Source organism: Galbibacter sp. (assembly GCF_048266365.1).
GTDB lineage: Bacteria > Bacteroidota > Bacteroidia > Flavobacteriales > Flavobacteriaceae > Galbibacter.
Genome location: NZ_JBLWZP010000007.1, coordinates 1 through 115,343, shown reverse-complemented (window position 1 = coordinate 115,343; position 115,343 = coordinate 1). Strand labels below are relative to the sequence as shown.

The following is a 115,343-nucleotide window of genomic DNA, read 5'->3' as shown; positions in this document are numbered from 1 at the left end:
TCATTTTCCAGGCGATCGATGAGCATCTTGGCAGCCTTCTGACCCATTTCGTAACCGTGTTGTACTACCGTGGTCAAACTCGGGTAGGCATATTTGGATAAAATACCATCACTAAAACCTACGAAACTCATTTCTTGCGGAATTATAAGACCCCTGCTATGTGCCTCACGCATGGCCACAACAGCGTATAGTTCATTAACACCAAATACGGCATCGAATTTTTGACTATCGAATAATGTTTTAACCTTAGCATCCAGTTCCTCTACGGTCTCCACCTTAACGATGAGATTTTCATCCACTTCAATCCCTTCGTCCTTTAAGGCATTTCTATACCCCGAGGTCCTTAGTTTACCCACAGAAACGTAGTCCGGTGTGGTCAGGAGCGCTATTCTGCGACAGCCTGAATATATTAAATGTTTTACGGTATTATAAGAAGCGCGCGCATCATCGATAATGACCTTATCGCAATAAATCTCATCAGATACCCTGTCGAACATCACAAGAGGCATTCCTTGATTAATCACCTCTCTTAAATGATGAAAGTCTTTTTTCGCCATGGTCTCTTTGGAAAGTGATAACAAAAATCCATCAATACTGCCGCTAGCCATGGTTTCCATATTAATGACTTCCTTATCGAAAGATTCATTGGAGAGACAAACAATAACATTGTATCCCAATTCGTTAGCTTTCTGCTCAATTCCACTGATGATTAAAGTAAAAAAATGATGCACAATTTCAGGGATGATTACGGCAATATTTTTTGTCTTTTTGTTCTTAAGACTTAGGGCGATATTATTAGGCTTGTAATTGTAGAATTTTGCGAAGGCTTGGACCTTGTCTATCGTATCCTGACTGATCTCAGGACTATTGTTCAATGCTTTAGAAACTGTAGAAATTGACACATCCAACTCCCGAGCAATTTCTTTCATGGTAATCTTCTTCTTCATTGCGTATTCGCTTAGGTGGTAATTTAACAAAAATACATACTAAATCCGTAGGAATCTAACTAAATTTTCAGTGCTCAAGTTTGAATGGTATTCAACAAAAAAGCAACTTCAATAGCCACTCATAAACCTTATCTTACTGAATAGCCAATTGTTAAAATGTAAAAACTTGTGAACACTATATCGATTTCGCAAGTTACAAGATTTGGTTATACACAAAGTTTACCTAAACTTTACAGTTGTTTTACCTTGAGAAGTAAAAATAATAAAGCTAACACTTATAATTAATTTTTTCAAACAATCTATGAAGCTAATTCAGACAATAAAACTGCTGGCTTTCCTTATACCCCTGGGAGCATTCTCCCAACAGGTAGTTAACGGAACTGTCACTGATGCAGGGACAGGATCTCCTATACCAGGGGTGAATGTAGTGATTAAAGGAACCACCCAAGGTACTTCTACGGATTTTGACGGTAACTTCCAGTTGGAAGCCGATAACGGAACTTTTCTACAGTTCTCTTACATCGGATTTACCACCCAAGAGGTCGCCGTAAGTGGGCCGACAATGAATGTAACCTTGAAAGAGGATGCAGAACAACTCGAAGCGGTTGTGGTTATTGGATATGGTACTGTGAGCCAAAAGGATGTCACAGGTGCCGTTGACCAAGTCACTTCTGAGGATTTTAACAAAGGACCAATCGTTTCTGCCCAACAATTAATTCAGGGTAAAGTAGCGGGTGTATCCATTAGTTCAGGAGGTGGAGCTCCGGGTGAAGGTCAGAACATTGTAATTCGGGGTCAAGGTTCTCTTTCTTTGAGCAGTAACCCGCTCTATGTTGTGGATGGAATTCCACTGGCTGATAGTGATGTAGGTGGGTCTAGAAACCCGCTTAACTTTATCAACCCTAATGATATTGAAAGCATGACCGTATTAAAAGATGCTTCTGCAACTGCAATTTACGGTGCTCGTGCAGCGAATGGGGTTATTATGGTTACCACTAAGAAAGGTAAGGGAAAAGAGTTTAAATTCAATTACTCTGGCTCCACAACAGTATATGATCCTACAGATTATGTAGACGTAATGAATGCAGACCAGTTTAGAACCCTAATTAACAACACTGGGGATCAGGCTGCCATTGACCGTTTAGGTAACAGCAATACCAACTGGCAAGATCAAATTTACAGACAAGCCATTGGTTTTGAACATAATTTCAGTACCACGGGTAATATCAAAGGGTTTATGCCGGTAAGGGCATCTTTAGGTTACACAGATCAAGATGGTGTTCTAAAAGGGGATAATTTCTCCAGAACAACCGGGTCTCTAAACCTTAGACCTATACTTTTGGATGGCCATTTAAAAATCGAATTAAACGGTCGAGGATCGTATACTGAAAATGCTTTTGGTAACAGAGATGCCATTGGTTCCGCTGTAGACTTCGATCCAACACAATCGATCTATGATGCAAACTCTCCATTTGGTAATTACTTTACTTGGTTAAATTCAACAGGCGGACAGAACAGCTTAGCACCGACTAACCCGGTGGCGCTAATTAATCTTAAGGATGATACTGCTGAAGTAAGACGCCTCATTGCGAATGCTAAGGTGGATTATCAATTGCACTTCTTCCCTGACCTAACTGCAACAGTAAATATTGGAATCGACAAATCGAACAGTAACGGAAGAACAATTATTCCAATTGAAATGCCATCATCTAAGAATGAATGGAATGGATCACTTGGTACATATTCAAATAAGTCAACTAATAAGTTATTTGATGCGTATCTAACCTACACCAAAGACATCAATGATATTCACTCTATAAATGCCGTTGCAGGTTATTCTTATCAGAGTTTTGAATTTGACAATGACAGCTATAATAGTGAGGAGGAAGAAGCCGGAAATGATTTTATCTTTATCGACAAGTGGGAAAGTGTATTGCTTTCTTACTTTGGAAGATTAAACTACAGCTTTGATGACCGCTACTTATTTACAGCGACCCTTAGAGCTGATGCTTCTTCAAAATTGAATCCGGATGACCGTTGGGGTTATTTCCCATCATTTGCTTTCGCTTGGAATATTAATAATGAACAATTCTTAGAAGATTCAAAGGTGATCAACAACTTGAAATTTAGAATTGGTTATGGTGAGATCGGTAACGTTTCCGGTTTAGGAGATTATTTATACCTAACACGATACACTCAGAGTCAATCTAATGCAAATTACCAATTGGGTGATGGCTATTATCAAACCTACCGCCCGGAGGCTTATAACGAGAATCTAAGATGGGAAGTAGGTAATACCTTAAATGCCGGTATCGACTTTGGTTTATTTGACAATAGAATTTCAGGTTCTGTAAACGCATACATCAAAAAGACTAATGACTTGATTAGTAGGGTAACAGTAGATCCGTTTACCAACTTCTCTAATGCTATCGACAAGAACATTGGAGATATGGAGAACAGGGGTATTGAGTTTGAAATCAATGCTACTCCAGTACAAACTGAAGACTTTACCTGGAATATCGGATATAACATTTCCATCAACGATAACGAACTTACCAATTTACCGGATGAGGTAGAAGTTGGAGGGATCAACGGAGGAACCGGAAATAACATTCAGTTACACAAAGAGGGTTATGCCCCTTATAGTTTCTGGGTGTACAAACAAGTGTATGATGAGCAAAATCGTCCTATAGAAGGAGCTGTTGTAGATAGAAATGGTGACAATCAAATCAATAATGAAGACAGATACCTGTATAAAGATCCTTTTGCAGACATCATTATGGGCTTCAACACCAGTGTTAACTACAAAAACTGGGATTTATCAGTAGCCACTAGAGCGAACTTAGGAAATTACGCATACAACAACATGGCATCAAGTAAATCCTACGGGTTAAGAGCTAGCGAGAACAGTATTCTAACGAATTTACATACTGACCATTTCGACACAGGATTTAGGACTCTAACTGAAGTCAACTTACAGAGTGACTATTATGTACAAGACGCCTCTTTCTTTAAAGTAGATAATATCACTCTCGGGTATACCCTAAATGATTTTATCAATGGGGATTTGAGAATGCGTCTTTATGGTTCGGTTCAAAATGTACTTACCATCACTGATTATGACGGTTTAGATCCCGAGATCTACGGTGGTATTGACAACAATTTCTACCCAAGACCAAGATCGTTTGTATTTGGAGTTAACCTAGATTTTTAAAAAAGACAACATGAAAAAAACATATAAGATATTATTAAGCCTAGTCATTACAGGCGCCGTTTTTACAAGCTGTCATGACGATCTGAATGTGGATCCTACAATCGATCCGGATAGCTTCACAGAAGAAAACGTGTTCGCTACTGCAGAGGACGCTAAAGGCGCACTGGCTAAACTATATGCTTCGCTGGCATTGACCGGGCAAGCTGGTCCTGCCGGACAACCTGATATTTCAGGAATTGACGAGGGAACCTCTCAATACAGCCGTATGCTATTTAATCTCAACGAATTGACAACCGACAATGCTGTTGTAGGTTGGGGAGATCCGGGACTTCCGAATCTTCACGAGATGAATTGGGATTCCAGTAATGACTTTAGTACTGCGATGTACTATCGTTTAGCCCAGGAAGTTTCTTTCTGTAACTCCTTTATTGGAAATGCAGAAAAGCTTACTGATAATCCTGAGGTTGCCACTTATATTGCTGAGGCTCGATTTTTACGTGCATTTGCCTACTTCAACTTAATTGATTTCTATGGCGATGTACCGCTAGTTACGGCAGTTTCAACAGATTTACCAGAGCAGAACTCAAGAGCTGAGATCTTCCAATTTGTAGAAGCTGAGCTTTTAGAAATTCAAGATCTATTGAAAGAAAGTCAAGCCAATGAATATGGTAGAGTTGACCGTGTTGCAGCTTGGGCACTACTCTCTAAACTTTATCTAAATGCTGAAGTTTGGACAGGTGAACAGCTGTATACCGAAGCGGTTACTTTTGCAAACAAAGTAATTCAATCATCTTATAGTATTAACACTACAGATGCAAATCAAAATGGTAACGCATATGATGAATTGTTCCTTGCAGATAACGATACTAACGGGGCACAAAATGAGTTTATCTTTGCACTTAATTTCGATGGTAATGCATCACGTACCTACGGAGGCACAACATTTTTGATTCACGCTGCCATTGGAGGAAGTATGGATGCTGCTGCCTATGGTGTTAACGGTGGATGGGGTGGCACCCGCACCACCGGTGCACTGGTTGGTAAATTCGACAAATCTATCAGCAGTAGTGATGACGATGGATACCCGGTAGCTTGGAATGATGGTAGAGCAATGTTTTATACTGATGGTCAGTCTTTTGAGATCAACACCATTGCAAACACATTCACCGATGGTTATGCAGTTTCTAAATTCTCTAACCTAGATTCACAAGGAAATCCCGGAAATGATACCGGAGGAGAATTCACCGACACAGATCTACCACTAATTCGATTGGCTGAAATTTATCTTACTTATGCAGAGGCTGTCTTAAGAGGCGGAGCCGGAGGTGATACCAATACAGCAGCTGGTCTAATTAATCAATTGCGAACAAGAGCATATGGAAATTCAAGTGGTAACATCTCGGCAGCGGATATTACGCTAGATTTTATTCTTGACGAACGTGCAAGAGAGTTGTATTGGGAAGGGCAACGTAGAACAGATTTAGTTCGTTACGGGTACTTCACTGGATCGAGCTACTTATGGCCATTCAAAGGAGGCGTTAAAAATGGAACTTCTGTAGATAGCTACAGAGTATTGTTCCCTTTACCTTCTAACATACTTTCAATCAACAAAAATCTAACTCAAAATACTGGTTACTAATACTAAAAATAAACTGATGAAAAAAACAATATTTATATTCGTCGCCCTACTTTCTGTCCTAGGTTTTAACGCATGTTCCGAGGACGATGATTTCACATTTGTAGCAAAACCAAGTGTAGAAGGAGTCGCATTTGAAAACACCTTCTTAGAGTCGTATCCTTTAAATGCGGCCAATGGTGATAATCTCGCAGAACGTTTCGTATGGAACAAGGCTGATTTTGGTGCACCTACACCAGTAAAATATGAACTTCAGGCTTCGACTACTGAAAGCTTTGAAGGCATTGAAGTAGTAGCAAGTGACCTTACGGTGAACAACTACGGAGTAACTGTAAAATACTTATTAACTCTTGCAGCTCAAGCCGGATTGGATAACGACCCGGACACAGAAGCTCCTAACACAGGTTCACTTTATTTTAGAGTAAGAGCTTATGTAGGTGATGCTGCTGCAAAAACCTCAGAGCAATTTTCTTCTATTATCGCACTACCTGTAGTTCTAACTGAAGCTAGTGAAGATGGTGGAGTAGAATTGAAACCACAAATGTTCCTTGTTGGTGATGTTACTGCTGCCGGTTGGGATCCAAATAACACGAATACACCTCTATTTAGAGATGGTGAAAACGATTTGGTTTTCAATTTCACAGGTAGATTTGCCGGATCAGCAGATACTGAAGGATTTAAAATCATAGAAGTATTAGGTGAATGGCAACCACAATGGGGACTCGATGCAGGATTACTAAGCAATAGTGAAATATTAGGAGCAGATCCTTCTGCGTTCCCTGTAAGTGCAGATGGTTACTATAGCCTATCTATAAACCAAGAAGACATGAGCTTTACTTTTGAAGCTTATGATGCTTCCGCAGCACCTACCTATGGTACTATCGGACTAATAGGTGATGCTACCGCAGGTGGATGGGATGCAGATCAGGATCTTACTCCAACAGCATTTGATCCACATATCTGGGTTATAGAAGGTATTGAACTTACTGAGGGTGAGATTAAATTCAGAGCTGAGGACGCTTGGGATATTAGCTGGGGTGCTTCAACACCGCTAAGTGGTCAAGGATTTAACGACGGTGATCCTAATATTCCGGTAACTGCCGGAACATATAATATATGGTTTAATGATTTAGATGGACGTTATATTTTAATTCCACAACAACAATAAGCCTCATAGTTAAAGCCTGGTACAAAAGTTTAAGTACCAGGCTTTTTTTACACTTTAAACCACTAAAATGAAAACAATACACTATTTAAGTATACTGCTTACATTGTTATGTATCAGTTGTTCTTCTGATGATGCTGTTGATCCGGTACCAACAGATCCGGTAGAACCACCCACTGATCTCATAATAAACCCTATTTCTTTAGATTCTTACACCAGTGGTAAAGGGGTCATGATGCAAAGTTTTTATTGGGATGTTGAACCTCGTGGAGAATGGTGGTCTATACTTACTGATCAAGTCACAGACTGGAGTGAAAGTGGCATCGACAGAATATGGTTGCCTGTAGCCACTAAAGGACAATCCGGAGGCTATTCTATGGGATACGATCCTTCTGATTATTTTGACTTTGGTGAATACAATCAACACGGTACGGTAATTACCAGGTTTGGAAGCAGAAAAGAATTAGAGACCTTGATAGCCAAAGCACATGCGTTGGATATGGAGGTGATTGCCGACATTGTGATCAATCACAACTCCGGAGGTGGAGAACAGTATAATCCTTATCGCGAAAAAAACACCTATACGCTATTTGACGAAACTCATGGAAATGCTTCAGGTATGTTTAATAGAAACTATGAAAATTTCTATCCAAACAGCACCAGCAATTATGATGATGGGAGTCTGTTCTATGAAGAGACTAACCTAGATCACAATCAAGAATATGTTCAAAACTGGTTGTGGAAATCTGAAAACTCCGTGGCAAAATATTATAAAAATGTCATGGGATTTGATGGTTGGAGATTCGACTATGTCTTAGGTTATGAACCATGGGTTGTGAAAGCATGGTTAACTGAAGTAGGTGGATTTTCTGTTAGTGAATTATGGGATGGAAACCCTAACGTTTTAGCCCAATATGTGGATGAAACCGGAAGTGGCGTCTTTGATTTTTCAACTTTTTATAAGCTTGAAGAAGCATTTGATCGATTCAGCGATCTCACCTATTTGGATAAAGAAATGCTATGGCAAACTCATCCTGAAAAGTCAGTTACTTTTACCGCCAATCACGATACTGAAAAGGACACCAATGAAGACAACAACATAGCTCCTGAGAACAAATTAAAGGCGTATGCTTATATCTTAACACATCCAGGTTATCCTACTATTTTTTATTCTGATTATGAAAATCCAGACTTTAAGGCTCCCCTAAAACAACTTATTAAAGTCCATAATAGTTTGGCTGTTGGAGCAACTCATGTATTGTATGTTGACAGCGATGAGTACATCATGAGAAGGGATGGCAATGGAGAGAATCCCGGGCTTATTTTATACATCAATCATTCAGAAACTGCAAAGAAGCGATCAGTAACAACAAATTTGAAACAAAAGGTATTACTAGATTATAGCAATAGCACCAAATTTGTGGCTACAGCGGATGAAGATGGAGTTGTCCAACTAGAGGTTCCGGCCAATGGATATGCCATTTATTCTATTGCAGAGCTAAAATAAATAGAATACTTATTTACACACATTAACAATATAGTAGTTAGTAGTTAGTTTAGAATTCTCTAAAGTTAAAAGCTGTTATTATGGTTTGTCAAAAGATCATTTTAGCAGCTTTTTATTTGTGCTAGGTTTGTGCGAATTTAAAATATATAACATAAAGTTTATCCTTGACCGTGATGGTAATTTCTCTTTCCTGTTTCCAGTAGATAATTGAAGTAGATTATAACGCCATACAAGCAAGATCACAAGGCTTCTTGGCTTAAATCGTAGTTCTTGGGTAAGTGTTCAATATATTTCAGAACATTTTTGTAAGTGGCTTTTGATGCTTTGGATTGGTAGTAATCCGTAAATCTTTATATGTTGTAAAGGTTGCTGTTCAAGGCGCTTTTACTGCTTTTTTTCTATAGATTGGATATTCTTTGATGGTAATTGATTTGATTTTGAGTGATATGGGTATATATTTCTGTACTCTCGATAAAACCGAGTTTTGTTTTTTGGGGCTTTTACTTTCCATAATGATAACGACAAGCTGCAATCAAGATTTGTTCATTATCGTATTTATAAACAAATCGATGTTCGGATGTGATTCGTCTTGACCAATAACCTTGCAAATCGCCTTTTAAAGCTTCAGGTTTTCCGATGCCATCAAAAGGTGTTCGCATACAACTCTTAATCAGTTCGTTAATCCGTTTTACCATTTTCTTATCGACTTTCTGCCAATACAAATAATCTTCCCAAGAAGAAGTAGACCAAGTTAATTTCATCTATTCGATTAAGTCTTTTTCCATACCGTTTCCTGCTTCCAGTTCTTTGATAGAGTTTAATAATATATCTCTGTTTTTCCCTGTTAGTAGATAGGTCGTTTCCTTTAATGAGTTGTATTCATCCAATGATATTAAAACGAGGTCCTTACCGTTTTTACGCTTGATAATGATATCGCTTACATCATTGACTACTTTATCGAACCAATGCTTTAGATTTGAACGAAAGTCTGTATAATTTACTATTTCCATAATGCAAAGATAATAAAAAAGTACTTAAACAAGTACGTTTTGTAATTATTTAACTAATCGGATGGAAGTTGTTGACGATTTCGTGCAAGTTCTCCAAGTCGTCTTGTAAATATCTTTCGGTTGAACTCACATAAGACTTACTATTCCATCTCCATTTAAATCTGAGTAGAACAGCCTTACGGAGGCGAATCCAAATAAAGGTTTGGAATAATATACCGACGGTACTCTGCATAGCGCTGGGATAATGTGGCGAACAAGGAGTATACTCGCTGAGTTCAAAAACCTCCGAAATGGGCTAAACAATCAATATTTCCGTATTTTTGTCGCTTGGACTGAAGTAGCTTTTTATTTAATATGCTTAATACAAGTTATTTGCATAGGTTTTCAACCCCTTATTTTAAGCTAATTTCACCTCTATTTTTAATTTTTTTTATGTGCTAAAAATTCAATTTAAATGCCATTGCACACACATGATAATTTCCTCTTAACCGATAAGCGAACTGTGGCAAATGATAAACATCTTAATTAGTATTCATATTGCTTTTGGAAGTCTTGCCCTTCTATCAGGCGCCTTGATTCTTATCCTCAAAAAAGGAAATTCGGTACACAAACGTATCGGGAAACTATATTTTGTCACAGGTTTTTTAGGCACTACAGTTTCCCTAATTATAGCGAGTTCTCCCGATCATTACAGCCTGTTTTTATTCACCCTGGGGATCTTGACCTTGTATTTTCTAATTGGTGGTTTCTTTGCATTTAAAATAAGCACAAAACAACTTAAAGGTTTATCCTTGACCATGATGGTCACCTCACTGATAATGATCCTCTATGCATTTTACTTATTTTATCACACAAGTTTCGGTAGTGGTAGTATTCTACTATTTTGTGGGCTAATGGGAATGGCCAACGCCTACCTGGTAGACTACAGAATATTTATAAAACAAGGAACAACGTTTAAGGGAAGGCATAGAAATTCACTGCATTTCAGCAAAATGATAGGAAGTTATATCTGCATGACAACAGCATTTGTGGTAGTTAATAACATAATGTATTACGGCATACTGAATTGGATCTTACCCGCACTTATCGGAAGTTTGCTGATTGGACATTATATCAGAGTAAATAGGAGATAAAAAATAAAGGGATAGCATAACCATCCCCATTATCTTAATTTATTATCGTCTTAGCTAAATTACTGTTTTCCTAATTGCAAGTGAACTACAATATTCACATCCTTTCCAACAGCTGCAGCAGTAGGATCATAATCAACATTAAATTCAAATCTATTGATAGTAGTTTTTGCTTTCAGTCCGATTTTATCACCCTTATCGCTCTTGACTATACCGCCATAGGTGACATCAAAGATTACAGGTTTGGTAACATCTTTAATGGTAAGATCTCCATATAATAAATATTGATCAGGTTTACCTGTTTCCAATATTTTAGTGCTTTTAAAAGTAATAGTAGGATACTTCTCGACATCAAAGAAATCGGCACTTCTCAAATGATTATCCCTGTTGTCTACACTTGTATTTATGCTTTTTGCTTGAATGGTGAATTCAAAATTCGCTTCATTTAGAGTTTCATCCGTTGTGGTCATGTTTCCAGTAAAGTCCAAAAACTTTCCATTGACAATACTGATTCCGGAATGGGAAATATTGAAATTTAATGAAGAATGATTAGGATCCGCTTTCCATTGAGTTTGTGCATATGTACCCACTGTTAGTAGCAATGTTGCTAATACTAAAAATATTTTTTTCATAATTGTTTGTGATTTAAGTTTTATTGAGTTTTAATAATATGTTGATTGTGATCGTTTGATTTAACATAATATGACCCACATTTACCTCGGTCAAAAAATTTATCTTGGTCAATATGGGTACCCTTTGATTAAGATTTATAATAAATTATTTTTATGAATTCTAATCCGTAACTCTTCGCGTACCTAAGATACTAATTTTGAAATCAATAACAATATCATATTCTTAAAAAATAATTAAGAAAACGCCAATAAACATTTGAGGTTGAATCAAAACTCATGCGATTTTTAGGTTTAGGATAGGCCTAGAACATACCTGCTTTTCAAGAATAAATTGCCACCAAGTTTTATTTATAAAAATTTGTATACTTTTATATGTGTTTATTACACACTTAAGCAATGACTAACCAAAATAAATGTTTATGAAAAAGTTTTGTATCGCTATTCTATTTTTAACAAGCATCCATGCATTTGGACAGCAAGCTGACCCCTTGAGGCTCTGGTATGATGAACCATCAGGTGAAGTTTGGGAGAATGCTTTACCAATAGGTAATGGTAGTATCGGTGCAATGATCTATGGTAACGTTTCTAAGGAAATATTTCAACTCAACGAAAGTACCGTTTGGAGCGGTAGCCCCAATAGAAATCACAACCCTGATGCGTTAGAAGCCCTTCCAAAAGTCAGGAAACTGATATTTGATAAAAAGTACAAAGCGGCGGAAAACCTGGCTAATGAAAAAATAGTTACCACGAAATCTCACGGTCAAATGTTTCAGCCTGTCGGCAATTTAGAGCTGACATTTGAGGGACATCAAGACTTCCAAGATTATTCTAGAGAACTCAATATAGCTAATGCTGTAAGCAAAACCACCTATACCGTTAATGGAATCACCTATACTCGAGAGGCTTTTACTTCACTTTCCGATAGGGTTCTTGTCATTCGAATTACAGCAGATCAACCAGGAAAGGTAAGTTTCACTGCTGATTTTACCACACCACATAAAAAACAAGAAATAGATATAAGGAATCATGATCTTTCACTTTGGGGTGTAACGAGTGATCATGAGGGCGTTGAAGGTAAGGTTGAATTCCAAGCCTTAACTCGAATAAAAACCATAAATGGTACAACCAGCCAAAGCCAAAATTCAATCCAAGTAAAAGATGCTGATTCGGCACTGTTATTTGTTTCGATCGCTTCTAATTTCAACAATTATCATGACTTGAGCGCTGATGAATATTTGAGAGCGAAAACCTATTTAGATCAAGCATTCGGTAAAGATTATGAAAGCTTATTAGTTGCACACGTCAAAGCCTATCAAGGCTACTTTAACCGTGTTTCATTGCAATTAGGAAGCATCGAAAGTTCAAACCTACCTACCGATGAACGATTAAAAAATTTCACAAACACCAACGATCCTTCTTTTGTGTCATTATACTATCAATATGGTCGCTATTTACTCATTTCCAGTTCTCAACCCGGTGGGCAAGCCGCCAATCTTCAAGGGATATGGAACAAGAGCTTAACCCCTCCTTGGGATAGCAAATACACCATAAACATTAATACGGAAATGAATTATTGGCCAGCTGAAAAAACCAATCTATCCGAGTTGCATGAACCCTTACTAGACATGGTTAGAGAATTATCCGAAACAGGTAAAGAAACAGCCGAAGTCATGTATGGAGCTAGAGGTTGGATGGCTCATCACAATACGGATATTTGGAGAGTAACCGGAGCGATAGACGGTGCTTTTTGGGGCATCTGGAATGGTGGTGGCGCCTGGTTAAGCCAACATATTTGGGAACACTATCTCTATACCGGGGATACTGAGTTTTTAGAAGACAATTATGAGGTACTAAAAGGAGCCGCTCTATTCTACGTTGATTTCTTAGTACAACACCCTGATCTACCCTATTTGGTAGTTGCTCCCGGAAATTCACCGGAGAATGCAGCTGCCGGTCATCAAGGATCTTCAATTACGGCGGGTTCTACAATGGACAACCAGTTGGTTCAAGACATTTTTAACACCGTTATAAATGCCTCTGCAATCTTGGATACTGACACCGAATTTGCCGATTCTTTAAAAGTGATGAAGAAAAAGCTCCCGCCTATGCAAATAGGAAAGTACAATCAACTACAGGAATGGTTAGATGATGTTGATAATCCAAATGATCACCACAGGCATATTTCACATTTGTACGGGCTCTATCCTTCCAATCTAATTTCTCCTTATAGAACTCCTCTTTTATTTGCAGCCGCCAAAAATACGCTGTTACAACGCGGGGATATCTCTACTGGATGGAGTATGGGATGGAAAGTAAACTGGTGGGCTAAAATGCAAGATGGAAATCACGCCTATAAAATAATAAAGGACCAATTGACCCCTGTTGGTATTAACCAAAGCGGGGGCGGCACCTATAACAACTTATTTGACGCGCATCCACCCTTCCAAATAGATGGTAATTTTGGTTGTACCTCAGGAATAACTGAAATGCTTATGCAAAGTTCAGACGGGACACTACACCTATTACCAGCCATACCGGATGCACTTAAAGATGGCATAGTTACGGGATTAAAATCCAGAGGAGGTTTTGAGATCATAACTATGGAGTGGAAAGATAAAAGATTAGTAAGTGCTGTCATTAGATCTGAACTAGGAGGAAACTTAAGGCTAAGAGCTCCAAACGCCATTGAAATCCATGGATCTGGGCGATTAATATCTGCAAAAGGAAACAACCCAAACCCATTCTTTAACGTTCCTGAAGTGGCTACCCCTCTAATTTCTGAATCCTCGGATATTAAGGCGTTGGATTTACCGCCAACGGTACTTTACGATCTAAAGACACAGGCAGGAAAAACCTATACTATTAAAGCAGCCAACACAAAATGATCCTACAAGGTTCTATGTCCATATATTTATATTTCTGGGCACATCGGTTTACTTAGTGCTCAGAAACACACCGACACCTAATACTAGCACCACATGGTATTATGTATCGTGTTTTAAATCAAGTAAAACTCAATGCAGTTTTGCCGAATTGAAATGCAACTACAACAACATTAACTAAACAAAACAAACAATGAAACAACTACAATTATTTCTAGTGATTGGAGCCCTATTAGGCGGCTTTTCTTTCACTAATGCTCAACAAACGATCAAAGAAGATTTTCAGCCTTCGACCCTAAACCAACCTGGGCAGGAGTATCCGCAGGTAAACTCTCAAGGCTATGCCCGTTTTAAAATTATGGCACCCGCCGCGGACAGTGTAAAAGTCAGCCTTGGATTAGGTGGTCGAGGTGGAACTATACTACATAAGAATGCAGATGGATCTTGGACAGGGACAACTGAAGGTCCAATGGATGAAGGTTTTCACTACTATCATTTAACTATAGACGGAGGAATATTCAACGATCCCGGTACCTTAAATTTCTACGGTTCAACCCGATGGGAAAGTGGTATTGAAATTCCAGCACATGATCAAGAATTTTATGCACTAAAAGATGTTCCTCACGGACAAGTTCATAAAATACTATTCCCCTCAAAGGTGACCAACACCTCAGCGGTTGCTTATGTTTACACGCCGCCGGGATATGCTAAAGATCAATCTAAGAGGTATCCAGTATTATATCTTCAACACGGTTGGGGCGAAGATGAAACCGCATGGAGTAATCAAGGTCATGCTAATTTAATTATGGACAATTTAATCGCAGAAGGTAAATCGGAGCCGTTCCTTATTGTAATGACTTATGGTATGACCAATGAAATTAAGTTTGGTGGATTAAAAACATTTGACATCACTCCTTTCCAAACAAAGCTAGTTGATGAGCTAATACCTTACGTAGATAGTAATTTCCGTACCATTGCGGATAGAGAACACAGAGCTATGGGTGGACTTTCAATGGGAGGTATGGAAACCAAAATGATTACACTAAACAAACCTAATACCTTCTCTCACTATGCACTTCTCAGTGGAGGTGTTTACACTCCAGAGGATATTAAGGATCAATCAGGTATTCAACTTATATTTTTAAGTTGTGGCAGCAAAGAGCGACCTGAACGTATTAAAAGCGCTACATCTGCTCTTAAAAATACAGGAGTTAATGTGGTATCTTATATCTCTGAAGGCACTGCTCACGAATTTCAAACATGGCGTAGAAGTTTAAAAGAACTCGCTCCACTACTTTTTATAAATTAGTACAACAAACGAATTAAATGATGAATAAATTATCAATCGCAATACTGTTTATCTTGATGATCCCTGCTCTGGGGTCATCTCAGGATAACAGTGATAAAAATCAAGGCTTCTTCCCTGCGCAGACCAATCAGCCTGGAAAACAATATCCCATGGTCAATGCAAAGGGTAAGGTACGCGCACGTATTACCGCTCCTGACGCCAATTACGTCAAATTGGATATTGGGGGTGTAAAATACGATATGGTTAAAGATCAAGATGGTATGTGGAGTGGAGAATCTGATCCTCAAGATGAGGGATTCCATTATTATCAACTCAATATTGATGGTGCTTCAGTGAACGATCCCGGTAGTAAATCTTATTACGGTGCAGGTCGTTGGGGAAGTGGTATTGAAATTCCTGCACATGATCAGGATATCTATGCCATGAAGAAAGTACCTCACGGAAAAATAACTCAAAAGTTCTACTTTTCTGAAATCACCAAAACTTGGCGTGATTGCTTTATCTATACGCCACCTAATTATCATAAGGATATGGACACTCACTACCCTGTGTTGTACCTTCAACATGGGAGTTTTGAAGATCAAACCGGATGGTCCTCTCAAGGTAAGGCCAATTTAATCCTAGACAATCTTATGGCATCGGGTAAAGCTGTTTCTTTTATCGTAGTCATGGAAAATGGCTATGCGTCCAGACCTGCCAGTGAAACAGATGGTAACCAAAACCGTTCTCCATCCGCTTTTGAGGATGTGATGCTCGACGAAGTAATTCCAATGATAGATGCAGAGTACCGCACCCTTAAAGATCGCAAGCATAGAGCCATCGCAGGGCTTTCCATGGGGGCTAATCAAACGATGCGCATCTTCATGAATAATTTGGATAAATTTACCTCCTATGGAGGTTTTAGCGGTACCTCAAATTATCCCAGTAGTGACGCAATTGATCCAGTCACCTTTCTAGATGGCGCCTTTAAGGATGGAGCTGCTGTAGACAAAAAAACGGATGTGTTCTTTTTATCCTTAGGAACTAAAGAACCGAATCCATTCCCAGGTTCAGTCGGAGCTTTTAAAAAAATGTTAGAAAAACAAGGTATTCCTTATACATTCTATGAGTCTCCCGGCACAGCACATGAGTGGCAGACATGGCGCAGGTCACTGCATGAATTTGCGCAATTATTATTTAAATAGACCTGCTAAAAGAATTTATTATGATACAGAAAATGCTTTTAAGCTGTATAATGCTGGTCACTGTTATTTCTTGCCAGAAAAAACCAAAAGATACTGATCCAGCTCAGATACGAACAAATTATGGAATTGTCAAAGGAACTGTCCAAGACAGCCTATTGGTGTTTAAAGGTATTCCCTTTGCGCAGCCACCGGTGGGCGATCTACGATGGCGTGCACCACAGCCACCAATCGCATGGGATGGCGTAAAAATTACCACTAAATATGCGCCTGCTCCTATCCAAGGTAATGATACCACAGGTAAAAGTGAGGATTGTCTTTATTTGAATATTTGGACACCTGCAAAAAAAATGGATGAAAAGATTCCAGTATTGGTATGGATCTACGGTGGCGGGTTTAGCTTCGGTGCGACATCGGAGCCAGTATATGATGGAACGGCTTTGGCTAATAGAGGCGTAATCCTTGTTAGCATTGCCTATCGCGTAGGACAACTTGGCTTTTTGGCACATCCGGAACTAAGTACTGAGAATCCAAACCAGGTATCCGGAAATTATGGGATTCTAGATCAAATCGCAGGCTTGAAATGGGTTAAGGAAAATATTGCTGCTTTCGGTGGAGATCCAAATAAAGTAACAATATTTGGTGAATCCGCAGGTGGTATTTCAGTGAGCATGCTGTGTGCCTCCCCACTAGCCAAAGGATTGTTCCAAGGTGCTATTTCTCAAAGTGGAGGATCCTTTGGTCCTACTAGAGAAACTACCTACCCAGGGGAGAACATGAAAACTTTGGAAATAGCAGAGAAGGATGGACTTCAATATGCAGAAAAAGCTGGAGTAAAATCCATTAATGAACTCAGAAATTTACCTGTGGATGAAATTCCAATGGGTATGGGAATGGGTGGCGCTTGGCCAATTACTGACGGTTATGTCATCCCAGATGATCAACATAAGTTATACCAAGCTGGTAATTACAATGATGTTCCGGTTCTTATTGGTTATAACTCAGATGAAGGCGCAAGCTTTACACGCGAAGGTACTGCTACAGAGTTTATAGAAAATGTGAACAAAAGATATGGTCAATTTGCCGATGACTTATTAAAGGCATATCCTGTAGGGAAAGAATCTGTACCAAAAACAGCACGAGATTTAATGCGTGATGCAGCCTTTGGATGGCATACTTGGAGTTGGGCAAACCTTCAATCCAAAACTGGAAAATCTGAGGTGTACTATTATTATTTTGATCAACACCCTGATTATCCAGAGGATTCTCCTCAATATGGGTATGGTTCTCCACACGGGCAAGAAGTTGCCTATGTATTTAACAATCTTGATGAGAACAACCCTGCTACAACAGATTCGGATAGAGCGATATCAGATGCAATGGCCACATACTGGACGAATTTTACAAAGTTTGGAAATCCAAACGGTGAAGGTTTAACGAATTGGCCAGGTTATAATGAATTACAGCAAGATGTGATGTATTTTGGACCAATACCTCACCTGGGACCTGTTCCTAGTGAAGAATCACTTGAAGTACTCGATGATTATTTTGAGTGGAGACGAAGTCCTGAAGGTGAAGCCTGGGCAGATTAGAAATTAATCAAGATTCTCTTTTTATCCTTAAAAAACATTGTGACAACTCCACCTGCTAATTAATGACAGGTGGGTGGCTCACATGTTAGGCATATAAATTAATTGATGTATATAAGGGTGAAAAAAAGGGGGATGTCTGTGAGGGAGAGATACCCAAAACACATAATATGAAGTTTTTTGTAGGGAAGACACCCATTGATGAAACAACGATTAATTGTTATAAAAAAAGTCTGAGGGAGTGTATAGGAGCTGGTTCGATCTCTGGTCACAATTTCAATCCCCGATGTTTGCTAACCATTTTTTCAATTGACTGCCCTCACTGGAAGGTAACAGATGAATTACGCGGGATGTTTCCATATTAACCAGTACGATACTATAATTTACCTCTTCTCGAAAAGCCCTATCATCAACCCCTAACACTCTTGGCGTATAAACAATAGTGAGTAGCTATAATGGGACTTACGCCATAAGCTTAAACAACTTAAAGGGCTAATAATAAATTAGTTATTATATCCCCCAGATGAGTGTTGGTTTCCAAGGTTATGGTATCAATAATTTTATCCAGTCGGTTTGTTCTCCGGACATAACGCAATATCCCAGGAGTTTATTCTGAAAAAACTTTGCGAGGACACCCGTTGTTAGCACATTTGAATTTTCGGGTTCTTAAAATCAAGTGCACACTATACTCCAATATGCTCAGATCATTCAAATGACGCTCATAGGGATCGTGAATTTGTTTGCTGTAAACCTTACAATGAGGATAACGTGCGCCGTTTAAAGGAATGAGTCCGTATAAAGTAAGTTTTGAATCCCTATAATGTGATTTGTATATTTTAATTTTAGGGAGGTTGTTTAATAGCTGATTTATTCGCATAGGTATTAGATATTTACATACTAAAATATACGAAAAATTTATACTGTTTAATCTGATATTTCCCCAAATTTGACGAAGAACTCAGAACTCCGGGACAGCCAAGGGTCGATAAAATTACCAGTTTTACAAACCTGATTAACAGCAAGTTGTGCCGAAATAAAAACGGAACAAAAAAGAATTTTTATTCTCTGTTACGTATTGTAACCTAAACCGAATAAATCTCGAAACATTTTTTGCAGGATTTAGGGCAGTTAACCTCACCAAGTACGAAAGTTAATATAGTAGAATATTAAAATGAACCAATTATGAGCCAATCGTGAGCCAATTGAGCCAATTATTTCATAATAACTTCCAGCTCCCCTTCCTATGTTTTTGAAAATGCCAAACCTCCCAACTAATTCTGCTAAATCTCTTGTTGCAGTTGGTTTAGCTATTGAATTTAACTCTTGATACTCTTTATTTGTGATTTCCCTTTTTCTTTCACATACTCAACAGCTTTGAGTTGTCGTTCATTCAAACCAAGTTTCGTTAGCTGTTCAGCTGTAAGGTTATTTTTGAAGAGTGTTACCAATAACCCATTCTGAAATTCTTTTATTTCTGGTTCTGGTAGCCCTGCTTCTTCGCAGGCTGAATATATTTTTTGTATTCCACGTCCCCAAGTGTCAATCAACCCTCCTTTAAAACAAACATCGGCAATAAGTGTATTTCTTGGCTGTGAAGCATGAAAACCTGTTAGTGCTTCCAAACTTAATCCTTGTGGTAAAGTTCCTTCGTTCCAAAAAATGATTTTGTCGTCATAAACTCGTATCTGAATAGGTGCGCCCATATAAGTACGGTGTTCAAGTGAATTCAAAATTACTTCACGCAATGCTGTAATCGGGTACTCAGGCGTTTCTATACGCTTCATTCCTTCAAATGACACTCTTTTGATGATAAACTTGTGGTGTATTTGTTGCAAAACGGATTGATACAGCGTAATCAGATTACTTTCTTCTTTCTCTTGAAAAATTAAATCGGCATCGTCATTTCCAAAACGACCAATTTTTACGTGAGCATTTGGATAAAATTTTGCAGGATCTTTACCAAAGAGGATAATCGCAGCCCGTTTCAACTGTCCGTTCTTGACAAGTCTTAATTTATCAAACAATTCAGGAATGGACAATCCTTTGCTTTCAGGTAAACGTCCCGAATATTCGGCTTCCTGAATAAAGGTGGCTACGGATTTTTTATCAATATCATCAAAGGTTGCATCAGGTTAAATCACTTCATCCCAAGTTTTGCCTGATTTCTTTAACAGAAATTCATTGAGTGATGTTCCTGTCAGTTCCTGTTTGGTACTTCCACTACGGTAATAATATCTACCTCGCAAAGAAATAGGCACAGAATAAGGGTGGGTAAAGATTTCAATAAAATACTTGTCCGATTCTTCGTGTAGATTTACTTCAACGGTAATCCCCATTGCATTACGGATTTTATTGGGAATATCGTCCATTAACCTTTTGAAGTGATCAATTCCCGATACGTTTCCATTATAATCTTTACCAATATAAATTACTCCGCCCTGAGCATTAGCAAAACCGCATACCCATTTCAGATAATCATCGTGCCAAGCACTTTTGTATTCTATGTTTTGTTGTTCGGGCATGACTTAAGTATTGTTTTTCGTGTTTAGAATATAGGTAACTTATTCAATTCCTTTGTCCTCAATTGCCAATTGGACATATACTTATTCATTAATAAAATTCTTGTTGTGCTTACGTTCTTTTAGATGAACCAATTCGTGAACAACAATATATCCGATGCAGTTTATTGGTTTTTTTAGCTAATTCAATATCAAACCATATTGTTCTAGTTAAATCATTTCAACTGCCCCATTTGGTTCTTACTTTTCTAATAACAAAATTTTCGGGAGAAACGTTCATTTCCTTTTTATAAAAAACTGTTTTTTAAGTTAGAAACAGACGAAGTTGTTTGCGATACCATTGATAGTATTTACTTTTTATAAATTCCTTATCTAGTAGCCCCGCCAGGACTCGAACCTGGATCTAAAGTTTAGGAAACTTCTATTCTATCCCTTGAACTACGGGGCTATGTGAGTGCAAAAGTAAAAGTATTTTAAAAACAATTGGATCTACGGTCTAATTATTTCGTAATTTTTTCCTTTGGTTAGAAATTGTTGCACTATGCTATAACTATCATTGTCATTCTTTTGAAGCTGTATATAATCCATGAACTCATCGTATACTGAAATCTGTATCGAAGACTCTACAAAACCGTAACCACGATAAATACCGTTCTCAACCCAGACGATTCCTTTTTCCTCTGAGCTCCTACCGGGACCTACTAAAACAAAATTATCAGCCAATACCTTTGAGGTCTCCAAGGCTTCTTTAACTCTTTGGTTATAGTGTCCAACTGATTCTTCTCCCTTACAGATCCCACGACAATTATGAAGCTTAAAGTGATCACAACCCGAGCCTGATTTTGAAGCCGGAAGCAGTTGTGTATACTTAGGGCATAGGTCGAATCTCTCACATAGGTTCTCCAGAAAGGCAATACAGTCGCTCACCTTATAAAAGATTGCCAGTGGTTTTGGAACAAGCTTGGTTTTATTATAGCCTAGTTGAATGATGCCAAGTCGATTGGTGTAAGAAAGTATTGCATAACCTCTATTGGAGAGCTTTTGGGCACGATTAAATTTGGGAAAGTATTTTTTAATAGCTACAGATTCCATTAAGAGAGCCAACAACTCACTGCCTGACTCTTCAAAATCAATGGTAGCCGTCTCACGACACAAGGCCATTTCATTTTCCTTTTTGTCATAAAAATGACTCAGCACTCTTTTTTTTATGTGGATCGCTTTACCCACATAAATAACCACCCCGTTACTGTCTTTAAAATAATAAACACCAGGTTTACTAGGCAATTTATCTACAGTTTCTTTGGACAATAATGAAGGTAAGGCGGCCTCACCACTACGAAAATTAAGTTGCCCGGAAATTAGGTTTTGAGAATCATTTCGAAGTAATTTTTCAAAAAGAATCACTGTGGCATCGGTATCGCCTTTGGCGCGATGGCGGTTGTTTAATTTTATATCAAGATAACTACACAGCTTCCCTAAACTATAGGATTTTAAACCCGGAAATATTTTTCGAGACAATCGTACTGTACAAAGTTTTTTTCGTTGATAGTTAACGCCTATAGACTTGAATTCTTTTTGAATGACGCTATAATCAAAACTCACATTATGAGCTACAAAAACACAGTCTTCAGTCAGCTGAAGCAGCTGGTCCGCAATGGCGTCAAAGACAGGTGCATCCTGAACCATACCATCATCAATTCCTGTTAAGCCTACTACGTAAGGGGCTATTGGAATTAGTGGATTCACTAGGGTATGAAACTCATCGATCACTCTGGCTCCATCATGGATAGCAACAGCGATTTCTGTAACCTTATTGTTACTCCCTGCAAGACCCGTGGTTTCAACATCGATAATAGCGTATTTCATTGTCTGTTTTGATATCTTTCATTAAAATCCTAGGTGAAAATTTCGGGTAGGATCTCCAAGGATTTTGGTTTTTTAAAGGCCACTAAATGATACTGATAATAGCGTATAATTTGATCCAGAAGTAATCCCCTGGACTGCCTGTTGAGTTTAATTTCACAAGCAGTTTGAAAATCAGAATCTAAAAACTTTTTAAAATCTACCAATGTTTCACCATCGATCACTTCACTTCGAATCGTAGGTGAAAAATCTCCTTCTTTTAGATCAAAATAAGGGTAATGTACTTTGGATGTGTCCGGATAAAACCCCAAATGCGTTGTTAGCTCTAAAAGAAAAGCGATATGAAAATTAGCAATTTTTACGTTGGTATCCAACCACATCATGCCTTGGTATATAAATTGAAATAAGGGTGTGTTTTGCTCCTCTTCCTGCATGGATACCACTAGCATCTCTGATAGAAACATACCGAGGGAACTTTTCACCACATCAGTTTGTAAACTTATATAAGCAGTGTGGAGCTTAACATCTCGTAGCGTCTCTAAGGTTCCCTTATTGCGATGGTTCGCAACAATTTCCAGGATTGTTAGGGGTTGAAAGTATCCTTTTTTGAACTTGCCTTTTCTTGAAGACAACACTCCCCTTACCATATAAGATTTCATCCCGTCACTCTCGGTAAACAAGCGAACGATCAAGTTCGAATCTCCGTATTTGATCGTGGATAATACAATGGCCTTAGTTGTGATAATCATAATACAAAAGTAGTGATCTCCCAGACTCCATTTTGGTATAAATTAAAAACCCTGAAGTTTCTATGAAACTCCAGGGTTTTTAATTGAATCTCTTATCTTAAACTACGCCTTGAGCCAATACAGCATCAGCTACTTTTACAAAGCCGGCAATATTTGCGCCTCTAACATAGTTGATGTATCCATCAGGATCACTTCCATGCTCAATACATGAATCGTGAATCTGGTTCATAATACCTTGTAACTTATGATCGACATCTTCTCTACTCCAGCTATATCGCATAGAGTTCTGTGCCATTTCCAATCCGGAAACCGCAACCCCACCGGCATTAGACGCCTTACCTGGAGCATAAAGGATTTTAGCGTTTACAAAAGTATTCATAGCCTTAGGTGTGCTGGGCATGTTTGCACCTTCACTAACACAAATACATCCATTTTGGATTAGTGTAGCAGCATCCTTACCATGAAGTTCATTTTGTGTTGCACATGGAAGCGCAACATCACATGGGATATGCCAAGGTGTTTTTCCGGTGTAAAATTCAGCGTTAGGATATTTTTCCACATATTCGGATATCCTACCACGTCTTACATTCTTGAGCTCCATAACATAGGCTAGTTTCTCACTGTCGATACCATCCTTGTCATATAGAGTTCCTGAAGAATCTGAAAGTGTTATTACTTTAGCTCCAAGTTCATTGGCTTTTTCAGTTGCATACTGAGCAACATTACCAGATCCGGAGATCGTTACCACTTTCCCTTTAAAACTATCTCCTTTTAGTCTAAACATGTTCTGTGCGAAATACACTGTCCCATACCCTGTAGACTCAGGACGAATCAAAGAACCTCCCCAAGAAAGTCCTTTTCCGGTAAGTACACCAGTAAATTCATTACTGATCTTACGGTACATTCCGAATAAGAAACCTACCTCACGCGAACCAACACCTATATCCCCGGCAGGAACGTCAGTATTAGGTCCAATGTGGCGGTATAACTCTGTCATAAAACTATGACAAAAACGCATTACTTCACGATCGGATTTGCCCTTAGGGTCAAAATCAGATCCGCCTTTCCCTCCACCCATTGGGAGTGTGGTCAAACTATTTTTAAAAACTTGTTCGAAAGCAAGAAATTTTAAAATACTCATATTCACCGTAGGGTGAAATCGAAGACCTCCTTTGTAAGGACCAATAACAGAGCTCATTTGAATTCTATATCCTCTGTTTACACGTATTTCGCCAGTGTCGTCTACCCATGGAACCCTGAATGTAATAGCTCTTTCAGGTTCAGCCAATCTCAACAATATATTTCTACCATTATACAGCTCATGCTTTGCAATATAAGGAATTACAGCCTCTGCCACTTCATGTACTGCCTGAAGAAATTCTTTCTCATGTGGGTTCCGGGCTCTCACTTCTTCCATGAAAACCTTAATTTTCTGGTCCATTGAAATCATATAATCATTCGTATTATTTATTTAACTTTATGTAACAAAAATACTGTTTTACAAAATAATTACTGGGGTTAATGACGAAATTACACAAAATCCTAAGATTTTTAACTTTTTAATGCATTCGCTAAGTCAGCGACTAGATCCTCGCTGTCTTCGATTCCGACACTAAGGCGAATCAACCCGTCAGTAACACCCATTCTCTCTCTTTCATCCTGTGTCATGCCACCGTGAGACATACTCGTAGGATATGCCACAAGTGATTCGACTCCTCCTAAGGATTCAGCTAGAGAAAACAACTCTAGTTTCTCAACAAATCCCACAACTTCTTCACGGTCATTACCTTTAATAACAAAGGATACCACTCCGCCATAATGCTTCATCTGAGCAGTTGCCAATGCATAATCAGGATTGGATTTCAGCCCAGGCCAATACACTTTTTCAACACGAGGATGACTTTCCAAAAAAGCTGCTACAACAGCAGCGTTTTCACAATGCCTCTCCATGCGAAGTGCTAAAGTTTTAATTCCTCTTAGCGCCAGGAAACAATCCATCGGTCCCGGAATAGCTCCGGTAGCCTTTTGGATAAAATACAACCTATCAGCCAATTCCTTATCAGAGACAATTAAAGCCCCCATAACTAAGTCACTATGACCTCCTATATATTTGGTAGCGGAATGCATTACGATATCAGCACCCATTTCCAAAGGACGCTGCAAGTAAGGTGATGCAAAGGTATTATCAACAACCAACAGAATTTTGTGTTGTTTAGACTCTTCTGCAATTTTTTTGATATCTACTACTTGTAATAATGGATTTGTTGGAGACTCTATCCAGATGATTCTGGTTTTAGCATTCACTAAAGGGCGAATATTCTCAGGATTTCCGGCATCGACAAAATGAAACTTCACACCTTTGTCCTGGTATATTTGCGTAAACATTCGGTGGGTTCCACCATATAGATTATCCGCTGAAATAACCTCATCACCGGGATTCAATAATTTCATTACGGCATCTATAGCAGCCAATCCACTTGCAAAAGCAAATCCAAAATTTCCGCTTTCAATACTAGCCAAACTACCCTCTAATGCTGCACGAGTTGGATTACCACTTCGGGAATACTCATACCCTTTGTGCACTCCCAGGGAGTCTTGTTTAAAAGTTGATGTTTGATAAATCGGTGGTACTACTGCGCCGTACGCTTTATCTGGAATTTGTCCTCCGTGAATTAGCTTTGAATCGAAACGAAGATTGTCTTTACTCATAGCTCTTATTTTGTTACACAAAAATATTATTTCCTTTTGGGTATTGCAAAGAAGGCCTTACCTTTAATCGATATTTAACAAACTAGGTCATTATGCGTAGATTTCTTGTGTTCGGTTCAATATTGGCGCTGCTTTTCACAGCCTGTAGCTCGGAAGAAAAAATTAGTTTTGTACCGGCTGAACCCTTTGAAAATAGCTGTGAGGATTGTCCTGAAATCACCATTAATCTCCCTTCAGCCCAGCCGGAAACCAAACCCGAAGCACAGCAAATCAACAAAGCTCTTTCTGATTTTGCCATCTCTATTTTGTACTACACCGATGAAGAACGGCCAGATTCTATCCCGGCCGCAATGGAAGATTTCAACCTCCAATATAAAGAATTAAAGGAAAATTATCCTGAAAACATCGTTCCTTGGGAAGCAAAGGTTAAGGGTGAAGTCTCGTTCCGAAACGAAAAAATAGTCAGCTTATTATTCGATAGTTATATATTTACCGGAGGGGCTCATGGTTATGGAAGTACGTCATTTTTAAATTTTGATTTAGCCACCGGAGAACAATTATCAGAAGACGACTTACTAAACAATCCAAAGGAGTTCACAACCTTTGTTGAATCTATATTTCGCAAACAAAACAACCTTAAACCAGAAGATAATATCAACAGTACAGGTTTTATGTTTGAAGATGATAAATTTCACCTACCGGTGAGCATAGGGTTTGATGAGCAGGGTATCATTCTTATATATAACCCCTATGAGATCGCTTCTTATGCCGATGGGCAAACCAAAATCTACATTCCGATGGATCAAGCGAAACCTTTTATTAAATCTAGCTGGCTAGAAGTTGAAGCCTCTAGTTAAAAATGTAACATTTTCCCTTGAAATCCTAAGCGAAGCAACAGCCAATATTTCACATAACAAGTTAATTAGCTTAACTTTGAATTCAAAATAAAGCTATTTATGAAAAAGATCTACTATTTAAGTACTTGTGATACTTGTAGACGAATTATTGACTTATTGGATTTCCCTTCAGATATTATCTTTCAGGATATTAAATCCGAACCCATTAGTGTATCTCAATTAGAGAAAATGCAGGAACTTGCTGGCTCTTACGAAGCACTCTTTAGTAAACGTGCAAGGCTTTATAAAGAACGTGATTTAAAATCCAAGACCCTTTCAGAGGAAGATTATAAAAACCTTATTTTAGAACATTATACGTTTTTGAAAAGACCGGTAATCATAAATGAAAACAGAATTTTTATTGGAAACAGTGCAAAAGTGGTAGAAGCAGCAAAAGGCAGCTTCCATGAGTAAAAGAGCTTTGGCTCTCCTTGCTGCATTTGGAGCAAGTGTCATCTACGGAATCAATCATACCGTAGCCAAAGATGTCATGCCCACGCACATCCAACCATTCGGATTTATCATGCTTCGCGTCAGTGGTGCTGCTCTTTTGTTTTGGCTTGTAAGCTTTTTAGGCCCTCGAGAAAAAATCGAATCCAAAGACTGGCCAAGGCTAGCGATATGTGCGCTTTTTGGAATGGTTATCAATATGCTGATGTTCTTTAAAGGACTCAGCTTATCCACGCCCATCAACAGTTCTGTCATCGCAACTATTACTCCTATTTTTGTTTTCATCCTCTCTGCCATTATGATCCGGGAAAGGATTACGATAATACGCAGCATAGGAATTCTATTAGGGTTTGCAGGAGCATTAGGGTTAATATTTTTTAGTGAAAAAATACAGCACAACGCACCCAATGTCACCCTAGGTAACATCCTTTTCATCATCAATGCCATATCTTATGGTATCTATTTAATTATCGTAAAACCCCTAACGACCAAGTACCATGCTTTCACCCTTATGAAGTGGTTATTTACTATTGGTATTGTGGTAAACATACCCTTTACTATTACTGAATTCACAGCTGTACAATGGACGAGTCTTCCGTGGGATGCCGTTTGGAGAATGACCTATGTGGTTATTGGAACAACTTTCAGCACCTATCTTTTAAATATTTTTGCACTAAAACAACTTAAGGCCTCCACTATTGGTGCTTTTGTGTATGTACAGCCCTTAGTGGGTATACTATTTGCCACCATGGTTGGTGCGGATAAGCTCACCTTTTTGAAGATGCTCTGTGCAGCCACTGTTTTTACAGGAGTTTATCTCGTAACCCGTGTTAAAAAGGAAGCCGTCTAAGCTATTACAGATCCACAGGTATTTTAGCGTGTTTACGAGTGTCTTCCTTAGTCAGAATTCGGAAGCCTTCTGCGCGCTCTACTTTCTCGAATAATGGCAAAACATCTTCGGGTAATCCTATTAATTTTCGAGATTTAAGATCAATCCAAGCTCCCATGATTTCACAATGGGCAATGTTCTTTCCTTTGTGGTCATAGTAGTTGTGGTGGAATTCAAAAAACATTCCATCTTCACTCATACCCTTAAACTCTAGACTCACACGGACCGGTTGACCACTAAAAACTTCTTTGAAATAATATATGTGTTCATAAAAAACAACAGGCCCGATATTAGCCTTGGCCAATAACCGTTGATCAAATCCACTTTCAACTAAAAACGACATTCTTGTGTGAGCAGCAAACTCAACATAAGCCTTGTTGGCTAGATGTCTGTTAGCATCCAAATCATTCCACCTAATTTCAAAATCTTTTGTATACATGAGTATTTCTATTCTTGTTTTAGAATCTTTTACTACTTTTAAACATTCTTGTACAAATTTAAGAAACAAATACTATGCATGCATACTATTTAAGTTATTATTCACGATATGCCTCTTTTTGAAAATAAATACCGACCTCCATTACTTTTTAGAAATGGCCATTTTTCAACCGTATTTGCTAGTGGACTTCGTAGAATAACCAATTTAAAACAGTACAGAACTCAATTGCCGACTCCAGATGGAGATATCCTTGATTTGGATTGGAGTGATGCACCAACGAAGACCGATAAACTTGCCATTATCATCCATGGTTTAGAAGGTGGTAGTATACGCCCCTACATGAAGGGAAGTGCTAGGGCATTTAATCAAAACAATATTGATGTTGTTTGTTTGAATCTCAGAGGATGTGGAGGACATACCAATAAATTATACACCTCATATCATTCTGGAAGGTCGGACGATCTTAAAACCGTAGTGGAATCAATAATAACAAAATACCGGTATCAACATATTTATTTAAACGGATTCAGCCTTGGAGCAAACATTATATTAAAATACCTAGGGGAACAAGACTATCCAAGTCAGGTTAAAGCAGCAGTGGCCGTTTCTGCTCCTTGTGACTTATATGGCACCATGCTAGAGTTACACAAACCTAAAAACAGTATTTATGCTTACAGGTTTAAAAAAACACTGATTCACAAACTCAAAGAAAAGCAGAAACAATTTCCGGATCACATTGATTTAGCCTCCATTTATAGCATCAAAACCCTAAAAGACTTTGATGATGTTTACACCTCCAAAGCTCATGGCTTTATTGATGCGGAGGACTATTATCGAAAGTCTAGTTCTCTTCAATATTTAAAAGACATCAAAATTCCCACGCTAATATTAAATGCGTTAAATGATTCTTTTCTGTCACCAAGTTGCTATCCACAAGGTATTGCCAAGAATCATCCAAACCTCTACTTGGAAACTCCAAAGTATGGTGGCCATGTTGGTTTTTTTAGATATGGTGGGACCTATTACAGTGAGCAAAGAGCAATCGAATTTATTCAAGATTTACAGTAAGAACTTTTAAAAAATCAGCGATGGCTTATCTTTGGAGTGCTACAAAATAAGTCCAGGCAATAAAGGATGGCTGTAAGGGTAGTCGAGACCACAGATACCTCAAACAGTTTGCATCAAATGTCGCATTTTGATAATCTACATGTTTTAAAGAAGCATAGATATTTGCGGGAAGAACCAACAGAAGAAAAACAATAAGTACCCATGCGGATAGGACGCTATAATTTTCTAGCAATTGACCAACCGCCATCTCAAGCTCTAAGACACCTTGTGAGATAAACAACCTCTGCTCTATACGGCACACTCTCCGGCATCATAAGAGACATTCCTTTTGTAAATACAAAATGTCCAAATGCCGTAAAGACTAGCATGGCAGATAGTGCTACCCTCCCAAATAAAGCAAATTCGTAATTTCCACTAGTAAATTTGGTAATCAATAAGCAGGATGCAAATATACCGAGTAAAACATACAATGGTTTCATCTTTTTTTTTACAAAGTTCAATTCTTATTTGGGACAAATCAATGAACTCAAGTTAAGAAATTCGTTTACGTATCCTGCTTAGTGCCTGTGGTGTAACTCCAATATAGGAAGCAATGTATTTTAAAGGGATCTCTTTTAATAATTGGAGTTGCTCAGCAACTAGGTTTAAGTATCGCTCTTGGGCTGTTTCATGTAGCAGACAAAGCTCTCTTTGTGATTTTTTCAAAACCAAATCTTCGCTTGCATATCGTCCGATGGCATTACCAATTTTGGTTTGTCTATAAATCTCTTGTAGACCTTCAAAGGTCAGTTGCCAAAATACCGTTTTAATGAGCGTTTCTATATAGCAGCTTGAAGGTGATCTTGTCAAAAAGGAATTATACCCACTAACAAAGCCGTTGTTAAAGGCAATCGATAAGGTAAGATCGCTTGTCTGGTTGGCGATATAAAAACGCACGATTCCTTCTTGTATAAATGAAAAATGGTTTTCATTCTGCCAATTCTGATCGCTGATTTCAAAGATTCTTTCAAAGTATTTTCCGAATCTGTTCTATTGAGCTGTATGATACTATTACCCTATTATATAATTCAACATCTAATAAATTAACTGCTTTTATAGAGAAAAAATATCGTATTTTGTGATAGATAAATTTAACTGATCCCATCAGATAGTTCAATATACTTAATTTACCAATCTTTAAAATTTAACCTACCGTGAAAAAAGTTAAAGATTATATGTCTTGGCGCTGGATCCAACTCATCGCAATGGCACTATTGATTTGGAGTTGTCAAAAGGAGGAATTACTTTCCGATCCACAGATTACACAAGCACCCATCCCTCCACTAAGTATTCAAAAAGTACCATACGATCAACTACCCTCCTATGAATGGATAAAAAATAAAAATGAAAAAGGACTAAACTGGGAGTTATATACAGGTGAAATTGCTATCTATGATATTGATGGTACTATTAAAGCAAAAGGACAATTCAAAAATGGAAAGTCGATAGGATATACTTCGAACAAAGGGATGCAAGGCAAAAGTGATGAGCAGGATTGTGTGGTCACGGAGGTGAGTGTGGGTGGTTTGGAACAGAATGGGGAATTTTATCCGACCGATATTATTATAGATTATGAATGTAGTGGAGGCGGAGGAACAAGTGGAGATTCAGATTCTGGATTTCCGAACGGGGGCGGAATGCTTCCTCACGATGGAGGCGAAACACATGGGGGCGGATCATCTGGTGGCGAGGGTTCCTCTGATGATGGACAAATTCCGACTCTGATCGATGATCGACTAATCATTTATGAGCTCTTTGAGGAGAAAATCGATGATACTACGCTTAAGCAATGCCTTAAGAATATTTTAAATAAATTAAAGGGTCAATCTAATGGTGTCGCAGAGAGTATTAAAAAGTTTTCAGGTAGTACACAAGGTTTCAACTGGGAGGTTAAAGATGGGACGCTTTCCGGAGGCACGGGGCAAACAAGTAGTAAATATAACAGAGCCACAGGCACGGTCTCTACAATATTCGACTCCCAGAATTGGAAACAATCTACTGACTTATCATGGGCAAGAACAATACTTCACGAATCCATTCATGCTATTTTAGTAGCAGAATTTAATACTAACAGGCCAAACTGGATCGCTTCATATCCAGAAATGGTTGCAGAATGGGGAAGATTACAGAACTGGAATGCGGTGCATCATGAGGAATTTGCAAGAAGTATCGTAAATGATATTGCGTCCTCATTAGAGGAATATGGAAGAATTCAAGGATACAATCTAAGTAGTCAATTTTATAAAGCTATGGCTTGGGGTGGTCTACAGTCAACATCTACATTTCAGGGGATGTCAACATCAACAAAAAATCGAATTCTAAATGTAATTTCCGTAGAATTAACTGGTAAAGATTTAAACGGGAATTTCAAAACACAACACGGTTCCAATGCCGGTTGTTAAAACGATAGAGTATGAAAAACCGAAAAACAACTTTTTTTTTATTTGGCCTATTGTTATTTATAGTGGGTGGTTCCTTTACTATTAATAATCATAATAATTTAAAACCAAGTTATACCAATGGCAGTGGTTATAAGTTAAAATTACGTAATGTTATTCAAATAGTAAATGATAGTATTTGGATTCAAATTAACGTTCGCAATCATAAAAATGATTTTATAAAAGGAGGTACTCAAGTTGCTATCGGGTGTGAAAAGATTAACATTGCAAACGGGCAATTATCATTATTGTTAAGAAAAGTTGACGTGGAATTTATTTTCAAAGTTTCATCAGTAGGGTATTATAGTGTTGAGACAGAACCTCTTTTTCTTGAAGAAAAGGATTCGGTTGAAATAGATTTTGTTCTAGGTGAAGATTATAGACCCATTATAAATTGTGAATAAACAACATCTTTGCAATTTGACGAGTTGTTGTAAAATTCAAAGTTTAAATACGAGAAGCAATTATAAAAATTCCGGGCAAAAGAGTGCAAATAAAAAGAGTATACTTGGCATGTGCGTGATGCTCTGCCTTAAATTTTCATTTTCACACGAAAAGAGCAAGAAGGATGCGTGTTACTATTAAATGAGAACTATCCTGAATACACAATTTCTTATCTTATCTAAGTCGATAAAGTAGGGATAATTTAAACATTCAGGTACCAAATCATAAATTTGAAATTATTTCATAAAAAGAAATTCAAATGAACCCATTCGATTCTATAATTAGCGACGTAGTTAATTATGAATGGATGAAAGATTATTCATGGAAAATTGCACCCAATTATGAGACCCATTTAAAAAACTTTATTTTTAGGGTGAAGAGCAGAAAGAAGACGCTTACATCCAACACTAAGTATTTATAACAATGGGTGTATAACTCCATTTAACTTTAAATTCATAAGAAAAAATATTTCTTTTACAGCGGTCACCTTAAATGTTATTTATAGTTATACAGTCCTCTCTACTTAGGCTTTTGTCTTGGAATCCACAGCTAAGTATTCATCGTTTTTTATTTCCTCAAAATTCCATTAAAATTAGCCATCAAAACAAGAATTCTGTATCTTCGCATTGTAATAAAAAAATTAGTAAAATGAATATCTATAGTAAGTTAATTGCATTTGGATTTGCGCTTGCCATTGTTAGTTGTGGTGATGGTAAAAAAGAAAAAAAGGAAGAAAAATTCCAATACGAGCAAGAAGCTGCAGCGCCGGCTAAAGCTGCCAGTGAACAAAAATCACAAAACGATGTTGTGATCACTGCGGATGACATGATGAAATTCAGTACAAAAGAAATTCGTGTTAAAGCAGGGGAAAAGGTTACAATCACCCTAAAACATGTCGGTAAACTTGACAAAAAGGTTATGGGTCATAACCTTGTAATCCTTAATAAAGGAGCTGATTTAATCGCCTTTGCTACTGCAGCTGTTGAAGCTTCTTCGACCGATTACATTCCTGAAGGAACTGACGATGTTCTTGCATACACAGACCTAATTGGTGGTGGTGAAACTACTACGATTGAATTTGAGGCTCCAGAGCCGGGAACTTATGATTTCCTATGTAGCTTCCCTGGACACTTTGCAGCTATGCAAGGTAAGTTCATCGTTGAATAAGGCATATTCATAGTTGAAAAATAAAATAATTTAGCCTACCTTCGGGTGGGCTAAACTTTTTTGGAGTTGATACGTCAATTACTAAAGTTTAAAAAACTATTAATAAACACGGGAATACGTTTTATTCCTTTCCACTGAGCTTCAGTGGATCATACACTTAGTATTTATGAAATTATTTCGACTTTTAATTTTAGGATTGATTCTATTGAGCGCTTGTAAAGAGCAAAAAACAACCAATAACACAGATACTACCGAGGTTAAAACCGATAAGGCAGTTCAAGCAGAATGGCAACAGCTGTTTAACGGCAAAGACCTTTCCGGATGGATTCCAAAAATTTCTAAACACGAAGTTGGTGAGAATTATGCCAATACATTTTCTGTTAAAGACGGTAAAATTGTAGTGAATTATGACGGTTACAATGACGTCTATGACTACCAATACGGTCATTTATTTTACGACAAGTCATTTTCAGCTTATTTCCTAGCTGTAGAATATAGATTTGTCGACGATCAAATTGCAACAGGTGAAGGATGGGCATGGAGAAACAGTGGCGCAATGCTGCATGGACAAGACCCAAGAAGCATGCTTAAAGATCAGGACTTCCCTATAAGTGTAGAAGCACAGTTCCTTGGAGGTAATGGCACTGATACCCGTACCACATCTAACCTCTGTACTCCAGGGACCAATGTAGTAATGAATGATGAGTTATTCACTCCTCATTGTACCAATTCTACTTCAAAAACCTATCACGGTGATCAGTGGGTTCGAGCTACCTTCCTAGTATTAAAAGACTCTATCGTCAAGCACATCTTGGAAGGAGAAACCGTTTTAGAGTACACTAAACCGCAGATCGGAGGAGGTAATGTAAAGAACTTCGACCCTGCAGTAAAACAAGACGGAAAAGCCTTAACAGAAGGGTTTATATCACTTCAGAGTGAAAGCCACCCTATAGAGTTCAGAAAAGTAGAAATCGTAGATTTAGACCCTATCTATCAGGATAAGGAGAAACTAAACGCTACTGTTGAAGCACTTATTGCGGCTGAAAAGGCAAAAGCCGGTAAATAATTACGTTTTACATATCTGGAATTTCCGGCTCAACAAGTCGTTTTAATTTGTCAAGGCTCTCTTGCCAACCTAAATAACACATTTCTACAGGAATGGCATCCGGTATACCCTCTTGATGTATCGTCAATTCGGTACCACAGGTGACTTCCTTTAACTGGACTGTTGTACGCATTTCTCCAGGTAAATTAGGATCGTCAAATCGATCGGTATAGGTGATGCCTTTGTTTGGGATGATTTCTAAGAATTCCCCTCCAAACGAATGACCATTTCCAGTAGTAAAGCTCTTAAAGGCCATTTTGTAACTCCCGCCCACTTTAAAGTCCATAGTATCTACTGTACAGATAAACCCATAAGGCGGAAGCCAAGTGGCATAAGCATCCTTGTCTGAGAATGCTCTAAATACTTTCTCAGGAGATGCTGTCAAGATTCGGTGTAAATTAACGCTGTTTGCTGACATAAGATTTCAATTTTGGTTTTACATTGCTTTATATACGACACTCAGTACAATATTCTAACTGATTGATTGTATGACTCAAAGGTATATAAAGTACGGTATTCTTAAGGTGGGGCATTACGACAAATTAGAAGGGTTATTGCGCAAGAAAACCAATAGCTGAAGTAAACAATAGGATGCAAAAAACCCCCGCGTGCGCGAGGGTGATCTGTAATTTGTAAGTTTAAGTAGAGAACTAAGTCTCTTATGTTATCTCCATCCGCCTCCTAAGGCTTGGTAAAGATCTACGATAGCATTTAGTTGTAAATATTTGTTATTCACTAAAGCCAATTGAGAGTTTAACACATTTTCCTGTGCATTCAATACCTCTAGGTAATTCGCCAAACCTTGGTTTAATAGTTCTTCAGAGTATTCAGAGGCAAGTTTATAGGCTTGGTACTCTTTCTCTTTCAATACAATCTTATCAGATGTGGCCTCATAGGTATACAAGGCATCTGAAACTTCCTGTCCGGCGGTTAACAAGGCCTTTTTATAAGTCAATAGAGCTTGTTCTTGTTGCGCTTTGGATACTTCATATTGAGTTCTGATTCTTCTACCATTTAATACGGGTTGAACTAAACCTCCAACCAAAGTATTAAAAAACGAACTGGCATCTAACCATTGATCCAATTCAATACTCTGGAAGCCTGCAGTTGCACCAAGGGTAATAGATGGATAGAAGCTACTTCTAGCGACATTAGTAAGCTCGAAAGTATTGATCAAACCAAATTCAGCAGCCAAGACATCAGGTCTATTCTGAAGTAATAAATAAGGTACTCCGGTGACCAAGTCAGTGGTGATTTGTTGGTTTTCAAGAACCCCTCGCTCTATTCCATGAGCAGGTTCACCTAAAAGTATAGAAAAAGCATTTTCTAAAATTTTAGTTTGGTTCTCAATATCAATTAGAATAGACTGTGCAGCGTACAACTGTGCAGCTGTTTGTTGAACTGCAACTTCAGTCAGCATACCAGCCTGTTTTAATGCCTGGGTAGTTTCCAAACTACCTTTACGCGTGTCTATAGTTTCTTCAGTAATCCTAAACTGCTGATCTAAAGAAAGTAATTGATAATACATAGAAGCTACCGCTGCAACCAATTCTGTCTTCACGGCCTTGTGCGCTTCTATACTCTGCAAGTAAGTCGCTTGAAAAGCACGTTTATTACTTCTAATCTTACCCCATATATCAGCCTCCCAAGAGAGTTGTGCAGACAAATCATATTGTGTTACTGCACCACTAAATACGCTCCCGAATTGACTGTTTTCTGAGTTTTCAGTTCGCGTGCCTGAAGCGTTTATAGCTAAGGTTGGATAATTTCCTGCCTTACCTTGTTTAAGATACGCTTCAGTAGCTGCAATCTGTTGTATGGCAACACGAATATCCAAGTTATTGGCTAAGACATTTTCAATATGTCCTTTTAATATTGGATCATCGAACAGATCTCTCCAAGACACCATTCCAAGAGAAGTACTATCAAGTGAAATCTGATCGGTTCTATATAAATTCTCGGTTTCAACATCTGGTCGCTCGTAATTTTTAGCTACAAAACAAGATTGTAGTAAAAATGGAACCGCTAGACCAAGTAAAACTTTATATGTTTTGATTTTCATCATTGTTAAATTTGTTAAGCTTCAATTTCAGTGAATGGTTCTTTTTTCGAACTTACCTTCTCTTGTAACCATTGGAATACAACAAAGAGTACTGGGATTACAAATACCCCTAAAATGGTTCCAATCAGCATCCCACCTACAGCTCCGGTACCAATCGAACGGTTTCCTTCTGCTCCAACTCCACCAGCTAATGCCAATGGCATAAGCCCTAAAATAAAGGCAAATGAGGTCATTAAAATTGGACGTAAACGTGCCTTAGCTCCATGGACTGCGGAATCAGTAAGGCTTTCACCTCTTCTACGCCGCTGCAACGCAAATTCAACAATAAGAATTGCATTTTTAGCCAGCAGTCCAATCAACATAATCAGTGCGATCTGGAAGTAAATATTATTCTCCAAACCAGCCACCATGGTGGTAAAATAGGCTCCGAATACACCTAATGGGAGTGATAAGATCACCGCAAAAGGTAACATATAGCTCTCATACTGCGCTGCAAGTAAAAAGTATACAAATACGATACTCAATATAAAGATTAAAACCGTTTGTCCACCTGCGCTTACCTCCTCACGAGTTAAACCTGAATAAGCAATATCATAATCCGCAGGAAGGTTCGAAACCTCTTGTTCTATAACATTAATTGCATCCCCGGTACTAAAACCTGGGTTGGTAGCTCCAGACACACTCGTGGAGTTATAAAGATTGAAACGCGTTACAGATTGCGGCCCGTACACTCTTTTAAGACTAATAAATTGTGTGATTGGCGCCATTTGGCCATCTCCGGTTCTTACGTATAATCCATCCAATGATTCTACTGTTGCTCTATCCTCCGGAAGTGTTTGTAAAAACACGCGGTACTGTTTACCAAATCTTGAAAAGTCTGCTGCATATATCCCTCCAATATACCCTTGTAAGGTGGAGAAAATTGAACTAATAGGAACTCCTAAGCTCTTAGCCACCGGAACATCAATCTCCATTTCAAACTGTGGATAATTCGTGTTAAAGGAGGATTGTGCATACTGAATCTCAGGATGCTTCATAAGTGACATAATGAAGTTCTGGTTGACTTGATCAAGATCTGTAAATGCTCCTCCTGATCTGTCTAATAAATTAAATTCAAACCCGGCAGACGTACCGAATCCAGGTACACTAGGAGGGGCAAAGAAAATAATATTTGCTCCGGGAATCGTAGCTGCAACACCAAAAAGTTTTCCGGTAATAGCATCAATAGAGAGCGATTCATCTTCACGAAGTTTCCAATCATCTAATTTGATAAATCCTAGACCATAGTTACTTCCTTGACCACCGATCAAACTAAACCCAGTAATTAAAGTCACACCGTCAAGTCCGTCGATATCTTTAATCTTATTGTACAATTCTCCATTTACCTCAGCGGTTCTATCCATAGATGATCCTGGAGGTAACTCTACATTGACAAACACCATGGCTCTATCTTCATTTGGCACAAAACCAGTAGGTGTAACCTGAGTTGCCCAGTAAATACCTGCTGCCGAAGCCAATAACATTAGTACGGTCACCCATTTATTCTTCACTAAGAACCCTAAGGCCTTACCATATCTTTCTGTAGCAGCACCAAAGCCTTTGTTAAAGGCATCATAGAATCGTTGTAAAAAGCTTTTGCTCTTTTTCTCTTCCTCTGAATGCGTTTTTAAGAGCAGAGCACACAATGCAGGACTTAAGGTCAATGCATTCACCGCTGAAATTAAAATAGCAACGATCAATGTAACACCAAACTGCTCATAGAACACCCCTGTAGGACCTTGAATAAAAGTCACCGGTATAAACACTGCGGCCATCACTAAGGTTATCGAAATAATCGCACCGGTAATTTCCTCCATGGCACCATGGGTAGCTTCTTTAGCGCTTTTAACATTACCTTCTTCTAACTTGGCATGCACCGCTTCCACTACCACAATGGCATCATCCACCACAATACCAATTGCCAGCACTAGGGCGAACAAGGTTAATAAGTTAATAGAATACCCAAAAACATTCAAGAAGAAGAATGTACCAATAATTGCAACCGGTACTGCTATAGCCGGGATTAGAGTGGATCTAAAATCTTGCAAGAAAATAAACACCACTATAAATACCAGTATAAAGGCTTCGATGAGGGTATTAACAACCTTGTCGATGGAAGCCGTTAAGAATACGTTGGTATCATACGGAATAAAGACTTCTATACCGTCAGGGAAACTACCAGACATTTCATCCAGCTTTTTCTTGATGTTTTCAATAATTTCCTGAGCATTGGATCCTTTGGTCTGGAATATTCCCATACTCACACTAGGATACCCATTTGTCTTAGCACTGGAAGCATATGAGAATGCATCCAATTCAATCTTGGCTACATCCTTTAATCGGAGATACTCTCCGTTTCCTAAGGCTTTAATAATAATATCCTCGTATTGTTTCTCGGTCTTAAATCGACCGCTATATTTGATAACATAAGAGAATGCTTCTCCATTGTTCTCTCCAAGAGAACCTGCAGCTGCCTCCAAACTCTGCTCATTTAAAGCAGCCATTACATCTGTTGGAATGAGGTTGTAGGCTGCTAACTTTTCAGGTTGTAACCAGACTCTCATCGAGTAATCCTGGGTAGAAAACACCTGTACGTTACCAACTCCATTAACCCTTTGAATTTCCGGAGTAACGTTGATTTTTAAATAGTTCGCTAAAAATGTAGCATCATAGTTCGTATTCGTCGTGTAAAACGACATAAACATTAGTGCACTAGTTTGTTGCTTTTGAGTAGTAACCCCTGTCTGAATTACCTCTTGAGGTAATAAAGGATTCGCACGAGCTACCCTATTTTGCACGTTAACCGATGCGATATCTGCATCTGTTTCCTGATCGAAATACACAGTGATTTCAGCTGAACCGGCATTGGTAGCAGTTGAAGTAATATATGTCATTCCTTCAACCCCGTTAATCTGCTCTTCAATCGGAATAATAACACTCTCCAAAATGGTTTCAGCATTCGCACCTGGATAGGTTGCTCTGACCGAAATGGTTGGTGGTGCAATATCCGGGTATTGTTCAATAGGCAGGGTAGTAACCCCTAAAACACCTAATATTACTATAATGATCGAGATAACTGTGGATAAAACAGGTCTCTCTATAAACGTTTTTATCATGTCTTACAATTTAACCGTGAGATCCTTTTTAATTTCTAAATACTGTTTTAAGTGGCTTAACAACGCTGTCGTAAGGAACTTCTTGAGGCACTATACTCATGTTCGGTCTTAATTTACCAACACCCTCAGTTACGATAACATCCCCAATTTTGACTCCCGATTTAATAACATATAAGTTGTCGATTCTATCCATGATTTCGATGACATCCGCTGTAACGGTATTATCCTCCTTCACGTGAAATACTAAAAATTGACCCTGTCTTTCAAAGGTTGCAGCCTGAGGAATAACCGGTAGTTTAGAATAGGTAGAAGGGATTAAGATCTTACCACTATTACCATTGGTAACAATTTGATTAGGATTGTCAAAAATTGCTCTGAAACTTACCGTTCCGGTACTTTGACTCACTTGGCCGGTTACAGTTTGTATTTTCCCTTGCTCTTTATAAATACTACCATTGGCGAGCTCAAGACTCACTGCAGGCATCTTATCCAATTTATCCTGTAAAGTTTCACCTTCTGCATTTTGGATAAAGTCCAAGTAATCCTTTTCATTCATAGAAAAATAAGCATAAACCTCACTAATATCAGAAACAGTAGTTAGTGGCGTTGGATCTGCAGGACTCACCAATGAACCTACACGGTAAGGTATAGCACCAACATAGCCATTAACCGCACTCTTTACGGTAGCATACCCAATATTAGCGGTAATGCTATTATGCGTACTCTTTGCTTGTGCTAATTTAGCCTTAGCAGTTTCAAGTTGAACACTACTTATGATACCTTTTTCAACCAAAGGTTTCAATCTATCTACTTCTACTTGGGCTGCATTTACTGTTGCTTGAGCAGCTTCAGCATCTTGAGATAACGATGCGGTTTCAAGTCTGAATAGCGGTTGTCCAACTCGAACTTTCTCTCCCTCATCTACCAATACTTGTTTGATATAACCTGATACTTTTGCGCGAATATCACTATTCACAACACCTTCGATGCTCGCTGGATAGCTACTGTTTCCGGTAACCTCCTTGGCCTCAACTTTCACTACCGGAAAGGGTAATGCCTGTTGTGCTGCACCTTGCTGTTGTTCTTTTCCGCCACAAGCACTTAGAGTTAATGCCATTGCTATGGATAATAATTTTAAATACAATTTTGCCCTCATTTTTGTTCCTGATTGATAGTTATTAATAAATTGTTTTTAAGTTTTTTCAAGTTTTCAATCATACTCTCTAAAAACTCAATATAATGGATAGAAAATCCCATTTCCCGTTGTTGTTCCTCTTTTGTTAATGAATTATGCTCAAATTGAAGTTTCTTATACTCCAGTACTTTGACATGAAGCACTTTTTCGCGTTCCCACGATGCCACCTTATCATCCAATCGATTTACCATGTTGTTTTCGGCAATTTTAAAATAACGCCTGCGATCACCTGACTTGGTGTAATATCCAACCCTTCCCATAGTTTGCAACAACTGAAGATTGGTAGATACAGAGCTCTTGCTCACTTCCAGTTCTTCAACTATTTCATCAAAGGTGGCGCCGGAATTTCCTGCCAAAGCCAGGAATGCAAATATTCTCGATGACAATGGGGAGAGTATATCTTGGCTTTCAAAATACACGCCCATTTCTTCAATTAATTGCTTTTTAACCTTTATTAATTCCAATGGATCTGCCATACTAAAATTTAACGAGGACAAAAATACGCCTAGTTCGGTTTTAACAGAACTAATCACAGTTAATAATTTGTTAATTAAACGATTATTGCCCTACAACCCTATTAGTCAGATAGTTAATAGCCTAAAAACATAAATTATTATCGATGAATATCGCCATATATAAGGTCGATTAAAGGCATCATTAGTAGAAATGTAGCCTCTAAATTTATATAAAAACTAGGATAATTTTTGGTTTGGAAGTTGAGAGATTCTATGAGCCAATACGTTACTTATTTCGCAAGAACTCCATTTTCGTCCATAAGTGGAATCTCAACAGTATTTGCCTCTGTGATCTGATGCCTTTCAAAAACAAACTTTCGCTCAAACAACTTATTGCCCTGGAAAAAAGTTAAAAAGAATTCGTTATTCAATTTGAATACCTCTTCTTGTAGTAATTCAACTTTTGTGATAGACTTTGGTGCAAGAGTTCCAAAACCATGTCTCATGGTGGAGGTCTGTAAGCCTTCTCCATAACCTCTGGATACTAATATGACAGCTTCCAAGGCTTCGTTTTGATCATTTATCAAATATACCCACCAATCCTTGTTGAGCTTTTCTCCATCCCATTGATCAACGGCTGCAACATATACATTTTGAGCAATAGGAATTTGAATGTCCTTTTTCACTACAACACTGATTTAAATTGTTTTAAAAATCGAAGATCGTTCTCACTTAAAAGTCGAATATCAGAAATCTGATGTTGTAAAAGTGCAATACGATCGATTCCCATTCCAAAAGCAAAACCGGTATACTCTTTAGAATCTATTCCACAATTCTCCAATACATTAGGATCAACCATTCCGCAACCCATAATTTCCAGCCAACCGGTACCTTTGGTCATTCTATAATCGGTTTCGGTTTCAAGACCCCAATATACATCGACCTCAGCACTAGGTTCTGTGAACGGAAAGTAAGAAGGTCGCAATCGGATCTTTGATTTTCCAAACATTTCTTGGGTAAAGAACTGAAGTGTTTGTTTTAAATCTGCAAATGAAACTCCCTTATCGATGTACAATCCCTCTACTTGGTGGAAGAAACAATGAGAACGCGATGAAATTGCCTCGTTCCTGTATACCCTTCCCGGTGATATCGTTCTTATAGGAGGTTGATTCTTCTCCATATAACGTACCTGTACAGAAGACGTATGTGTTCTCAAAAGGATATCCGGATCGGTTTGAACAAAGAATGTATCCTGCATATCTCTGGCAGGATGGTATTCCGGTAAGTTTAATGCGGTAAAGTTATGCCAGTCATCTTCTATCTCAGGACCTTCAGAAACATTAAATCCAATACGTGAAAAAATATCAATAATCTGATTTTTAACCAATGATATTGGGTGTCTGGAACCCACCTCATATGGCATGCCGGGACGTGTTAAGTCTCCATATTGAGCAGCAGCATTCGAATTGTTTTCCAAAACTTCTTTAAGAGTGGTAACCCTGTCCTGAGCAGCGTTTTTTAACTCATTGATCACTTGACCAAATACTTTCTTCTGCTCATTGGGTACATTTTTGAACTCTGCAAAAAAAGCATTAAGAACCCCTTTCTTTCCTAAGTATTGAATTCTAAAACTCTCTACTTCTTCCAATTGATCGGTTGAAAAAGCCTTTACCTTCTCAATATGTTCCTTAATGGTCGATATCATACGTCTTGTCTTTGAATGCGCAAATTTAACTATTCTAAAGAAAATACCTTATTTACTTTAGGTAATTATTCCTTCTATATCTTTAAAATACGATTGTGCCTAGTCTAAATAGCCATTTTCAGTAAAATACTGCACTAGTGCCTCCTTCATCAACACGGATTGTTCTCCAGCCTTCAGCGTTGGTAATTGCTCATTCACTGTATAATGTGGCCATCCGTCATCATCGTAAAAATCAAACTCATAATAACCATAGGGTTCTAATAATTTACAGATGGCAATATGCATTAAGTTTAATTTTTCGTCTTTCTTAAACCCTCTGTGCAATTGACCCAATTCTTGAACTCCAACTAAGTATATGATGGACTCTATATCTAAGTCTTCTCCTTCTGAGAAACGATTAGAGAGCTTCTCCACCAACGTATCCCATTTCAATTTCAAGGTCTCATCTCTTGCCATTTCACTAATTTTAGTGCAAAAGTAAACAACTAAATTCACATTTAAGGCTTTCGATCATCAATCCCCTAAAAATAGTATATTTGTTAAATCCATTAATTATGGCACATGAATTACATTGATATTGTTATAGGCGGATTACTGGTTTACGGTGTAGTACGCGGCTTTGTAAAGGGATTATTTATAGAGATCGCCTCCATTCTAGCGTTAATTGTAGGAATCTATGGTGCCATACATTTTTCATACTACATTGGAGATTTTTTGGAGCAAAAAGTAGATTGGGATCAGCGCTATGTAAGTCTGGTCGCATTTGCACTAACCTTTATGGTGATTCTTATTGCGGTGTCTCTGATTGGCAAACTCCTGACTAAGATTGCGAATTTTGCCGCTTTAGGATTTATAAACAAATTGTTTGGGGCTGCATTTGGAGGTTTAAAAATTGCCATTATTTTGGGAGCAATTTTAGTGTTTGTTGATCGTGGAAATCAAACTTTTCGCCTGATTGATCAAGAAACTTTAGATAATTCGATCACCTATTCCAAAGTGAAAGATTTAGGAAACTATGTATTCGCGTGGGTGATTCGAGAGGATCCCAACCTAAATAACCTCAATATTAATTTTGATAGGGATGATCAGCCGAAGAATAGCAATACGGCTACTGAAAATGATTCAATTGTCCCTAAGACACAGTAGCAGATTTTAGAGGTTGACATGATTATAAAGCAGTAAAAGCACAACAACCGAAATTGAAGTGCTTTTAGTTGACAAATCCAATGCTAAACTTAGTCTAGTGTATATATTTGCATGATATATTTCAAAATCCCATCCAAATCGATTTTAAGATCGATTAACTCACCTGTTTTAATATCAAATACCCAACCGTGAACCTTTAAACCATGATTCTTAACTGCTTTTTGGATGACTGCAGTTTTAATAAGATTTACACATTGCTCCTGTACATTAAGTTCCACAAGACGGTTGTACTGCTGCACGGGATCCTTTATGGAATCCAGTTCGTTTTGGTGCAATCGATACACATCTCGAATATTTCTAAGCCAGGGATTTAGTATTCCAAGATCTGCAGATTGCATAGCCGCTTTAACACCACCACATCCATAATGACCACAAATGACTACGTGTTCAACATTTAGGTGTTTCACAGAGTACTCTACCACAGACATCGCATTTAAATCTGTTCCGACTACTAAATTAGCGATATTGCGATGTACAAAAACCTCACCGGGGCCCAACCCCATTAGATCTTCCGCGGTAACTCGGCTATCGGAACATCCTATATACAATAGCTTAGGATCCTGTCCTTGGTTTAGTTTACTGAAGTAATCAGGGTCTAACTCCAATTTTCGAGTGATCCATTTCTTGTTGTTTTCAAAAACTGCTTCTGGGTTCATTCTTTTTATTTTTTTGTAAAAGTATTGATTTTTCAACGTTTTCATACGGCTTTTTCCTTTGATTCAGATAATAAAAGCTTGGAAAAACTGTTTGGATTGAAGACTATGCCTTGTGTAGTAATCAATTTTACCCCAATATTTTTTTGTTTTGAAGTATGAACAAAGTCATCTAATATTTCTAAAATATCGTAATTGAGTTTGATCGTGTTTCGAATATCCAATTCCAATAATGTTTTTTCAGGTAATTTGTTTAACTCATTTAAAATAGCCCCTTTATTTAAAAAAGATATTTCTTCTGCCAGAGTCATTTTTACAATTTGTCCGCCATTAGTACTCTTTTCAATATGTAGAAAATGAGAGTTCTTATAACTATTGATCAATATCGTTATAATCCCTACGGCTAATCCAAGTCCAATTCCAATTAACAAATCTGCGAATACTACCCCGAGGACCGTTATTATAAAAGGAATGAACTGAGAAGATCCAAGTGTTAACATTTGTTTAAATACAGATGGTTTGGCTAATTTGTAACCTACAATCAGCAATATTGATGCTAGTACTGCTATCGGAATCATATTTAAAAATACTGGAATTAATATCACTGAAATCAATATTAAAAACCCATGAAGAATTGGAGAAAGTTTTGTCTTACCTCCTGCATGTAAATTAGTAGAACTCCTAACAATCACTTGTGTAATGGGAAGTCCCCCTATGAAACCTGACAACACATTTCCGGTTCCTTGAGCCAGCAGTTCTCTGTTGGTAGGAGTGACTCTCTTCTCGGGGTCCAATTTATCAGTTGCCTCAACACACAATAATGTTTCTAAACTTGCTACAATTGCAATGGTAAAACCGGTAACCCAAACATCAGGATTGCTTATGGCAGAGAAATTTGGAAAACTAAACTGCCCCATGAAAGAATTGAAATCTTCAGCAACAGGTACAGAAACTAATTGATTTTCGGAAATTTGAAATCCAGGAACAGATTGTGTTAAAATAAAATAAACAACCCCAACAACAACAGCTACCAATGGTCCGGGAATAATTTTAAAAATGTCGTGCTTATGGATTAGGACCTTATCCCATAGTAACAGAATACCTAGTGAAAGTATTGAAATAAGCACAACGCTAGGAGTAATTAGATCGAAAATTTTCCCTAAACCTTCAATTGATAAGGACTTTGAGTCATATCCCAAAACAAGTGGTATTTGCTTTATAAAAATAATAATCCCTATACCCGCTAACATCCCTTTAATTACTGAAGATGGGAAATAGTAGCCTATAACACCTGCTCGAAGAATTCCAAGTAAGATTTGTAGGACTCCACCAATAACCACAGCTAATAAAAAGTTTTCAAATCCTAAGTTTGCAATTGCAGCGAATACGATCACTGCCAGACCCGCAGCGGGTCCACTAACTCCAATTGATGAACCACTTAGTCCACCGACAACTATTCCACCTATAATTCCTGCTATAACACCGGAAAACAAAGGGGCACCACTAGCCAGCGCTATTCCTAAACATAGCGGTAAGGCAACGAAAAATACAACCAGCGAAGCTGGTAAATCGCTTTTTAAATTTTTGAACATATCTATATATTTCGCCCAGTTATACACTGAACAATTTTTTTATTATACTTAAATTTTAACCGGAAAAATTAAGCGATATGTTCGGGAGGTGGCGATATGACATCGATCACCAGGTCGTAATTATGTAAAATGTAGAAGTGATATTCGGATCTTTTTAGCTCTAAGCTCGCCATGGCCATTTCAGAAGATTTATGGTATGGCAATTCTTTGACCTCCTTTAACTGATTTGAGGTACTATCTGTCTTTTCTTCTTCAGCTACATTAAAAAAATAAGCAACATCTGCATTATTCTCGATGACTTTAACCACCGCAGGGGCAATCAAAAATCCTCCGAATATTATCAGAAAAAAACAAGATATTATTCTCTTTCTTAGTTGCAAAGTAGGTGTTTGAAATTAACTACAGCCAAATATAAGGCATCTTAAAATAAACTTTGTTAACTAAAAATTAAAAATCCTTTATGACCTTTAATTCTCCTTGAGGCAACCAACCGATTTTTCCATCGGCTAGACGAATTTTTTTCCATCCCCCCATGGTATCAAGCACATTTACCTTGGTTCCTTCATGCAATTGGAATATTTCTTCACTTCCCATATTAGGCTCAGAAGTTACCGAAGTTTCCTTGGCAAATATAATAGCAAGAGTCTTACTGTTTTGAATCGTGTATTCTTTATAGGCTCCGACTACAGCTGCTATAGAGAGCAACAACATGAAAAAACTCAAGACAAAGAACAGTCGCTTTTGGCGGTGGTAACTCGAGAAGTAGTACAAAAGGAATACCACTACAAAAAGAAACATAAAAACAATAGAGCCAATGGCCCATGTAGTATGTGAAAATACTCCCACTACACTAGACACTAACCGATCTATGCCTGTTTGAGGCAGCACATCAATGGCGTCAATGGTCATGTTTTCGGCATATTGCAGATTGTTTAAAATATCCGGATCTTTTGGTTTAAGCAATAAGGCCTTTTCATAATAATAGATACTCGGAGCAATCTGATTGAGCTTGTAATACGCGTTCCCTAAATTATAATACAATTCTGCAGAGTGCTGACCACTTTCAGAGATCTTTAAATAATCCTCAATGGCAGTCTGATACTCTCCTTTGTTGTATAAGCTATTGGCCTTTTCGAACAGCTCCAGGTTTCCCTGCTGTGCAAATGTAGGGAAGGCATAAAACATTAGGCCTAGAAACAATGCGATTTTACAGCTATTTATGATGGCTCTTCTCATTTCTTGAATTGTTTATCAATTTTGGAAATTACATCGGCAGACTTTTCGTAATCCACCTCCATTTCTGCCTTGGTACTCGGAGAATAACGTGCTAATTCACAGCTTTTTAAAATCCCTATAAAATCATCCACCACTCCATTTTCTACTCCATTCGAGCGGAGTAGTTCACTTATTTTCTCCTTGCTGAATTCCGAAGTAACTAATTTTAGTTTCGCCTTCAGATAGTTATGCAAAGCACGCTCTAAAGATTCGTAAAAAGCTTCTTTTTGACCGATATTTTTCTTAGCCTCTGAAAGGTATTTCTTCGCGAGTTTATTGGCTTTCCTTACGCGATTTCCAATGACATCACCGGCGATTTCAGCACGTTTTTTACCTATAAAGATGGCAATCGGTATTCCAAATAGAGGAAGGAGTAACAACCAATAATATAAGGTCGATCCAAAGAATACCGAATCCGATTTCTCAGATAAGGCTGTGGAAAGTTTGATAAACTTGAATTGGTTTTCATCAGCGTTCACATTTTGCTTCACTATACCAGGATCACTTGTGGCTACACTAGCATCATTGGTTGGCCCTTCAAACACATTAATTAGTAATTGCTGAGAAGTCAGGGTCTTGTAAGTACCTTTATCAGGATCAAAATAGGAGAATGCTACACTTGGAATCGGATACTTTCCTTTGTACTGAGGTATTATGGTATAGTTGTTTGATATTTCCCCTCTGTTTCCTGAGAGTGTTGTGTTAACTTCCTCCACCAATTCAGGTTCATATACCTCTAAGGAACTTGGAAGGGTTAGCTTGGGTAATTCAAAAAGTTTTAAATTTCCCGTACCGGAAACCTGAAGTTTTGCCGTTAGTGATTCGTTAGCTTTTAAATCTGACTTGGTAGTCACCACATCAAAAGTAAATTGGCCTACTGCACCGGTAAATCCAGCTGGTTTACCTTTTTCAGGCAAGGCTTTAACCGTAATGGTGCGTTTTCCGGCGGTTACTGTTTTATTGATTTGGTTATACAAACGTCCACCAAATATATCTCGTCGATTTGTAGGAACATCTACAGTCACATCCAACGCTAGGGGTTCAATTTCAAGTTTTCCGGTTTTTTGAGGATATAGTACCGTTTTCTTTAATATGACATAGCGGTATTGCTCTCCCTTGTAAAGGCCGGTTTCTACCTGATAACGACTCACTCTAATATCCTGAGACCAGAAATTGTTATAGGTTGGATTTGCCTTGGGTACAAAATTTGAAACATTGATCCTAGGGCTAACATATAATTTATAAACTACACTAATGGCTTCATTCAAATATGGGTTCGCATTGGATACCTCAGCGACTAGATGTAGATTATCACCTGCAATTTCAGTTGCGGAAGGTGGTGCATTGGGGTCATTAACTGCCTCAGATACCGTAATGGTAATCGGTGTAGTTTTATAGATACTACCATCAATTTCTACCTCAGCTTGTTTGATTGTGAAGGTCCCTTTTGCCTGTGGATCCAGAATATAAGAATAGGTTTTTGAAAAGGATCTCTTCCCATTGACCCATGAATGACTTACAGATTGATTAGGCCCCATAAGCACCTGAAACCCATCAAAGGAAGGTGGAACGAAATTATCCCCATCCTTGTTCATCGTAAATTCAATACGCAAGCGCTCATTGACACCTAACTCAGATTTACTGACTTTTGCTTCAAATTGCACCGCAGTTTCCTGGGCCGGTAAAATTCCAGTTATACATGCAAACAATAGTAATATATATACGTTATATTTCATGGTTGTTTACCAGTCTTTTTCATTTCTAATCGGTTTCCCTTTTACTTCTTGAGCATTGATTCGCTCTCTAACTTTTTTCTCCTCATTATTCATCGCCTCCAGTATGTTTTTTATCTGTTGAGGGGAGAGTTGATTCGGTCTAGGTTGTTGTTGGTTGTCCTGGGGTTGCTCGTTAGATTTTTTATCACCCTGCTCAGGCTTGTTGTCTTGAGGCTGCTTCTGCTGATCGCCATCTTCTCCCTCCTGTTTTTTATCCTTTTGATCCCCTTGTTCATCCTTTTTATCCTCGCCCTGCTTGTCGTCTTTCTTATCTTTATTATTCTGCTGGTTATCTTTTTTATTATCCTTATCGTCCTTGTTTTGATCTTTTTTGTCTTGATCGTCTTTTTTATCCTGGTTATCCTTGTTCTGATCCTGTTGTTTTTTACGTTCTTCTTTTGCCAAGGCGAGATTGTAACGAGTTTCGTCATCAGTCGGATCGTTTCTCAAGGCTTCCTTATAAGCCTCGATAGCCTTAGAGAACTCCTTGTTCTTCATAAATACATTTCCCAAGTTGTGGTAAGCTTTGTGCCTTTCAGCCTTATTATCAGAAGACAGTCCTGCTTCTTTATATCTCATAAAGGCTTCTCCCATACTGTTGTTCCTATAATATAGGTTCCCGAGATTGTATTTGGCAACACTATTGCTGTCATTCTTTGAAATCGCCTCTCTGTAAGCCATCTCTGCCTCAACATCATTCTGATTTTGGGTCAAATCTATATTAGCTTTATAGGTTAATTCCAACGAGGTTTCAGCAGCAGCATCTTTTTGTTTTAAAAGTTTTTTACTATTCTGAGCTGTAGCACTCACACCCCATAACATTAGGGCTGTAAGAAGCAATAGCTGTACTGCTATTCTTTTACTAGACCTTGAATTACGATATGTTGTTCCCCTACTGATCATACTTCTTTTCATTAAACAAATTTAATTTTTGAATCCAAACCGTCTTGCGTTCCAATAGGAAGATATCCAAAAATAACAAGAGTAAAGCAGCGGCAACGAACCACTGAAATTGATCTTTGAAATCTGCAAATTGTTTGGATTCAAACTCCGTCTTATCCATCTGGCTCAAGATATCAGTTACCTGACTCACAACTTCATTGGTATTCGCTCCATTGATGTATTGACCATCTCCTTCTCTTGCAATTGTACGGAGCATGGGTTCGTTTAATTTGGTAATGACTACCTCTCCATTTTTATCTTTTTTATAGGAGTCTATCACTCCGTTTAAACGAATAGGCATTGGCCCTCCTTTTGCAGTACCAACACCAATGGTGTATATTTTAATTCCGGCAGCGCTAGCTTCTTCTACAGCATCGTTGGTGGCATTCGAATGATCCTCTCCATCAGAAACTAAGAACAACACCCTATTGGTTTGGTCCTGGTCATCAAAATAAGTGGTTGCTAACTGTATAGCTTCATTGATTGCGGTTCCTTGCGATGACATCATATCGGTATTCATACTCTGCAAAAACATTTTTGCCGCCGAATAATCCGTTGTAATAGGTAATTGAGGGTGAGCTTGACCTGCATATGCAATGATCCCTATACGATCCGAAGCTAAATTGTTGATGATTTCAGATACTACTCGCTTCGCTTTTTCAATTCGATTTGGTGCGATATCCTCTGCAATCATACTTTTAGACACGTCAATAGCAAATACAATATCAACCCCTTCGCGTTTAACGGTCTCCATTTTAGTCCCGATCTTTGGATTGACTAGAGCAATAGCCAAACAGCTTATAGAAAGTAGAATCAAGACAAGTTTCAAAATCGATTTAAAGGTCGATTTGTTTGGGCTTAACTTATTTAAAGTTTCCGCGTCGGCAAAGCGTTTTTGGGCTTGTTTTTGCCATATCCTATAACCGATAAACAAAACCACCAAAAACGGGATTATTCCCAACACATAGAAATATATTTTTTCGTCTAATTGATACATAATTTAAACTAAACTTCTAAAAACTGTATAACGCAATATGCTTTCTAATACCAATAAACCAACCGCAAAAAGAGCAAAGAATCTAAACTCTTCCTCGTAGTTATAGTATTTGATTTCTTCTATATCTGTTTTCTCTAATTTATTAATCTCTTCATAAATTTCAGAGAGCTTTTCATTATCCGTAGCCCTAAAATACACCCCACCGGTTTGCTCAGCAATATCCTTGAGAAGCTGTTCATCAATTTCCACCTTGCTCATTCCATATCTATAGCTTCCATCAGGGTTATAACCCACAGGTGTGAGTGCCATTCCATTGGTTCCTATTCCAATAGTGTAAGTTTTAATTCCGTATTCAACGGCTAATCCTGCGGCTGTTTCCGGTTCTATAAACCCTGAATTATTCACCCCGTCGGTCAAAAGTATAAGTACCTTACTTTTGGCCTTGCTGTCCTTAATTCTATTTACTGCTGTGGCAAGTCCCATTCCGATAGCTGTACCATCTTGCAATTGGCCATAGGTGATTTCTTTTAAGGATTTAAGTACAATGCTTTTATCACTGGTAATTGGGGTTTTTGTGAAGCTTTCCCCGGAATAAACCACAAGTCCAATACGATCGTTTACACGTTCTTTAATAAAAGTTGCTGCAACTTCTTTAAGTGCTACCAACCTATTTGGCTTCAAATCACGTGCCAACATACTAGAAGACACATCTATAGCCATCACAATATCAATACCACGTGTGGTTTTGGTCCTTGTAGACACATCCTCTCTTTGTGGCCTTGCCATTGCGGTAATTAGTGCAGCTAAGGCTAATAAACGCATCACAAATAACATAGGCTTAAGCTTTGTCAATATAGATGTTGTTCCTTTAAAGCCTCGAATACTGGAGATTTTAAGGGAAGCTGTCTGTTTTTTTCGTTTGAAAAAATACCATACCCCTACTATTGGAAGTAATAATAACAGCCAAAAGAACTCAGGGTTTACAAAGTCTACATTCTCAAACATCATTCACTTTGGGTTTTAAAATCTATTGAACTGGTTATCCTATCAACTATGGTATCAGCATAAGTGTCATTCTTCGGATAGACCATGGTAAGTTGCTGAAAACCTCCGCCTTGAACAAAACTCAAAATCATATAAGAGACATTTCTTATGGTCCCCCTTTCAGGATCCTCCAAGTTCAATGTTCCGAATACTTTATTACCTTCCTTACCAGTCGGGCTTACATATTCTTCTTGTTTAACAATCATGTTTCTAGCCCCTGCCTTTTCTACTCTTGCAATGGCCGATTCAATAGCTTTTTTTGCATCAAAATCACCTTCCTTTTTATAGGTTGCCACATTGAGCTGTATAAAAAAGTTTCCATGTATTTCACCGTAGGTATACCTTTGATTACTATGAGTGCCGACTGCGCCATTTTTATCAAGATCCTTCACCCGTTCTAAAACTTCCGGTGTTTCCACATACATGGAAGGATACCCATAAGAACTACCCACCCACTGACTTTCGAGTAGGGATTTGTTAGGGTGGCCAAGTACGTTATCCTTTATAGTGTCAAACCCGAAAATATAGGTCAACGCTCCCAGAGCAATTACCAAGACTCCGACCGAGACCAATATGGCTTTTTTAATTTGTTGTTTTTTCTTCCTTCTAGTCAAGTCTTCTACATAAGCCTCTTGCTGCATGAGTTCCTCTTCTGTTGGTTCAGGTAGGGCCTGTTTGGTTTTGACTACAATAGTTTCCACTGTTTTACGATCGCCGGCGACCATTGAATCATCTGGTCTTGATTTAGCAAATTTCACCAAATCAGCCGTTTTTAAAACTTTTTTAAATTGATCAATCGTATCGTTATCCAAATTTAAATTTCCAGAATCCCTCAGTAGTTCAATTTTGGTAATCAACTCATCCGTGGTACTTTCCATGGCGGAAATATGAGCATCCTCCTCCAAATAGTAGCGTACGATATTGGTAAGCTCGGTATAGTACTCTTTGTATTCTGATTGGATTATATATTTGGAGTCATCTAGTTTCTTTAGTTCCGCCAATGCTCTATCATATGGCGGTAATAACGCGATTTTCTCTTCTTCTGTTAAGGGTTTCTTTCTTATAACAAACCAGTAGATAACCAGCCCTATTAACCCAACAACCACTAAACCAATCAATACCCAGATCCACCAGTTGCCCATTGGTTTATCAACCACGGCTAAGGATTTGATATCAAACATCTTCTGTTTGGTCGTATCGACCACCACAGTATTAACCTGTATGGTCAAAGAATCTGTAAAGAACGGTTTTCCATCAATCATCAATTGCTGTTTAGGCAAGGTATAATGACCGGAATCAAATTGGGTTAAGGCATATTCCTTAATTAACTTTAACTTGTCTTGAATGATTACGCTGTCGATTGGCAGTTGTTCCACCATTTCCAAGGGTATAAAGGTTTGTCCATCGGGGAAGAAAACCTCAGCCGTACTATCTGCTGCAACCTCTATCTTAAAGTGTATTTGCTCTCCAATTTTAATTACGGTTGTATCCACTGAAGATGTTACCACCGGAGAGGATTGCGAAAAAACCAACCCATTGCCAAGCAGCAACACAAGGATAAAAACCCTTAATTTCAATACGAAGAATATTTTATTTAACACTAATTCAAACATTTCGATGTTATAAATTCTAATATTTTTATTTGTTGAAAACCACCTGATAAAGTCCACCCGGGCCTAGTCTTGTCCCAATTATCCTCTCCTCTTAAAATAACCCAACAATTTTTTCACATAACTCTCATCCACACTACTACTGATTACCCCGGCACCACTTTTACTAAAAGTATTTTGAAAGTAATCTACACGTTCCAAGTAGGAAGCAGCATATTGATTTCTGACTTGTTTGGATTTAGTATTGATCAGTCGTACTTCTCCTGTTTCGGCATCTTCCATTTGAACAAATCCAATATTAGGCATTTCTGCTTCTTTTTGGTCGTAAATCCGGATTCCGGTGATATCATGTTTGTTTGCCGCAATTTTAAGAGCCTGGTCGTAATTTGCATCCATAAAATCAGAGAGCATAAAGGCAATCACGCGTTTTTTACTCACCCCTGACATAAAGCGAAGTGCTTCGTCAATATTGGTTTTCTTATTTTGAGGTGTGAACTCTAAAAGCTCACGTATGATTCTCAGCACATGAAACCGTCCTTTTTTGGGTGGTATGTAAAGTTCAATTTTATCAGAAAATAAAATTAAACCGATTTTATCATTGTTATGCATGGCAGAAAATGCCAGGGTTGCGGAGATTTCAGTAATAATATCCTTTTTGAATTGCTTGGAGGTACCAAAGTTCTCAGATGCACTAACATCTACAAGCAACATCATGGTCAGCTCTCTTTCTTCTTCAAAAACTTTAATATAAGGCTCATTATATCTCGCAGTTACATTCCAGTCAATATTCCGTACATCATCACCAAACTGATAATTTCGAACTTCACTAAAGGTCATACCTCTCCCTTTAAATGTGGAGTGGTACTCTCCGCCAAAAACATGATCGCTCAGTCGACGCGTCTTTATTTCAATTTTTCTGACCTTTTTTAATAGTTCCTTAGTGTCCATTTGAATTTGAAAGATAAACTTAAAGTTCGTGTATCAATATAATTGTAAACTATGATGATAAGTTACTTTCTAAGGTACGTCTATCTCATTTACAATCTTATTGATAATATCTTCAGAAGTGATATTTTCAGCCTCAGCTTCATAGGTAATACCCACTCTGTGGCGTAAAACATCAAGAACTACAGCTCGAACATCCTCAGGAATCACATATCCTCTGCGTTTGATAAATGCGTAACACTTGGCAGCGGCAGCTAAATTAATACTACCCCTTGGTGAAGCTCCAAAGCTAATTAGTGGTTTTAATTCTTGAAGTTCATACTTTTCCGGGTATCGTGTTGCGAAAATGATATCTAAGATATACTTCTCTATCTTCTCATCCATATAAACTTCACGTACTGCGGATTGTGCTCTTAAAATCTGATCGATACTAACGACCTGATTCACTTCAGCAAATGAACCTTTAAGATTGGCTCTTATGATAAGTTGTTCTTCGTTGAATTTTGGGTAATCAATTACCGTCTTAAGCATAAAACGGTCAACCTGTGCCTCAGGTAGAGGATAAGTTCCTTCCTGCTCCACCGGGTTTTGAGTAGCCATAACCAAAAAAGGTTTGTCCAAGATAAAAGTTTCATCTCCAATGGTCACTTGTTTCTCCTGCATGGCCTCTAATAAGGCAGATTGTACCTTTGCAGGCGCCCTGTTAATCTCATCAGCCAAAACAAAATTGGCGAATATTGGCCCTTTCTTAATGGAAAAATCATTTTCCTTAATATTATATATCATAGTACCAACAACATCAGCCGGTAACAAATCCGGTGTAAACTGAATTCTACTAAAACTTCCGTGTACAGCCTTGGACAGTGTATTAATTGCTAAAGTTTTTGCCAGTCCCGGCACACCTTCCAAAAGTATGTGTCCTTGTCCAAGTAATCCGATTAACAATCTCTCAACCATGTGCTTTTGCCCAACTATGACTTTATTCATCTCCGTTGTCAATAAATCAATAAAAGCACTTTCTCTTTCTATTTTTTCATTAATTGCAGTAATATCTAAAGTAGTATTTTGCTCCATTTATGTTAATTTTTGTGGCATCAATATAACACCAACTATAATAGGATGCAAATTGAAAATTTATTTAGATTGACGCTGTTAACAATAGGTTAAAATATAAAGAGCAGCCCAAAGATTAGGCTGCTCTTAATAATATTTTGCAGTTTATTAACTATTCCAAGGTAATATCGCCAATAGCAGTAACTTCGTTATCTACTACAACGACTTCTGGAATTGTGTTAACTCCAAAGGCAGATCCTTCTGCAGAAGTTAATGTAAGTGTATAAGTTCCCGCAGGTATACCTTCTAAAGTAAAGGTGCCATCTTCAGCAACAGTAGTGCTTACTACTTCTTCTCCAACAGTTACAGAAGCGGTTACTTCAGCGTCTGCATTAAGAACAGTTCCGCTAATACTTCCACCTTCTACTGCAGCTTCTAATTCAGTTAAAGGAACCTCAGTGATTTCTCCATTTACAACAACTACGTCAGCAACTGTAGTAACTGCATATCCAGATTCAGCTTCAGGAGTTAAAGTAACTTCATAAGTTCCAGCAGGTACACCATATAGTGTATAAATACCTTCTGCACTTGTATAACTGCTAATAGTGTCATTGTCTGCAGTAATTACGGAGGCAACAGTTTGGAAATCCTGTGGATTAACTGATCCTGTGATTTGTCCGGAGTTTACTTCCCAACTTGCATTGATTACAGGTTTTAAGTTATAAGAACCAGACTCACCGGCCTTTACTACTGATTTATCAGCATCAAAATCTAAAACAATTGAATAGGTGAATCCGGCTTCCAATTCGGTATCATCTAAATGGATTTTCAATCCAGATTGTTGAGCACTCGGAGTAGCTAATGGAACTTCTTGTCCATCAATAACTACGTAGTTATTATCTCCTAAAACAAGTCTAATTTGATCTAACTCACCAGTAGGAAGTTCGTTATCAGCTAAAATAGCATGGTTACCACCTGTTAGTTTTAACAAGTCATATACACCCGTTTCAACATCAGTTAAACTTTCCCAACCATTTTCAGCTTCGTCTGTACGATTAATCATAACATCCTGAATGTCTACATTTACTTCCTCGTAGTCCCCAGGGGCATCTACAAGCAGTACTTGAACCTTAGCCGTTCCGTCTCCAGGTATGTTTGTATCGTTGTCATCGTCACTACAACTGCTCGCAATAAACAAAAGAGAAAATAGAATTAGTAGGCTACTTGATAATCCTTTTACAATTTTCATAAAATAGAATTTTTAGATATAAATTAATATACGTTTAATAAAAATGATTCTGTATATATACGCACATAATACGATTATTGGATTTTTAAGATCCCTAATCAAGTGATTCAATAGACGTATTCCACTTATTTATAGATCATTATAAAACCACCAAATTTTCTTTTTTCAAAGCTTAGATCCTTTTATTTTTACCTAAACCAGAACACAGAACCAAGGGTTAATGCCTTCGACAACTTTGAGTTAATTTGTACCTTTGTAATTCAAAACTCAAAGATGGCCAAACTTAAAACGACTTTTTATTGTCAGAATTGTGGTGCACAATCTGCCAAATGGCAAGGACAATGTTCTTCCTGTAAACAGTGGAACACACTAGTGGAAGAAATCATCCAAAAGGAGGGTGCTAAAACGGGTTGGAAACCTACAGATAGCTCTTCAAAACGACTTGCAAAACCACTTAGAGTGCATGAAATTGACGGTAGTAAAGAGATGCGAATGGTCACCGGAAGCGTAGAACTCGATCGTGTATTAGGTGGTGGAGTGGTTCCCGGTTCAGTGAGCTTACTAGGTGGAGAGCCTGGAATTGGAAAGAGTACCTTACTACTCCAAATTGCCCTAAAGCTTCCATTTAAAACCTTATATGTTTCCGGGGAAGAAAGCCAAAAACAAATTAAGATGCGCGCACAGCGTATTCACCCACAGAGTGAACACTGTTATATTCTAACAGAAACAAAAACTCAAAATATATTTAGACAGATAGAAGAAATGGATCCGGATATCCTTATTATAGATTCCATCCAAACGCTTCAAACAGATCATATAGAGTCTTCAGCAGGTAGTGTTAGTCAAATTAGAGAATGTACCTCCGAGCTTATCACTTTTGCTAAACAATCCAACACTCCGGTAATTCTTATTGGTCACATCACCAAAGACGGTCATATAGCAGGCCCAAAGATCCTAGAGCATATGGTGGACACGGTTTTACAATTTGAAGGAGACCGCAATCATGTTTACAGAATTTTACGAGCGCTTAAAAATCGATTTGGGTCGACCTCAGAATTAGGGATATACGAAATGTTGGGCAGCGGCTTAAGAGAGGTCACCAATCCTTCGGAACTACTAATATCCAAAACAGATGAGGAATTATCAGGCACAGCCATCGCAGCAACTTTAGAAGGAATGCGTCCTTTAATGGTAGAGATCCAAGCCTTGGTAAGTTCCGCTGTCTACGGGACACCTCAGCGAAGCACAACAGGCTATAATGCAAAACGACTCAATATGCTCCTAGCGGTTTTGGAAAAACGAGCAGGCTTCAGACTTGGTGCAAAGGATGTCTTTTTAAACATCACCGGAGGAATCTCTATCGATGATCCTGCCTTAGATCTTGCGGTAATTGCAGCGATACTTTCCAGCAATGAGGATATTGCATTGGAAAAAGACACTTGCTTTGCCGCTGAAGTAGGGTTGGCAGGTGAAATTAGGCCGGTGCAACGCGTGGAACAACGCATATTAGAAGCTGAAAAATTAGGTTTCACCCGTATTTTTGTATCTAAACAAAGTAAGATCACCCTTAAAAATACAGCGATTCAAATTCAGAAAGTGAGTAAAATTGAAGATGTAGTCGGCTTTTTATTTGGTTAAAAAAAGCCTCTGAATAAACAGAGGCCTTACTACTAACTATTTGGCAAGCTCGGGAGACACTTAACTCCCTTTATTTTGACTTATGCTGGACCACCACTGATGATACTGTGATCAGCATAAGCTTTGTATTTTTCAAAATTCTTATTAAACGCTTTAGCAAGCTCTTTGGCTTTGATCTCGTAGGTATCTTTATCTTCCCAAGTATTTTTAGGACATAAAACTTCACTTGGCACATTAGGACAATGCTTTGGATAGGCAATTAAAAATGTAGGGTGTATTGTATAGGTGTCACTTGAGTAATCTCCTAGACGCCCAGCCATAGCTTCCTGAATCATTGCCCTGGTATGCTTCAACTTCATACGTGTTCCTATACCATAAGGACCACCGGTCCACCCGGTATTGACTAACCAAACATTTACATTGGCGTCTTTTATTTTTTTACTTAACATCTCAGCATACACTGTAGGATGTAATGGCATAAAAGGAGCTCCAAAACAGGCTGAAAATGATGGGATCGGCTCGGTTACTCCGTCCTCAGTTCCAGCGATTTTAGCGGTATACCCAGAAATAAAATGGTAAGCCGCCTGCCCCGGGGTTAATTTAGAGATCGGCGGTAAAACTCCAAAAGCATCGGCTGTAAGAAAAAATATGTTTTTAGGATTGCTTCCTATAGAAGGAACCTGTATGTTTTTGATATGATCAATCGGATAGCTCACCCTTGTGTTTTGGGTAATACTTGTATCCGTATAATCAACCTCTCCATTTTTATCGACCAGGACATTTTCTAATAGAGCGCCTTTTGTAATTGCTCCAAAAATATCCGGTTCAATTTCCTCGGACAGATTAATAACCTTGGCGTAGCAACCACCTTCGAAATTAAATATGTGGTTATCTAAGGTCCATCCATGTTCATCGTCTCCTATGAGTTTTCGAGCAGGGTCAGCAGATAAAGTAGTTTTACCGGTCCCAGAGAGCCCGAAGAATATCGAGGTATCTCCATCCTTACCAACATTAGCACTACAGTGCATAGGAAGGGTATTTTTAAAAACAGGAAGTATAAAGTTAAGAGCGGAGAATATACCTTTCTTAATTTCTCCTGTATATCCTGTTCCTCCAATAAGTATCGTTTTCTTGGTGAAATTTATGATGGTAAAGTTTCCCTGACGTGTTCCATCTCTCTCAGCATCAGCTTCAAAACCTGGAGCGTTAACGATTAACCAATCTTCTTGAAAGTTCTCCAGTTCATCATCTGTAGGGCGCAGGAACATATTATAGACAAATAGGTTACACCAAGAATACTGGTTGATCACTCTTATGTTTATTTGGTGGTTTTTGTCAGCACATGCATAACAATCCCTAGCGTAAATTTCCTGATCCGATAGATAGGTTACCATTTTATCGTACAACGCATCAAATTTCTCGGGTAAAAAAGGTTGATTCACTTCTCCCCACCATACCTTATCATCGGTAATTTGATCCTTCACAATAAATCGATCCCTGGGAGCACGCCCTGTAAAAGTTCCAGTATTGACCGCCAAGGCACCTGAAGTGGTCTCCACGCCCATCTTCAAATCGATAGTGATTTCGTGTAAATCTTCAGGAATTAATTGATAATTTACCAAGGGGCTGTCGATTCCGTATTTTTTTAACGAAATCGTTTTCGTAACTAAAGTTTTTTCCTCAGTCATTGTGTTGTGTTTGTTGTTAGATTGCGCAACAAATGTATAAAAATAATCCAACTACAACGTTTGAGACTCTGTTTTTTTACACATTTCTTAGTTGAAAGAACTTATAGATAAGTACACCCCAAGCAGCAATCAGCAAAGCACCTCCTATAGGAGTAATAAATCCGATTTTCCTGAAATCGAAGCCTGATAGGTTATTTGTGGACAACCCATAGATGGATCCGGAAAAAAGAATAACTCCAGCAATTACCAAATACATTATCGTAGTTTTGGTCGAATTACTTAATAATGTGTTACCACCGACAAAAAGTAAAAGCAAAGCGTGATACATTTGATATCTCACACCCGTTTCAAATGTCTTTACAGCTTCGGAATCAACTAAATTTTTCAAACCATGAGCACCAAAAGCCCCTAAAACCACCGCCAGTGCACCCAAAATAGCGCCTGTAATTAAAATTCCTTTATTCATTTTATGTTTTTTTTGTTATAAATCTAACGTTTTAATACATTAGTGTGAAATTTAAACCAAAACTATGAGGACCATTCTTCTAATCGGTGCAGGAAAATCTACTTCCTATTTATTGCAGTATCTACTGCAGAATGCTGAAAAAGAAAAGTTACATATTCTCGTCGGGGACAAAGACCCGAACAATGCTATCAAGCTATTAAATAATCACCCATCCAGTACGGCCATAAAATTAGATATTTTTAATGAGGATCAGCGGGTGAATGCCATAAAAAAAGCTGATCTGGTGATTTCTATGTTACCTGCTCGATTTCATATTGAGGTAGCCAAAGATTGTCTTGCGCAGGGCAAGAATTTAGTCACGGCTTCCTATGTGAGTCCAGAGATGGAACAACTCGATCAACAGGTCAAAAACAAAGGCCTCATCTTTCTAAATGAGATAGGTGTGGATCCCGGCATTGATCATATGAGCGCCATGAAGGTGATCCATGATATTCGCGAAAAAGGTGGCAAAATGGTATTGTTTGAGTCTTTTACCGGTGGGCTTATTGCTCCGCAAAGCGATACTAATTTATGGAATTACAAATTTACTTGGAATCCGAGGAATGTTGTGGTCGCAGGACAAGGTGGTGCTGCGAAGTTTATTCAGGAAGGAAATTTCAAATACATTCCTTACAACAAACTCTTTAGAAGAACAGAGTTTCTGGACATTGAAGGCTATGGTAAATTTGAGGTGTATGCCAATAGGGATTCTTTAAAGTACCGAAACGCCTATGGCCTAGAAGATGTACTGACTTTATATAGAGGTACCATAAGAAGGGTTGGATTTTCAAAAGCGTGGAATATGTTTGTCCAGCTTGGTCTGACTGACGACAGCTACGTCTTAGACAATTCCGAGCACATGACATACAGAGCCTTTATCAATACGTTCTTACCGTACTCTCCAACGGATTCGGTGGAACTCAAACTACGGCATTATCTCAAAATAGATCAAGATGATATCATGTGGGGGAAACTAATCGAGTTGGATTTGTTTAATGATCAAAAGACACTGGGCATCGCAAACGCAACTCCTGCACAGGCCTTGCAAAGTATACTCGAGCAAAAATGGACACTAGATCAAGACGATAAGGACATGATCGTGATGTACCATAAATTTGGCTATCTACTCGAGGGCAAAAAGCATCAAATAGATTCAAGTATGGTAACCATTGGGCAGGACACCCGATATACTGCCATGGCAAAAACAGTAGGTTTACCACTGGGTATCGCTGCACTGAAGATTCTCAACAAGCAAATTACCACCGCAGGGGTGATCATACCGATTTTAAAAGATGTGTACGAGCCTATTCTCAAAGAATTGGAGGATCACGATATTGTATTTACCGAGAAGTCTGTTCCTTATTTAGGCTATAACCCTCAAAAGGAAGAAAGCACTATTTAAAATCTGTGCTCGAATAGTTATATTTTTCTCTAATACTTAACTTGCAATCACAAAACAATTAAATTTAAAACACGGATGCGTAAAACGGCTTTAATTACAGGTGCGAGTAGTGGTATTGGAAGAGCTACTGCCAGGCTATTTGCTTCTCAGGGTATTGATATAATCATTTGTGGTCGCCGTAAGGAACGCCTGCAAGAATTGCAACAAGAGCTGAGCACTCAGGTAGATGTACACATTCTCGCCTTTGATGTTCGTGATAAAGCTATGGTTTTCAAGGGTATTGCATCACTGCCAGAGCAATTTTCGAACATCGATATTCTGATTAACAATGCTGGAAATGCACATGGCCTTTCCCCTATAGATCAGGGTGATGTTGAGGATTGGGAAGCCATGATAGATATTAATGTAAAGGGATTATTGTACGTAAGTAAAGCCATTATCCCATCTATGATTGCTAACAAAGCAGGCCATATCATTAATATTGGCTCTACAGCTGCAAAAGAAGTATATCCTAATGGTAATGTATATTGCGCCAGTAAACATGCAGTAGATGCCTTAAACCAAGCCATGCGTATCGATTTACATCATCATGGTATTCGAGTTGGCGCCATACATCCAGGGCTGGTAGAAACTGAATTCAGTGAGGTTCGCTTTAAAGGTGATACTGAAAAAGCCGAAAAAGTGTACCAAGGCTACACCCCCCTAACCCCTGAGGATATTGCAGATATAATTTATTTTGCCGTGAGTCGACCGGCACATGTAAATATCGCGGATTTAATAGTGATGCCCAGGGATCAGGCCAGCAGTACGATCGTCAATAAAAAATTATCTTAAATTGAAGTTCCACTTCCTAAAAAATATTTAAATCGCTTTGTGCGTAAATCGTAACGTCCTATATTTAAGGGCAAAAGGAAACTCTTGCCACCACCATGATTAATAAACGACTTTTAATTAAAAATTTACTGGCTCACAATGATGAGAATAGTTTTTATGACAAGAAGAGGTTTATCAATATTGGGGACAAACAGGGCAAGGCAAAGTTTATCAAGCATATCTGCGCATTAGCGAACTCCAATCCTAAAAACAACTCCTATATAGTTATAGGTGTTGAGGATGAAGATAACAGCATTGTAGGTGTAGATTTTTTTGACGATAGTAAAATCCAAAACCTGGTTAACGCCTACATTCAAAACGCACCGCTGGTTGCTTATGAAAACATTCGTTTTCCGGATCTCCCAGAAGATAAGGTAGTAGGCCTTGTTACAATTCGTTCCTCCGGAAAGTTAGCCGCACTTCGAAAGAATATTTGGAAATACTGGGGAGGGACTGTCTTCTTTAGAGATGGTAGTATCAGCATGCCGAAGGTGTTTGATATAGAGATCAAAGACACCAATTCATACATAGTCGGTGAAATTGAGCAACACGCGAAAAACAATATAGAACTCACCTTAGATGGGGTAATTGATTTTGTGGTCAATCGCCATGCAGAGCTTAATCCAAAATACAAGGTTTTTAAAGAGCAGTTTATCGTCTGTTGGGCAGGGATTGAAAAGAAGATAGGAGCTAAAATCTTTTATTCCAGAGTAGATATTGAACTCATCAACGAACAGGTGAAGCTTTTTTATTCGGCTCTGGATGATGTGCAAATTGAGATTGATGAACACCGTTTTGCAATCACCGAATATGTACAGCTGGGTCTCAATAACAACAAAAAGCTTTATCCCTTAGAAAAGGTGGAAATTCAATTTAACGACAATGGTTCCTACAAAATAGATAGCATCTTGATATTTGATCCACCACAGTACGATCGAAAGATGTTATATCATATTTTCAACACCAATAACACCATATTGGAAAAACTCAAGAAGAACCTCCCTCTGAGTACTCAGGACAAAAAAGATCTTAAAAACATGCCCGCAACGCATCTGATTTGTTACTTAAACGGCTTTAGTGGTGCAAAGCAAATGTTAGAAGACTACCGCGAATTCGTTAAAGTCTATGACCGCGACACCTATATCTCTTTAAAAGAGGCCTTACGAGTTCTTCGTAAAGTTCAGTATGCATAGGGAAGGTTGATTTGTTTTCTGTATTTTTTATAAATTCTTAAGGCGGTTTCTCGTCTAAACCGTAAATTCCCCTGAAATTAAAAATTAGATTTGATTATAATGTCTAAACAAAAAAGAACCTTTGTTATAGGTGATATACATGGTGCAAACAAAGCCCTCACACAAGTATTAAAGCGCGCTGAGGTAAAACCCGAAGATACCCTAATTTTTTTGGGAGATTACGTAGATGGATGGAGTGAGTCACCACAGGTTATCAATACACTAATTCAATTAAACCAATCCAACAATTGTGTCTTTATAAAAGGGAATCACGATGCCCTGTTTTTAGAATGGCAACGCTCTAGAAAACACAACGAAAATTGGTTGATACACGGAGGGCAAGCAACCTTAGATGCGTATGATAAAATTGACAGAACTACCTTAAAGATACACCTTCGCTTTTTTGAAAATCTAAATCATTACTACCTAGATGATCAAAAGCGATTGTTCGTACATGCCGGGTTTTCAAATGTAAACGGTGTTTCCAATGAGTATTTCCCGGAGATGGTCTATTGGGATCGCTCGCTATGGGAAATGGTGCTCGCTATGGATAAATCCTTAAGCGAAGAGGATGCATTTTACCCACAACGACTCAAACACTATTCTGAAATCTACATCGGTCATACCCCCACAATCCGAATTGGAGAAACCACTCCTGTTCAAATGGATAGAGTGTGGAACATGGATACAGGGGCGGCCTATAAAAGCCCACTTACCATTATGAATGTAGACACTAAAGAATATTGGCAGAGTGATAATGCAAACACCCTTTATCCTGATGAAATAGGTAGAAACTGAACGACTTCTCCCTCTATATCATAGATTATAGAGGGAGAACTTCGCAATTTTTAGTTAAAAAGGACATCATTTACAAAATAATGCCCTTTTCAAAATTGGTTGGTTAGTCTATCTTAAAATCTTATTTTCCTCCGTCAAGTGTGTTTTGCCAGTTCTTTAACTCTTCCCATAGGCCATTATTAGCCATCTCAGCTTGTTTAGGCCAGGTATCTGGCTTGTGTATTTCAAAGGCTTTTCCTCCTGATCTTAGTATTTCCTGGCAGCGCAATACTGTGGTTGTGGAGAGATCCTTCCAAGTATTAATACCATTGTTGTGAAATAGTTCTGCTATTTTTGGACCTATACCTTCTACAATTTTAAGGTCATCTTGTTTGACTTTTTTTCCAAATACAGCCTTAACCTTGGCAGCGTCGAATGGTAATACACTTCCCGATGCTCCTTTCTCCTTCTGTACTCTCAATGATTTTCGACACTCAGCCAATTGCCCTTCCAAATCAGCATACTTTTCCCTCCACTTAACAGCTTCTGAGTTATCAACTTTTGTAACCTTTTTCGTCGCTGCGGACTGTCTCCCCAATAAATACCCCAATATGGCGCAAATGATACCGACAATTAAAGGGATTATAAAACACCAGTTCATATTATAAATTTTTTAATTGATTAATTCACGGTTATAACAATTCTTCTATTTTGAGATCTTCCTTGCTCGGTTTCATTTTCTGCAATTGGTTCATCCTGACCTTTGGATACAGTCTGTATCCGAATTGGAGTAACACCATTAGTAACAAGGTAGTCTTTAATAAAACTTGCACGTTTTTTACCCAGTACAAGGTTTCCTTCGGGAGTACCGGTGTTATCCGTATGTCCTTCCACCAATATTGAAACATGATCAACCTTGTCCAATGCCCTAACAATGTCGAGGTACTTCTCTCTTTGTTCTTGGGTTAATTGGATTGTGCTTTTTCCAGAATCAAAATGCAAAACTATGGGATTCTGTTTGATTGCATCCACAACAGCCTGGGCGTCTTTAATGTTGGCGTTTTCCGTTATAGCAACAGATACTGGCCCTTCTATTATACTATCTTTCGTTGATAACAATCCTCCTTTTACAGCTCCGTGTATATTTAATTTTTTGGAAGATACCCCTAAAGAAAGTAGGTAATTCTTCACCGCATTCGCTCTTGCTAAACCGAGATTAGGGAAGGCAGATTTGTTTTCTTCTGCAGGATCATAATAACCCGTGATATCTACAAATTTATTGTTCTGATTTCCGATATACGATTTAAGCGAAGTGACTCCTTGATCAATTTCAGGTGATACGGGTCTTTTTATAATAAAATTTGAAATATCGAAATTGAAATTATTGTCTGATTGATACTCAAAATCCCCGGTATTATCACTGATTATAAATGGATTATTCCCAGTGGCAACCTTTTCGGTTAAAGTTCCATTATCTTCTTCAACCCCAGTGGTATCGGATATTTCACAGCAAAGGATCCAGTTGAAAAAGCTCCCCAATAGTATCGAAAGTACTATCCCTACAAGATAAGCATATTTCATATGTATATGGTTGGTTTGTAAAACATTACATTCAAAATTAGTTAAATTATCCTAAATTCCTATTTAATGTTCAAAAAACTTTAACACTTTGAACTCTTAAGGCTGTTGTATAAAGAGTTTTAGGGATTATTTTTGTACCTTTAATATTATCACAAATAGCTTTTATAGTTCTATACAGAATTCTATCTTAGCCAAAATTACTGGTACTTACGGCTATGTTGCCTGTGGTTAACTATTTAAGGCAGGATTTTTGAGGAAAGTACGGTACTATAAATCGCTCTTTATTATAAGAGCAGGTTTACGAAGAATTAAAATAAAATATTATGTCACTACATAACATTAGATTAGAAGTAATGAAAACCATGGAAAAGAGGATTGACTCTTTTCTAGAGGAATATTTAATACCTGTGGAAAAAATATGGCAACCCACTGATTTCTTGCCGAATTCTCAAGGAGATAATTTCTTTGAGGAAGTTCGCCAGTTAAGAGGGGAAGCTAAAGAATTGGGATATGATTTTTGGGTGGTTCTTGTTGGAGACACTATTACAGAGGAAGCTCTCCCTACTTATGAGTCTTGGCTTATGGATGTAGAAGGAGTTGACCAACACGCTAACAACGGTTGGGCAAAATGGGTAAAACAATGGTCATCTGAAGAGAACAGACACGGTGATGTACTTAACAAATATCTCTATTTGGCAGGTCGTGTGAATATGAAAGAAATTGAAAAGACCACACAGCACCTTATAGCAGATGGATTTGATGCGGGAACTGACCGCGATCCTTATAAGAACTTTGTTTACACATCTTTCCAGGAGCTGGCCACCAATATCTCTCATAAAAGAGTAGGCCAATTGGCTAAGAAAAGTGGGAGTAAAATGCTATCCAAAATGTGTAATGTGATTGCAGGTGATGAAATGAGACACCATTTGGCGTATCGTGAGTTTGTGAAAATAATTCTAGAATATGATCCAAATGAAATGCTCATTGCCTTTGCGCAAATGATGAAGCAGAAAATTGTTATGCCTGCTCAATTTGTTCGTGAAGCAGGTGAACCTATCGGGAGTGCTTTCGAGAATTTCTCTAACGCAGCTCAACGACTTGGCGTTTATACCGCCTTAGATTATGTAGATATTCTTGAGCGTTTAAACCAGTATTGGGAGATTGACAAACTTAGAGAACTAAATGATCAGGGTGAAAAATCAAGAGATTATCTGATGAAACTTCCTGAGCGATTAAGAAGAATCTCAACTAGAATAGCCACACCGGTAGATCAACATATTTTTAAATGGGTTGAACCAAACGGGGTCCTTTGATAAAGCAATAGTATCAATTCAATTATATAAACAAACTGCTGTGAAAAATCTAATTCACAGCAGTTTGTTGTTTAATCCCCCTTACAAATCAAATTTTATTCCTTGGGCAAGCGGTATTGTAGTTGTATAATTAATGGTGTTGGTTTGCCTTCTCATATATACCTTCCAAGCATCAGATCCGCTTTCACGTCCGCCACCGGTTTCCTTTTCTCCACCGAAAGCTCCTCCAATCTCAGCTCCGCTGGTACCTATATTAACATTGGCAATACCACAATCAGACCCCTGATGTGATAAAAACAATTCAGCTTCTCGAAGATTATTAGTCATAATAGCTGAAGATAGACCCTGCACAACCCCATTTTGTATGGCAATAGCATTTTCTAGATCACCATCGTATTTTATCAAATACAGAATTGGCGCAAAGGTTTCTTGTTGTACAATTTCAAAATCATTGGAGGCCTCCACCAATGCAGGCTTAACATAGCATCCACTTTCATATGCAGGTCCTTCCAACCTTCCGCTATCTGTAAGTACTACTCCGCCTTGTTCCTTCGCTTTTTCCAAAGCATTCAGATACATCTTCACTGCATCAGTATCAATTAACGGTCCCACGTGATTTGATTCATCGAGAGGATCCCCAATCTTCAATTGTACATAGGCTTCAATTAAAGCATCCTTCACCTGTTGGTAAACCTTTTGATGGACAATCAATCTTCTTGTTGAAGTACAACGCTGACCACAGGTTCCAACTGCACCAAACACAGCTCCAACAACGGTCATTTTAATATCAGCATCAGGAGTGACGATTATAGCATTATTTCCGCCAAGTTCCAATAGGGATTTACCCAATCTACTCGCAACGGTTTGTGCAACAATCTTGCCCATACGGGTAGAACCCGTTGCTGATATTAAAGGAATGCGGGTATCTTTAGTGAGTAACTCACCTACCCGAGCATCACCGGTTATTAAACATGATATTCCTTCAGGAAGCTCGTTATCACTCAAAACTTGAGTTAGTAATTTTTGACAAGCTATTGCAGTTAAAGGTGTCTTTTCTGAAGGTTTCCATACACACACATCTCCGCAAACAAGTGCCAATGCCGTATTCCATGACCAAACGGCAACCGGGAAATTAAAAGCAGAAATAATACCTACAACTCCAAGTGGATGCCATTGTTCATACATACGATGCCCCGGGCGTTCGGAGTGCATGGTCAAACCGTGTAACTGTCTAGAGAGTCCTACAGCAAAGTCACAAATGTCAATCATCTCTTGTACCTCACCCAGACCTTCTTGGAACGATTTACCCATTTCATAGGATACCAATTCTCCCAATGCTGTTTTATATGCTCTGAGTTGATCTGCAAACTGACGGACTATTTCTCCACGTTGTGGTGCGGGTACTTTTTTCCACTCCTGATAAGCAGAAACAGCGGTATTAATCACCTTGTTGTAATCACCCTCGTTTGTGGTCTGAATTCTAGCCATCAATTTCCCGTCAACCGGAGATAAAACATCAATCCAATCTCCATTGGAAAACCACTGTTTACCAGTAGAACTCCCTTTGTTTTCTCCTGCTACGCCGAGCTTTTCAAGAACTTTATGATGTGAGGACTCTTTTGTTTGAATTGTCATTTTTATAACTTTTTTGATTCAATTTGTTTGATTTGACACCAATATAGGGATTCTTTCAGAAAATCGATAAAAGTAAGTGTCTAAATTTATGAATGGCCGACTCTAAAAGAAAAAAATGGGTAAAAAAACTAGTGTCTAATACCCATTATCTTTTTTAAGCAGCACCTATTACTGTTGATCTGTAACGAAACGTGCATCTACCGGCATTACAGACCCACATTGGTCACAATTGCGAGCAGATTCGTCATTATAAAATTCATTAAAGTGCTTTAGAAAATCCTTTTCAATATCGTTCAATGGAAAATACACCTCATGCAGTTTGTGATTGCAATTGTCACAATACCAAATCAAGCCATCTTCGATATCCAGATCTATTCGCTTGCGTTCAATGACTAAACCTATGGATCCTTCTTCTCGTTCAGGGCAATGCGGGACCTTTGCAGGGTTGAGATACATATCTCCGGGGCCGAGTTCCATCGTTCTCTTTTTACCATCTTCTTGTATGTGCACCCTTATGTGACCTTCCAACTGATAAAACAATTCTTCGGTTTCATTATAGTGGTAATCCTTACGAGCATTTGGACCCGCTACTACCATTACTATATAATCACCAGCATCCTGATACAAATTTTTATTCCCCACCGGGGGTTTTAACAAGTCTCTATTTTCTTCTAGCCATCGCTGTAAGTTAAAAGGAGGTCTAATCGCCATAGTTTATATTTTTTAACATCTAAAGTTAAACATCTTCACTCAAGAAATAAAAAAAGTTGAACATTTTAATCAATTGTAGATTCAATTACCAAATACGACACGTTTATAAAAAGGATCTTTAGCCGTGTCATAGCATAGACTGTTCTTTGGTCTTCTATTAATTTTATACTGTGCTTTTAAAGATTATAGGCAATAGAAAGCATGATAATTCTTGGCAAGATAAAGGTTTTAGTATCTGAAATGATATAAGAATTGAAGCTGTGCTTATTTTTAAATTCCACATCAAATACGTTTTGAACCTCTATTTCAAAGCTCCAAGCACTGCTATCCTTTTTATAAAACAAAGAAGCATTGGCTAATTTATAATTGTTCTTTTGATTGAAGGATTTGTTAATATAGGTATAGGAGCTGTAATCAAATGAAAAAATGAATCCCTTTAAAAATTCATAGTCAATATTAAAATAGGGTTCACTCGTTATAAATTCAGTCTTATCTTCGCTGAGGGTATAATTACCGGTGTTTTGTTTAAAGCCCACCTCTATAGTGGGAAAATTATCGATCAAGGTTTTGGCATTTACAGTATAGGAAAAGGTATTGTTTTTATTGGTTTGGTTTACAGTATTGAGTTGTTGGAGGTATTTTAAATTATTATAACTCAATAACACTCCAAAGTTAATATCATGAATTTTCTTTTTAACACTTCCAAGAACTGTCCAACGACTCTCAGGATCATCTACTAGAATTGGGGATAATTGTTGATTGACCCCGGAATACTCAACATTTTCAACAATCCCTTCCGTTTTTTTAATATAACGCGCTGTTAAATAAAGCCTTATACCTTTGTAACAGCTATATTTAGAATAGCGCAAACTGATATTGTGAAACAATTCATTTTTTAAATTTTCGTTACCTCGGTAAACTGTGTTATAGGACTGTAAATAGTACTTATTTGTATATGTAGAAGTCTTGGAGAAGGAGGTGGATTTTTCATAGCCAAATGTTATTTTATTCAATCGATCAAGCTCCGCTTCTATAGAGAGGTTGGGTAACAAAACCAGATGATCTTTCTCGAGGGTGTTTTTGTAAACATATACTATTTAAAAGTAGGAAGAATACGCTTGTTTTATAGGAGTCAAAACAGTTTATCCTCCATATTCCTTTTTTCTTGCCTCTGTTACTTCTTTAATCCTATTGTTAGCTTCTTCATTCGTAATCAGTTTTTTACCTTCCCCTATTCTTTTTATTTTAATATGCTTATCGTCAGGATTTAAATTAATCTTTGTTGCGGTTAATGTAAATTTATCACGCTCAATTTGCATAATTAACCCTGGTAGCCCATTGTAATATTTAGGCCCAAAACTTACCGGAATTTCTGGGGTAAACCATGCCACAACTCTCCTATTGTAATAAAACCCCTGCCTGCTAAATAGATTTTCAATAGCAGTTGCTTAATAACATGTATATTTACCAAGCTTTTTAGTTTCTTGGGATATTTCCCAATTTATAGGTTTATGGAGTATGTACCCAATAGTACTTTCCGTAATAATACTGTCTTTCTTTGTGTAAAATGAATTTCCACCTGCTTTACTTCCCACATCATATGGATTTTCAGATAATTTAGGCTCCATATAATAATATGATTCTTCTCCTTTAATGTTCAATGTATATTCATCAGGAGTAGCATTTAAATGTCCATCTGCTACAATCTGCTTGATATGCATTGAAACCTCTTTTTTGGATTCTATAGCTGTAATAAAACTATCTACATATTTCCGATTCAACATTCCTTTATACCTTACTATCCCAGAAATATCTTGAGTGTACACATTAGAAATAACAACCATAGCACAGGCAAACAATACCGTTTTTAATAGTTTTTTCATTCTTATCAATTTAATGTTGAAAATAGTTCCTGCCAGACTTTACAATTCAAAAATCTATCTTTCACAGGAACTATTTTAAATTAATTAGCAACCCGATCTAGTCATACACTCGTCAAAACCATTGTGGTCATCGGGGTATAAACCATCACATTCAGTAAAAATCAACTGACATGCTTGCTGTTCCTTAACAACTATTTTCTCAGATGTTGATTTTAAGTTTTCTTCATTGGAAGACATGGCAGTCAATCCAAAAAGAAATATAGTTCCAAGGATAAATGTTTTTAGAATTTTCATAATTTAAATGTATTGGGGCGGTATTATATAACCGACTGGTTAAACAATTAATTCAGTCTATTTCTCAGTCTTCAGTTGGGCATTCAGTCTTTTAATAAAAAAATCGGCGCCGATTTCGTTGCAACTAAAAAACCAAATAGAGTATGCTTGGACTGAATAAAAAAGCACAACTATATGATTTATGTTCGCTAAATGTGAAATAAAAATTTTAAAATATAAAATTAAACATCAATTATATACGATTTATGAATGATAAAAAACAGAATTACCACTACTTATACCGGTTTTTCTTCTATTTTTAACCTTTGCAACTAAAAATCGGAGACTTTGAGTTCAAGTAACATGTACCTGAGTTTGATTTTACAGATTTTATTGCAGAGATCGCTCTAAAAACGTTAAATTTAGTATCTTAAACTGCTAAACCATTTCTTTTCCGTGATGAAAAAAAATATCTTTTTCCTATGCATCAGCCTATTATTGTGCGCCTGCAACAAAGGAAACAATCCATCCAACTCTGCGGATCAAGTTCAAATCCAAATTGAAAAAGAAACATTAGCCATCGTGATTCACGCAGGTGCAGGCACAATTCTAAAGGAGAACATTTCTGACTCCATGGAATTGGCCTATAAAACGGTATTGGAAAAATCAGTTCGCAGTGGTTATGAAATATTGGAAAATGGCGGGACAAGCTTGGATGCGGTGGAAACTTCTATTAGAATTCTGGAAGATTCCCCATTGTTTAATGCCGGGAAAGGTGCTGTTTTCACCAATGCTGGCACAAACGAACTCGACGCTTCCATTATGGAAGGAAAAACTAAAAATGCGGGTGCCGTTGCCGGGGTAACCACCGTTAAAAACCCAATTACTTTAGCACGAGCCGTTATGGAGCAGTCTGAACATGTAATGATGGCTAGAAAAGGTGCTGAAACCTTTGCTAAAGAAGTCGGGCTGACCTTAGTGGATCCAGAATACTTCTATACCGAAAGTCGGATGAAAGCTTTAAAGCGTGCACAGCATAGGGATAGTGCTTCAAAAACTAGTTATTATGACCCCTTTGCAAAGGATGAAAAATTCGGAACCGTAGGCTGTGTTGCTCTGGATAAAAGTGGTAACATCGCAGCAGGAACCTCAACAGGAGGAATGACCAATAAGCGATGGGGACGCATAGGCGATTCTCCTATTATTGGAGCAGGCACCTATGCCAACAATTCAACCTGTGGAATCTCAGCTACAGGTTGGGGTGAATTCTTTATTCGCGGGGTGATTGCCTACGACATTTCTGCAATGATGGAGTATGCTGGTCTCAGTCTACAAGAAGCAGCAAATAAAGTCATTCATGAAAAGCTGCCTGAAATGGGAGGTGATGGCGGAATTATAGGAATCGATCAAAAGGGGAATATTGCAACAGTATTTAATACCTCCGGAATGTTCAGAGCAAGCATCGATAAAACAGGTACATTATCCATTGAATTATACAGTGAAGATCAGTAGATCAACATCATAACACCGAATTTAAAATTTTAAAACCAACAAAATGCCGATCAAAAATATACTGTTTATTACGCTTACGATCCTACTTGTAGGGTGTAACAACAAAAAGGATGACGCCACCAAAAGCCTAGAAAATTTGTATAAGTTTCGGGAGTACATTTCCAATGTTACCACTGGTGTAATCTCAACCCAATCCGAGGTTCGTGTAGTACTGAGAAATCCTTCTTCCAAACTTCTGGAGGATCAAATATTAGAAGATGGTGTTTTTCAGGTGAGTCCGAGAACAGAAGGCAAGGTTGTAGCACTAAACAATCAAAGTATTGCATTTATCCCCGAGCACGGTTTTAAACAGGATACAGAATATAGCTTTTCTCTGGATTTAAAGGCAATTATTGACAGTGTTGATCCTGAATTAAAAACCTTTACATTCAAGTTAAAAACTATAAAACAACAATTTAATATTATCACCGAACACCTTCAATCCTACAATAAAAACTGGCAATACCTCAAAGGAATGCTCAGAAGTAGCGATGTTATGGACTTAAACACTGCTAAATCCCTGGTTAGTGCTACACAAAACGGAGAGCCCTTGACTGTAAGATTTGATCAATCCATAAAAAAAGGTACGCAAATCCCATTTACTATAGATAGTATTCAACGATTCGAAGAGGATTCCGAAATTTTGATAAGCTGGGATGGCAGTAGTGCCAAAATCCAAGACAAGGGTGAGGCAATCGTTATGATCCCGGGAAAAGCAAATTTCACAGTTGTTGATGTGATCACTTTTGGCGGAGAAAATCAATATCTGGAAATCAACTTCTCAGATCCACTTAAAAAGGATCAAAACCTAGATGGATTAGTAAGCCTAGAGGGTGCTGATAAGCTTTCATTCATAGTGGAAGGCAATGTATTAAAGGTATATCCTGATCAAACAATAAAAGGAGTTTCCAACCTAACTCTTTTTGAGGGTATCGTCAATGTACATGGGGATCCTCTAAAAACAGTCCTACAAGAACGGGTCGCCTTTGAACAATTAAAACCACAGGTTAGACTACTCAGTAGCGGGAATATACTTCCGAGTTCCAACAACTTAAAAATAAACTTTGAAGCCGTTAATCTCAAAGCTGTGGATGTAACGGTAATTAAGGTTTACCAAGACAATATTTTACAATTCCTCCAAAATTCGGATTTAGATCAGTCCAATAGCTTAAGAAATGTCGGAAGACCTATTGCTAAAAAAGCAATTCAGCTTCAAAGTAATTTAACCGAGAATACTGGGGATTGGAAAGCATACGCTCTAGATCTTCGCGAGATTATCAGTCCTGATCCCGGTGCTATTTATCGTGTTGAATTCACTTTTGATAAAAAATACAGTGCCTATACTTGTGAAGATAATCAAGCTCAATTTGAACTCAACAACTTCGATGATTACGAGCAGGCTATGTTAGACACAAAGCAATGGGATCCGACAGATGATTCGTACTACTACAACAATTACGGAGACGACTACAATTGGAATGACAGAGAGGATCCCTGTAGCAATTCTTATTATTACAATAAAGTGACCTCTACAAATATCATTGCAAGTGATCTTGCATTGACCGTTAAAAAAGGAAAGAATGAGTCCTATTTTGTCGCGGTGAACCATATAGTTTCCACCCTACCTTTGGGGGATACCAAAGTCACATTTTACAATTACCAACAACAAGCTATTGGATCTGTAGTAACAGGAGCTGAAGGGACAGCTATATTTGATGCCCCAACTCCTGCCTATTTTGCAATTGCCCAAAGAAACAATGAAAAAACTTATATCAAACTCAATGACGGAAATACGCTTTCCATCAGTAAATTTGATGTATCCGGTGTAGAATTACAAAAAGGAATCAAAGGATTTATTTACGGTGAAAGAGGGGTGTGGCGCCCAGGAGACACCATCCACCTCAACTTCATTCTTAACGACAAAAAGAACCCCATCCCTGAGCAACACCCTGTTGTGTTTGAACTCTCCGACCCTTATGGGAAAGTGATCGACAAGAAAACTGAAGTTAACGGTATTGGAGGATTCTTTAACTTTTCTACCACCACAGACCCCGAGGCTCCCACTGGTAATTATCTAGCAAAAGTTAAGGTTGGTGGAGCTACCTTTACTAAGCGAATTAAGATAGAGACGATCAAACCAAATCGTCTTAAAATCAAAACCAGTTTGGACAAAGAAATCCTAAGTTCAGAACAACCCATAAAAGGAGAGCTCGAAGTGCGTTGGCTACACGGTGCTATTGCAAAGAATTTAAAGAGTGACATTAACGTAAAGTTTTCAAAAACCCACACCAGCTTTGAAGGGTTTCCTAATTACGTCTTTGACGACCCCACTTCCTCTTTTTCTCCACAGGATCAAACAGTCTATAACGGAAGCGTAAATTCACAGGGCAAGGCAACATTTAGCCTGAACCCTCAATTAAAAGGTAAAGCTCCAGGGCAATTACAAGCGACTTTTATTACAAAAGTTTATGAAAACGGCGGTGACTTTAGTACCGATGTGTTTTCCACCACCTATTCGCCTTACCAGACTTTTGTTGGACTAAAAGTTCCCGAAGGTGATGAGCGAAATATGCTGGTAACAGATCAAGATCACAATTTTGAAGTGGTTACAATAAACGCCTCCGGAAAGCCTTTGGCTGTAGAGGATTTAGAAGTCACCGTATACAAAATCAATTGGAGATGGTGGTGGGATACCTCCGAAGAAAACCTTTCCACCTTCAATAGCAGCAACTACCAAGAAAAGGTTTACAGCACTACTTTAGATACCAAAGCCGATGGAAAAGCTTCCTTTAAATTTAATATCAAATACCCGCAGTGGGGACGTTACTTAGTACGGGTAGAAGATAAAAAAGGCATGCACTCCACAGCTGAGACTGTCTACTTTGATTGGCCGGGTTGGGCCGGAAAATCTAAAAATCAGGATTCTGAAATAGCCACAATGCTGGTTTTCTCTACAGATAAAGAGTCTTATACTGTGGGGCAACAAGCACAGGTTACATTTCCCTCAGCCGAAGGAGGGCGTGCTTTAGTAACAGTTGAAAACGGCAATGAAGTATTAAAATCCATGTGGGTTTTAACCCAAAAAGGAGAGACTAAATTTAAGGTACCTATGCTCTCCCAATACGCACCAAATGTCTATATCCATATCTCTTTAATCCAGCCTCATGCGACAACTGCAAACGATGCACCAATACGGATGTATGGCGTTATACCCGTTAAAGTCACTAATCCAGAAACAGTGTTAGAACCGGTTATCGCCATGCCGGATAAATTGACTCCAGAGCAGAATTTCACCATTGAAGTTTCTGAAAAGAACTCAAAAGCCATGACGTATACCGTGGCCGTAGTTGATGACGGCTTATTGGACCTCACTAGTTTTAAAACTCCCAACCCTTGGAATGATTTTTTTGCCAGAGAAGCATTAGGCGTAAAAACCTGGGATGTGTACGACCAGATTGTTGGTGCTTTCGGCGGACGAATAGATCAGGTGTTCAGTATCGGGGGCGACGGCATGGCCTCAGCCGCCAGTACGAAAAAAGCAAATCGATTTAAGCCCATGGTAGTATTTTTAGGACCATTTCAACTCGAGGCGGGTCATCGTCATAAGCACCAAATTCATGTTCCAAAATATATCGGTTCAGTACGAACTATGATCATCGCAGGGAATGTCGATCACAATGCCTATGGCATTGCAGAAAAAACCACACCGGTTAAAAAACCGCTTATGGTATTGGCATCTGCTCCTAGAAAAATAACCCCTAAAGAAAGGGTAACACTACCGGTAACCGTGTTTGCTATGGAACCATCGGTTAAAAACGTCACGGTAGAATTAATGGAAAATCCACATTTTGAAATTATTGGTTCCGCAAAGAAAACTGTTGCCTTTGATCAACCTGATGAGAAAATGGTGTTTTTTGACCTACAGATAAATCAAATTACGGGTATTGGCGAAATTGAAGTACTTGCGACAGCATTAAATCAAAAGGCGAGTTACAAAATTGAACTAGATGTCATTAATCCCAACCCTATCACCACGGAGGTTACGCCATTGACATTAGAGGCAAATCAGGATCGTGACATTGACTTCAAAGCCTTTGGTGTCCCAGGTAGCAATAGCGCTCAAATAGAGTTTTCTACCTTGCCGCCAATGGACTTTAGCAATCGTTTGCAATACTTAATTCAGTATCCATACGGTTGTATAGAACAACTCACCTCTACAGCATTCCCGCAACTCTATTTATCCAGCATTTTCGATCTCACATTTGACAAGAAAAAAGACATACAGCAAAATGTGGAGAAAGCTATTGATCGATTGGGTAGAGTCCAACTGGTGGGCGGCGGTTTTTCATACTGGCCGGGGCAAACTTCTGCCAATGATTGGAGCAGTTCTTATGCCGGTCATTTTTTATTGGAAGCGGAAAAATTAGGTTATGTGATGCCTATAGCATTTAAATCAAAATGGATTCAACATCAGCAACAAAGAGCCAAGGCGTGGAGAGCATCAGAAGCCAGTTCTTCTCTTGCGCAGGCCTATCGCTTGTATACCTTAGCATTAGCGGGCAAAGCCGATGTGTCCTCTATGAATAGACTTAGAGAAACACCCGGGATCTCAAATTATGCTAAATTAAGACTTGCATCAGCCTATGCGCTCATAGGTCAAGCTCAGGTGGCCTCTCATATTTATGAAAATGCCAACATCACCTTCGAGCCCATACGTTTTGACTTTCACACCTATGGATCTACACAAAGAAACATGGCTATGGGGCTAGAAACACTAGTGCTTCTCGACAAAAAAGAAAAGGCTCTTGAGCTCGCCCAGTCTATCGCCAAGGCTTTGGAATCCGACACCTGGATGAGTACTCAAACCACGGCTTATAGTTTATTATCCATGTCAAAGTTCGCCAATTATATCGGTGGAAAATCCATGAAAGTATCCTATACTCTAAATGGCAACAGCGAGACCATAGCTACGGAAAAATCCTTAGCGAATCGGGCCTTAGCTATCACAAACGGAGAACAAAACATCAATATCAGTAACAAGGGCGATAATACGGTTTTTGTTCGTTTGATCACCAGTGGAAAATTAGAGGTTGGCTCAGAAAAACCATTAGAACAAAACTTAAAAGCTTCGGTAGTTTATAAAGGTCGCAATGGTAAACCAATGGACATCAGTAGTCTTAGTCAGGGCACAAACTTTATTTCTGAGATTACCATTACCAATACCAAAGCAGATGATATCCACAATCTCGCACTCACTCAATTCATTCCTAGTGGTTGGGAAATCGTTAATACTCGTTTTACAGACTTTGGTGATTTTAAAGCTAACGATGTCAACTTTACCGATATCCGAGATGATCGATGTAATTTCTTTTTTGATTTAAAGAAAAATGAAAGTAAAACCTTTAGATTATTACTCAATGCCTCGTATTTGGGAAGGTATTATTTACCGGCAACGCAGTGTGAAGCCATGTATGATAATAATTACCTCGCCAGAACTAGGGGACAATGGGTAGAGGTTAAACAGTAAGCAAGAATTCGTACAGAGTGAGTTACAAAGGTATTCGTGGTAGCACAACAATAAATGGCATCATAATCGTATTGGTTCTCTTGGCTATTGCCTATTATTTTTGTTTGCCAAATACATTGTTCTCAGCACCTAGTGCAACGGTAATCCAAAGTAGAGATGGTCACCTGCTTAGCGCTAGAATAGCTGAAGATCAACAATGGCGCTTTCCTGAGATTGACAGTGTCCCTTATAAGTTCAAAACATGTATATTGGAATTTGAAGATGCCTATTTCTATTATCATCCAGGCTATAATCCCGCTTCAATGGTCAAGGCCATGTTGAGCAATATCAAAGCAGGTAAAATTGTTCGAGGAGGGAGCACCCTAACCCAACAAGTCATTCGACTCTCCAGAGAAGGGAAGAGGCGCACCTATTTTGAAAAATTCATCGAATTGATTTTGGCCACACGTGCGGAACTAAGGTACAGCAAGGATGAGTTGTTAAACTTATACGCCTCCCATGCCCCTTTCGGTGGAAATGTCGTAGGATTGGAAATGGCTTCATGGCGCTACTTCGGTCTATCGTCCGACCAACTTTCATGGGCAGAAAGTGCTACCTTAGCCGTGCTTCCCAATGCTCCGGCACTCATCTATCCCGGAAAAAATAAATCGGCACTTCGAAAAAAAAGAGACCTCCTGCTCACCAAGTTATACGAAAACCAAAAAATAGACTCCCTTACCTATCAATTGGCGCTCACAGAGCCCCTGCCGGATAAACCCTTTGCACTACCCCATATCGCCCCTCATCTCTTACAAGAAGTGGCGCTAAAAAACAGTGGCCATAAGGTAAGCTCTACCATAGATTACCAGCTCCAACTGCAGGTAAATAATTTAGTGAAAGGACATTACGAGCAGTTAAAACAAAACGGTGTATTCAATGCCGCGGTAATGGTCATGGATATTGAGAGTAGAGAAGTATTGGCCTATGTTGGAAATAGCCCGACTAGTAGGGCTCATCAAAAGGATGTCGACATCATTAAGGCACCTAGAAGCACAGGGAGCTTATTAAAGCCATTTCTATATGCAGCAATGCTAAACAATGGAACCTTATTACCTGAGTCCTTGGTGGCTGATGTCCCTACACAGATCTCTGGTTATAGACCTGAGAATTACAGCCAACAATACGCTGGAGCGGTGCCAGCCAGACAAGCCTTAATACAATCCTTAAATGTTCCGGCGGTACGCCTACTCCAGTCCTATGGATTGGAAAAATTTCATGCCGAGCTTAGGGGACTGCGACAAGGATTTATTGATAAGCCAGCTAATTACTACGGATTATCCTTGATCCTTGGTGGAGCAGAAAGCAGTCTTTGGGATCTTTGTAAAGCCTATGCGGGTATGGCTTCTACAGTTAACCACTACACCCAAACCTCAAGTGAGTATTACGACAATGAGTTTATTGATCCGATAATTATCTTAGGCAAAGAAGCCAATTTTGGAACTCTATCCCAACAACCTCCACTGTTTGATGCTGGAAGTCTTTTCCAGACCTTGGAGGCGCTTAAACAAGTCAACCGACCAGATGGAGAACAGGCGTGGATGTATTATAAAGATGCCAGACCGGTAGCCTGGAAAACAGGAACAAGCTTTGGAAACCGAGACGCATGGGCTATCGGGGTGACCTCAAAGTACCTCGTTGGCGTTTGGGTTGGTAATGCCGATGGTGAAGGTAGACCGATGACCACAGGGGTAGGAAGTGCAGCCCCACTAATGTTCGACGTATTCAACACCCTCCCGCAACATCCATGGTTTGACACCCCCTACGATGCCCTTACCGAAATTTCAGTCTGTGCCAATAGCGGTTATTTGGCTTCACCGATTTGTCCGGTGGAAGTTAGGCAAGCCCCTTTGGCCGGAATCCGTTTTAAAGTTTGCCCATATCACCGATTGATACACTTAGATGAAAACAAACAGTTCCAAGTGAATTCTTCCTGTTATCCCATGGAAAAAATGATTACTAGCCCATGGTTTGTACTCCCCTCGCTCATGGCCTATTATTATAAAGCCACCAATCCTTATTATGAAAGTCTCCCTCCTCTAAAATCGGATTGTCAAGGGAATCTAGCCATAGAACCATTCGAATTTATATACCCAAAGGATCAGAGCAAAATCGTACTTACAAAAAGTCTGAGCGGTCGCACCAATGAACTCGTTTGTAAAATTGCACATTCTGATTCCAATGCTACACTATATTGGTACCTAGATGATGCATTTATAGGTGAAACCAAATATTTTCATGAAATGGCCATACTGCCTAGTGAAGGGGAACACCGAATTACCCTAGTTGATTCCTATGGAAATGAAGCAAGTATTCAGATCGAGATTCAAAAAACGGATGAGATTCACTAGGTTTAAATATCCATAATAATTCGTATATTCATAAATAGTAAAGAATCATATTCCCAATGAACATCAACTCTTTTTCAAACCTCCACAGAACAGAAAATGTCAATACAATTCGTACCACCAGTTACGATCTAATCGTAATCGGCGGTGGTATCACAGGTGCCGGAATACTCTTGGACGCCGCATCTCGAGGATTAAAAACACTGTTAATTGAGAAGGGAGATTTCGCCTCGGGCACCAGTAGCAAATCCACTAAACTGGTCCATGGAGGTCTGCGGTATTTAAAGCAATTTGATTTTTGGTTAGTTAAAGAAGTTGGTACCGAACGGGCTATTGTTCACAAATTGGCTCCTCATTTGGTGCAGCCGGAAAAAATGCTGCTCCCTCTTGTTGAAAAAGGCTCCTATGGAAAATGGTTGACTTCTATAGGCCTTAAAATATATGATATATTAGCTGATGTTGAAGGCGAGGATCAACGACAAATGCTCGACAAGAAACAGGCCTTGGAAAAGGAACCCTTACTGCCCAAAAAAATTCTAAAAGGCGCTGGGTATTATGCCGAATACAGGACTGATGATGCCAGGCTAACGCTAGAGGTTATCAAGACCGCATTACGCTATGATGCCACTGCCATCAATTACTCCGAAGTCCAAGAGTTTATATACAAGGACAAACTCGTAAAAGGTGTAAAGGTTTATGACCACATACTAAATCAACAGTACGAAGTACAAGCCGCTAACATTATCAATGCAACCGGTCCCTGGGTTGATGAGATTAGACATCTTAACAAAAGCGTGCAGGGAGACACCCTACAACTCACCAAAGGGGTACATTTAGTATTTCCACATGAAAAGCTTCCCATAACTCAATCCATATACTTCGACGTTCCCGACGGGAGAATGATCTTCGCCATCCCCAGAGGTAAGGTAACTTATGTGGGAACAACGGATACAATTTATCAGCAAAACAAAGAAGAAGTGCGTACCGAAGTTGTGGATGCAATTTATCTCATTGAAGCGGTAAATCATATGTTTCCCAAAATTAATCTCACTCTTGAAGACGTGATCTCTTCTTGGGCAGGCCTAAGACCATTAATCCAACAAGAGGGGAAATCACCTTCGGAACTATCCAGAAAGGACGAGATTTTTATCTCACCTTCCCAGCTCATTAGCATCGCAGGCGGAAAACTTACAGGCTATAGGAAAATGGCGGAGCGAGCAGTAGATAAAGTGATCCATCATATCGAAAAGCAAAAGCGTGATGCACTTAAAGACTGTTATACTGATACTATTAAAATTAGCGGCGGCCCTTGGGAAAATTATGAGGATGTGAAACAATACATCCAACAAATTTCTGAGCGCATAGTGCCATTAGGATTTACGCAATACGACGCCTGGTTTTTGGTTACCACTTATGGCAAACAAATCGAGGAGATTTTAAAAATATATGCGACTTTAAGTGACATAGACATCCACAAAAAACTGATACAAGCAGAGTTCCGGTTTTGCCTTGCATATGAAATGATAGCCACCCCATCGGATTTCTTTATCCGAAGAACAGGTCGTCTGTTTTTTGACATTCAAAGCCTGAAGGACCAACTAGACACCATTTTACTTGAATACAAACAGCAGTTTAAGGCAAGTGAATCCCAAGTGGAAGAAGAAAGATCTAAACTCCTAAAGGCCATTAAGGACAGTGAACTTCACTGAGCACTACAATGTCAAAAGCTAGCTCGAACTCAATTTAACTTATACACCAATTCCTGATTTTTTAACTCTACTAAAAGCTCGTTGGATATCTGAACCTTTTGTTTTCTAGATGGCATGGTTAATTTGATTTTGTTTTCTTCTTCATGCACTACAAAATTCAGTGTCCGATCACCACTATGAAGAGAAATCAGTTCCTTTAAGTTCCTGATTCGTTCTTCCTCTAATTCTTCTAGCTTAAGGTGAATGGTCAATTTCCTTGCGTACTTTTCCAGTACATCTTGGAGCTGTTCCATAATATTAAACTGTAACCTGGGATCTCCTTTTTTACCTGTGTCTCTGTTGGTCCATCCTTCTCGGACGAAAGCCTTGATATAGATAAAAGAATTCAGCATTAAGAAGTGACGGAATTTCAGGTATTCTTCACCGAAGATCCTAAACTCAAAGGATTCATTATAGTCTTCAACAGTGAAGGCTGCCCAGCCCTTACCGTTCTTTGAGGTTCTGTGTTGCACATCAGAAATAACTCCTGCAAAAGAAATTTCTTTATTAACCATTTCTTCCAAGTGATTGAACAATCCTATATTACCGTTACAAAACACTGAGATTTCGGTTTTAAAATCGTCCAAGGGATGCCCGGAGATATAAATTCCAACAACCTCTTTTTCCCGTCGTAGTTTTTCCATAGTCCCCCAAGTTTCACAAGGCGGCACCTCCGGTTCCGGAATTTGCACATCACTGGATTCTCCAAACAAACTCACCTGAGCTGAATTTTTATTATCCTGATATTTAGATCCGTATTTTACAGCCTTTTCCAAAAATGAAACCCCATCTCCTTCGTGGTGAAAATACTGTGCTCTATGTGTAGTAGAAAATGAATCAAAACCACCTGCTAAAGCTAGGTTTTCAAATGCCTTTTTATTGGCTGAACGCAGGTCTATACGTTTGGCTAAATCAAAAACAGACCTGTATTTTCCGTCTTTTCTACAATCTACAATGGTTTCCACAGCTGCTCTACCTACACCTTTTACAGCACCCATTCCAAAACGAATAGCACCCATATCATTTACGGTAAACTTATAGAAGGATTCGTTCACATCTGGACCCAAAACCTGGATTCCCATACGCTTACACTCCTCTAAAAAGAAGGTTACCTGTTTAATGTCATTCATGTTGTTCGAAAGTACGGCAGCCATGTACTCTGCCGGATAATTTGCTTTTAGGTAAGCAGTTTGATATCCAATCCAAGCATAACAAGTGGAGTGCGATTTATTAAATGCATAACTGGCAAAGGCCTCCCAATCCTTCCATACTTTTTCTAAAACATTCCGCTGATGCCCTTTTTGTTCACCACCATCGAGGAACTTTGGTTTTAACTGCTCCAAGAGGGCAAATATTTTCTTACCCATGGCTTTTCGAAGCATATCTGCTTCACCCTTTGTAAAGCCTGCAAGTTTTTGGGAAAGTAACATCACCTGTTCCTGATAAACAGTAATACCGTAAGTTTCCTTGAGATATTCCTCCATGGCATCCAAATCATAGACAATGGGTTCATCACCATGCTTCCTTCTAATAAAGCTCGGGATGTATTCTAAGGGACCCGGACGATATAATGCGTTCATCGCAATCAAGTCAGCAAAAACAGTAGGCTTTAAATCTTTCATGTGCTTTTGCATCCCGGCAGATTCATATTGGAATATCCCAACGGTTTCTCCGGCCTGAAAGAGTTCATAAGTTTTCAGATCATCTAAAGGAAATTCATCTGGATTTAAATCAATTCCGTGTTTGAATTTCACCAGTTTGACGGTATCTTTGATTAGGGTCAATGTTTTTAGCCCCAAGAAATCCATTTTCAACAGTCCGGCACTCTCTACCACAGAGTTGTCAAACTGAGTAACATATAAATCAGAGTCTTTCGCAGTTGATACAGGCACGAACTTGGTAATGTCATCAGGAGTAATGATCACCCCGCAAGCGTGGATACCTGTGTTTCTGAGCGACCCTTCTAATACTCTTGCCTGATTGACGGTAAGAGCCTCGAGATCATCACCTTCAGAAATGTTTTTGAGCTCAAATACTTTTTCAAGTTCTTCAGCACGAAGGCTTTCCTTTAATTTACTATCCTCCAATCCAAATATTTTGGCCAATTTCATATTGGGGATAAGCTTGGCGATCCGATCTGCGTCGTGAAGCGGTAAATCCAATACCCTGGCAGTATCCCTAATGGAAGACTTTGCAGCCATGGTACCATAAGTGATAATTTGAGCCACTTGATTAGCACCATATTTTTCGATCACATAATCCATAACCCTACTACGACCTTCATCGTCAAAGTCAATATCAATATCGGGTAAGGACACCCTATCAGGATTCAAGAAACGCTCAAATAGCAGGTCGTATGCAATGGGATCCAAATTGGTAATTCCCAAGCAGTAAGCTACAGCTGACCCGGCCGCAGAGCCACGGCCTGGTCCTACGGACACATCCATTTCTCGTGCTGCGGCTATGAAGTCTTGAACAATAAGGAAATATCCGGGATAACCGGTATTTTCAATAACGCTAAGTTCAAAATCAAGTCGCTCCTTTATTTCATCAGTGATCTCAGGGTATCGCCTCTTGGCACCCTCATAGGTGAGGTGTTTTAAATACTTGTTCTCACCTCTTTTTCCATTATCATTTTGATCCTCTTCTACCTGGAATTGCTCTGGGATATCAAAGGCAGGCAATAATACATCTCTCGCCAATTCATAGGGCTCTACCTTATCTATAATCTCCTGTATGGAAAATATCGCCTCCGGAATATCTTTAAATAGTGACTTCATTTCTTTGTCACTCTTATAGTAATATTCTTGATTTGGCAATCCATACCTATATCCACGTCCACGTCCGATAGGGGTGTTTTTTTTCTCCCCGTCCTTTACACAAAGTAAAATATCGTGTGCGTTAGCATCATCCTTATTGATGTAATAGGTGTTGTTGGTTGCGACTAGTTTAAGATCGTGTTTCTGAGCTAATTTGATTAAATCTCCATTAACACGATTTTCATCTTCTTGATTGTGACGGATGACCTCCACATAGAGATCTTCCTCAAATTGTTCCTTCCACCATAAAAGTGCTTCCTCTGCCTGAACCTCTCCAACATTTAAAAGTTTAGAAGGCACCTCACCATAAAGGTTTCCAGTGAAGACAATGATATCTTTCTTATACTGCTCTACCACTTTCCTATCAATACGAGGAACGTAATAGAAGCCCTTGGTATAAGCAATGGAAGACATTTTGGCGAGATTGTGATAGCCTTCTTTACTCTTAGCCAACATCACAATTTGATATCCATTATCCTTTACAGATTTATCCAAATGATTTTCACATACATTCAGCGTACATCCAACGATAGGCTTAATCAATACCTGTGATGGTGGGTTTCCGGCCTCCTGATCTTCTTTATTTTTGGCCTGTGCTGCTTTGTTGTGATTACCAACTTCCTTAACAAAGTGAAAAGCTCCCATCATATTACTCATATCGGTAATAGAGACGGCAGGCATATTTTGCTGAGAAGTTGCTCTTACTAAATCAGAAATACTAGTCGTAGCCTGTAGAATGGAGAACTGTGTATAATTATGAAGGTGCGCAAAGGTCGCACCTTCAAGATCTTTAATATTTTTATGAAGTTCCTCTTTGGATAATTCTTCATCAGGAGCCTGTTTAGCAAGCTCTTTACGGATCTTGTCAGAAGCTTCTTTTAGGTTGATATGTTTTAACCCTATAAGTTGTATAGGTGAAGGATTTTTTTCAGAAAAGTTTCTGTAATAATCCTCAGTAACATCCAATTCTTCTTTGGTAAATACTTCCCTGCGAATCAATTCTAAAAAACATCGAGTAGTGGCTTCTACATCCGCAGTAGCATTATGTGCCTCCGCAAAAGGTTGCTGAAACAAAAATTCGTGTAGTTCCGTCAAAGTTGGCAGCTTAAATTTACCACCCCTGCCTCCGGGAATTTGACACAAACTAGCGGTGACCTCAGTACAGGTATCGAGAACAGGAAGATTCTCCATGGCATTAGCCACACCTAAGCGGTAGAACTCCGCCCCCATAATATTGATATCAAAACCAACATTTTGACCAACTATAAATTTGGTTTGCTCAAGTGCCTTAGAAAACTTCTCTAGAACATCTTGTAGAGCAATACCTTGTTCTTGGGCAAGTTCGGTCGAAATCCCGTGGATTTTTTCAGCATCAAAAGGAATGTTAAATCCTTCAGGATTAATTAAATAATCCTGATGGTCGATCACAACTCCCATCTCATCATGCAGCTGCCAAGCGATCTGGACGGCTCTTGGCCAATTATCCACATCACTTATAGGAGCGTCCCATCGTTTCGGTAATCCGGTAGTTTCTGTATCAAAAATCAGGTACATATTACACTATCTATTTAGAATTGAAGATATTAGTCGCATTGACTTTAAAAGCTTAAAAATACGGAATCTAAAGGGAGTTTAAAACAGAAACTATAAAGAGTTATTAAAGATCAATTAGGAGTCTTTCAAATTTACAATTCTCCTAAAATAAACAACCTTAAAAGACTCCGTTTTAATTCTAAATCAAACTAAAGTATTTGCGTTAATAGCTAGTGATTACACCGTGCAATCACACGATTTTAACTAAATTCAAAATCACAAAAAATATAATCAATTAATCTGTTGGTTTACTTATCTTTGTCGATCACAAAAATCTTTTATCAATGTCAATTTCAGATCTATATTCACCAGGGTTCCGCGACAGAAACCGTGATCATTTTGCGGCAATAGTAAGAGTTGCCATTTCCGATGGTGGAATTAATGCTGAGGAAAAGGCCTTTTTGGATCGCCTCGCCGACAACTTGGACATCTCCAATGAGCTATACTTGAAAGTATTGGAAAATCCTACTGCTTTTCCAGTTAACCCACCAGTATCTTACGAATCCAGATTAGAACGCCTTTACGATATAGTTCGTATGATATATTCTGATCATATAGAAGATGAAGACGAAATACGAGTACTTAAAAGACTCGCAATCGGCCTTGGTTTCCGATCAGATGCCATAGATATAGTTACTACAAAAGCACTGGAATTAATTCATGACGGTGCTGATTTTGATGCCTTTTCAGATGGCATCAGAAATTTAGTTCCGGCCTAGACTAAGAAACAAAACTCACAGTAACCGCATGAAGACGCCTTTAGACAAGGTTTCTTCATGCGGTTAGTTGTACTTAGCTATAAACTCCTCTGCCTTGGCAACCATGTTTTCACTTCCACAGAAAAATGGAATTCGTTGATGTAATGAAGCTGGTACAACATCTAGTATAGGTTGACTTCCGTCGCTTGCACTTCCACCCGCTTGTTCTGCAATAAATGCCATAGGATTACATTCATATAATAAACGTAATTTTCCATTGTTGGACAAACTGCTTTTCGGATAGATAAATATCCCACCTTTTATCATGTTTCTATGAAAGTCAGATACAAGTGATCCGATGTACCTCGAGGTATAAGGCCTATCATCTTTCTCTTCTTGACAATATTTGATATACTTTTTAACTCCCTCAGGAAAATGCACATAGTTCCCTTCATTCACGGAATAAATCCTTCCATCCTTTGGATACTGCATATTGGGATGCGATAAATAAAAAGTTCCTATGGCGGGGTTTAAGGTAAATCCATTAACACCATGCCCTGTGGTATAAACCAACATGGTAGAAGTTCCGTAAATGACATAACCGGCAGCTACTTGTTGTCTTCCCGGTTGTAAGAAATCCTCCATACTCACAGGGGTTCCTATAGGGGTAATTCGTCGATAAACGGAAAAAATGGAACCGACAGAAACATTAACATCAATATTACTTGAACCGTCTAAGGGATCGAAAAGCACCACATATTTATTTTGATGATTGTTATCATGGCTATTTATCACCACAAAATCATCTTCTTCCTCAGAGGCAATACCACAAACAATCTCTCTATTGGTCAAAGATTGAATAAATTTCTCATTAGCCAACACATCCAGCTTTTGCTGATCCTCTCCCTGTGTATTTATCTCTCCACTGGAACCGAGTATATCCACTAAGCCCGCTTTATTCACTTCATAGTTAACCACCTTAGCAGCAAGGCGTATGGCATTGATTAATTTTGACAACTCCCCTGTGGAATAGGGAAAAGCTTTTTGATTTTCAATAATAAACTCTCCAAGAGTTTGATTTTTTTTTGTCATGACGTATTTTAAGTTTTTAAGCACACAAATATCGGTATTTTTGTGAAACTACAACGTTTTCGTTAAAAATCATTTTTATGTAATTATAACTTTAAGTTATATTTGTAACAGATATGAAACACACTATTCGCATAGCCATAAAAAGTGATATGAGTCAAGTTCTTGAACTTATTCAGGAGTTGGCCATATTTGAAAAGGAAGCAGATGCCGTGGAGATCAGCGTAGAGGATCTCGAAAGGGATGGCTTCTCAGAACATCCATTATTCAAATGCTTTGTTGCGGAATTGGATGGGAACATCGATGGGATTGCCTTGTTCTACCCCCGTTATTCGACCTGGAAAGGAAGAACCCTTCACCTGGAGGACTTGGTTGTACGCCAAAGCAAACGAGGATTAGGATTGGGAAGTGCTTTATTTAAAGAAGTAATTGCTTATGGAGCTGAGCAAGGCGTGAGACGTATTGAATGGGTGGTTCTTAATTGGAACGAAACAGCGGTTGAATTTTATAAAAAAAATGGCGCATTAGTTCTAAGCGATTGGGATACCGTTCAAATGGACGAAAACGGAATAAAAAATTTTATTACTAAGAATTCATGAGAATTTTCAAATTTGGAGGTGCTTCGGTTCAAGACGCATCCGGAATACAAAATGTAGTCAAGGTCTTAGAAACTGTCGGTCATCAAAATACACTTTTGGTAGTCTCGGCAATGGGAAAAACAACTAACGCCATGGAATTGGTGGTTAAGAATTACTTTGAAGATAAGACCAAGCTTCAAGAAAGTTTCGATACCATATATGATTATCACTACAATGTAGCCTTAGAGCTTTTTGAAACTAAGCAGCATCCTATTTTTTCCAGGATAAATGATTTATTCGAACAAGTAAAGGGATTTTTGGCTTGGAATAAATCCCCTAAATACAGCTTTGTGTATGACCAGGTAGTGGGCTATGGTGAACTTATTTCAACCAGCATCATCAGTGCATATCTGGATAAATGCGGAATGAAAAATACCTGGCTTGATGTCAGAGATTGTATAAAGACCAATGACAACTATCGTGAAGGTACTGTAAACTGGGAACATACTCAGAGGTGCATCACCGAAAATGTGGATCAAAAGCAGCTCAATGTAACCCAAGGATTTTTAGGTAGTGATGACAATAATTTCACAACAACACTAGGTCGAGAAGGCTCCGATTACACGGCTGCTATTTTCGCCTACTGCCTCAATGCGGATTCTGTAACCATTTGGAAAGACGTTCCGGGGGTGCTTAATGCTGATCCCAGGTATTTTGAAAATGCTGAATTGTTAAATAAGATCTCCTATAGAGAGGCTATCGAACTTGCCTTTTACGGAGCTTCAGTTATACATCCAAAAACATTACAGCCACTACAACGTAAAGAAATACCCTTATACGTGAAATCCTTTGCCAATCCAACTGCGGACGGAACAGCAGTAATGAAAGGCGAAAGTATTTCTCCTAAAATACCATGCTTTATCGTTAAGAAAGGACTGGTACTTATGAAATTATCTTCATTAGATTTTTCATTTATTGTAGAAGAGAATATTAGTGAAATATTCAAATTATTCCATGACAATAGAATGAAAGTAGATTTAATTCAGAATTCTGCCATTAGTTTTTCTGTTTGTGTTGACAACAAATTCAATCAATTGGATGACCTTTTAAATACACTTAAATCCAAGTTTAAAGTCACCCATTACGAAGATGTTTCTTTATATACCATCAGACACTTTGACGATCAAGCGATTAATTCACTTCAAAACGGAAAAGAAGTGCTGGTAGAACAAAGAACCCAACAAACTGTTCAACTAGTAGTAAAATAAAAAGCATTAAACGTTCAAAGAAAGAAAAAGCCTAAATCTCATAAGATATCTTATAAGATTTAGGCTTTTATGGTTTGCTATTTTTATAACTAATGCATTTATTAAGCCTTTTTACGATCAATAATCGTACTAGTTACAGCAGTAAGAATATTACTATCTACAATAATATTTAACCCATCTTCTGCACAGATCATAAATCGATGAACCTCATTTGGCATCACAGAAACTGATGATCTGTACGTCCAATTGTTAATACCCAGATCTCCGATGATTGCCCCGCCTTCACCATTTCTCATATAGATGTTATAGTAAGTTCCCAAATCAGCTAAAGTAATCGAACCAAATATCGGAGCTGAAGTAATGGCTTTGTTTTTCACAACCATGATACTCGCATAATCATTGGTAACCTCTACATCCACATTTTCGATTGTCGTAAAATCAACTGTATTTTCACCAAAAAGAAGTAATACATCCGAAGATTGAGGCAACTGATAACGATGCTGAACTTCGCTATTTGTCACGACCACTCTATACTTCATGGCCGGAAGTTCAAAAACTCTCTTTCCCGCTTCAACATTTGTGTATGTAATAGTTGCCGAAACAATATCAGTTGGGATAAAATAAACATTGAAAGTACTTGGAACAGTGTGCTCATACAAGGCTGGAAAATCACACGTTGCTTTACGCTGCATGATTGGATTGGTTTCACTTGCCATTATTACCTCAGTATTCAATGTAACCTTTTTTACTGTAGGACCAACATCTTCAATAAAATTATCTCCATCTGAACTACAAGCTGCCATCGCGATGGCTAAAACTAAAACTAATTTTTTCATTTTTAATTATAAATTGTTAAACATTTTTAATAAAACAACACGTAAGTCAACAGACCCATTAATCGATTTTTATCTACACATTAACGATTAGAATAAAATCGAAACATGACCTAATTTTTAAGTCGGTATAACAATGGAGCACCAAGATTATAGTAGGCGATAAGAGGTGAAAACGGGTTGTTTGACGATTTATTTAACCTGTGGTCGATAAAGACCTTTAGTAAGCTAAACACCTTATTTCATAGGGCGTGCAAAGATAATTCTAATTTTAGAATTAGCAAAGTTGGTTACATTCTTCTCTCATATTTTTTATAAATGAACCATCATTAAATTCTATTAAGATCACTTTGTTATTTTATCCGGTCAGCTGAGCAAAAACCTATGAATATATTCTAACTATAGTTTACATTTTTGAATAATATTTGCATGATCAGAAAAATTCAATTTCCAACATAGTTGATAAATAATTTACTCTTTCAAAGAATGAACTTATCTACAACCATTCTTTTTCTATATTTGTATGCATATGTTAATACAATACTAAATGGGGTTGGTAAGTGCAAAAGAGGTCGCTCAGGTTATAAAGGCAGACAAGTTTGGAGCCTTGGGAACCTTAAGTGGATGGATATTGATGAAGGTGTTAAATCTATCGACACTGAATTCCGTCTACGATAAACACAAGGATAAAAAAGACATGCATTTTTTAAATTCCATACTTGAGGAATTTGAAATTAACTTTGAAATTCCCGAGGAGGACTTTAAACGACTTCCGAAGGATGGTGCATACATCACAGTTTCCAACCACCCTTTGGGTGGGATCGACGGGATCCTATTATTGAAATTACTTTTGGAACATCGTTCTGATTATAAAATCATCGCCAATTTTTTATTGCACCGTATTGTTCCTTTAAAACCTTATATCATGCCGGTCAATCCTTTTGAATCTCATAAGGATGCCAAGAGTAGCATTAGTGGTTTTAAGCAAGCTTTGGCGCACCTGCAACAAGGACATCCATTAGGGATATTCCCAGCTGGTGAGGTATCGACATACCGAGATGGTAACATGGTAGTAGACAAGCCGTGGGAACCGGCGGCGATGAAGCTGATGAAAAAAGCAGAAGTACCCATTGTTCCGATTTATTTCCACGCCAAGAACAGCAAACTTTTTTACCGTTTATCCAATATAAGTGACAACCTAAGAACAGCTAAATTACCTTCTGAGTTACTCACCCAAAGAAATAGAGTTATTCGAGTACGTATAGGAAGGCCAATTAATGTAGAATCACAACAGGAATTTGATAACCTTCCAGAATTCACAGAATTCATAAGGAAGAAGACCTATATGCTTTCTAACTCCTACGATGAACAGGATCGATTGTTTGACAAGGTAACCACCAGTCTTAAATTCCCGAGGTCGCCTAAAGAAATCATCACCCCGATAGACAAGGCTCTAATGGCGCAAGATGTAGATAAACTCCGAGAGGAGGATCTTCGCTTGTTCCAAAGTAAAAATTACGAGGTCTTTCTAGCTACAGCACAAAAGATGCCTCATATCATCAGGGAGATAGGTCGATTGAGAGAAATCACATTTAGAGCCGTAGGAGAAGGTACCAATCGCGCCATTGATTTGGATGAATTTGATCTGTATTACCACCATCTATTCTTGTGGGATAATCAGGAAAATGCAATTGTAGGTGCTTATCGTATGGGATTGGGCTCTCAAATTTTTGAATCCCGCGGTATCGATGGTTTTTACCTCCAAGATCTGTTTAAATTTGAGCCGGAACTCTATCGCATGATGAGTGAGTCCATCGAAATGGGAAGGGCTTTTATTGTAAGTGATTACCAACAAAAACCAATGCCTTTATTCCTATTGTGGAAAGGTATTGTACACACCACACTTCGACACCCGGAGCACAAATATCTCATTGGAGGAGTAAGCATTAGTAATCAATTTACAAACTTCTCTAAATCCCTAATGATTGAGTTTATGAAATCCCACTACTGGGATCCATATGTAGCGCAATATGTTCGTCCTAAAAAGGAATTTAAAGTGAAATTAAAAGATGCTGATAAGGAGTTTGTCTTTGACGAAACCGCATCGGATCTTAATAAGTTTGATCGTTTAATTGATGAAGTAGAGCCAGGGAGTCTTCGCCTACCTGTACTTATCAAAAAATACATTAAACAAAACGCAAAGGTAGTAGCCTTTAATGTGGATCCTTTGTTTAACAATTCAGTGGATGGTTTGATGTATATCAAAATTGCGGATCTTCCGGAAAGTACCGTAAAACCTGTAATGGAGGAATTCCAGGCAGAACTGGAACGCAAGCATATGGAGGAACTAAAGAACCAAAACCATAATTCCTAACGGTTATTACAAAGCACCTTTAGCCAGGCTCCTGAAAAAAAGTACCCATGAGTTGTTTAACCTCGTAGAGTTTATCAATATTAATGGTATAACAAGTCCTTTTTCCCTGTTGGGAACTTATAATCAAAGCTGCCTTTCTTAGTTCCACAAGGTGCTGAGAAATTGTAGCTTGAGCTAGATCTATTTCCTTCACCATATCATTACAGATGCAACCCGGATTCGAACTAATAAAATGTAGAATTGCAATCCGGGCAGGGTGTCCTAAGGCCTTAAACGTTTTTGATAGTTCGTTTTGCTCCATAGAATGAGCTGCTATTTTCGTAAACCCCATAAAATATTCATCTGATACCAAATTGGTCGTTTGGGGGATTAATTAGCTGTCTGTGCAATCAACTCCCAGTGGTAAAGCAGAGCGTGATTGATTTAATTTAGAACCATGGTTTTCTACCAACTTGATAGGTGGCATAAAACTCTTCGTCTGATTTGGTAAGGTAAATGATACCCTCGATCAATCCAACTATCATAGGTAAACCCACTCCAAAACCACAGGTAATACCTCCTAAAATTAGCGTAACGGCTAACATTATGATCCCTTCTTTGTTATATCCAAGAATAAATTTATGAATCCCGAATGCTCCAAAAACAATGGCTAGAATTCCTGCCAATACTTTTTTATTATCACTTCCACCAAAAGTATCTTTCATACCTTCGGTAAATTCATTTGCTGATTGTTTCGCGCTTTCGCTGGTCTTGTTTGCAAAATCTTTTGCTTTTTCGTCAAAGTCCTTATCGTTCTCGCTCATAATACAATGTTTAGATTGGTTAATTCAGACTAATTTACTAAAAAAGTAGCTACTTTAACAAAAAAAAGAAGATTAACCATAATAAGGGCTCTACACCTGATAGACATCGCGCTATCTAGCTTTGTAATACAAGCTGGTTTTCTGATTTTAAGGCTTACAAAAGAGCGGAATTCAGCCTTGATCCTGCAATAAATTAGGTCCTAATTCAATGAGAACTCTTGGGTGATTTTATCCAAAATAGTTTGAGATAGTTTAATCTTACTCTCTATGGTCCAACCAGCAATATGTGGACTCAACAGCACATTGTCAGCCTGAATTAAATATTGAAATGCTTCTGGCATATCATCACCAAATAAATTTTCAAATGATGCTTTTTCATATTCCAAAACGTCCAAACCTGCACCTAAAATTTTTCCTGATTTTAAAGCATCCACTAAATCTTGTGTAACGACACTCTTTCCTCTAGCGGTGTTGATCAACCAAAAAGGCTTATGAAATCCATCCACAAATTCAGCATTGATCATATTGACGGTCTTGGGAGTTTGTGGGGTGTGTAAACTAAGTATATCTACACGCTTTTTAAATTCCATAATTCCAACTTGTCGTGCATTCTCATCACCGACACCTCCTTGGATATCATAACAGATAACTTCACAGTCAAAACCTTTAAGTTTCTTTGCAAAGGCTTTACCCATATTCCCGTACCCAATAATACCAACGGTCTTTCCTTCGATTTCGATTCCTCGATTTTCTTCTCTTTTCCAAACACCTTCTCTAACCTCCTTATCGACGCGATTAAGGTGATTAAGCAAGGATAACAACATTCCCAGAGCTTGCTCTCCGACGGCGTTTCTATTGCCTTCCGGAGCATTAAAAAGTCGGATGTTTAATTCTTGTGCTTTTTCAACATCAATATTCTCTAAACCTGCACCAACACGACCTATAAACTTAAGTTTTGTCGCCATGGTTAAAAACTGAGCATCAACGGGTATACGACTGCGAATGATCAATCCCTCGTAATCTCCTATTTTGGAAAGGATGTCTTCTTTTGAGGATTTGAAATCGGTATGATTTTCATAACCTAGAGCTTCAAGTCCTTTTATAAGTAACGGATGGTTCTCATCCAAATGCAATATTTTCACAATAATGTAATTTAAAATCTGACTACAAAAGTATTAACTTTTACGGCTAAAAACGGTAATGCGATTTAATAATATGTGTTGATCATTTTTCTTAGAGCATTGAGATGCGCAGGCTGTTGCTCGGAATGGCTTTTGATGAATTCTTCTATACTGGCTCCGCCCTTACCTTGATCCAGTTTGTTAATTCGCTTTAGAATTTCAGCACTCTTTTCCTCAAGTTGCAATGCCTTATTCAATAAGTACTCTATTTCTTTTGATTTAAAAATCAAGCAAAAAGTAATGAAGGTAATATAATAGATGCTTTTAACTTTAGGCAAGAAAAGATCGAGAGGGTTATTGGCTTTGATATGGTCATGAAGTTGGTCACAGAATTTTGATTTCGTGAAGAAACTAGTCTCATAGAAGGTTTTCAAATCTTTGAATGACATATAATACTGACATTCATTATAGGTCTCTTTTAGCTTAATACTAATTGTATATAACTCTAGGGTATTCTGCCTAACCTGAATTTCACTACGTTCATTCTTACTAATACCACCCATTCTAGAAGTATAAAATCACAAATATACGCCAATTAAGGAATATAGTTCTGTACAAAAAAACTTAATATAAGGGAGATACCGAAAATTATCATCTAAAATGCGTGAAAATTCGGTAAAGGTTAACTTCCTCAGAAACCGAGGATTAATTTCGCAATGGAAAAGTAGATCAAAATTCCAAAAACATCATTACTTGTGGTTATAAAAGGACCTGTCGCTACTGCCGGGTCTATACCTCTTTTATCCAAAAATATTGGGACGAAGGTCCCTACCAATGCTGCAATAATAATCACCGCGATCAATGCTACTCCTATGGTAGCTGACACTAAATATGATGTCTGAAATAAGAAGTGACTGATAATCAAAACCACCAAGGCTATAGCACAGCCATTAATTAATCCAAGAACAAATTCTTTCCCTAGTCGCTTGATGAGCTCTCCTCGTATAGTATCGTTAGCCAAACCCTGTACAACGATAGCAGAGGATTGAACACCCATATTACCTGCCGTTGCTTGTATCAAAGGCACAAAACTGAGTAAAATAGGATTTGCCATTGCACCTTCAAAGCTACCGATAATACTTGCTGCTCCCAAACCGCCAAACATTCCAATTAACAACCATGGTAGACGGGCCTTAGTGTGAACCCAAACGTCGTCATCCGCCTCTACATCTTGCGTAATACCCGCTGCTAATTGATAATCCTTTTCAGCTTCTTCTTTGATAACATCTACGATATCATCAATGGTAATTCTTCCCACTAATCGACCTAATTCATCAATTACCGGTATAGCCTCTAAATCGTACTTAGACATCAATCGAGCAACATCTTCTGCCTTGTCATGTACCGTGACATAATCTACCTTGGGGATATAAACACTATTGATCTGAGCCTTTGTAGAGGTGGTCAATAAATCCTTTAAAGATAATCGTCCTTTTAATTTTTCATCGTTGTCTACCACATAAATAGAATGTACTCTGGTAACGTTTTCCGCCTGTCTTCGCATTTCTTTGACACAGGTTAGGACATTCCAATTTTCATTCACCTTTACTAATTCCTTGGCCATGAGTCCCCCTGCCGTATCTTCATCATAACGCAGAAGTTCCACAATGTCACGGGCGTGTTCCTTATCATCGATTTGGGCGATAATTTCATTCACCCGATCCTCAGGAAGTTCAGCTATGATATCCGCCGCATCATCGGTGTCCAATTCGCTGATCTCATCAGCGATTTCCTTAGCCGATAGATTTCCAAGAATTTGCTCCCTGATATTCTCATCTAATTCAGTAAGAACCTCAGAGGTTTTCTCACTATCGAGTAACTTGATGATGTATGTAGCCTCGTCAAAATTGAGCTCATTTATAATCTCCGCAATATCAGCATAGTGAAAATCCTCCATCTTTGATCGCAAGGCCGAATCGGACTTACTTTCAATCAAGAGTTCTATTTCTTCAATTAATTTATCACTAAGCTTAAATGGAACCATAGGCCAATTTATTATTTGAATCTCGCCTTCGCTTTATGAAAGCGTATTCAGTGTATTTAACTTAAATCTTGTTCTACCCGGATGCAGAGTTTTATAAAATCCTCCACACTTAATTGTTCTGGTCGTAAATTGAATAGTTCTGTTTCCCGTAACTCTTCGGAGAGGTTAAAGGGTTTCAAACTATTGCGTATCGTTTTCCTACGTTGTCCAAACGCGGTCTTAACTAACCTAAAATACAACTTTTCATCACAGCCTAACACAAAACCTTCCTTTCTTTTTAGTCGAAGTACACCTGATTCTACCTTTGGTGGAGGGCTGAATACCGTGGGTGGAACTGTAAACAAGTACTCGGCTTCATAGAACGTTTGTGCTAATACTGATAGGATCCCATATGCTTTGCTTCCCTCTTTCTCGCAAATACGCTGTGCTACTTCTTTTTGAAACATCCCAGTAAATTCAGGAATTTGATCTCGCCATTCCAAGGCCTTAAACACTATTTGAGTAGAGATATTATAAGGAAAGTTCCCGGTAATGGCGAATGGCTCATCACCAAAAATCTTGGATAAATCGTATTTCAAAAAATCAGCCTCTACAATTTCAAAAACATTTAGAGGCGATTTTAAGGAAGGATGCTCTAACAAAAAGGAGTTTCTCAAATAATCTATGGATTCAGTATCCAAATCCATAGCGTATAAATCGAGTTCCTTTGCCAATAGGTATTTTGTCAAAACTCCTGTTCCAGGACCAATCTCCAATACTTTGGTGTAATTTTCCAAACTCAAGGTATCTGCAATTTTCTGAGCTATTTGCTCATCCTTTAAAAAATGCTGCCCTAGGTGTTTTTTGGCTCTAACCGGATCTTTACTATAGTAGGACTGACCTGCGTCTTTATAAAATTTCTTCTTTTTCATTGCCTTCTGGTTTACGGAGTTCGATACCGAGAAAGGAAAGCCCGGCAACAGATCTTTCCGAGGTCAAAAATACAGTTTCCTAGGCCAATCACCATAAAAAAATGCATACAGTTTAATTTAGTGCTCGCTCAAGACTTCGAGTTCAGTGCTAAAGCTTACCAATTGATCTGAAAAATGTTGTCTTTCCTTTAAACTGAAGGCGTCCAAATATTCCGAATAATAGCGTTCAAGGGATTTCTTATCTTTAGCATAGTACTGAACAGAAAAGGTTATTCCTCCCATTTGTTCGTCCACCATCACTCGCAATATCCTGGCATTGGTAAACAGATTCGTTTGCAACATTTCTGGAATATAAATTTCTCTCATCCACTTTAGCCACTGTTGGTGCACTGCTTCCTCTACGTTAACGGTTACATTGTATATTAACATGTTTAAATAGTTCTGTTATTAATTCATTTGGACCTTAATCTATACGGCTCATAACATATGCAAAAAATTCTAAACGCCCTACCGTCTATTCCAATTGATCCCCTCGGATAGAGCGGTACAGTTCCCGTGCTTGGACAAAATAGATACTATCTTGATGCTCAAAAATAATGCGTTCAAACAGTTTTTTTGCGTGTTCCGGCATCATCCTTTTTTTGAGATTTAATACCCCCAAATGGAAAAGTGCATCATCCATCAATATTCCATCTGAGTAAAATGCAATGATTTTCTCAAAATTTAAGGCTGCTTTGTCGTACTGCTTTAATTGCTCAAAAAGCTCTCCTTGTTTTAGCAAGGCTTGATCTTCGATGTTATCTCCCTTGTGATTATCCAAGATTTCTTGTAAAATCCTTATACTTTCAGCTGTGTTGTTTTGATAGGCCAGTAAGTCTGCTTTGGCATATAGCTTAAGCGCTGTATGTATTGAATCTTGCTGAATGTTATCTGAGATTAACAGCTTTAATTCCAAAGCATCATTGGCAATCAATTGAGACGTAGAAGATTTTAAAATATTTAATTGAGTTTCCGCCCACTGGAAATCACCCTTATAAAAACTAGTTTGGGCAACTTTAAATCGAGCGTATTGACCCCAGACATCATTTTTAAGGTTTTTTTGAACTTGAGCGTAATAAATAAGCGCCTGATTGAACTTCTCATCATACACCAGAACATCAGCAAGTGTTATTTTCAATTGCGCTTGCAAAAATCGATCTTTAGAAAGTGTCAAGGCTTGTTTTAAAAGTTGCTCCGCGTGAGATGATTCCCCCATTTGGAAGGCCAAGAATTTGGCGTATTTAATTTGAACCATAAGGGTATTTACTGAGTTCCCATACTCAGCTAGAAGTTTTTCAAAATCGGATTTAATAGCATTGGTATTACCTTGCTCACTATCTGTGATTTTAAGTGTGATCAAATTCAACTTCGCCTGAATCACCTGCTGAACATCATTGGTTTCAGCAATTATAAACTCATATATAGCCTTGGCAGTATCGACATCTTCATTTTCCAGTGCTACTACTCCCAAATCTACAATTTGAAGTAAACTCTTTGCTTCGGATCGTTTGTATATTGCTCTTTGTTGTACAAATGCATTTTTGTAATCTCTTTGCTGAACAAACATCCAACTCAACATTTCATTCCACAATACGTCAGGCTCAGATTGTGTTTTTCTCAGCACAGCCTTCTTGAAAGAAATATTGTTTTCGGAACCCGCATCATCTGTGACAAATCGCCCGAGGTTTCTTTTAATGGTTGGGGCTAAATTCGGGCTCTTCTTTATGAGTTCAAGATACATGGAATACATAAGCTCCACCTCTCCAAGTTCCCCATAGATCGTCGCGAGGTCATACACGAAATTCAACTGACCATTGAGCTCCATTGCTTTTTTATAGGTACTGATAGCCTGCTCCAAAAGTGATTTTGTCCTAAAGGTCTTTCCAAGAATGTACGCATAGTTGGGGTTGATACTTAAAGAAGCAATCGCCTTGTTATAATACTCCTCAGCCTTTTGCTGTTCGCTCATAAGACTGTAATTATAACCAATCTCAATATAGAGGACCGGATTAACCTTAGGGCCCTTGGCAGCCTCTAAAAGCAAGGCTTCGGCCTTCTGGTATTTCTCTAATTGCTGGTAGGTTTCTACCAACGGAACAATGACGCCACTATGTTGTGGGTTATTTCTATGAAACCTTTCGTAATATACCGCTGCTTTCTCGAAATTACCTTCATCGAAGTATTGACGCGCAATGATCTGATCCTGAGCATAGAACCCATGACTAGTCAGTGCGAAAAAGATGAAAATAAATAAATTACGTATCACGATAGCAATTATTAGAACGGTAACAAATTACAACTCAAAATTAGGTTACAAAAAGGATTTCTCAAGTTATTTCCGGGTCGGGTATTTTAGAAGAAAGTCCGGAAAGATCCGGACTTTACAATACGGTGACTTGCTATTAACCAACTTAATAATAGATTTTAAAAAAATCTTCTACATCACCGTTTTAAAAATAAAGAAAATAATTGTACTGACCTAATTAGTTTCTAAAATATGCTGTGCTACTTGTACTGCCACGAAGCTCATACTAGTTAATCTTATCAAATCCTGTGTATGGAATTAGCACCTCCGGGATCTGAATTCCATCCTCAGTTTGGTAGTTCTCCAAAATACCTGCCAGTATTCTTGGCAAGGCTAATGAACTTCCGTTTAAGGTGTGTGCCAATACATTTTTTCCTAATTCATTTTTATATCTCAGCTTTAAGCGGTTTGCTTGGAAGGATTCAAAATTGGAAACAGAACTCACTTCTAACCAACGTTCTTGTGCTGTAGAATACACCTCAAAATCAAAAGTAAGTGCCGCTGTAAACCCTAAATCTCCACCACATAGTCTTAAAATTCGATACGGTAATTTAAGTTCACGTAGCAAGCCTTGAACATGAGCAACCATACCGTCTAAAGCCTTATATGAATTATCAGGATGTTCCACACGAACAAGTTCTACTTTATCAAATTGATGCAAGCGATTCAAACCCCTTACATGCGCGCCATAACTACCTGCTTCTCTTCGAAAACATGGTGTATAGGCGGTGCAGCAAATTGGAAAGTCTTTCTCTGCCAACAATTGATCCCTGAAAAAATTAGTTATAGGAACCTCAGCGGTTGGAATTAAATACAAATTATCCTCACCTATGTGATACATTTGACCTTCCTTGTCCGGCAATTGACCAGTTCCATAACCTGAAGCTTCATTAACCAAATGCGGAACTTGATATTCTGTATATCCAGCCTGGGTATTCTTGTCTAAGAAATAAGCGATAAGTGCGCGCTGTAATCGAGCACCCTTTCCTTTGTATACCGGAAAACCTGCACCGGTTATTTTTGCCCCTAAATCGAGATCTATTATGTCATATTTCTTGGCAAGTTCCCAATGTGGCAACGCACCTTGTACCAAAGTTGGAATTTCACCTTCTTTAAAAACCTCCTCATTGTCCTGATCCGAATTCCCGGCAGGCACAGAGGGGTGTGGTAAATTTGGAATCGTATAGAGTAAACCTTGAAGCTTTTCAGCGGTTTTGTTCAGATCGTCAGTGAGTGATTTTGACTCCTCTTTTAGAACCGATGATTGTTCTTTTAACTCATTCGCCTTATCCGCCTGCCCTTTTTTGAACAAGTCACCTATTTCATTTGACAATTTTTTGGATTGTGCAAGGGTGTTGTCTAAATTGGACTGCAAAGCTCTACGCTTTTCATCCAAGGTAATAACCTCTTCCACAACGGATGTCATGTCAATGTTTCTGACTTTCAATCGCGTTATGACCTCCTCCTTATTGTCTCTGATAAATTGTAACTGAAGCATGGATATACTCTATTAAATTAATATTTAAAAATACATTTTCCCTGATCAAAACGATAATCGCCTTAATCAAAGCAACAAATTTAAAGCTTTGCCCTCTATTAACCTGCTTATTTGGATGCTTTTTTATAGGGAGTGATCCAAGGCTCATGTGAGAAATAATGCCAGGGTTGCGCAGCTAAATCAACATCAGGATCCACAAATTCTTGCCAAGGGCCGCCATTTATACTGATTCGACTGTCCGTAGCGAACACGCTAACATCAAATCCTTTAGCATTGTACTGTTTTTTAAGCCTTTGCGCGAACTGCCATATCATATCGGGCTTACCACCAATAACTCTACGTTGCTTTGGTGATAAATACGCGCTAAGATCTACACGCTGCAGTTGCTTAGTGTCGTGATTTAGCACCTTGAATTCAATGATACTACCCTTACTTCTGAGCATCATTCGCCAGCTCATTCGATGCCCTTCTTCAGTCCATAAAACGGGTTGTTCAATAAACCAATGTCTTATAGGTAATGTAATTTGAATAATTACATAGGCAGCACATAGAACCAACAGTACTCTATGGTATGACGGTATTTCTACTTGTGTTGCAGTGTAAAGGGGTTTTTGCTTTAAGAACAGCTTTCTTATGGTCTCGGGTTCGAAAAAAAATAAACATAACGCCAAGGACATATACGGGAATATTCCAATTTGGAATATCACCGAATTAAACAAGTGAAATACGACTGCTGCCATAAATGCCCATTTGCGAGTCTTCTTTATCAATAGCAGGGGTATAATTAAAAGGTCAAACACTATGCCGCTGACCATTAAAAACCAATGCAGGGATTCTTTTTGCAATAAGTCACCCACAAGTGGATACTCTGATTTTGTACCCATGAGAACTTTGAAAAAAGATAGGTCCAACCATCCAGGATACAATTTTGCAATTGCCGCATAGGTATAAACCAGTAGAAGTTGAAAAATAATCAGCCATTTACACCAACTATACATCCAAATTTTCTGTTGTTCCGGATGTCTCTTCACATCCACTGATAAATAAGAATTAGCCGGTAGGACCATCATGATCAAACACAGCAACAACAAGAGATAATAGTGATTGTTATAGGAGGCTTTTTGCATAAAATAAACCCCGGCCCACATCAGGGTAAATACACTAATGCTCCACCGATACCGATATCCGATCATCACAAAGAATCCGAACAAGCCCATGATGGCAAAATAATAGTACATACCATTTCCGGGGAGCGGTTGTAGAAAATCTAAACCGATAAAATTGAAAGTGAATTGTGGACCAACCAATGTTTCACGCACCCATCCTGTAAAAATAGCACCAATGCTTTCAAAGAAGATGAGTAAACCAAAGATTACCCGAAATACGATCAGCGAACTATTATCAATTTTTGTATATAGAAATTTAGTCAGCATGAAGCCTATCTATATGAGCCAACGAAACCTTCTTATCCTTTTCCAGTTGAAGCTTTAATTTTTCTATGGAATCAAATTTTTGCTCATCCCTAAGACGCTCTAGAAGTTCCACCCTTATTGCTTCTCCGTACAAATTCTCATTGAAGTCAAATAAATGAACCTCTATGGTCCGTTCTCTTCCTTGGACAGTAGGGTTAAAACCTATGTTCATCATTCCGTATACGAGTTTTCCTCGATAAAAGGTTCTAACCACATAAACTCCTTCTTTAGGGATTAATTTATACTGTTCTTCAATGTGAATATTCGCGGTGGCGAAACCTAAGTCTCTTCCTATACCTCTTCCGCGAGCGACCACCCCACTCAGCATATAAGAATATCCTAAAAATGCATTGGCAGTTTCGATATCTCCTTCCTTTAATGCTTTTCTAATTTTGGTGGAACTCACAGACACTTCATCAACCTCCTCAGCAGTGATTTGTTCAACTTCAAAATCATACTTTTCACCAAAGTTCACCAGGTCGTCAATAGTGGCTGTACGGTTTCTACCAAAGCGATGATCGTAACCGATGATCACCTTCTTTGCATTAATATGTTCTACAAGCACCTCTTTGACGAACTGTTCCGCACTCATACGTGAAAACTCCTTTGTAAAAGGATGAATTATCAATTGATCTAATCCGGATTTTTCAAGTATTGCTATTTTCTCATCTAAGGTATTGAGCAGTTTTAAATCAGTTGCCTGTTGCAATACCATCCGTGGATGAGGAAAAAAAGTAAGTATAGTAGACCGAAGCTTATTAGCCTTGCCATTGGTGACCAGCTTATCGATGATTTTTCGGTGTCCGACATGAACTCCATCAAAGGTTCCAATGGTGACAACCGTGTGATAGTCTTCGTCTTTGTCAAAAAGATTTCTTTTGATAATCACTTATGCGTTCTTTAATATTAAACTCATACCACAAAATAACGAATTAAAAAGAGAATAATTAAGGCTAGGAGGGCGGGTATTTGGCATTTTTTAAAATTAAGAGCGTAATTTTAACTATTTTTATTCCCTCACTGTAAGTAAAAATGGGCAAAGTTTCACGTTTATTACTGGGGTTTATCATCCTAATTTATTGTAGCTCAATGTATTCTCAAGAAAAGAATCTATGGAGTAAATCAGTAATTAGCGCGAAAAATAATCTCATCAAACCAACCCACACCCCCGCTTACTTTCAATTGGAGCTTTCCGAATTCAAAAAAAAACTTCCATTAAGCTCAAAATCTAACAGAAATCAAGCCTCTAGAATTTCAGGAACCCTTGTAAGTTTTCCGATTTCAGAAAACAATTTTGAACAGTTCCTCGTTCAAGAACACAGTGTATTATCAGAAAAATTGTCCAATAAATATCCATCTATTAAATCTTACAAAGGGACATCAGTCAGTAATCCCTTGGTACAAATTTATTTTTCAGTTGACCAACAAGGTTTTCACGGTTTAATAAAGGATCATGCTCATGGGAAGTCCACCTATATTAACCCAGCCAAAAATCAATCCAACACCTATTACCTGGTAGATAAGAAGGGATTTAATACTACGGAATTTAGCTGTAGAGTTCAGCAGGATCCTGTCAGCTATAGTACCAGTTCAACTGAGACAGACCTTATGTTACGTCCTGTGGACGACAGCACCTTAAGAACCTACAGGCTTGCATTGGCATGTTCCGCAGAATATTCTCAATTTCATATAGAACAAGCCAATCTCACCACAGCTACTGCTGAAGAGAAGAGAACGGCAGTATTAGCGGCTATGAATACCACAATTACACGCGTAAATAGTATTTATGAAAATGATTTGGCAATCCGCCTGCAAATTATCGACAACAATGATCTCTTAATATTTTTGGATCCGGAAACAGACGGACTTACCAACAATAATTCTGAGACCATAATTAATAAAGAAATTCAACCCCTTATTGACACTGCAATCGGCGTCTCGAATTACGACATAGGCCACGTTTTTACGAAAACCAACTCAGGTGGTGATGGTATTGCACAATTGCGCTCTGTTTGTACCACCAATAAGGCTAGAGGAGTTACAGGCTATTTCTCTCCTAAAGGGGACTCCTTCGATATTGATTTTGTCGCTCACGAAATGGGGCATCAATTCGGAGCGACACACACCTTTAACAACTCTTGTAATTCCAATAGAACAAACGCTACTGCAGTCGAACCGGGTAGTGGATCCACTGTAATGAGTTATGCCGGTATTTGCCCGGATAACGTACAAGGCAATAGTGATGCCTATTTCCATGCGGTAAGTATTTCTCAAATTTGGGATAACATCATCTATGGCAATAGTAGTTGTGCTACTGAGACTCCTATTGTAAATCAAGCTCCAGTGATTACAGCATTGTCGAATTATACTATTCCTGCCAGGACAGCCTTTGTACTCGACGCCACCACTAGTGATGCTGACGGGGATGTATTGACCTATTCTTGGGAGCAGCAAGACAATGAGATTGCCGCTCAGCCTCCTATGCCTGATTCAAAGGTTGGTCCCCTATTTCGTTCTCGCCCACCAAAACTGTCTTCGAAACGGTTTTTCCCTAATGCAGAGGCTCTACTGACGAACAACTTATCACCAACATGGGAAGTCATACCTGAGGTTTCAAGAGATTTAAATTTTTCTTTATTAGTAAGAGACAATAATCCTGTAGGCGGACAAGTTGCTCGATCGAATCTTGTTGTCACTACTTTAGACACTGGTGAAGCATTTGAGATCACCTCACAAAACACCACAGAAACACTAAGCGGAGGAGAAGTTTACACCATCAATTGGAATGTCGCACATACCAATGAACTTCCAATTCAAGCAGATTTTGTCAACATATATCTCGTCTTAGATTCGAATCTTGAGGCGCCTGTATTGCTTAGAGAAAATGCAGAAAATGATGGGAGCTCTAGGGTCGTTATCCCCGGGGATATCACTAGTACGAATGCTAGAATTATGATAAAGGCTGCAAACAATATTTTCTTTGCTATAAACAAAGCGGTTTTAGCAATCAATCCAGCCAACTTTGCACTCCTTTTTGATACCTTGGAGTATCAGGTTTGTCAACCACAAAATTTAGACATTCCATTTACATATAATACTTATTTAGGTTATAGTGATAACACAAATTTTTCTGCCACTGATGTTCCTCCAGGCCTAATAGTAAATTTTAGTCAAAACCAAGCGAGTGCAGATGACACAGAAATTACAATAAGCATAGGTGGAACTGGCACGCTTCCACCGGGACCCAGCACTTTCACCATAGTTGCGGAATCTCAAACTGGAGGTGTTAAGGAGTACCCGATTCAAATATCAGTGTATAGTACAGCCATGGATGCTGTTATGCTACAATCACCTTTGAACCAACAAACAGATGCTCCGATTCAAAGTATATTAACCTGGGAACCTTATTCAAATGCAAGTCAATTTGAGGTCCAGGTATCCACCGCTGCAGATTTTAGCAGTATCCATAGTACAGGGCACGTAAATTCAACAGAATATGGCGTTGAAAACTTAGAGCCTACCACTACGTATTACTGGAGAGTTAAGCCAATTAACACCTGTGGTGAAGGAAGTTTTTCTAACACATTTAGTTTTACGACCATAAATATATCCTGTAAAACCGAAAGCAACTCTACCATAGTCCCGATATCTGCCTCTGGAGCTTCCACGGTTTCCAGCACTATTGATTTCTTAGAAGCTGGAGAGATTAGTCAAGTAAGTGTTATTGTCAATATTTCACATTCCTGGTTAGAAGATTTAAGTATCTCATTAATATCTCCTTCAGGCACCAAGGTTTCCTTACTAACACAGCAATGTGGTAACCAAAGAGATATCAATGCTACTTTTACAGATCAAGGTAATACAATCATGTGCTTATTTGAAGTTCCATCGCTCAGCGGTCAAGTATCACCAGAACAACCCCTCTCAGTTCTAGAAGGTGAACCCAGTAAAGGCTTATGGCAGCTAGTCGTTGAAGACAGTAATAGCCATGACGGCGGCAGTATAAATAGTTTCGGACTTAATATATGCATAAGCGGGCAATACATCATGGATTCAGATCAAGATGGTGTACTAGATACGGACGACATGTGCCCGGACACCCCTATTGGAACAAAAGTTGATGTTAATGGTTGTGAAATTTTCAGCATTGCTGAGCAAAATTATCACCTTACCCTGACGGCGGAAAGTTGTATTGATCAAAATGATGGGTCTATCAAAATTGATATCGCAGATTCTAGTTATGACTATACTGCGAGGCTAACCGGAAATGGAACTGATCTTTCCTTAAATCTAAACCAAATCAGCAGTTTTACCTCACTGGCTTCCGGTACCTATTCGCTTTGTTTCACCGTAGCACAAAATGCCGATTATCAACAGTGTTTTAATGTGGTAATCAATCAACCAGAACAACTATCCGTATACGCCAAGCAATTGGATGGCGATAAACTAAATCTCGAACTCACAGGTTCAGATCTCTATACCATAAACCTCAACGGAAATGAATTCAAGACCAATAGGGGATCCATTGAACTTCGATTAGTAGAAGGTATCAATAAGCTTCTGGTCCGTACAGATAAAAGTTGCCAAGGTACATTTGAGAAAATTTTTGTTTCTGAGGATACATTTTTAGCCTATCCTAATCCTTTTCAAAACGAATTACAACTTCAGACTCCCTTTAAGGACACCTACTTCAATATTTCAGTCTATGATCTCAGTGGCCGAATGTTAATAAACTTCGACACTAACACCGATAGTCAAGGTAGCATACGGTTAGATGCTTCTGAATTTTCTTCTGGCACATATGTTCTTAGGGCAGAAAATAAAACCGTTTCACAAATGATTAAATTGGTTAAACGATAGTGAATCGCTGTAAAAATAATAACAAATGAAAAAGATATTCCTTATACTTGGTTTAGTTATCATTGGAATTGCATGCAATAGTAAAGATGACAATCCACGACCAACCAAACCAGAAATAGCTACTCTTTTATTTCCCGAGAAGGACCAGACGTGTACTCAGGGTGTTGTTATTGATCAGGACAGGAGTAACATCACTTTTGAGTGGGAACCTAATAAGGGCGCAGATAACTTCACACTGACAGTTCGAAACCTGCTATCCAATCGCATTGAGACATATACTACCACAGAGACCTTTAAAGAAATTACACTTTCTAGAAACACACCGTTCTCTTGGTTTGTCATATCTATAAACACAAAAAGTGGCGATAGCACCACCAGTAATCTTTGGAAATTTTACAATGCCGGAGAAGGGGTATTAAGTTATCCTCCGTTTCCAGCCGAGCTTCTAACTCCTAAATCGGGCAGTACAACCTACAGCACTACAAATATCGAGTTAAATTGGAATGGTACTGATGTCGATAATGACATTAGCGAGTACGAAGTGTATTTGGATTCCGCCAACCCGCCAACAACGAGATTGGTTAGTGGGTTAACTGATCAGACCTATACCTTAGCTCCCTTAACCCCAAATGTGTATTATTGGTACGTCAACACCTTGGATCAGGCCGGAAATAGGACGCCCTCTGCTGTTGGACAATTTAAAATCGAATGATTTACCCCCCTTGTTTTAAGTGTTGTTGAATGTATTCATCGTAATTTGAACACCGGCAGTTCCAAAGGACTTAATAAGCTCTCTAGCTCTTTCCAAACGTTCGGTTAATTTTGACTCCTCTTCTGAACTCCACTCACCTAACACATAATCAATTTGTTTTCCTTTTGAAAATTCAGCTCCAATACCAAAACGAAAACGAGCGTATTGTTGTGTCCCCAACTGCAATTGAATATCCTTCAGACCATTGTGTCCTCCATCGCTTCCTTTAGTTTTTAAACGTATGGTGCCGAAGCTTAGGTTAATATCATCAGTAATGATTAAAATGTTTTCTAAAGGTATTTTTTCCTTCGTTATCCAATAACGAACAGCTTTACCACTTAGATTCATGTAGGTACTTGGCTTTAACAATACAAAAGTTCTTCCTTTAAACTTATAATTGGTTACAGCCCCTAATTTATTAGGTTCAAAACTCAGCTCTTCTTTTTTAGCCAAATGATCCAACACTTTAAATCCTATATTATGTCTAGTGTTTTCATATTCAGAACCAATGTTTCCAAGGCCGACAATCAAATATTTTTTCATTATGGAATTATTTTTACTATCGCTTTTAGTTAAAAGGTTTTTTAGAAAGCTTATCATATTCTAATGCTATATAATTTAAAAAGGCATCCCAAAATGAGATGCCTAGTAATATAGTAAATACTATTAAATACTTTTGCTTACTATTTCGCAGCAGATTTTTCTTCTTTAGCAGCATCCTGGGCGGCCTTCATTGCAGCACGAGATACTCTAACTTGACATACTACTGTATTGTCCGGGTGTACGATTTTATAGTTATCATTCGCAAGTTTGGTAACATATAATTTGTTTCCGATTTCAAGTTCTGAAATATTAGCTTCAATAAAATCCGGAAGATTTGATGGTAAAGCTTTTACTCTTAGTTTACGGCTGTTAAGACGTAACACACCACCTGCTAAAACTCCTGGTGCAACACCTACAGTTTTTACCGGGATTTCAATAGTAACTTCTTTGTCATCTACCAATTGATAAAAATCAATGTGTAAAATTTCATCTGTTACTGGGTGAAATTGAATGTCTTGCAAGATAGCATTGTGAGTTGCTCCATCTTCCAATGAAATAACTACAGTGTGCGCATTTGGAGTGTACACCAAGTCTTTGAATGCTTTTTGGTCAGCTGAAAAGTGTAGTGCTTTATCCCCTCCGTATACTACGCAAGGAACCTTTCCAGCATTACGTAAGGCTTTGGTCGATACCTTGCCCACGCTTTCTCTTTGAGATCCTTTAATTGTAATTGACTTCATTATATATAAAAAATTAATTATTTACATTAAAAATTTCGAGCTAATTGAGGTGTTGTGATGCACTCTGTGCATTACATCTGCAAACAACTCTGCACAGCTAATAACCTTAACTTTTTCACTCTGCTGCATGAGTGGAATTGAATCCGTTACGATCAATTCTGATAATTTGGAGTTTTCAATTCGCTCATATGCGTTTCCGGATAGTAGCGCATGAGTTGCAATGGCTCTAACGCTTATCGCACCCCTTTCTATCATCAAGTCTGCCGCCTTTGTCAAAGTACCTGCAGTATCAACCATATCATCTACTAGAACTACATTCTTACCAGTAACATCACCGATAAGCTCCATATGTTCAATCACATTTGCTGCAGCTCTTTGTTTGTAACAAATCACTACATCTGAAGTTAAATACTTAGAATAGGCATAAGCCCTCTTAGAACCACCCATATCAGGGGATGCTATTGTCAAGTTCTCCAATTTCAAATCCTGCAAATACGGCAAGAAAACAGTGGAAGCAAACATATGGTCAACAGGCTTTTCAAAAAAGCCTTGAATTTGATCCGCATGTAAATCCATGGTAATTATTCTTGTCGCTCCGGCAGCCTCGAGTAACTTCGCCACCAGCTTAGCTCCAATTGGAACTCTAGGCTTGTCCTTTCTGTCCTGTCTGGCCCATCCGAAATAAGGTATAACAGCCGTAATGTGTCTTGCTGATGCTCTTTTCGCTGCATCTAACATTAGCAACATTTCCATTAAATTTTCAGAACTTGGATTTGTAGAACCTATAATAAAAACACGCGACCCTCTAACAGATTCCTCAAACGATGGTTGAAACTCACCATCGCTATACCGCGTAAAGGCGACATTCCCTAGTTCCGCTCCAAAGGCTTTTGCGATTTTTTCAGCTAAAACTTTACTTTGCGTACACGCAAATATCTTTGGTTCTGGTACCGAATAAGGCATTTCTATTACGTTGTTTAATAGTTAATTAAAGTGCATTATACAAATCGAGGTGCAAATTTAGACATTTATTTCAACTGAAGAAGGATAAATCTTAGTATTTTTAGTTTGCTTATTGAATTTTTTTTATAGATTTGCATCCCTAAAATAGCCCAATGCTACCATAGGCTTTTTAAATATGCTCGAGTGGCGGAATTGGTAGACGCGCTGGATTCAAAATCCAGTTCTTTCGGGAGTGTGGGTTCGATTCCCACCTCGAGTACGAAAAACCCCTGTGAAACATTGTTTTTACAGGGGTTTTTTATTTTTTTATTTGTTCGTTGTTCGCTAATGTGCATCATTCGGAGACACTTTTGGTGTACTTTTGGATATTCTGGTGATCCAACATCCGCCGGAATGGCAGTGCTGAAAATGACCTCCAGTAGGGGGGGGGCAACATGCCCCAGTGTATCCATCCTCTGGGCATTACAATGATGTGGCCGCTTACCCAAGCAAATATGCCTCTTATACGGTTCCTGTTAATCAGTACCGGGTTTTGTAGCCCCGCTTCCTACAGCCCTATCTTCGCAGATAGCAAACCTTTCGGCTTACTAATGGTTCAAGGCGTTACCCTTGCCCGTAAGGGACTTTCACCCTCTAGATTAATTATTTACCTTTCAGCAAATTAAAAAGCTGCCGATGCTGGGCACACACACGTATATAATTTTATTGCTAGCTCTAGCCTACTTACGAAAATCCTCGCGGATTATATACTCGGTTTTTATTTGCTAGATTAGGTGCTTAAACACGCAACAAATCATATACAATCACGTTGGCATTCATTTAAAATAAAATTGTACAATATGTATAATTTTTGTAAACACTCAAAAAGGAAAGACTTTGAGACTTACATTTTAACGACCGACAAAACACCTGATATAATTGAGGGATGCTTAATAATAGATACTAAAAGTCCTCATCAAGTTTATATGGCTTTCGTTGAGGTTGCACCGCATAACAGAGGTGATAAAAAAAGATACGAGCGAGTTGCAGGTTGTTTAATAGCTTTTGCTTGTAGACAAAGTTTCATTCAAGGCAAAGAAGGATATCTTGCTTTCGATGTACAAGAAGAAAAAAAAAGAAAATGAGATAAAACTAATGAATTTGTACAGTCAAAAATACGGTGCTGTAAGATTAGACAATTCTACAACAATAATTATTCTACCCGCAGGTAGTGAAAAACTCATCTATGAATTTTTAAATTAAAAGGTTATGAAATACCCATGATTTAGCGCACGCAAACACCCATGAGTTTTTTTCTTAACTTTAGTATAAAAAACAGATGTATCATGGGAGCAATTGATTTCGAGCAGGTTATCACCGTTGGATGCGGTATAGATGTTCACAAGGATGTTCTTGTTGCTACGATTCGCCGTAGTAATAGAGATTATGAG

At 38.3% G+C, this 115,343-nt stretch carries 97 protein-coding genes and 2 tRNA genes (1 of these 99 running past the window's edge); 36 read left to right on the top strand and 63 right to left on the bottom strand.

Features of this window, described 5'->3' with window-relative positions; all coding sequences use genetic code 11:
* A protein-coding gene (locus ACN0TV_RS11630; protein ID WP_417363086.1) for a LacI family DNA-binding transcriptional regulator crosses the window boundary here: on the bottom strand, positions 1–947 show its 5' portion. It extends 76 nt beyond the left edge of the window; only the first 947 of its 1,023 coding nucleotides appear in the window; it begins with the start codon at positions 945–947; the stop codon falls past the left edge of the window.
* A gap of 301 nt (positions 948–1,248) precedes the next feature.
* Between ACN0TV_RS11630 and ACN0TV_RS11625 the strand changes: the two genes are divergently transcribed.
* From ACN0TV_RS11625 to ACN0TV_RS11610, 4 genes are all read left to right on the top strand, one after another.
* Positions 1,249–4,161 carry a SusC/RagA family TonB-linked outer membrane protein gene (locus tag ACN0TV_RS11625; RefSeq protein ID WP_417363085.1) on the top strand — a complete coding sequence of 971 codons (2,913 nt, stop codon included), beginning with the start codon at positions 1,249–1,251 and terminating at the stop codon, positions 4,159–4,161.
* A 10-nt stretch (positions 4,162–4,171) separates the two neighbouring features.
* A complete protein-coding gene (locus ACN0TV_RS11620) occupies positions 4,172–5,800 on the top strand; it encodes a RagB/SusD family nutrient uptake outer membrane protein (RefSeq protein ID WP_417363084.1) in 1,629 nt (542 codons plus the stop codon).
* Positions 5,801–5,816: 16 nt separating this feature from the next.
* Entirely contained in the window at positions 5,817–6,965 is a 1,149-nt protein-coding gene (locus tag ACN0TV_RS11615; RefSeq protein ID WP_417363083.1) for a SusF/SusE family outer membrane protein, read from the top strand.
* 67 nt (positions 6,966–7,032) lie between these two features.
* Complete coding sequence (locus ACN0TV_RS11610; protein ID WP_417363082.1) at positions 7,033–8,469, top strand: alpha-amylase; 1,437 nt, start codon at positions 7,033–7,035, stop codon at positions 8,467–8,469.
* Between the two features lie 500 nt (positions 8,470–8,969).
* Here the strand turns inward: ACN0TV_RS11610 and ACN0TV_RS11605 are convergent, their stop codons facing one another.
* Both ACN0TV_RS11605 and ACN0TV_RS11600 read right to left on the bottom strand, forming a co-directional pair.
* Positions 8,970–9,230 carry a Txe/YoeB family addiction module toxin gene (locus ACN0TV_RS11605; RefSeq protein WP_417363081.1) on the bottom strand — a complete coding sequence of 87 codons (261 nt, stop codon included), beginning with the start codon at positions 9,228–9,230 and terminating at the stop codon, positions 8,970–8,972.
* The gene (locus ACN0TV_RS11600; RefSeq protein ID WP_417363080.1) at positions 9,231–9,479 is read right to left on the bottom strand and encodes a type II toxin-antitoxin system Phd/YefM family antitoxin; all 249 of its coding nucleotides are present in this window, start codon (positions 9,477–9,479) and stop codon (positions 9,231–9,233) included. It abuts the gene before it with no gap.
* Positions 9,480–9,988: 509 nt separating this feature from the next.
* Between ACN0TV_RS11600 and ACN0TV_RS11595 the strand changes: the two genes are divergently transcribed.
* Positions 9,989–10,612: a hypothetical protein gene (locus tag ACN0TV_RS11595; RefSeq protein WP_417363079.1), complete on the top strand. Its 624-nt coding sequence runs from the start codon at positions 9,989–9,991 to the stop codon at positions 10,610–10,612.
* Between the two features lie 59 nt (positions 10,613–10,671).
* Here ACN0TV_RS11595 and ACN0TV_RS11590 read toward each other — a convergent pair whose 3' ends face one another.
* Entirely contained in the window at positions 10,672–11,241 is a 570-nt protein-coding gene (locus tag ACN0TV_RS11590) for a YceI family protein (RefSeq protein WP_417363078.1), read from the bottom strand.
* A gap of 419 nt (positions 11,242–11,660) precedes the next feature.
* Between ACN0TV_RS11590 and ACN0TV_RS11585 the strand changes: the two genes are divergently transcribed.
* The 4 genes from ACN0TV_RS11585 (at position 11,661) to ACN0TV_RS11570 (ending at position 18,205) form a co-directional block, all read left to right on the top strand.
* A complete protein-coding gene (locus ACN0TV_RS11585) occupies positions 11,661–14,126 on the top strand; it encodes a glycosyl hydrolase family 95 catalytic domain-containing protein (protein ID WP_417363077.1) in 2,466 nt (821 codons plus the stop codon).
* A 190-nt stretch (positions 14,127–14,316) separates the two neighbouring features.
* Positions 14,317–15,432 carry an alpha/beta hydrolase-fold protein gene (locus ACN0TV_RS11580; RefSeq protein WP_417363076.1) on the top strand — a complete coding sequence of 372 codons (1,116 nt, stop codon included), beginning with the start codon at positions 14,317–14,319 and terminating at the stop codon, positions 15,430–15,432.
* A 17-nt stretch (positions 15,433–15,449) separates the two neighbouring features.
* A complete protein-coding gene (locus tag ACN0TV_RS11575; protein ID WP_417363075.1) occupies positions 15,450–16,616 on the top strand; it encodes an alpha/beta hydrolase in 1,167 nt (388 codons plus the stop codon).
* 20 nt (positions 16,617–16,636) lie between these two features.
* The gene (locus tag ACN0TV_RS11570; protein ID WP_417363074.1) at positions 16,637–18,205 is read left to right on the top strand and encodes a carboxylesterase/lipase family protein; all 1,569 of its coding nucleotides are present in this window, start codon (positions 16,637–16,639) and stop codon (positions 18,203–18,205) included.
* Positions 18,206–18,809: 604 nt separating this feature from the next.
* On the opposite strand, the gene ACN0TV_RS11565 is transcribed toward ACN0TV_RS11570, so the two are convergent.
* The 9 genes from ACN0TV_RS11565 to ACN0TV_RS11525 form a co-directional block, all read right to left on the bottom strand.
* A complete protein-coding gene (locus ACN0TV_RS11565) occupies positions 18,810–19,079 on the bottom strand; it encodes a transposase family protein (protein ID WP_417363073.1) in 270 nt (89 codons plus the stop codon).
* 439 nt (positions 19,080–19,518) lie between these two features.
* Positions 19,519–20,241: an ATP-binding protein gene (locus ACN0TV_RS11560; RefSeq protein WP_417363072.1), complete on the bottom strand. Its 723-nt coding sequence runs from the start codon at positions 20,239–20,241 to the stop codon at positions 19,519–19,521.
* 93 nt (positions 20,242–20,334) lie between these two features.
* Entirely contained in the window at positions 20,335–20,724 is a 390-nt protein-coding gene (locus tag ACN0TV_RS11555; RefSeq protein ID WP_417363071.1) for a helix-turn-helix domain-containing protein, read from the bottom strand.
* A gap of 81 nt (positions 20,725–20,805) precedes the next feature.
* Positions 20,806–20,871 carry a YgjP-like metallopeptidase domain-containing protein gene (locus tag ACN0TV_RS11550; protein ID WP_417363186.1) on the bottom strand — a complete coding sequence of 22 codons (66 nt, stop codon included), beginning with the start codon at positions 20,869–20,871 and terminating at the stop codon, positions 20,806–20,808.
* Positions 20,872–21,097: 226 nt separating this feature from the next.
* Positions 21,098–21,169, bottom strand: a tRNA-Arg gene (locus ACN0TV_RS11545).
* Positions 21,170–21,210: 41 nt separating this feature from the next.
* Entirely contained in the window at positions 21,211–22,587 is a 1,377-nt protein-coding gene (locus ACN0TV_RS11540) for an exonuclease domain-containing protein (RefSeq protein ID WP_417363070.1), read from the bottom strand.
* Between the two features lie 29 nt (positions 22,588–22,616).
* Positions 22,617–23,333 (bottom strand): DNA repair protein RecO, encoded by a 717-nt coding sequence (gene recO / locus ACN0TV_RS11535; RefSeq protein ID WP_417363069.1) that lies wholly within the window; start codon positions 23,331–23,333, stop codon positions 22,617–22,619.
* A gap of 97 nt (positions 23,334–23,430) precedes the next feature.
* Entirely contained in the window at positions 23,431–24,774 is a 1,344-nt protein-coding gene (gene gdhA / locus ACN0TV_RS11530) for an NADP-specific glutamate dehydrogenase (RefSeq protein ID WP_417363068.1), read from the bottom strand.
* A 110-nt stretch (positions 24,775–24,884) separates the two neighbouring features.
* Entirely contained in the window at positions 24,885–26,042 is a 1,158-nt protein-coding gene (locus tag ACN0TV_RS11525) for a trans-sulfuration enzyme family protein (RefSeq protein WP_417363067.1), read from the bottom strand.
* A gap of 92 nt (positions 26,043–26,134) precedes the next feature.
* Here ACN0TV_RS11525 and ACN0TV_RS11520 point away from each other — a divergent pair, with 92 nt between their 5' ends.
* From ACN0TV_RS11520 to ACN0TV_RS11510, 3 genes are all read left to right on the top strand, one after another.
* Entirely contained in the window at positions 26,135–26,899 is a 765-nt protein-coding gene (locus tag ACN0TV_RS11520) for a DUF3298 and DUF4163 domain-containing protein (RefSeq protein ID WP_417363066.1), read from the top strand.
* Between the two features lie 99 nt (positions 26,900–26,998).
* On the top strand, positions 26,999–27,352 hold the full coding sequence (locus ACN0TV_RS11515) for an arsenate reductase family protein (protein WP_417363065.1): 354 nt from the start codon (positions 26,999–27,001) through the stop codon (positions 27,350–27,352).
* On the top strand, positions 27,345–28,238 hold the full coding sequence (locus ACN0TV_RS11510) for a DMT family transporter (protein WP_417363064.1): 894 nt from the start codon (positions 27,345–27,347) through the stop codon (positions 28,236–28,238). The genes ACN0TV_RS11515 and ACN0TV_RS11510 overlap by 8 nt, the downstream gene beginning before the upstream one ends.
* 4 nt (positions 28,239–28,242) lie before the next feature.
* On the opposite strand, the gene ACN0TV_RS11505 is transcribed toward ACN0TV_RS11510, so the two are convergent.
* Positions 28,243–28,716, bottom strand: a complete 474-nt coding sequence (locus ACN0TV_RS11505) for an acyl-CoA thioesterase (RefSeq protein WP_417363063.1) — start codon at positions 28,714–28,716, stop codon at positions 28,243–28,245.
* 108 nt (positions 28,717–28,824) lie between these two features.
* Here ACN0TV_RS11505 and ACN0TV_RS11500 point away from each other — a divergent pair, with 108 nt between their 5' ends.
* Positions 28,825–29,784, top strand: a complete 960-nt coding sequence (locus ACN0TV_RS11500; protein WP_417363062.1) for a YheT family hydrolase — start codon at positions 28,825–28,827, stop codon at positions 29,782–29,784.
* 248 nt (positions 29,785–30,032) lie between these two features.
* Here ACN0TV_RS11500 and ACN0TV_RS11495 read toward each other — a convergent pair whose 3' ends face one another.
* The gene (locus tag ACN0TV_RS11495) at positions 30,033–30,263 is read right to left on the bottom strand and encodes a hypothetical protein (protein WP_417363061.1); all 231 of its coding nucleotides are present in this window, start codon (positions 30,261–30,263) and stop codon (positions 30,033–30,035) included.
* Between the two features lie 52 nt (positions 30,264–30,315).
* The gene (locus ACN0TV_RS11490) at positions 30,316–30,720 is read right to left on the bottom strand and encodes a Crp/Fnr family transcriptional regulator (RefSeq protein WP_417363060.1); all 405 of its coding nucleotides are present in this window, start codon (positions 30,718–30,720) and stop codon (positions 30,316–30,318) included.
* Positions 30,721–30,977: 257 nt separating this feature from the next.
* Here ACN0TV_RS11490 and ACN0TV_RS11485 point away from each other — a divergent pair, with 257 nt between their 5' ends.
* The 4 genes from ACN0TV_RS11485 (at position 30,978) to ACN0TV_RS11470 (ending at position 34,938) form a co-directional block, all read left to right on the top strand.
* Entirely contained in the window at positions 30,978–32,225 is a 1,248-nt protein-coding gene (locus ACN0TV_RS11485; protein WP_417363059.1) for a hypothetical protein, read from the top strand.
* A gap of 11 nt (positions 32,226–32,236) precedes the next feature.
* Positions 32,237–32,665, top strand: coding sequence for a hypothetical protein (locus ACN0TV_RS11480; protein WP_417363058.1), 429 nt, complete (start codon positions 32,237–32,239; stop codon positions 32,663–32,665).
* Positions 32,666–33,353: 688 nt separating this feature from the next.
* On the top strand, positions 33,354–33,872 hold the full coding sequence (gene azu / locus ACN0TV_RS11475) for an azurin (RefSeq protein ID WP_417363057.1): 519 nt from the start codon (positions 33,354–33,356) through the stop codon (positions 33,870–33,872).
* Between the two features lie 166 nt (positions 33,873–34,038).
* Positions 34,039–34,938: a 3-keto-disaccharide hydrolase gene (locus ACN0TV_RS11470; protein WP_417363056.1), complete on the top strand. Its 900-nt coding sequence runs from the start codon at positions 34,039–34,041 to the stop codon at positions 34,936–34,938.
* A 7-nt stretch (positions 34,939–34,945) separates the two neighbouring features.
* On the opposite strand, the gene ACN0TV_RS11465 is transcribed toward ACN0TV_RS11470, so the two are convergent.
* The 8 genes from ACN0TV_RS11465 to ACN0TV_RS11430 all read right to left on the bottom strand — a co-directional run bounded on the left by ACN0TV_RS11465 (position 34,946) and on the right by ACN0TV_RS11430 (position 44,005).
* Positions 34,946–35,395: an SRPBCC family protein gene (locus tag ACN0TV_RS11465; RefSeq protein WP_417363055.1), complete on the bottom strand. Its 450-nt coding sequence runs from the start codon at positions 35,393–35,395 to the stop codon at positions 34,946–34,948.
* Between the two features lie 246 nt (positions 35,396–35,641).
* Positions 35,642–37,042 carry an efflux transporter outer membrane subunit gene (locus tag ACN0TV_RS11460; protein WP_417363054.1) on the bottom strand — a complete coding sequence of 467 codons (1,401 nt, stop codon included), beginning with the start codon at positions 37,040–37,042 and terminating at the stop codon, positions 35,642–35,644.
* 11 nt (positions 37,043–37,053) lie between these two features.
* Positions 37,054–40,194 (bottom strand): efflux RND transporter permease subunit, encoded by a 3,141-nt coding sequence (locus tag ACN0TV_RS11455; RefSeq protein ID WP_417363053.1) that lies wholly within the window; start codon positions 40,192–40,194, stop codon positions 37,054–37,056.
* A gap of 28 nt (positions 40,195–40,222) precedes the next feature.
* Entirely contained in the window at positions 40,223–41,350 is a 1,128-nt protein-coding gene (locus tag ACN0TV_RS11450; RefSeq protein WP_417363052.1) for an efflux RND transporter periplasmic adaptor subunit, read from the bottom strand.
* Complete coding sequence (locus ACN0TV_RS11445) at positions 41,347–41,865, bottom strand: GbsR/MarR family transcriptional regulator (protein WP_417363051.1); 519 nt, start codon at positions 41,863–41,865, stop codon at positions 41,347–41,349. The genes ACN0TV_RS11450 and ACN0TV_RS11445 overlap by 4 nt, the downstream gene beginning before the upstream one ends.
* Positions 41,866–42,134: 269 nt before the next feature.
* Entirely contained in the window at positions 42,135–42,530 is a 396-nt protein-coding gene (locus ACN0TV_RS11440) for a hypothetical protein (RefSeq protein WP_417363050.1), read from the bottom strand.
* A complete protein-coding gene (pheS, locus tag ACN0TV_RS11435) occupies positions 42,530–43,549 on the bottom strand; it encodes a phenylalanine--tRNA ligase subunit alpha (RefSeq protein ID WP_417363049.1) in 1,020 nt (339 codons plus the stop codon). The genes ACN0TV_RS11440 and pheS overlap by 1 nt, the downstream gene beginning before the upstream one ends.
* A 99-nt stretch (positions 43,550–43,648) precedes the next feature.
* Positions 43,649–44,005, bottom strand: a complete 357-nt coding sequence (locus ACN0TV_RS11430) for a hypothetical protein (RefSeq protein ID WP_417363048.1) — start codon at positions 44,003–44,005, stop codon at positions 43,649–43,651.
* 105 nt (positions 44,006–44,110) lie between these two features.
* On the opposite strand from ACN0TV_RS11430, the gene ACN0TV_RS11425 reads away from it, so the two are divergent.
* Complete coding sequence (locus tag ACN0TV_RS11425; RefSeq protein WP_417363047.1) at positions 44,111–44,695, top strand: CvpA family protein; 585 nt, start codon at positions 44,111–44,113, stop codon at positions 44,693–44,695.
* An 89-nt stretch (positions 44,696–44,784) separates the two neighbouring features.
* Here the strand turns inward: ACN0TV_RS11425 and ACN0TV_RS11420 are convergent, their stop codons facing one another.
* From ACN0TV_RS11420 to ACN0TV_RS11365, 12 genes are all read right to left on the bottom strand, one after another.
* Positions 44,785–45,411, bottom strand: a complete 627-nt coding sequence (locus tag ACN0TV_RS11420) for a carbonic anhydrase (protein ID WP_417363046.1) — start codon at positions 45,409–45,411, stop codon at positions 44,785–44,787.
* A 41-nt stretch (positions 45,412–45,452) separates the two neighbouring features.
* Positions 45,453–47,000: a SulP family inorganic anion transporter gene (locus ACN0TV_RS11415; protein ID WP_417363045.1), complete on the bottom strand. Its 1,548-nt coding sequence runs from the start codon at positions 46,998–47,000 to the stop codon at positions 45,453–45,455.
* A gap of 68 nt (positions 47,001–47,068) precedes the next feature.
* On the bottom strand, positions 47,069–47,380 hold the full coding sequence (locus ACN0TV_RS11410) for a hypothetical protein (protein WP_417363044.1): 312 nt from the start codon (positions 47,378–47,380) through the stop codon (positions 47,069–47,071).
* Positions 47,381–47,447: 67 nt separating this feature from the next.
* Complete coding sequence (locus ACN0TV_RS11405; protein WP_417363043.1) at positions 47,448–48,236, bottom strand: tetratricopeptide repeat protein; 789 nt, start codon at positions 48,234–48,236, stop codon at positions 47,448–47,450.
* On the bottom strand, positions 48,233–50,011 hold the full coding sequence (locus ACN0TV_RS11400; protein WP_417363042.1) for a BatD family protein: 1,779 nt from the start codon (positions 50,009–50,011) through the stop codon (positions 48,233–48,235). Before ACN0TV_RS11400 ends, ACN0TV_RS11405 begins: the two co-directional genes overlap by 4 nt.
* 6 nt (positions 50,012–50,017) lie before the next feature.
* Positions 50,018–50,965 (bottom strand): tetratricopeptide repeat protein, encoded by a 948-nt coding sequence (locus ACN0TV_RS11395; RefSeq protein WP_417363041.1) that lies wholly within the window; start codon positions 50,963–50,965, stop codon positions 50,018–50,020.
* Positions 50,943–51,989 (bottom strand): VWA domain-containing protein, encoded by a 1,047-nt coding sequence (locus ACN0TV_RS11390; protein ID WP_417363040.1) that lies wholly within the window; start codon positions 51,987–51,989, stop codon positions 50,943–50,945. The genes ACN0TV_RS11395 and ACN0TV_RS11390 overlap by 23 nt, the downstream gene beginning before the upstream one ends.
* A gap of 3 nt (positions 51,990–51,992) precedes the next feature.
* The gene (locus ACN0TV_RS11385; protein WP_417363185.1) at positions 51,993–52,994 is read right to left on the bottom strand and encodes a vWA domain-containing protein; all 1,002 of its coding nucleotides are present in this window, start codon (positions 52,992–52,994) and stop codon (positions 51,993–51,995) included.
* A complete protein-coding gene (locus tag ACN0TV_RS11380; RefSeq protein WP_417363039.1) occupies positions 52,994–54,610 on the bottom strand; it encodes a hypothetical protein in 1,617 nt (538 codons plus the stop codon). The genes ACN0TV_RS11385 and ACN0TV_RS11380 overlap by 1 nt, the downstream gene beginning before the upstream one ends.
* Before the next feature lie 114 nt (positions 54,611–54,724).
* Positions 54,725–55,591, bottom strand: coding sequence for a DUF58 domain-containing protein (locus tag ACN0TV_RS11375; protein WP_417363038.1), 867 nt, complete (start codon positions 55,589–55,591; stop codon positions 54,725–54,727).
* 69 nt (positions 55,592–55,660) lie between these two features.
* Positions 55,661–56,662: an AAA family ATPase gene (locus ACN0TV_RS11370; protein WP_417363037.1), complete on the bottom strand. Its 1,002-nt coding sequence runs from the start codon at positions 56,660–56,662 to the stop codon at positions 55,661–55,663.
* A 151-nt stretch (positions 56,663–56,813) separates the two neighbouring features.
* A complete protein-coding gene (locus ACN0TV_RS11365) occupies positions 56,814–57,890 on the bottom strand; it encodes a DUF4382 domain-containing protein (RefSeq protein WP_417363036.1) in 1,077 nt (358 codons plus the stop codon).
* 273 nt (positions 57,891–58,163) lie between these two features.
* On the opposite strand from ACN0TV_RS11365, the gene radA reads away from it, so the two are divergent.
* Positions 58,164–59,528 (top strand): DNA repair protein RadA, encoded by a 1,365-nt coding sequence (gene radA, locus ACN0TV_RS11360; protein WP_417363035.1) that lies wholly within the window; start codon positions 58,164–58,166, stop codon positions 59,526–59,528.
* An 80-nt stretch (positions 59,529–59,608) separates the two neighbouring features.
* Here radA and pckA read toward each other — a convergent pair whose 3' ends face one another.
* A complete protein-coding gene (gene pckA, locus ACN0TV_RS11355; RefSeq protein WP_417363034.1) occupies positions 59,609–61,216 on the bottom strand; it encodes a phosphoenolpyruvate carboxykinase (ATP) in 1,608 nt (535 codons plus the stop codon).
* 76 nt (positions 61,217–61,292) lie between these two features.
* Positions 61,293–61,682, bottom strand: a complete 390-nt coding sequence (locus tag ACN0TV_RS11350; protein WP_417363033.1) for a DUF423 domain-containing protein — start codon at positions 61,680–61,682, stop codon at positions 61,293–61,295.
* 64 nt (positions 61,683–61,746) lie between these two features.
* Between ACN0TV_RS11350 and ACN0TV_RS11345 the strand changes: the two genes are divergently transcribed.
* The 4 genes from ACN0TV_RS11345 to ACN0TV_RS11330 all read left to right on the top strand — a co-directional run bounded on the left by ACN0TV_RS11345 (position 61,747) and on the right by ACN0TV_RS11330 (position 66,026).
* Positions 61,747–63,123, top strand: coding sequence for a saccharopine dehydrogenase family protein (locus ACN0TV_RS11345; protein WP_417363032.1), 1,377 nt, complete (start codon positions 61,747–61,749; stop codon positions 63,121–63,123).
* Positions 63,124–63,198: 75 nt separating this feature from the next.
* Positions 63,199–63,957, top strand: coding sequence for an SDR family NAD(P)-dependent oxidoreductase (locus ACN0TV_RS11340; protein ID WP_417363031.1), 759 nt, complete (start codon positions 63,199–63,201; stop codon positions 63,955–63,957).
* 95 nt (positions 63,958–64,052) lie between these two features.
* A complete protein-coding gene (locus tag ACN0TV_RS11335; RefSeq protein WP_417363030.1) occupies positions 64,053–65,189 on the top strand; it encodes an ATP-binding protein in 1,137 nt (378 codons plus the stop codon).
* Between the two features lie 99 nt (positions 65,190–65,288).
* Positions 65,289–66,026, top strand: a complete 738-nt coding sequence (locus ACN0TV_RS11330; protein ID WP_417363029.1) for a metallophosphoesterase family protein — start codon at positions 65,289–65,291, stop codon at positions 66,024–66,026.
* 121 nt (positions 66,027–66,147) lie between these two features.
* On the opposite strand, the gene ACN0TV_RS11325 is transcribed toward ACN0TV_RS11330, so the two are convergent.
* Positions 66,148–66,666, bottom strand: a complete 519-nt coding sequence (locus ACN0TV_RS11325; RefSeq protein WP_417363028.1) for a hypothetical protein — start codon at positions 66,664–66,666, stop codon at positions 66,148–66,150.
* Between the two features lie 20 nt (positions 66,667–66,686).
* Complete coding sequence (locus tag ACN0TV_RS11320; protein ID WP_417363027.1) at positions 66,687–67,586, bottom strand: OmpA family protein; 900 nt, start codon at positions 67,584–67,586, stop codon at positions 66,687–66,689.
* 323 nt (positions 67,587–67,909) lie between these two features.
* On the opposite strand from ACN0TV_RS11320, the gene ACN0TV_RS11315 reads away from it, so the two are divergent.
* Positions 67,910–68,899: an acyl-ACP desaturase gene (locus ACN0TV_RS11315; protein ID WP_417363026.1), complete on the top strand. Its 990-nt coding sequence runs from the start codon at positions 67,910–67,912 to the stop codon at positions 68,897–68,899.
* An 81-nt stretch (positions 68,900–68,980) separates the two neighbouring features.
* Here the strand turns inward: ACN0TV_RS11315 and ACN0TV_RS11310 are convergent, their stop codons facing one another.
* The 6 genes from ACN0TV_RS11310 to ACN0TV_RS11285 all read right to left on the bottom strand — a co-directional run bounded on the left by ACN0TV_RS11310 (position 68,981) and on the right by ACN0TV_RS11285 (position 73,422).
* Positions 68,981–70,534: an aldehyde dehydrogenase family protein gene (locus ACN0TV_RS11310; RefSeq protein ID WP_417363025.1), complete on the bottom strand. Its 1,554-nt coding sequence runs from the start codon at positions 70,532–70,534 to the stop codon at positions 68,981–68,983.
* Positions 70,535–70,702: 168 nt separating this feature from the next.
* Entirely contained in the window at positions 70,703–71,245 is a 543-nt protein-coding gene (locus ACN0TV_RS11305) for a 3-hydroxyanthranilate 3,4-dioxygenase (protein ID WP_417363024.1), read from the bottom strand.
* 176 nt (positions 71,246–71,421) lie between these two features.
* Positions 71,422–72,258, bottom strand: coding sequence for a hypothetical protein (locus ACN0TV_RS11300; protein ID WP_417363023.1), 837 nt, complete (start codon positions 72,256–72,258; stop codon positions 71,422–71,424).
* 129 nt (positions 72,259–72,387) lie between these two features.
* Complete coding sequence (locus tag ACN0TV_RS11295) at positions 72,388–72,684, bottom strand: GLPGLI family protein (RefSeq protein ID WP_417363184.1); 297 nt, start codon at positions 72,682–72,684, stop codon at positions 72,388–72,390.
* Between the two features lie 9 nt (positions 72,685–72,693).
* A complete protein-coding gene (locus tag ACN0TV_RS11290) occupies positions 72,694–73,128 on the bottom strand; it encodes a hypothetical protein (protein ID WP_417363022.1) in 435 nt (144 codons plus the stop codon).
* An 84-nt stretch (positions 73,129–73,212) separates the two neighbouring features.
* Positions 73,213–73,422: a hypothetical protein gene (locus ACN0TV_RS11285; RefSeq protein ID WP_417363021.1), complete on the bottom strand. Its 210-nt coding sequence runs from the start codon at positions 73,420–73,422 to the stop codon at positions 73,213–73,215.
* A gap of 438 nt (positions 73,423–73,860) precedes the next feature.
* Here ACN0TV_RS11285 and ACN0TV_RS11280 point away from each other — a divergent pair, with 438 nt between their 5' ends.
* The 4 genes from ACN0TV_RS11280 to ACN0TV_RS11265 are packed head-to-tail and all read left to right on the top strand — an operon-like array spanning position 73,861 to position 84,572.
* Entirely contained in the window at positions 73,861–74,913 is a 1,053-nt protein-coding gene (locus tag ACN0TV_RS11280; protein ID WP_417363020.1) for an isoaspartyl peptidase/L-asparaginase family protein, read from the top strand.
* Between the two features lie 43 nt (positions 74,914–74,956).
* Positions 74,957–80,479 carry an alpha-2-macroglobulin family protein gene (locus ACN0TV_RS11275; protein WP_417363019.1) on the top strand — a complete coding sequence of 1,841 codons (5,523 nt, stop codon included), beginning with the start codon at positions 74,957–74,959 and terminating at the stop codon, positions 80,477–80,479.
* 17 nt (positions 80,480–80,496) lie between these two features.
* Entirely contained in the window at positions 80,497–82,866 is a 2,370-nt protein-coding gene (gene pbpC / locus ACN0TV_RS11270) for a penicillin-binding protein 1C (protein WP_417363018.1), read from the top strand.
* 56 nt (positions 82,867–82,922) lie between these two features.
* A complete protein-coding gene (locus tag ACN0TV_RS11265) occupies positions 82,923–84,572 on the top strand; it encodes a glycerol-3-phosphate dehydrogenase/oxidase (RefSeq protein ID WP_417363017.1) in 1,650 nt (549 codons plus the stop codon).
* Between the two features lie 29 nt (positions 84,573–84,601).
* Here ACN0TV_RS11265 and dnaE read toward each other — a convergent pair whose 3' ends face one another.
* Positions 84,602–88,984 carry a DNA polymerase III subunit alpha gene (gene dnaE, locus ACN0TV_RS11260; protein WP_417363016.1) on the bottom strand — a complete coding sequence of 1,461 codons (4,383 nt, stop codon included), beginning with the start codon at positions 88,982–88,984 and terminating at the stop codon, positions 84,602–84,604.
* A 323-nt stretch (positions 88,985–89,307) separates the two neighbouring features.
* Between dnaE and ACN0TV_RS11255 the strand changes: the two genes are divergently transcribed.
* Positions 89,308–89,742: a TerB family tellurite resistance protein gene (locus ACN0TV_RS11255; RefSeq protein ID WP_417363015.1), complete on the top strand. Its 435-nt coding sequence runs from the start codon at positions 89,308–89,310 to the stop codon at positions 89,740–89,742.
* A gap of 63 nt (positions 89,743–89,805) precedes the next feature.
* On the opposite strand, the gene fbp is transcribed toward ACN0TV_RS11255, so the two are convergent.
* A complete protein-coding gene (fbp, locus tag ACN0TV_RS11250; protein WP_417363014.1) occupies positions 89,806–90,813 on the bottom strand; it encodes a class 1 fructose-bisphosphatase in 1,008 nt (335 codons plus the stop codon).
* A gap of 113 nt (positions 90,814–90,926) precedes the next feature.
* Here fbp and ACN0TV_RS11245 point away from each other — a divergent pair, with 113 nt between their 5' ends.
* The gene (locus ACN0TV_RS11245; RefSeq protein WP_417363013.1) at positions 90,927–91,409 is read left to right on the top strand and encodes a GNAT family N-acetyltransferase; all 483 of its coding nucleotides are present in this window, start codon (positions 90,927–90,929) and stop codon (positions 91,407–91,409) included.
* On the top strand, positions 91,406–92,656 hold the full coding sequence (locus ACN0TV_RS11240; RefSeq protein WP_417363012.1) for an aspartate kinase: 1,251 nt from the start codon (positions 91,406–91,408) through the stop codon (positions 92,654–92,656). Before ACN0TV_RS11245 ends, ACN0TV_RS11240 begins: the two co-directional genes overlap by 4 nt.
* Before the next feature lie 101 nt (positions 92,657–92,757).
* Here the strand turns inward: ACN0TV_RS11240 and ACN0TV_RS11235 are convergent, their stop codons facing one another.
* Positions 92,758–93,492 carry a hypothetical protein gene (locus tag ACN0TV_RS11235; RefSeq protein ID WP_417363011.1) on the bottom strand — a complete coding sequence of 245 codons (735 nt, stop codon included), beginning with the start codon at positions 93,490–93,492 and terminating at the stop codon, positions 92,758–92,760.
* Between the two features lie 544 nt (positions 93,493–94,036).
* On the opposite strand from ACN0TV_RS11235, the gene ACN0TV_RS11230 reads away from it, so the two are divergent.
* The gene (locus ACN0TV_RS11230; protein WP_417363010.1) at positions 94,037–95,863 is read left to right on the top strand and encodes a GNAT family N-acyltransferase; all 1,827 of its coding nucleotides are present in this window, start codon (positions 94,037–94,039) and stop codon (positions 95,861–95,863) included.
* A 19-nt stretch (positions 95,864–95,882) separates the two neighbouring features.
* Here ACN0TV_RS11230 and ACN0TV_RS11225 read toward each other — a convergent pair whose 3' ends face one another.
* From ACN0TV_RS11225 to ACN0TV_RS11175, 11 genes are all read right to left on the bottom strand, one after another.
* A complete protein-coding gene (locus ACN0TV_RS11225; protein WP_417363009.1) occupies positions 95,883–96,194 on the bottom strand; it encodes an ArsR/SmtB family transcription factor in 312 nt (103 codons plus the stop codon).
* Between the two features lie 97 nt (positions 96,195–96,291).
* Positions 96,292–96,666 (bottom strand): TM2 domain-containing protein, encoded by a 375-nt coding sequence (locus ACN0TV_RS11220; RefSeq protein ID WP_417363008.1) that lies wholly within the window; start codon positions 96,664–96,666, stop codon positions 96,292–96,294.
* Positions 96,667–96,866: 200 nt separating this feature from the next.
* A complete protein-coding gene (locus ACN0TV_RS11215) occupies positions 96,867–97,808 on the bottom strand; it encodes a 2-hydroxyacid dehydrogenase (protein ID WP_417363007.1) in 942 nt (313 codons plus the stop codon).
* A gap of 65 nt (positions 97,809–97,873) precedes the next feature.
* Positions 97,874–98,350 (bottom strand): hypothetical protein, encoded by a 477-nt coding sequence (locus ACN0TV_RS11210; protein ID WP_417363006.1) that lies wholly within the window; start codon positions 98,348–98,350, stop codon positions 97,874–97,876.
* A gap of 128 nt (positions 98,351–98,478) precedes the next feature.
* Positions 98,479–99,831: a magnesium transporter gene (gene mgtE, locus ACN0TV_RS11205; RefSeq protein WP_417363005.1), complete on the bottom strand. Its 1,353-nt coding sequence runs from the start codon at positions 99,829–99,831 to the stop codon at positions 98,479–98,481.
* A 56-nt stretch (positions 99,832–99,887) separates the two neighbouring features.
* On the bottom strand, positions 99,888–100,742 hold the full coding sequence (gene rsmA / locus ACN0TV_RS11200; protein ID WP_417363004.1) for a 16S rRNA (adenine(1518)-N(6)/adenine(1519)-N(6))-dimethyltransferase RsmA: 855 nt from the start codon (positions 100,740–100,742) through the stop codon (positions 99,888–99,890).
* Positions 100,743–100,859: 117 nt separating this feature from the next.
* The gene (locus tag ACN0TV_RS11195; protein WP_417363003.1) at positions 100,860–101,171 is read right to left on the bottom strand and encodes a DUF4286 family protein; all 312 of its coding nucleotides are present in this window, start codon (positions 101,169–101,171) and stop codon (positions 100,860–100,862) included.
* Between the two features lie 85 nt (positions 101,172–101,256).
* A complete protein-coding gene (locus ACN0TV_RS11190) occupies positions 101,257–103,047 on the bottom strand; it encodes a tetratricopeptide repeat protein (protein ID WP_417363002.1) in 1,791 nt (596 codons plus the stop codon).
* A 265-nt stretch (positions 103,048–103,312) separates the two neighbouring features.
* A complete protein-coding gene (serS, locus tag ACN0TV_RS11185) occupies positions 103,313–104,584 on the bottom strand; it encodes a serine--tRNA ligase (RefSeq protein WP_417363001.1) in 1,272 nt (423 codons plus the stop codon).
* Between the two features lie 107 nt (positions 104,585–104,691).
* Positions 104,692–106,017 (bottom strand): HTTM domain-containing protein, encoded by a 1,326-nt coding sequence (locus tag ACN0TV_RS11180; RefSeq protein ID WP_417363000.1) that lies wholly within the window; start codon positions 106,015–106,017, stop codon positions 104,692–104,694.
* Positions 106,007–106,945, bottom strand: coding sequence for a bifunctional riboflavin kinase/FAD synthetase (locus ACN0TV_RS11175; protein ID WP_417362999.1), 939 nt, complete (start codon positions 106,943–106,945; stop codon positions 106,007–106,009). Before ACN0TV_RS11175 ends, ACN0TV_RS11180 begins: the two co-directional genes overlap by 11 nt.
* Positions 106,946–107,145: 200 nt before the next feature.
* Here ACN0TV_RS11175 and ACN0TV_RS11170 point away from each other — a divergent pair, with 200 nt between their 5' ends.
* Together ACN0TV_RS11170 and ACN0TV_RS11165 are read left to right on the top strand one after the other, a co-directional pair.
* Positions 107,146–110,916 carry a reprolysin-like metallopeptidase gene (locus ACN0TV_RS11170; protein ID WP_417362998.1) on the top strand — a complete coding sequence of 1,257 codons (3,771 nt, stop codon included), beginning with the start codon at positions 107,146–107,148 and terminating at the stop codon, positions 110,914–110,916.
* 25 nt (positions 110,917–110,941) lie between these two features.
* Positions 110,942–111,628, top strand: coding sequence for a hypothetical protein (locus tag ACN0TV_RS11165; protein ID WP_417362997.1), 687 nt, complete (start codon positions 110,942–110,944; stop codon positions 111,626–111,628).
* Positions 111,629–111,643: 15 nt separating this feature from the next.
* Here ACN0TV_RS11165 and pth read toward each other — a convergent pair whose 3' ends face one another.
* The 3 genes from pth to ACN0TV_RS11150 all read right to left on the bottom strand — a co-directional run bounded on the left by pth (position 111,644) and on the right by ACN0TV_RS11150 (position 113,913).
* Positions 111,644–112,267 (bottom strand): aminoacyl-tRNA hydrolase, encoded by a 624-nt coding sequence (pth, locus tag ACN0TV_RS11160; protein ID WP_417362996.1) that lies wholly within the window; start codon positions 112,265–112,267, stop codon positions 111,644–111,646.
* Positions 112,268–112,350: 83 nt separating this feature from the next.
* Positions 112,351–112,950 carry a 50S ribosomal protein L25/general stress protein Ctc gene (locus ACN0TV_RS11155; RefSeq protein WP_417362995.1) on the bottom strand — a complete coding sequence of 200 codons (600 nt, stop codon included), beginning with the start codon at positions 112,948–112,950 and terminating at the stop codon, positions 112,351–112,353.
* Positions 112,951–112,971: 21 nt separating this feature from the next.
* Entirely contained in the window at positions 112,972–113,913 is a 942-nt protein-coding gene (locus ACN0TV_RS11150; protein ID WP_417362994.1) for a ribose-phosphate pyrophosphokinase, read from the bottom strand.
* Between the two features lie 177 nt (positions 113,914–114,090).
* On the opposite strand from ACN0TV_RS11150, the gene ACN0TV_RS11145 reads away from it, so the two are divergent.
* Positions 114,091–114,172, top strand: a tRNA-Leu gene (locus ACN0TV_RS11145).
* Positions 114,173–114,752: 580 nt separating this feature from the next.
* Positions 114,753–115,037: a hypothetical protein gene (locus tag ACN0TV_RS11140; protein WP_417362993.1), complete on the top strand. Its 285-nt coding sequence runs from the start codon at positions 114,753–114,755 to the stop codon at positions 115,035–115,037.
* Positions 115,038–115,343 lie beyond the last annotated feature (306 nt).

Bases quoted from the DNA above. Each gene is read 5' to 3' on its own strand.
- pckA (WP_417363034.1), bottom strand. From the start codon at position 61,216: ATGACTGAGGAAAAAACTTTAGTTACGAAAACGATTTCGTTAAAAAAA.
- ACN0TV_RS11350 (WP_417363033.1), bottom strand. From the start codon at position 61,682: ATGAATAAAGGAATTTTAATTACAGGCGCTATTTTGGGTGCACTGGCG.
- ACN0TV_RS11575 (WP_417363075.1), top strand. From the start codon at position 15,450: ATGATGAATAAATTATCAATCGCAATACTGTTTATCTTGATGATCCCT.
- ACN0TV_RS11165 (WP_417362997.1), top strand. From the start codon at position 110,942: ATGAAAAAGATATTCCTTATACTTGGTTTAGTTATCATTGGAATTGCA.
- ACN0TV_RS11610 (WP_417363082.1), top strand. From the start codon at position 7,033: ATGAAAACAATACACTATTTAAGTATACTGCTTACATTGTTATGTATC.
- ACN0TV_RS11495 (WP_417363061.1), bottom strand. From the start codon at position 30,263: ATGAAACCATTGTATGTTTTACTCGGTATATTTGCATCCTGCTTATTG.
- ACN0TV_RS11405 (WP_417363043.1), bottom strand. From the start codon at position 48,236: ATGAGAAGAGCCATCATAAATAGCTGTAAAATCGCATTGTTTCTAGGC.
- ACN0TV_RS11620 (WP_417363084.1), top strand. From the start codon at position 4,172: ATGAAAAAAACATATAAGATATTATTAAGCCTAGTCATTACAGGCGCC.
- ACN0TV_RS11280 (WP_417363020.1), top strand. From the start codon at position 73,861: ATGAAAAAAAATATCTTTTTCCTATGCATCAGCCTATTATTGTGCGCC.
- ACN0TV_RS11375 (WP_417363038.1), bottom strand. From the start codon at position 55,591: ATGGACACTAAGGAACTATTAAAAAAGGTCAGAAAAATTGAAATAAAG.
- ACN0TV_RS11245 (WP_417363013.1), top strand. From the start codon at position 90,927: ATGAAACACACTATTCGCATAGCCATAAAAAGTGATATGAGTCAAGTT.
- ACN0TV_RS11335 (WP_417363030.1), top strand. From the start codon at position 64,053: ATGATTAATAAACGACTTTTAATTAAAAATTTACTGGCTCACAATGAT.
- ACN0TV_RS11330 (WP_417363029.1), top strand. From the start codon at position 65,289: ATGTCTAAACAAAAAAGAACCTTTGTTATAGGTGATATACATGGTGCA.
- radA (WP_417363035.1), top strand. From the start codon at position 58,164: ATGGCCAAACTTAAAACGACTTTTTATTGTCAGAATTGTGGTGCACAA.
- ACN0TV_RS11605 (WP_417363081.1), bottom strand. From the start codon at position 9,230: ATGAAATTAACTTGGTCTACTTCTTCTTGGGAAGATTATTTGTATTGG.
- ACN0TV_RS11625 (WP_417363085.1), top strand. From the start codon at position 1,249: ATGAAGCTAATTCAGACAATAAAACTGCTGGCTTTCCTTATACCCCTG.
- gdhA (WP_417363068.1), bottom strand. From the start codon at position 24,774: ATGGACCAGAAAATTAAGGTTTTCATGGAAGAAGTGAGAGCCCGGAAC.
- ACN0TV_RS11235 (WP_417363011.1), bottom strand. From the start codon at position 93,492: ATGAAAAAATTAGTTTTAGTTTTAGCCATCGCGATGGCAGCTTGTAGT.
- ACN0TV_RS11455 (WP_417363053.1), bottom strand. From the start codon at position 40,194: ATGATAAAAACGTTTATAGAGAGACCTGTTTTATCCACAGTTATCTCG.
- ACN0TV_RS11315 (WP_417363026.1), top strand. From the start codon at position 67,910: ATGTCACTACATAACATTAGATTAGAAGTAATGAAAACCATGGAAAAG.
- ACN0TV_RS11425 (WP_417363047.1), top strand. From the start codon at position 44,111: ATGAATTACATTGATATTGTTATAGGCGGATTACTGGTTTACGGTGTA.
- ACN0TV_RS11565 (WP_417363073.1), bottom strand. From the start codon at position 19,079: ATGCGAATAAATCAGCTATTAAACAACCTCCCTAAAATTAAAATATAC.
- ACN0TV_RS11285 (WP_417363021.1), bottom strand. From the start codon at position 73,422: ATGAAAATTCTAAAAACATTTATCCTTGGAACTATATTTCTTTTTGGA.
- ACN0TV_RS11600 (WP_417363080.1), bottom strand. From the start codon at position 9,479: ATGGAAATAGTAAATTATACAGACTTTCGTTCAAATCTAAAGCATTGG.
- ACN0TV_RS11150 (WP_417362994.1), bottom strand. From the start codon at position 113,913: ATGCCTTATTCGGTACCAGAACCAAAGATATTTGCGTGTACGCAAAGT.
- ACN0TV_RS11465 (WP_417363055.1), bottom strand. From the start codon at position 35,395: ATGTCAGCAAACAGCGTTAATTTACACCGAATCTTGACAGCATCTCCT.
- ACN0TV_RS11480 (WP_417363058.1), top strand. From the start codon at position 32,237: ATGAAAAACCGAAAAACAACTTTTTTTTTATTTGGCCTATTGTTATTT.
- rsmA (WP_417363004.1), bottom strand. From the start codon at position 100,742: ATGAAAAAGAAGAAATTTTATAAAGACGCAGGTCAGTCCTACTATAGT.
- ACN0TV_RS11505 (WP_417363063.1), bottom strand. From the start codon at position 28,716: ATGTATACAAAAGATTTTGAAATTAGGTGGAATGATTTGGATGCTAAC.
- ACN0TV_RS11240 (WP_417363012.1), top strand. From the start codon at position 91,406: ATGAGAATTTTCAAATTTGGAGGTGCTTCGGTTCAAGACGCATCCGGA.
- ACN0TV_RS11395 (WP_417363041.1), bottom strand. From the start codon at position 50,965: ATGAAAAGAAGTATGATCAGTAGGGGAACAACATATCGTAATTCAAGG.
- ACN0TV_RS11570 (WP_417363074.1), top strand. From the start codon at position 16,637: ATGATACAGAAAATGCTTTTAAGCTGTATAATGCTGGTCACTGTTATT.
- ACN0TV_RS11155 (WP_417362995.1), bottom strand. From the start codon at position 112,950: ATGAAGTCAATTACAATTAAAGGATCTCAAAGAGAAAGCGTGGGCAAG.
- ACN0TV_RS11590 (WP_417363078.1), bottom strand. From the start codon at position 11,241: ATGAAAAAAATATTTTTAGTATTAGCAACATTGCTACTAACAGTGGGT.
- ACN0TV_RS11365 (WP_417363036.1), bottom strand. From the start codon at position 57,890: ATGAAAATTGTAAAAGGATTATCAAGTAGCCTACTAATTCTATTTTCT.
- azu (WP_417363057.1), top strand. From the start codon at position 33,354: ATGAATATCTATAGTAAGTTAATTGCATTTGGATTTGCGCTTGCCATT.
- ACN0TV_RS11195 (WP_417363003.1), bottom strand. From the start codon at position 101,171: ATGTTAATATACAATGTAACCGTTAACGTAGAGGAAGCAGTGCACCAA.
- ACN0TV_RS11385 (WP_417363185.1), bottom strand. From the start codon at position 52,994: ATGTTTGAGAATGTAGACTTTGTAAACCCTGAGTTCTTTTGGCTGTTA.
- ACN0TV_RS11225 (WP_417363009.1), bottom strand. From the start codon at position 96,194: ATGGGGTTTACGAAAATAGCAGCTCATTCTATGGAGCAAAACGAACTA.
- ACN0TV_RS11265 (WP_417363017.1), top strand. From the start codon at position 82,923: ATGAACATCAACTCTTTTTCAAACCTCCACAGAACAGAAAATGTCAAT.
- ACN0TV_RS11520 (WP_417363066.1), top strand. From the start codon at position 26,135: ATGCGTAGATTTCTTGTGTTCGGTTCAATATTGGCGCTGCTTTTCACA.
- ACN0TV_RS11525 (WP_417363067.1), bottom strand. From the start codon at position 26,042: ATGAGTAAAGACAATCTTCGTTTCGATTCAAAGCTAATTCACGGAGGA.
- serS (WP_417363001.1), bottom strand. From the start codon at position 104,584: ATGCTTCAGTTACAATTTATCAGAGACAATAAGGAGGAGGTCATAACG.
- ACN0TV_RS11445 (WP_417363051.1), bottom strand. From the start codon at position 41,865: ATGGCAGATCCATTGGAATTAATAAAGGTTAAAAAGCAATTAATTGAA.
- ACN0TV_RS11555 (WP_417363071.1), bottom strand. From the start codon at position 20,724: ATGCCCGAACAACAAAACATAGAATACAAAAGTGCTTGGCACGATGAT.
- ACN0TV_RS11220 (WP_417363008.1), bottom strand. From the start codon at position 96,666: ATGAGCGAGAACGATAAGGACTTTGACGAAAAAGCAAAAGATTTTGCA.
- ACN0TV_RS11430 (WP_417363048.1), bottom strand. From the start codon at position 44,005: ATGGCAAGAGATGAGACCTTGAAATTGAAATGGGATACGTTGGTGGAG.
- ACN0TV_RS11310 (WP_417363025.1), bottom strand. From the start codon at position 70,534: ATGACAATTCAAACAAAAGAGTCCTCACATCATAAAGTTCTTGAAAAG.
- ACN0TV_RS11595 (WP_417363079.1), top strand. From the start codon at position 9,989: ATGATAAACATCTTAATTAGTATTCATATTGCTTTTGGAAGTCTTGCC.
- pheS (WP_417363049.1), bottom strand. From the start codon at position 43,549: ATGATATCGACCATTAAGGAACATATTGAGAAGGTAAAGGCTTTTTCA.
- ACN0TV_RS11170 (WP_417362998.1), top strand. From the start codon at position 107,146: ATGTATTCTCAAGAAAAGAATCTATGGAGTAAATCAGTAATTAGCGCG.
- ACN0TV_RS11325 (WP_417363028.1), bottom strand. From the start codon at position 66,666: ATGAACTGGTGTTTTATAATCCCTTTAATTGTCGGTATCATTTGCGCC.
- ACN0TV_RS11580 (WP_417363076.1), top strand. From the start codon at position 14,317: ATGAAACAACTACAATTATTTCTAGTGATTGGAGCCCTATTAGGCGGC.
- ACN0TV_RS11305 (WP_417363024.1), bottom strand. From the start codon at position 71,245: ATGGCGATTAGACCTCCTTTTAACTTACAGCGATGGCTAGAAGAAAAT.
- ACN0TV_RS11320 (WP_417363027.1), bottom strand. From the start codon at position 67,586: ATGAAATATGCTTATCTTGTAGGGATAGTACTTTCGATACTATTGGGG.
- ACN0TV_RS11420 (WP_417363046.1), bottom strand. From the start codon at position 45,411: ATGAACCCAGAAGCAGTTTTTGAAAACAACAAGAAATGGATCACTCGA.
- ACN0TV_RS11210 (WP_417363006.1), bottom strand. From the start codon at position 98,350: ATGGGTGGTATTAGTAAGAATGAACGTAGTGAAATTCAGGTTAGGCAG.
- ACN0TV_RS11450 (WP_417363052.1), bottom strand. From the start codon at position 41,350: ATGAGGGCAAAATTGTATTTAAAATTATTATCCATAGCAATGGCATTA.
- ACN0TV_RS11345 (WP_417363032.1), top strand. From the start codon at position 61,747: ATGAGGACCATTCTTCTAATCGGTGCAGGAAAATCTACTTCCTATTTA.
- ACN0TV_RS11460 (WP_417363054.1), bottom strand. From the start codon at position 37,042: ATGATGAAAATCAAAACATATAAAGTTTTACTTGGTCTAGCGGTTCCA.
- ACN0TV_RS11400 (WP_417363042.1), bottom strand. From the start codon at position 50,011: ATGAAATATAACGTATATATATTACTATTGTTTGCATGTATAACTGGA.
- fbp (WP_417363014.1), bottom strand. From the start codon at position 90,813: ATGACAAAAAAAAATCAAACTCTTGGAGAGTTTATTATTGAAAATCAA.
- ACN0TV_RS11340 (WP_417363031.1), top strand. From the start codon at position 63,199: ATGCGTAAAACGGCTTTAATTACAGGTGCGAGTAGTGGTATTGGAAGA.
- dnaE (WP_417363016.1), bottom strand. From the start codon at position 88,984: ATGTACCTGATTTTTGATACAGAAACTACCGGATTACCGAAACGATGG.
- ACN0TV_RS11140 (WP_417362993.1), top strand. From the start codon at position 114,753: ATGTATAATTTTTGTAAACACTCAAAAAGGAAAGACTTTGAGACTTAC.
- mgtE (WP_417363005.1), bottom strand. From the start codon at position 99,831: ATGGTTCCATTTAAGCTTAGTGATAAATTAATTGAAGAAATAGAACTC.
- ACN0TV_RS11255 (WP_417363015.1), top strand. From the start codon at position 89,308: ATGTCAATTTCAGATCTATATTCACCAGGGTTCCGCGACAGAAACCGT.
- ACN0TV_RS11510 (WP_417363064.1), top strand. From the start codon at position 27,345: ATGAGTAAAAGAGCTTTGGCTCTCCTTGCTGCATTTGGAGCAAGTGTC.
- recO (WP_417363069.1), bottom strand. From the start codon at position 23,333: ATGATTATCACAACTAAGGCCATTGTATTATCCACGATCAAATACGGA.
- ACN0TV_RS11615 (WP_417363083.1), top strand. From the start codon at position 5,817: ATGAAAAAAACAATATTTATATTCGTCGCCCTACTTTCTGTCCTAGGT.
- ACN0TV_RS11470 (WP_417363056.1), top strand. From the start codon at position 34,039: ATGAAATTATTTCGACTTTTAATTTTAGGATTGATTCTATTGAGCGCT.
- ACN0TV_RS11275 (WP_417363019.1), top strand. From the start codon at position 74,957: ATGCCGATCAAAAATATACTGTTTATTACGCTTACGATCCTACTTGTA.
- ACN0TV_RS11290 (WP_417363022.1), bottom strand. From the start codon at position 73,128: ATGAAAAAACTATTAAAAACGGTATTGTTTGCCTGTGCTATGGTTGTT.
- ACN0TV_RS11585 (WP_417363077.1), top strand. From the start codon at position 11,661: ATGAAAAAGTTTTGTATCGCTATTCTATTTTTAACAAGCATCCATGCA.
- ACN0TV_RS11390 (WP_417363040.1), bottom strand. From the start codon at position 51,989: ATGTATCAATTAGACGAAAAAATATATTTCTATGTGTTGGGAATAATC.
- ACN0TV_RS11415 (WP_417363045.1), bottom strand. From the start codon at position 47,000: ATGTTCAAAAATTTAAAAAGCGATTTACCAGCTTCGCTGGTTGTATTT.
- ACN0TV_RS11230 (WP_417363010.1), top strand. From the start codon at position 94,037: ATGGGGTTGGTAAGTGCAAAAGAGGTCGCTCAGGTTATAAAGGCAGAC.
- ACN0TV_RS11540 (WP_417363070.1), bottom strand. From the start codon at position 22,587: ATGAAATACGCTATTATCGATGTTGAAACCACGGGTCTTGCAGGGAGT.
- pth (WP_417362996.1), bottom strand. From the start codon at position 112,267: ATGATAAGCTTTCTAAAAAACCTTTTAACTAAAAGCGATAGTAAAAAT.
- ACN0TV_RS11370 (WP_417363037.1), bottom strand. From the start codon at position 56,662: ATGGAGCAAAATACTACTTTAGATATTACTGCAATTAATGAAAAAATA.
- ACN0TV_RS11180 (WP_417363000.1), bottom strand. From the start codon at position 106,017: ATGCTGACTAAATTTCTATATACAAAAATTGATAATAGTTCGCTGATC.
- ACN0TV_RS11515 (WP_417363065.1), top strand. From the start codon at position 26,999: ATGAAAAAGATCTACTATTTAAGTACTTGTGATACTTGTAGACGAATT.
- ACN0TV_RS11500 (WP_417363062.1), top strand. From the start codon at position 28,825: ATGCCTCTTTTTGAAAATAAATACCGACCTCCATTACTTTTTAGAAAT.